Genomic DNA, 111,053 nt, shown 5'->3' on the forward strand with positions numbered 1-111,053 from the left:
AGGTTGTCGGGCATCCGCTGCGTTTCGACCAACGCCTCAGGGAACTGACCCAGGATGCGGGCGGCCACCGAGATGTCGCTGGTGGCGACGTCAATGCCCGCCGGCGCGGCGAAAGCCTGGATGATGGGCAGCAGCGAGGCCGTGGCCAAGCGCGGCGCCTCGTCGGTGAGGGTGTAGATGATCTGGGAGTTTTGGGCGGTCATGGTAGCTTTCGGGGCAGGCTGAACAATAACAACAACGCAATGTCACGAGACGGACGCGTGGCGAACGGGCGCAAACTTTAACAAGTTGAGGCGGGGCGCGCATGGCATTGTCGGGGCTTGGGCCCGTGGCTCGCGGCCAGATGCGCCTGGCGCTCAGGAACTTGTGGTATCGATTCTCCCCTTTCGACGCAGGCTCGCTTCTGGCCGGAAGCGGCGCTTTCCCTCATGAATGGTTGTCCGGGAAGCGGTGATACATGAAGAACTGATCGTCTTGCTTCCAGCCTCTTTCCTCGTAGAGACTCTGGGCCGAAATGTTGCCACGCGCGACATTCAGTGTCACGCGAGCAGATCCAAGCGACCAGGCGTAGGACTCGACGGCCGAGAGCAGCTTGGAAGCCAGGCCTTTGCGACGCCCCGACTCCTGGACGAAGAGGTCATTCACGACAAAGACCCGAGAGAGCGAGACGGAAGAAAAACTCGGGTAGAGCTGGGCAAATCCCACGGCCGTTGCACCGTCATGGCAGATGAAAAGCACCGACTCTCCGTGATCGAATCTTTCACGCAGAAACGAACGTGCGGCGACCACATCGCTTGCCTGTCCCTGAAACCGCCGGTACTGGTCAAAGAGCGTCGCGAGTTCCTCGAGATCGGCCAGAACGGCTTGGCGGACGGAAGCTGAGTTCATGTCGTATTGGAGCGTGTGTTGGGAACTGGGCGGCGATAGGGCAACATCATTGCGGTCGCCCGCGTTGCGTCCAGTGCAGCGATACGCGGGTGCCTTCGCCGCGGCGGCTGTCAATGCGCAGGCGGGCGCCAATCGCGTCGGCCTGCTCCCGCAGCCCCACGAGTCCGTAGTGCCCCGCTGTGTCTGCACTCGGCTCGAAGCCGATGCCGTCGTCGCCGATCTCCAATTCCACGTCGTCGTTCGCAATGCGTTGCAGGCGGATCACGAGTCGCCGCGCGCCCGCGTGATGTTCGACGTTGCGCAGCACTTCCTCGCACATGTGGAACACGGTCTCCGCCGGCTCGGCCGCCAGGGCAGCCAAAGCGGGTTCGATCTGGCAGTCGAGCTCGATGCCGGAGCGCTCGCTCAGGTTCTTGGCCAACTCGGCCAGTGCCGCACCCAGTCCGATGTCGCGCACCGGGTTGCTGCGCAGTTGGTCGATCGCGCGGCGTGCCTCGTCCAGCCCGTCGCGCGCCGCGCGCTCGGCCCGGACCAGCTCGTCCGGCAGCGCATCGGGCCGGCTGGATGCCAGACGTTTGAGCACACGGATCTCGGTGAGCATCGCCATCATGGAATGCGCCAGCGTGTCGTGCAGCCCGCGCGCCAGGCGCAGGCGCTCGCGCACCACCGCCGCATCGCGTGACTCCTGCGCCAGCCGGTTGATCTCCTCGGTGCGCTGCCGCACGCGTTCGTCCAGCTCGGCATTGAGCCGGCGCAACTCGTCGCGTTCGCGCTGCAGCGTGTCCAGCAATCGGTCGAGCGCGCTGCCCAGCCGCGCGGCTTCGTCGGCGCCTTGCGGCACTTCGATGCGCGTCGCGCTCCCGGCCAGCACCGCGTCCGCCGAATGGGCGATCACGCTCACGCGCCGCGTGAGGCGGTGCGCCACGATGATGCCGGCGACGGCGGTGGCGAAGCCCAGAAGGCTCAGCACGATCGAGATGCGCCATTCGATGGCCGTCGCGAAGGCCGCGACCGATTCGACCGGCTGGATCACCACGGCCTGCCAGCCGAGCCGGCGCAGCGTGCCGTCGCGGGCATTGGGTGGGGACGCAATCAGGTAGGGCCGGTTGTCCATGAGCCGCCTTGTCCGGATGCGCGTAGGCAGGTCGGATCCATCGTTGCCCAAGCCGGCGACGACGGGGTCGAATGGCGTGATGGGATCGCCGACATCCTGCCAGCGCTTCTCCAGAAGGGCACTCGGCCCGTGGCGCACGATGCCGTCGCGGTCGATCAGCAGCCATTCGCCCGGCGAGGCGCGGATCTCGGTCACCATCTTCTGTACCCAGCTCCAGCTCAGGTTGGCGGCCACCACACCGATGATCGCCCCGTCGGCATTGCGCACCGGCGCGGTGAGCTTCAGGAAGCGTTCGCGCGGCGAGCGGCCTTCCTCGATCCATGCGGCGTCCAGGCCTTGCGAGATCCACGCGTGTTGGTTGACGTTCTGGCCGACCACCTGCTCGTCGGTCGCTGCGACGATGAAGCCATCGGCATCGGTCACCGCCAGCCAGATCAGGTCTGGAACGCCGCGGCGCACCGCTTCGAGCGATCGCTTCAGGCGTTCGCCTTCGCTGTGCTGCACGTCCTCCGACAGCATGGCCGCCACCACGCTGACCGCCTGCAGGCGCAGCAGCAGTGCGGTGTCGAGTTCGGCATTGACGTGCTCGGCCGCGGCTTCCAGGCGCTGGCCGTGCTGCTCGAGCAGCGTCGCACGTACGAAGCTGCGCAGCCACAGGTTTGCCACGAGCGCCAGGCACAAGGTGAGCGCAATCAGCAGCCAGCCAATCGCGGCGGCCATGGAGCGCCGTGGATCGATGCGACGTGCGAGGTTCATTGGCAGCGCATTCTCGCAAACGGCAGCCATGACTTTCGGCATGGGTACTTCCCCTGAGCCCTCGGGGTTTGTCTCGATCCGCCGCGTGACTTCCGGCAGGCGCGCCGGCGGCGGTTTGCGGCAACAGTTGCACCCATCGCGATCCGTGCCTGCAGCGCGACTGATTCCCACCCCTCAACGTGCCGCGACGCGATCGGCGCGACAACGAATGGAGACGAAACGAATGAACAAAACCACTTCCCTGACACCGACTGCATCCGGCGCGCCGCCGCGCTTGTTCGACAACCGTTGGCTGCAACTGGCTGTCGGCATCGTCTGCATGATCGCCACCGCCAATATCCAGTACGCATGGACCTTGTTCGTGCCGGAAATCCAGGGCAAGTTCGGCTGGGAGCGCGCGTCGATCCAGATCGCCTTCACCATCTTCGTGCTGGTGCAGACCTGGCTCGCGCCTATCGAGGGCTATTTCATCGACAAGTTCGGACCGCGCCTGATCGTGGCCTTTGGTGCGCTGTTCATCGGCGCGGCCTGGGTCATCAACTCGCAGGCCACGACGCTGATGGGCTTCTACCTCGGCGCGGCCGTCGGCGGCATTGGCGTGGGCTCGATCTACGCCACCTGCATCAACAACGCGCTCAAGTGGTTCCCCGACCGCCGCGGCTTGGCGGTGGGCCTGACGGCGGGCGGCTACGGCGCCGGCTCGGCCGCCACCATCCTGCCGATCGCCGCGATGATCGAATCGTCCGGCTTCCAGGAGGCTTTCCTGTTCTTCGGTTTGCTGCAGGGCTCGCTGGCCTTTGCCGCTGCCTGGTTCCTGCGCCAGCCCAAGGGCAACGAGGTGCGCGGCTCGGCCAAGGTCGCGCAGAGCCGGCGCGACTACACGCTGGGCGAAGCGCTTCGCACGCCCCTGTTCTGGCTGATGATCCTGATGTTCTCCTGCGTGGTTACCGGCGGCATGATGGCCGTGGCCCAACTGGGCGTGATCGCACAGGACCTGGGCGTGAAGAACTTCAAGGTCGACCTGTACTTCGTCACCATGGCCGCACTGCCGCTCGCGCTGATGCTCGACCGCGTCATGAACGGCATCTCGCGTCCGCTGTTCGGCTGGATCTCCGACCACATCGGCCGCGAGAAGACGATGGTGATCGCCTTCACGCTGGAAGGCATCGGCATCATCGCGCTGGGCTACTTCGGCCACAACCCGTGGGCCTTCCTCATCCTGTCGGGCGTGGTCTTCCTGGCCTGGGGCGAGGTGTATTCGCTGTTCTCGGCACTCGCGGGCGATGCCTTCGGCACCAAGCACATCGGCAAGATCTACGGCGTGCTGTACTGCGCCAAGGGCATTGGCGCGCTGTTCGTGCCGCTCGGCAACCTGATGATGGAGGCCACCGGCACCTGGTCGACCGTGCTCTACACGGTGGCGGCCCTCGACCTGTTCGCAGCCTTCCTGGCCATCGTCGCGCTGCGGCCCATGCTGGCAAGGCACACGGCCAGCAATGCGTCGTATGCGTCTTCGCCGGCGCCTGACCTCGCGATGCCGGGCGGCCTGTCGCCCGCGGGCCGCACGGCCTGACCTGAGTCCACTGCCATTCCCACGCGCACCCGTGGAGCCGGCTTTGCCGGTCTCTCGGGTGCGTTTCGCATTCAGGAGGGGGCGCCGCAGCCCTTGGGGGTGGTTACTTCTTCAATACCAGCACAGCCAGTTCGGTGCGGGTGTTCGCGTGAAGCTTTTGCATGATCCGACTGACGTGGTTCTTTGCCGTTCCCTCGGCCAGGTTGAGCGCCGTGGCGATCTGGCGATTGCCGTAGCCCTTGGCGATCAGCTCGAGCACGGCGGCCTCGCGTTCGGTCAGCGGTTTGGTCGCATCGGGCTGCAATGGCTCGCCTGGCGCGGCGGCCTGCGGCGCGGCGCGGACCTCCGGCACCGGCGCAGGTAGCGGCTCCTGCGCGACGCGATCGGCCAGCAGCCGGAACTGGTCCATCACCTTGCGTGCGATCTGCGGCGTCAGCCGTGACTCGCCGCGATGCACCGCCCGGACGGTGTCCAGCACCTCTTCTTCCGAAGCGTCCTTGAGCAGGTAGGCCTGCGCGCCGGCACGCACCGCGTCGAAGACCAGATCGTCGCGATTGAAGGTGGTCAGCACCATCACGCGCGTGTGCGGCAAGGCGGCCGATATCTCGCGCGTCGCGAGCACACCGCCCTTGCGCGGCATGTGCAGATCCATCAGCACCACGTCGGGCAGCAGGCGGCGGGCCAACTCCACGGCTTCCACGCCATCGGCCGCCTGGCCGACGACCTCGATGTCCGGCGCGGCGTCCAGCAGCATGGCCATGCCGCGGCGGATCAGCGCCTGGTCGTCGGCGATCAGCACGCGGATCCGCGGTGCGGCATGCGGGACGGGGAACGACGGTTCGGCGATGGTGCTCATGGCAAGGTCGATTGTGCCCCGAGGCGGCTCGAACGCAGCGACTTCGGCTTGGTCAAGATCGGACATCCGCGCACCAGGCTGCGAGTTCCTCAAGCAGCCCGTTCCACCCGCGCCGGCCCGACCAAGTAGTTGCCCGGCGTCACGCCAAAGCAGCGGCGAAACCATCGGGAGAAATGGGCCTGGTCCACGAAGCCGCAATGCGTCGCCACCTCGGCGGGCGAGTTGCCCTCACGCAGCATCGCCTTGGCGCGGCCGATGCGCGCGAGCCGCGCATAGTGGGCCGGTGTCATGCCGACGGCCGAGCGGAACAGGCGGTGGAAGTGTTCGCGCGACACGCCCAATCGCTGGGCGAGCGAAGCGGGGGCCATGCGGCACGCGTCCTCCGTCGTCAGGGCCTGGCAGACGGCTTCGACGCGGACGTCGCCCGGCAGGCGCTCGAGCGGCACGCGCTCTTTCCCGGTCTGCGAGCGGAGGATCTGTTCGAGAAGACTGGCGACTTCCGCCCCGTCTTTCGATTGCGCCGCCGCAGCCAATGCGCGGGCTGCGCGTTCGTTCTTCCAGACCCGCTCACGCAGCACGCCGCGCTCGGCAGGTGGCCACGCGAGGCGCGCACCGACCCAGTCATGCGGCACATACAGCATCACCATCCGGAACCCCTGCGCGCTGACGCCCGCCGTGTGCAGCATGAACGGCGCCATCAGCACGAGGTCGCCGGCTTCGGCCATGTGCCGTTCACCGGCGCACGTGAATTCGCATCGCCCTTCGAGAACGGCGCCGACGCTCCACTCGGCATGCCAGTGCAATTCGAAACGGGCCTTGGGATCGGACGCGAACATCGCCTCGATCTGCGCGCCATCTTCCATTGGCAGACCGATCACGTGCGAGGTGGTGGAGAAGTTCATTCTGCGAAGGGTAGCGCCGTCGGCGCCCTCACGCGACCAGCGCACCGCGGACCGTGATGCCCATCCAGCCCGCGCTGGCCTGCGTCGCTTCCACCCGTCCGAGCAGCGAGAGTTCTTCCACCGGGTGCTCGTGAAACCGCAGCGTCGCCCTGCCCTGCGTCCAGCCCGATTCGACGCGGTCCACGATGTCGGCGCGCAGATAGCGCGCAGCCGCGGGAATGCCGGGCTGCGTGAGGTCGGGCCAACCCACCGCACCGATCGTCGGCGCGGAGAGAAAGCCCAGGCGCCCGGTTTCCTTGTCGGTCAGGGTGACCGTGGCATCGACCAGCCGGCGCTCCTTCACGCTGAGGCTCGCGCCGAGCCGGCTGCCCTTGGACAATGGCGCGGCCGCCGGGTGCGCCAGCGGCAGGCTGCGGGTCAGCCAGGTCTGCCCGATCTTCTTGGGCCAGCCCTGCAGCCAGCCGCGCAGCAATGAAATGTCCTGGTCGACGTAGATCAGGGGACAGTAGAAGCGCGCATCAGCGCCCTGCCCTGACGCGATCTCGAGCACCACGATGGTCTCGCGGTACTGCGCATAGACGGGGTCGAGCAGTTCCTGCCCGTCGTTGCCGCAGGATTGCCAATCCGCGAAATGAACGCAGCCCTTGCCGGTGGCCACGCCGAGTTCCGGCGGCACCATCGCCGCGCCCAGCCCGGCGTCGAAGGCGAATTCCACGTTGACGAGCCAGCCGGCGTAATGCCAGGGCGGCGCCTGAACAAGGGCGCTGCGGCCAGAAGAAGTGAAAGGCGGTGTGAAAGAAGACGGCGGCATCGGTTTTCTGCGAGTTGGAGAAGACAACGCCGCACGATAGGGCTGCGAACTCCGACCGTCTTGTACGCCAGTGATCTGCATCCGCAACGAGCGGCAGATGACCTGCGCCAGCCATCATTTTAGAAAGTGATCGCAAACTTACGAGAAAGATGCCTAAATGCCGACGACGCCACGCTGCAGTGCGAAATCCAGCAGCACCCGGTCGGTCGGCTCCTCCGGCCAGGTGTCCTGCGCGAGCCAGCGGTAGAAGGTGGTGGCGGCCACGCGGCTTGCCGGACCGTCCCGCCGCCAGGCGCGCGCGATGGGGGCGGCCATCTGTTCGAGCCGCTCGGCCTCGAAGCGAGTGCATACCTCGCCCTGCATCGGCTGGGGCATCTCGGCGAACACGGCGCGCGCCTGCCCCATGCGGTCGTTCTCCCAGAGCTCTCGGATGCGCCGCAGCCGATCGGCCTCCGACAGCGCAGCCACAGGCGGCGCAAGCACGGGCTGCTGCCCGTTGCCGCCGGACGCAGGCTCCATGGCGGTGACGCCGGCATAGCCCTTCTTCAGCGCGTCCTTGAAATAGGCCGCCGGCGACTTGAGCTCCGGCATGGCCGTGTTGCGCAGCCGCTGGTCCACGTGGTCCAGCGTGGCGCGGATCTGCCCTTCATCGGTCGTGGCGTAGAGGTCTTGGGCCTCGTCCTGCTTGAGGCCCAGCGCGATCAGGCGCCCGACCAGCTCTAGGTCGAAGACGTTCCGGTTCGATGCACTGATGTCCCCCAGGCGCTGCTGGATCTTGGGAACGACCCTGAACTGGATCTCCTCGATCTTGCGGCCGCGCTTGTGCTCGATCAGCTCGAGTCCGAAGTCTTCGCACAGCGCGTCGATCTCGGCCAGCGCCTTGCTGATGACGTCGCGCTTGAGAAAGCGGTAGTCGACTTCCTTGATGTCGCTGCGGCCCGTCAGCACCGCGGCCCACCAGACGACGTCCTCGCGCATCGACAGGCGCCCGGGCGAGGTGAGATAGCGCGCGCCGATCTCGTACAGCACGGCGGCGGAATAGCTGCGCATCTGGCTGCTCATCTCGAGCAGCACGCGCGTGTACTGGTGCGGCTTGACCAGCCGCTCCTTGATCTCGTCCGGATAGCGCCAGGTCACCATGCAGGGCCGTCCCCTGCCCTGTTCCTCGATGGTGACGGTGCCGAGCAGCTGCGACGACACCCACCGCTTGAGGGAGCTGCTGCTGGTCGACCACTCGATGGTCGTGGCCTGCATGTCGCGCAGGTGCGATTTCAGCAGCTCGGTGTTGTTCGAATTGAAGCGGGCGTCGCCGATCAGTTCGCTGAGCGTCAGCTTGTAGACCGGCTCGTCCACGCCCTGGCGCTGCGAGTGGTAGAGCAGCGCGTTGTAGATGCGCCGCGAAAGCAAGGTGAGCCGCCCGCGCTTGGGGCGGATGGCGATGGCCTCGTTGGCCTTGGCCACGCTCTGCTCTTCGGCCGTGGGCGATTGCCGGGGCGGAGACCGTGACTGTGAATTTTCTTCCTCGACCATGGTCTGCTGCGGCAATAAAGTGGTTTCACATCATGCCTTTGCATTGTGATTCAGTCAATTCACATTAGGCGCGTAACGGTGCCTTGGTATGTTTGCAGATAAACACTTGGGATATTGAAGAGTTGAGGATGCGTTTTCCTGTGGTGTGACAGGTACTTACGTCCGCGGCTGTGAGATCGGTTGGGATTGAATGTGAGATTGGTTGGGGTTTGAAGTGAGCCTCGTTGGGAGACTGGCGCGACTTTTGTGAGTTCGGATGGGTTCCAATGTGAGTGGATATGGGTTGCCGCCCTGTCCACAGCCCGCAATGATGCGCAAAGCGCGCGATGAACCCGGCTTATCGGGTTCTGCAGGCACCCCAGCCCGGTTTGTGGCGGCATCCGAACCGCGCTCGCTGCCTTTAGGGGCCTTGATCCCCAACCGTCCTCACAATACTTGGCGGTGCGGAGACGGGCTTGTCGATAGAACTTGTCCATTCGACAGATTCTCATAGAATTGCCAGATTCTGTCGAATAAGGCCATACAAAATGTCAGTTCCCGTGCCGCCGGTCAGTGGAAACCTGGTTTCCACCGAGCATCAGGTTCCCCCCCGCCAAACCATCAACATGCAGAAGATCGCGGCGCTTGCCACGCGCGCCGGATCGATGGTGGAGCAGATCCGCGGCATGCTGCTGGCGCCCGAGGCCCGCAAGATCCCGCCGACCTACTCCACCGCCCAGCTGGCCGCGCTCTGCGGTGTCGACAAGGCCCATGTCGCCTACCGCATCACCAAGGAGGATCTCCCGGCCGGCCGGCTGACGCCTTCGGGCGGCAAGCGAACCTTCGAGCTCGATGAACTGCGCCGCTGGACCAAGACCTACCGCGCAGAAAAGATGCGGCCGGCGGGCCGCAAGGCCATCACCATCGCTGTCGGCAACTTCAAGGGCGGCGTGGCCAAGACCACCACCGCCATGGTGTTGGCGCAGGGGCTCAGCCTCCGCGGTCACCGCGTGCTGGCCATCGACACCGATCCGCAGGGTTCGCTGACCACGCTGCACGGCCTGTTGCCCGAGGCCGAGGTGACCGAGGACATGACCATCGGGCCGCTGTGCGACGGCAGCGAGAACGACATTCGCTACGCGATCCGTTCTACCTACTGGGATGGCATCGACCTGGTCGCGGCCGCGCCCTTTCTCTTCTCCGCCGAGTTCGCCCTCCCCGCCCGCCAGATGCAACAACCTGGCGCCAAGTTCTGGGACGTGCTGAATGAGGGCCTGGAGTCGGTGCGGGACCTGTACGACGTGATCGTGATCGACACGCCCCCTTCCCTGTCGTACGTCACCATCAACGCGCTGTGGGCCGCGAACGGAATCGTCGTGCCGGTGCCGCCATCGGGTCTCGACTTTGCGTCGTCCGCCCAGTTCTGGTCGCTGCTCGCCGATCTGGGCGGCAACCTCGACGGCCAGAGCAAGGACCGCGAGGGCAAGGCCTTCGACTTTCTCCATGTGCTGCTGAGCCGCGTGGACGCAGCCGATCCAGCCATGCCGGCCGTGCGGCAGTGGATCCAGGCGACCTACGGCGAGTACACGCTGCCGGTCGAGATCCCGAAGACGAGCGTGACCAGCAACAAGGCCGCCGAGTTCGCCACGGTCTACGACGTGCAGAAATACGAGGGTGCCGCCAAGACCTACAAGCGGGCGGTCGACGCCTACGATTCGTTCGTCGAACTGGTCGAACAGTCGGTGATCGGCGCGTGGACAGCGCAAGGGAGGGCTCTGCAATGACCGTGGTGCCAATGCACGCCACTCCGTATTCCGGTGGAAACCTGGTTTCCACGTCCCCGTTCCTTCTGTATGTTCCGGCAAGGCTGGAGATCGTCCAAACTGTGGAAACCTGGTTTCCACAGCAGTTCGCGCCGCACTCCGAATTCGGGGTGGCAATGCCGCAAGGTCCGCGGAAGGGCGCTTGCCGCGGCCGCTGGAAATCCCGTTTCCCGACGTTGAGCGCTGCGCATGCCGCGCCAAGGAGTGTCCATCATGGCTAGCACCCGCAAGCGGCTGGAGGCATTGACCGCCGGCCTGATGCTTCCCCAAGCCGCCACGGAGCCGGTCGCCGCACTCGCCGCGGAGGCGTCGCCCGTGGTGCCGCCGTCGGCATCCAACGCCGTGGAAACCAGGTTTCCACCAGCCGTCGGCGGAAGCCTCGCACCCCGGACGGGTCCGGGCCAGATGATGGCTTTCCGCGGCCAGATCCAGCAGGTCGAGGGCGAGATGGCGGCGCTGCGCGAAAAGCTCAGCCAGTACGAAGGCTCGCTGCCGACACGGAAGATGGACCCCAAGACGATCCGTCCGAGCCGCTGGGCCAACCGGCACGACGCCTCGTTTTCGAGCAGCGCGTTCGCCGGCCTCAAGGCGGACATCGAACACGCGGGCGGCAATGTCCAGCCGATCCTGGTGCGGCCGATCAAGGAAGAGCCCGGCCAGTTCGAAATCGTCTTCGGCCATCGCCGGCACCGCGCCGCGCTGGAACTCGGCATCCCGGTGCTGGCGTCCATCTGGGTCGACGAACTGGGCGACGCGGCGCTCTTTGCCGCGATGGATCGGGAGAACCGCGAACGCGCGGATCTGTCCAACTATGAGCAGGGCCTGATGTACCAGCGCGCGCTCGAGGAGCAACTGTTCCCGACCCAGCGCCAGCTCGCCGAGGCACTGGGCGTGAGCCACACCTGGGTGCGCAAGGCATTGATGGTCGCGCAGCTGCCGCAGGCGGTCGTCGAGTGCTTCCGCAGCCCGCTCGAGATCAGCTTCCGCCATGCCGAGCAGATCAATGCCGCCATGGAAAAGGATCGGCGCGGTGTCCTGAAGCGTGTGGAGAGGCTGCGGGGCCACAGCCTTGCGCCCGCGATGGTGGTCGCGCGGCTGCTCGATGCGAAACCGGGATTCGAACGTTCGGAAAAGCTCGACGTCGTTTCGGGCGGCCAGAAGCTCGGGACGCTGGTTCGCGCCAAGAGCGGCGAGATCACCATCACCCTCAGCCCTGAAGCCGCGACCGACGCCAGCCCGGAGGCGCTCGAGGCCGGTATTGCAGAGGCCCTGCGCAAGGCACGCACCTTGTGAGCGGAGCCGCCCAGGGGAGGGCGGCGCGGTGAATGTGAGAACGGTTGGGATTCTTTGCGCCTGGCCGACTCGGCAGATTTCGCCGCGCCGTTTGCCGTGCACGCAAGCCCTGGGGGCAATCCGCACTGAAAAAGAAGAAGGGCAGGGAAGGGCAGGGCGCCGTCCTCAAGCTGCACGAGACCCCACGCCGTTCTCCAGTCCTGCTTCAAGCGCTTGCGATGCCTTGGTCGCTGCCAGGCCCATCGTTTCCGAGCAACTGGCATGCAGCATATTGGCCCCTTCACGATCAGGCCGTGAACCTGCCCCCAGGGCCACACGGATTGCCGCTCTTCTTCTCGTCGCCGATGACGGCATTCCGGCGCCGCCGAGGCATGCGCTCGGCATCGTCCTGCCGCGCCTCGCGGATCCCGAAGACGATGCGTAAACTTGGCGCTCCCCGCCGCCACGGCCCCTTCGGGACCAACGGACCGGCGCGAATCAACGCGCTGGACATCCGCTGCTGACCAGATAAAATCGTTATTAATCAATGACTTAGGCGCGACACCTTAAGGAAGTGCGTTCTTGCAACACAAAATGTGTATTGATGATTACTTCAGTTATCATCAAGCAATTCATGACACAGACCATCGCTCCAGTGCCAGGCAAGCAGCAGCCCAAAGCCATATTCCGCCGCGCATCGACGAGCCGGCCGATCCTCGCCTAGGATCGGAAGACATGGCTTCCGTCCCCACACCTTCCCAGCTGTCCCATATTGACGACGACGAACTCGCTCGGCTTGCAGTGAGCTGGCGCGCGCTTGCGGGACGCGGCGACCGCGAAGCGTTCGGGATCGCGCATGCGCTCGAGGTCGAGCAGCGCCGGCGCACGCGCGAGAGCCAGCTGCAGCAGCTGCCGCCGGAGGAGCCCCCAGAGCCGCGGCCGTGGTGGAAGTTCTGGCAATCGACCGGCGACCGGAACCCGACATCGGCTTCATGAAGACCGGCACCGCGCGCAAGCTGCACCGGGGGCACTTTGCATTCATGCGGGCGCTGGCCCAGGGCCTGGACGAAAGGGCCAGCTGGGATCGCTACCTGCGGCTCGAAGGCGAACACACCGACCTGCGCACGGTGCGCCGCACCATCGCCTGGATCCGTGACGAGTTCGCGGCGGCGGCGCGGCGCGAAAGCAGGCCCGGCACCGCCCGCCTGATCCTGCTCGATCCGGATCGCTTCCCGGCGGCGCCGGCACTGCCGAGCCTTGCCGAGTTTGCCGCGGCGCAGGGCCTCGAAGACTTCTCCGAAACCGAACAGATCGAGGCCTACGAAGCAGCGTATCCCGCCACCGGCGGCGGGGGAGGGCAGGGCGCTCGCCCCTCGCGTCGCGCCCAGGTGATCGAGCGCCAGCTCGAAGCACTGCGCTGGCTCGAGAACCTGGTCGCGCAGGATCCGCGGCCGGGCGACAGCGTATTGGCCTGGCTCAATCCTTCGGTGGCCGCGCGCCTCGAGCGTGCCGGTGTGCCAACGCTTTCCGCGCTGGTCGACCGCGTCAACGGCATCGGCGCGCGCTGGTGGGCCCACGTGCCCGGCGTGGGTGAACTCAAGGCGGCGCGGATCCTCGACTGGCTGTGCGCCAACCAGCAGGCGCTCGGGTTGCGCATCGGTTCCCACGCCTTGAAGCCCAGGGCGCAGCTCGCGCCGCTGGCGCTGGCCGCGGTGGTACCGACCGGAACCGCGCTCGTTCCTTACGAAAAGTTCGTCCTGCCCGCCGAACTCGACGGCCGCGCAGGCAGCAACCGCGCGCCGCGCGAACGCTGTCTGCTGATGGCCGCGAATGATCACGAGGCGATCGGCGCGTGGCTCAGTGCCAAGCGCCCGGGCGATGCGACCGGCGAGCTGTCGGCCACCCAGCGCTCCTACCGCAAGGAGGCCGAACGCCTGCTGCTCTGGGCCGTGCTGGAGCGGCGCAAGGCGCTGTCGTCGCTCACCGTGGAGGACGCCATCGACTACCGCGACTTCCTGCTCGATCCGCCCGACCGCTGGTGCGGTGCGCGCCACCACCAGCGCTGGTCGCCGCTGTGGCGGCCGATGGAAGGACCGCTCGCGCAGTCGGCGCTGCGCCAGGCCATTGCGATCCTGCGAAGCCTCTACGCCTTCCTCGTGAACCAGAACTACCTGGTCGGCAATCCGTTCGCAACCCTCGCGCCGCCATCGAGCCTGCAGCAGCCGCTCGATTCGCGCCGCGCGCTGAGCTTTGCGCAATGGGACCACGTCGACGCGCTGCTCCAGGCGCACGCCGACACCGAAGCCCGGCGCCGGCTGCGCCGCGGTATGCGCTGGCTCTATGCGACCGGGCTGCGTCTGGCCGAAATCACAGGCGCGAAATGCGAGGACCTCGAACAGGTCGAGGACCGCATCGCCCACGGCGTGGCCGAGACCGGCTGGCAACTGGCCGTGGCCGGCAAGGGCGGGCGCGGGCGGCAGGTGCCCGTGCCGGCCGCGCTCGTGGCCGAGCTCGAGGACGAACTCGCGCGGCATGGCTTCGAGCGGCAGGTCGGCGCCGTGAGCAACCGCGGCATTCATGTGCTCGCTCGCTTCGACACCGAATCGCGGCGTCCGGTGGCCTGGTCGGCCTCGGGCCTGTACCAGGCGATCAAGGCCTTTGTCGCGCAGGCCTCCGCGGGCCTGCAGGGCGCCGAAGCGCAGCAATTGAAGAAAGCGAGCACTCACTGGCTGCGGCACTCGCATGGCGCCCATGCCCTGCGGGGCCGAAACGGCCAGGTGCCCGTGCCGATCCAGGTGGTGCAGAACAACCTCGGGCATGCCTCCGTGGGAACGACGGCCATCTACCTCACCACCGATCGCGCGCCCTCCCTGGCACCAGTGCGCGCCGCTGGCTAAAGGCAGGCCCGCGGCTGAGTGCACGTCGCATCGCACGCACCGGTGGTCCGCCGAGCCATACCGAAACTCGCTACCTGCTAGCGCGTTTGCATGCTCGCTAGCCGCCCCCGATCCGCGCAAGATCACGGCATGCACACAGTGGTCTTCTGCACTCCGATGCGCGGCACCCGGCCGCGCGGCCCGCTCTTCTTCAACCAACTGGCGGAGCGCCATGCCGGCTAGCACCATGGACAAGGACTGGCTCTGTTTCCATCCCGCTCCGTCGAAGCCGCGCTTCACGCCGCCGGCGGGTGCTGTGGACGCGCACTGCCACGTATTCGGCCCCGCCGCGCAGTTCCCGTTTGCGCCCGAGCGCAAGTACACGCCCTGCGACGCTTCGAAGGACCAGCTCTTTGCGCTGCGCGATCTGCTGGGTTTCGAACGGAACGTGATCGTGCAGGCGACCTGCCATGGCAACGACAACCGCGCGCTGCTCGACGCACTGGCGCACTCCAACGGGCGCGCACGTGGCGTGGCCTCGGTGGCTGCAGACGTCAGCGACGCCGAACTCGGGCGGCTGCATGAAGCCGGCGTGCGCGGTGTGCGCTTCAACTTTCTCAAGCGACTGGCCGACTTCACGCCGCGCGAAGTGCTGATGAGCATTGCGCAGCGCATTGCGCCGCTGGGCTGGCACGTGGTCGTGTACTTCGAGGCCCAGGACCTGCCCGAACTGTGGGACTTCTTCACGCGTCTGCCGACCATCGTGGTGGTCGATCACATGGGCCGCCCCGATGTGAGCCAGCCGGTCGATGGGTCGCAGTTCGAGCGCCTCGTGCAGCTGCTGCGCGAGCATCCGAACATCTGGTCGAAGGTGAGCTGTCCCGAGCGCTTGTCGCTGTCCGGTCCGCCGACGTACGACGACGTGGTTCCCTTCGCGCGGCGCCTGGTCGAGACCTTCCCGGACCGCGTGCTGTGGGGCACCGACTGGCCGCATCCCAATCTCAAGACCCACATGCCCGACGACGGCACGCTGGTCGACATGATTCCGCGCATCGCACCGACTGCGCAGCTGCAGCGCCAGTTGCTGGTGGACAACCCGATGCGCCTCTACTGGGCCTGAGACGGGCGCGGCGGTCGCGTCGAACGACCGGCCACAGGCTGCGCCTGCGCGGGGGGCGCGCAGCCCTAGACTACGCTTCATGGACCTCAAGCAGCTGGAGTACTTTGTCCGCGTGGCGGAGCTCGGCAGCTTCACGCGTGCGTCGATCGTGATCGATGTCGCGCAGCCCGCGCTCAGCCGGCAGGTGCGCCAGCTCGAGGTGGAGCTGCGGCAGAACCTTCTCACGCGCAACGGCCGAGGCGTCACCGTCACCGATGCCGGCAAGCTGCTGCTCGATCACGCCAGAGGCATCCTGCACCAGATCGAGCGTGCGAAGGAAGACCTCGGCCGCATGCGGGGCGCACTCGCCGGGCGTGTCGCGGTGGGCCTGCCGCCCAGCATCGCGAAGCGCATCGCCGTGCCCCTGACCCGCGCCTTCCGCCAGCAGCTGCCCGATGCGCGCCTTTCCATCACCGAGGCGCTCTCGAGCGCCATGCAAGAGTCGGTGACCGCGGGCCGCATCGACCTCGCGCTGCTCTACAACCCCGCACCGTCGGCCGACATCGACAGCGTGGTCATCCTCGAAGAAGACCTGTACCTGGTGGGCCCGGCGCAGCCCGGCGGCACGGCCGATGGCGAAGTCTCGCTGCGCGAGGTGGCGTCGCAACCGCTGGTGATTCCGACCAAGCCCAATTCGATCCGCATGCTGGTCGAGGCAGAGATGGCGAATATCGGTTGCCGACCGACGATCGCGATGGAGATCGATGGCGTGGCCGCGATCCTCGATCTCGTCATCGATGGGGTGGGGCTGGCCGTGCTGTCCTTGAATGCGGTGCTCACCGCGCCCCGCCCGGAGGCCTTTGCGACCCGCCGGATCGCGAATCCGCCGCTGCGCAGCCGGCTGGCCCTGGCCGTCAGTTCCCAGCGGCCCGCCACGCTGACGCAACAGGCCGTTCTGAAGCTGGTGCGCGAGGTGGTGAGCCAGACGATGAACGGGTCGGCGCCGCCCGCGTGAGCATGGGGCGCGGACCCCTGGAGGCTCACTGCTTCGGAATACCGGCCAGTCGGATGACTTCCGACCAGCGCTGAATCTCGTTCTTCAGGAGTTCTGACTGCTGCTGCGGCGTGCTGCCCTGCGCCTCCACGCCGATCTGGCGCAGCCGCTCCTTGACCTCGGGTGCGGCCAGCGCCGCGTTCACCTCTTTGCTGAGCCGCTCGACGACGGCCGGCGGCGTCTTGGCGGGCACCGCAAAGGCGTTCCATGAAGCCACGTTGAACTTGGGCGCGCCGCTCTCGGCGACGGTGGGCGTGTCCGGCAATGCGAACGAGCGCTTCGTGCCCATGACCGCGATCGGATGCAGCGACTTGCCGCTGATCTGCCCGAGGAGGGGCGCGAGGATCTCGACGCCGGCGTCGATCTGTCCGCCGCGCAGGGCCGTGATCATGGCCGGGGAGCCGTTGAACGGAATCACCTGCGCGTCGATGCCGGTGCTGCGTTTGAGCAGCTCGGCCGCCAGATGCTGCGTGCTGCCCACGTTGATCGTTCCGATGTTGACGGTGCCCGGATGCGCCTTCGCATAGACCAGCAACTCCTGCATGGTCTTGAACTTCGAGTCCGCGGAGGTCACGACGGCCAGGTCGAAATAGCCGATCGTCGAAACCGGCGCGAAGTCCTTCACGGTGTCGAACGGCAGGCGCTTGAAGAGGCCCACGCTCACGGCATTGCCATTGGACATCAGCAGCACGGTGAGCCCGTCGGGCGCCGCCTTGGCCACGGTGTCGGCGGCAACCACGCCGCCCGCGCCGGGCTTGTTGTCCACGATGATGCTTTGCCCCATCGATTCCGACATCTTCTGCGCGACGACGCGCGCCGTGAGGTCGGCCACGCCGCCGGGCCCGAAGGGCACCACGAGGCGGATCGGCTTCGTGCTGGAGAGCTGCGCATTCGCGCCCATGGCGATGGAGACCGCGGCCAGCACGAGCGCCGACCGCCGCGAGATCTTGAGGAGGGTGTTCATGGGGTTGTTCGATTCACTGTGGGACAAGCTTGCACAAGGTGTCAGAAGCGGTGCCGCATGCCGAGCACGAGGCTTCCCCGCCGCTCGTATCCGGTGAGCCGGTCCGAGAGGTAGACCGCGTAGAGGTCGGTGCGTTTGGAAAGATAGTGGTCATAGCCGAGCGCTGCCGTCGTGCGGCTCGTATCCGTGATGGGCATGTCCCTGCGTGTCTGCGCGACAGACGCCATGATGCGGCCGACGCCCACGGGCACCGCCACGCCGAGCTGCGTGGTCCGGGTCGTGGTGCGGATGTCGGGCGTGTCGGTATGAAAGTACTGGCCGTAGAGCTTCACCGCCTCGAAGTCGTACGAGAGTCCGGCCATCTGCGCCTTCTGGCTCGAGACCGGCGCCACCAGGCCCGGACCCGCCTTGACCTGCTGTGCCGAGACCACCGCGGCGAACGGGCCCTTCGCATAGTTGACGGTCAGGTTGACGTTGCGCACGCCGCCCCGGTTGGCCACCTCGCCAAGCCCATAGGCCGCGGACACGCGGAACCCCGCCATGTCGGGCGACGCGTACTGCAGGGTGTTGTCCCAGACGCTGTCGCCCAGCACCGCGCGGTTGTAGCCCGTGCTCCAGACCTGCAGCATCACCGGGCTCAGGTTGGCCGATGCGAGAAAGGGATTGAAGTTGCCGGTGGCCGCATAGAGTGCATTGGTCTGCCGGCCCGCACTCACCTGGCCGTAGGCGCCGCCGAGGCCGACATAGGCGTTGCGCGAGAAGTAGGGGTCGGCCGTCGTCCTGCCGAAGGTGCCGCTGTCGGCCTGGAAGAAACTCTCCAGCGCGAAGAACGACCGCAGGCCGCCGCCCAGGTCTTCGTTGCCCTGGACGCCCCAATAGGAGGTCGTCATGCCGCCGCTGTTCAATACCTTGGTGCGGCCGGGCTGGTCGCTGCGGCGCAGCGAACCCACGTACTCGTCGACGACGCCGTAGATGTTCACGCTGTTCGCCGCCGATGCGCTTTGCGCGAGGGCGGGAAACGATCCGAGCGAAGCGGTAGTGAGGCCCGCCGCAAGGCAGGCGCGGGTGCGCATATCCATCTTCTTGTCTCCGTGTTTTTTTGAAACGCCGTAGGTGTCTTGGGTCTTGGCCGGCGTGATGGACTATCGCCACTCCACCGGCCGTTCGCTATCCGACCCGGGCACTTTTAGATATGTCGCGGCGGCATACCTGGCGGTGGCTCGGGGTGCAGGCCTGCGAGGTCAGGCCGGTCCGCGCAAACCGCCCCGCTCGCAGTCTCGCTCCACCACCGGCACCTCGCGCCAGTTGAGCAGCCGCAGGCTCAGGCTGGACGAGAGCGACACCTTCAGGTTCTCGACCGTGCCGGTGCTGGAACCCACCGACAAGGTGGTGCCGTCGTTGCTGCTGCTGGTGAAGCGCAGGTCCGTCACCGCGTACGACACGGAGATATAGGCCGCGCTGTTCTCCAGCGCCGACTGCCCGGTGCCGAAGTTGACCACGTAGACTCGGCTGGTGCACGAGGGGCTGCATGCATCGGCCGTGGTGAGCGTCGAGGCGAACGCCACCACGCCGCTGGTGGTCGTGGGGCTGGTGATCATCCGCCAGGCGATGCCGCTGCTGCTGTCGGTGCCAAGGTCCTTGCGCCTGGATGCGTCCAAAAACAACGAGAGGCAGTTGCCGCAGCCGGACTGGGCGCAGCCAACCCAGTCGGCTGCACCTACGAGTAGGTGGACACATGCAGCCGCCACCGGCCAGAATCAGTTTTTCAACTGCCGTCCAGGCGAAGGAGCTCTTGATGAGTTTGGATTTCCCTTTTGGTCGCATGGCACTCGCCTTCTGCTTGGGTTCGCTGCTCACCGTGACTTCCGCGATCGCCGATGAGGCCACCAGCCAGGCGACAAATGAGCATCTCGTCGTCGAAAAATTGGCTGCTCGCACGGGGCCGGAGAGCGTTGTCGTAGAGAGTGCGGGCCCCTACGCTGATTCCACTCGCGCCCTCTTGGTGCGGGGAGGAGGCACTGGCCGTCAGGCGGAGTTTTTGCTGCGCTGAGCGATGACGTGAGGGCGCAGGAGTGCGCCGCTCCGCGGCCATTGCAGGAACGGCAGAATGCCGCCAAGCCGTCGGAGACGGCCACCAGCGGACACCGAGGACCGCTCCCTGAATCGCATACAACATCCGCATGAATCCCGTCGCATTGCCAGACCACCGGTCTTCCGAGCACCATGGGCTCGTCATCATCGAGGGCATCATGGGCTCCGGAAAGTCGACAACCATGAGGTTTGTCGCGAAGGCGCTTGAAGATGCAGGCCGGCCGGCACTTGGTGTTCACGAGCGCGCCGACCCGCACCCCGTCCGAGCGACCGATGAGCTCCAGCACTGGTTTGAACCCTGGCGCGAATCCACGGGTGAACAATTGGCGCGTCGAGCTGTTTCAAGGTGGCGCTCGTTTGTTGAAGAGGTTCGACTTGGCTCTGCGGTGCCCGTGTTAGACGGCCAGCTCTTTCACGGCGACCTTACCAATCTCTTCCTGATGGAGGTGAGCTTCGATGAAATCGCAGCGTATTGCGAGAGCCTTGCCCAGCTCATCGGGCCATTGCGCCCGCTCGTCATCTACCTGCGGCAGGAGAGCGTGGAGCGCGCCGTGCACACCGTTTGCGCAGAGCGGGGGGAGGCCTGGGTGAAGTATCAGGTCGACTGGAAGTTGAAGGGACCTTACGCGGTGCGCCGGAACTTGATTGGTCTCGAAGGTCTCATCGCCCTGTACCAGGACTATCGAATCATGACGGACGCGCTGTTCGACCGATTGAAGCTGGACAAGATGCCCATTGAGAACTCGAAGCGAGACTGGACGCGGTACAACCAGCAGATCCTCGAACGACTCGGCCTGGACAGCGTACCAAGCGCCAATTGAGTTGCGCTTTCACAGGCAGAATCCGGCCGAGGCTGTGTGGAAACGCACTCGGCACATGAGTATGCCGAACTCGGCCGCTCGACAGCGCACAGTAGAGACAGAACGCGGCCGTCGGGCCACCGCCGCAACAGTCAGACCGATCTACGCGGCGAGAGCGCGATTGCAAGGGCTCATGCCCCAGCCAATTGCATCGCCTTCATCGTTCTGACGAACCCCAACACCTTCATTACACGCTTGAAGTTGTAGGCCAGTACATGCAAGCTCATCTCGGTGCTCACATGCGCCAGAGTCCTGGTCAGGAAGTGGGTTGATCCCATCCAGTGTTTCAGCGTGCCGAACACGTGCTCCACGGTGCGTCGTCGCAAGGTCATGGCGTCGGGCTTGCGATCAAGGCGTTGCTGCACCCGATCAAGCACCGCTTCGTGTTCCCAGCGTCGGATGCGGCGGTAGCTGCTGGTCGTGCACTGGTCTCTCATGGCGCAACCAGGGCAAGCGCTGGGCCAATAGACGTGCAGCTTGTTGTCGTTCTTCTCCAGCGTGCTGAACCTGTAGATCGCTCGTTCACCCGCGGGGCATTGGTATTCGTCGTCCTTCGCGATGTAGACGAAGTCGGTCTTGTCGAAGCGACCCGCGGCCTTGGCGTTCGATGTCATCGGTTTGGGCACGAAGGCCGTGATGCCGTCGTCCTCACAGGCCTTGAGCTCCGTGCCATTGAAGTAGCCCCGGTCGGCGAAGGCTTGAAGTCTGGGCTTGTCCATAGCCTCGCGCGCAGCACGCGCCATCCTGTTGAGCTGCGCGCGGTCGTTGCCGACGTTCGTGACCTCGTGCGCCACGATCAAGTGGTTCTTCGCATCGACCGCCGTCTGGACGTTGTAGCCCACCAAGCCCGAACCCTTTGCCTGCGAGATCATCGAGCGCGCGTCGGGATCGGTGGTTGAACGCTGCCCATCAGGCTCGTGCCTCAACTGCTCCTTGGCTTCGTCGAGCTGGCGCATCTGATCGCGCAGCTTCCTGATCTTGTCTTGCAGTCGCTCGGTCTTGGCTTCGACCTCTGAGGGTTGTGTACGGTCCGCCGTCTCCAGTGCGTCGAGGTAGCGCTGGACGCTTTGCTCGATTTGTTGCTGGCGCTTGTCGATCTTGGCTGGCGTGACGTTGCGGTCCCGGCTGTTCACCGCCTTGAACTTGCTGCCGTCGATGGCCACGATGGCCTGCGTGAACAGCTTGAGTTCACGGCACATGGCGATGAAGCGCTTGCAGACATTGCGGATGCCAGCACCGTTGTTGTGGCGGAAGTCGGCGATGGTCTTGAAGTCCGGAGCGAGCCGGCCGGTGAGCCACATCAGCTCGACGTTGCGTTGGGCCTCGCGTTCCAGGCGCCGGCTGGACTGGATGCGGTTCAGGTACCCGTAGATGTAGAGCTTAAGCAGCACCGCGGAGTGGTACGACGGCCGGCCGGTGGCGGCGGGGTCCACGCCTTTGAAACCGAGTGCTTGAAGATCCAGTTCTTCGACAAAGACATCGACGACTCGCACCGGGTTGTCTTCGCCGATATAGTCATCAAGACACTCCGGCAACAACGCGACCTGCTGTCGGTCTTCGCCTTCGATGAATCGCTTCATGGGCACCTCGCAGAGAACGGGTGCCATGATTTTATTTAGATGAGTCCCGACGGCGAAGCGTTTTCACACAGCCTCGGCCAGGACCGGACATCGCGCCTCGTCCGCTGATGAACACCATCCGAAGTGCCCATGTTGGAGATGAGTCCGAATCGCTCGCTACTGCATTCCGTCTTTCTTCATTTCATCTATTGCCCAGCCCTTGTGCGAAGTGAAAAAGAATAGTCGCCACTTGCCGCCTTCGAAGCGCCAGCGGCTGAAGCTTGGGTCGCTCACGTCCTCACGCTTGTACTTACCATCGGTCTTGGGCGGTATCAAGCCGACCTGACGCAACACGACGCTAGCAGTCCCATCGGGCATCATGCGGACGGCCTTCACCTCCCACCGGAGATCGGTGTTCTTCACGTCGTACTCGAAGGCGGTTTTCACCGCCGCCTTGCCCTTCATGCGGCCGTAGTGGTCGAGCGATTGGGTAAACCAGACGTCCTCGGTCATCGAGCCCAGGCAGGCATTCACATCGTGCCGGTTCCAGGCTTTCTCGAACTGGACGATGGTGTCGCGCAGGGTGGCTTCGGTGCCGCTGCCCTGGGCTTTCTTCGGTTGCGCGCTGGCATAGCGCCCGAACGGCGTCGCTACGGCGGCCAACCCGATCAGGAGAGCTTGTCGCTTGTTCATGGTCCGGCACCTCCTGACCGCAGCTTGGTCGCCCACTCGAGCGTTGTCAATACAGGTCGCCCGTCAGCGAACTCACGTCAGGATTGGTCGACGCATTGGTCCACCTCAGGAGTCCACGACTTTCGAGCCCCTTGGAAGTCGGTGGGGACCAGAGCTCTTCGCGAGAATGCGCCAAGGGCGACCCTACGGAGACGCCGGCTTGAAGGTCCGCTGTGGTTTCGAGGAATGTCTCTTCTGAGCCCGCCTGCGCCGTTGCGAGGATGCGGCCAGAACCAGTCATTCATTGAGCAGGCTCAATTCGCCTCATTGGTGTGAGGTGGGACAAGCCTGCTGCCCAGACCCCATCCAGATGCGGTTGACCGCCAAGCCCCACCGGCAGCGCAGATCCTGTTTCATGGCCGCCTTCCGAATTTTTGCCTGCAGATGATGCGGCGCTAAACACTGGGCGACAGCTCAATCCAATGGCACGTCAAGGCTCACCTTCACGTGGTCCATCGTCACCAGCGTGCGAAAGCGCTTGACGTTGTTGCTCTCGAAGAAGAGCGCGCGGCTCAGCGCCGTGTACTGCGCCATGTCGCGCACGACGAAGATCAGGATGAAGTCCCACTCACCAGTGACGTAATAGCACTGCTGCACCTGGGGGCAGGCGCGGAAACTGCGCTTCATCGCGTCGAGAAGCTCGATCTGTTCGCTTTGCGTTTCAACCTGGGTGACGATGGTGAGCGGATGGCCCAAGGCGGCCGGTTCGAGCACAGCTGCGACTTTGCGCACCACGCCGTTGTCTACAAGGCGCTTGAGACGCCGATTGACAGCCGCTGTGGAAAGGTGGATGCGGTTGCCGAGCTCGCTTTGCGGCAGTGAGCTGTCCACCTGGATGAGTTCGAGGAGACGAATGTCCAGGGCGTCGAGTTCGGTCATGGTGTTCGGAGCGAGCGCAAAGGGATGGAAACGCAAAAACGTTGCGTAAACAAAGCCGATTCTGCACACCTATCCCGCGGCTTCGTCAATACCATTTCGTCTCGAACCGCATCTCCCGCAAATTCTCTTGGACAGGAACACATCCATGACCCAGGTCAACCTGAACGCCGACATGGGCGAAAGCTTCGGCAAGTACTCGATCGGCAACGACGAGGAGTTGATGAAGATCATCCAGTCGGCCAACATCGCCTGCGGCTTTCACGCAGGCGACCCGACTGTGATGACGCGCACGGTCCGGCTCGCTACCGAGAACGGAGTGTCGATAGGCGCACATCCGGGCTTCAACGATCTCTGGGGCTTCGGCCGCCGGCAGATCCGGATGAATGCGCGCGACCTCGAATACATGATCACCTACCAGATCGGCGCGCTGCAAGCGATCGCCCATGGTGCTTCGGCCAAGGTCACGCACGTCAAGCCGCATGGTGCGCTGAACAACATGGCGCATGTCGACCTCGAAGTGGCGACGGCGATCGCACGCGGCATACGCGCTGCGGACCCGGAGCTGATCTTCGTGGCCAATGCCTGCTCGGAGATGGTGACCGCGGGCCACGCGGCCGGACTGCGCGTCGCCGAAGAAGCCTACGTCGACCGAACCTATTCCGACACCGGTCTCATGACCTCGCGCACTGAGGAAGACGCCATCATCAAGGACGCGGAGGTCGCGGTACGCCAGGTGCTCTCCTTCGTGGAGGAGCAGGCCGTCATCACCCGGTCCGGCAAGCGGCTTGCGGCGCGCATCCAGACCTTCTGCACGCACGGCGACGAGCCGACGGCCGTCGTGCTGGCGAGCAAGGTGCACGAACAACTCAAGCAGCGCGGAATCCAGCTGGTACCGCTGACCGACCTGAAGTTCTGAACACGAGGATCCACACACCATGCACCTTCATCATCTCCATTGCGGTGCGGCTCGAAGGGCTGCGCTACTCACCATCGCCCTGGCTGGCATTGCGCTCGCCCACACTGGACCCACGCGTGCGGACACCTACCCCGAGCGGCCGATACGCATCGTTGTGCCATTTCCAGCGGGCGGGTATTCCGATGCGCTGGCCCGCATCATCGCGCTCGGCATGGGCAAGACCTTCGGCCAGGCCGCTCTGGTCGACAACCGGCCCGGGGCCGGCGGCAACATCGGCGCCGACTTCGTGGCGAAGAGCCCTGCCGACGGCTACACACTGGTGATGGGCACGATCGGGACCCACGCGATCAACGCTACGCTTTATCAAAAGGTGCCCTTCGACGGCGTTAAGGACTTCGCGCCGGTGGCCTTCGTGGCGGACGCGGAAACCGTGCTCGTGGTCAACCCCTCCGTGCCCGCACGCACGCCGAAGGAGCTGGTCGCGCTGGCGAAAGCCAAGCCCAATGAAATGACGTTCGCATCCGGAGGAGCGGGTACCACCGGGCACCTGGCGGGGGAGCTGTTCAAGGCGGCGACCGGAACCTCGATGACGCACATTCCGTACAAGGGAAACGCGCCCGCACTGACGGACCTTGTCGCCGGGCAGGTCTCGCTGTCGTTCGCGACGCTGCAGCCGGCGCTGCCCTTCATCAAGGCCGGCAAGCTCGTTCCTCTGGCTACGCTGGGCAAGACGCGCTCGCCCGCGCTGCCGAACGTGCCGACGCTGGAGGAGTCGGGGATGGGCGGGTTCGAAGTGCGTAACTGGACGGGCATCCTCGCCCCGGCAGGCACGCCGTCCGTGGTGCTGAAGAAGCTGTCGGATGAAATCGACAAAGTCATGCGCTCGGAGGAAGTGCAGGCCAAGCTGCAGAACGAGGGGCTCAAGTACACGCCGATGGGGCCCGAGGTCTTCAGCCGGTTCGTGAAGTCCGAAACTGACAAGTGGGCCAAGGTCGTGAAGGCGGCCGGCGTCCAAGCCGACTGAGCCGACGCATGCTCTTCAGCAATCCTCACGCGTGCCGGCGCGCCTATCCGGACGAACTGCGAGATATCCTGAGCATCGCGCAGGCCAGACGCACGCGAAGCTGGTTATCGACGTGGCCGATGCTTTCGCCCGAGCCGACACCGCTGTGGCGCCTTCCCGGCCTGGCGCGCGAACTCGGCGTAGCGGCGGTCTTTGTAAAGGACGAATCGAAGCGCTCGCCGCTGGGCAGCTTCAAGGCACTGGGCGCGCCGGCTGCGCTGGTGCACCTGGTCCTGCGCGAGCATCCCGGGTGGGATCCGGAAGACCTGCTACGCGGCGCCCACAAGGCCGAGCTGCGAGAGCTGGTCGTGATCACCGCCACCGATGGCAACCACGGCCGGGCACTGGCCGGTGCGGCTCGCAGTGTCGGCGTGCGTTGCGTCGTCGTGCTCCACAAGCACGTGAGCGCCGAGCGCGAGGCGGAAATCGCGGAACTCGGCGCCGAGATCATCCGCGTGGAGGGGAATTACGACGCATCGGTCGCGCATGCGGCGGAGCTCGCTCGGCAGAGCGGATGGCAAGTGGTCTCGGATACCTCGTACGAAGGATATGAGACCGTGCCCCGTGACGTGATGCAGGGCTATGGAACGATCGTCGACGAGCTGCTCGAGCAGGAAGGTGGCTCTGCACAATTCACTCACGTGATCCTGCAGGGCGGTGTCGGCGGACTGGCCGCAGGCATCGCCAGCTATCTGTGGGAGGCCTTCGGCGCGGCACGGCCCGCACTCGTCGTGGTCGAGCCGCGCCAGGCGGACTGCTTGCTGCAAAGCGCGATGCGAGGACGGCCGTCGCGGGCCACGGGCTCCGTTGATTCGGTCATGGCGGGATTGGCGTGCGGCGAGACCTCTCCGCTGGCCTGGCGTTTCCTCGAAGGCACCATCGACGGGTTCCTGACCATCGAGGACCATCAGGCCGTCGAGGCGATGCGGCGAATGGCCAGAGGCTCGCGCGAGGACATTCCCATCGTCAGCGGTGAATCCGGTGCCGCCGGCGTGGCAGCCCTCTGCGAACTCGCCCAGTCGGCGATGCTGCGCGCGCGCACTTCTATCAACGCGAAATCGAGGATTTTGCTGATCAACACCGAGGGCGCCACGGCGCCTTCGGTGTACCGAGAGCTTGCGGGCATCGATGCGGCCGAGGTCCTGCAAAGGCAGCGCGACTGGGCCGTCACAGCGACTTGAGTTCCCGCGGTTGGCGCCGAGCATTCTGAAGAACGACCGCGTCACCTGACCACACTTTCGACAAGATCGGAGTTCCGGACGACCCTCTCGAGCAACTAAGAGGAAATTTTTGTGCCGCGCGTCCACTCCTTCACGATACAAGATGACCGCAGGGAGGCAAACTGAGCCCATGCTCAGGGCACTGCTCTTTATTCTTGCTGCTCTCGTACCGATTGGCCTTGTTTATGCATTCGGCGCGTGGACCCTGCTTGCATTGTTCGGAATGACGGCCGCGACACTGCTGTTTTCAACAAGGAAAGCACGGGGAGCTGAGGCGACGCAGGGTGGCAGGCTTACCGGATACCACACCACCACGGCGGCGAATTTTTAGCCTCCGTGAACGGGGCGAAGAGGAGGCTGCGAAGTAAGCTTGACGGGCAGAATGCGGCCAAGACCGGACCTTTGCATCAACGGCACAATCGCGTGAATTTCAGGAGGAGCAGGTATGCAGATTCGTAGCATTGCTGCTTCCGATTTCGACGCGGTCCATCGCCTGCTCATGACCAGCGGGTGGGCTCATCGAGTCGGTGACGCAAAGGACCTCGGCCAACTGATTTCGGCGTCACAGCGAGCGGTGGTTGCGGTGGCAGACGACGAAATCGTCGGCTTCGCGCGCGCGATTACCGACGGAATTTCCAACGGGTACGTGTCCATGGTCGTCGTCGCTGAGCGGCATCGACGACTGGGCATCGGGCAGGCACTCGTTGAACGCCTCATCGGGTCTGAACCGAATATCACTTGGGTGCTTCGGGCGGGAAGAACGGGCGCTGCAGAATTCTTCGCGAAGCTGGGCTTCAGCGCCTCATCGACCGCCATGGAGCGCTCGCGACGATGATCGCCTTACGGAGGGAAGTCCGATGCAGGAAGGCAAAATGCCGCCAAGACCAGACATTCGAGCTTGAATGCGGAAGGTTGCTTGAGTATGGAATTGAGCGGCAAGAGCATCATCCAGGGCTTCTTCTTGCTCGCCTGCGCGACACTTCTCGCTCTGTTGTTCTTGGGTGCCTGGATGCTGAAGAAGGTGTTGCCTGAAGAACATCCGATGAAGAGCAGGCTGTCACCTGAAGGGCTTCTGCATATCGCAAAGATTCTTGCAGCAACGCTGATTGCGGCGTACTTTGTGGGTGCAGTAATCTTGTTAGGAAGGATGCGGCCAATGGCGGACCTTCGTCATACACTTTCAATAAACAAGATCGCCGCCGCATGAACATCTTGGCTGACATGATTGCCCTCGTTGCTGTGACTGGACTCATCGTCTGGATGTTCTTCAATGCTGGCCAAGCGGTCCCACTCGCCGGGTATGTTCTGGGTTCAGTATGCTTTCTACTCGTGCTCGGCATTTGGGGTCTGATTGCGGTTGACGACTTGGACGGTCCCGGTGCTAGCCTGGGTTTAGCGATCACATCTACGGTATCGCTCCTTTGTCTCGGCGCGGGAATAGGACTTGTCGCGGGCGCAATGAAAAGTGTTGCACCTGTCGTGGGCTTCGGGCTCGGATTGGCAAGTTTCTGCGCGATTCATCTTTGGATCTTTCGGTCTACCAGTCCATGGGTGGGCGCTTCGCTCCTGCTGGTTTGCTGCATCGGGGGCATGGCCGTAGGAGCATTTCAGAAGAGAGGTGCTCTCGGCCCCTGGGGCACAGCGGCGCCGACAAACCCATAGGCAAGAAGGCCACCACCTAAGCCGGTGACCAGCCCACGGCCGGCAAGAGTCGGCCACAACCAGACCTTCGTCGCTCCCCTCCAATTCACGCCCATTATGAGCAGCATCGGCTTAATTTTTCGCGAAGACCAAGATCTGACGACGCTGCCACCGGATTGGACTCCGGCGCCACTTGGAGCCAGACACTTGGTGAACGCTGCTGTGGTGCGCGCTCTTGGTAGCGAGGCGGCCACACTGTCGCTGCGTCTCACCATCGAAAGCCCGGATGAAAGTCCTGACCCCAGAACAATTTCGGCCGTCGGCGTTTGGGGCCCCCTGGAAAGTGCAGTCATCCGTGGGATTTGCCGCGAGCTTTCTGCTCGCTTTTATGATGCTGAGGCCGGTGAATTCATCGAACTTTAAACATCGCCAGTCGGCCAAGACCGGACCTTCGACCCTACCCTCTGACTTATTGCGATGAGCCAACTCTGCACCTTCGCGGGCGTCCGCATCGCTCTCCCCAACGGCTGGGTCGACATCAGCGACGACATGCCCGAAGGAACACCGCCCACCCTAGCAAAGTCGGATGGGGTCGGGGCACTGCAGTTTTCTGTAGGACGGTATCTTTCCGGCGCTAACCCACAAGTCAGCCCGGATGACCTTGACGCGATGCTCAAGGAGTTCGCCGACACACGTTCGCTTGGCGTGGCTGGGGACGTTGAACGAGGCAAGTCCGCAAGCCACTATGTCGGCGGGAGCTTCCTGCATGCAGGCGACGTGATCCGCGCCTGGTACTTGACCAACGGCTTCGACGTGGCACTTGTCACCTACGTGGCAGCGGCTGAAAGCGGCGATGCCGCGGCCGAGCTCGCCGACGCGGGCACCATCGTCAGGTCCGTCGAATTCGACTGAACGTCAAAGGGCAAGATGCGGCCAGAAGCGGAAGTCCATATTTGGAGGGAAACGGATGAAGTACCTCGATGACCTCATTGATCGATGGCACGCTGAAGGCCTGCATCTTTTGCCCGCCGCCTCAGAGGTCGAGGTCCGCAAAGTCTTTCGAGCCGTGGGAGCGGAAGCAACCGCTGATGTGATAGTTCTGTTCACATCCATTGGCGGCATGGGGGAAATGGACAAAGAATTCTGGCGTCTGTGGACGCTCGATGAAATTAAGTCCGAGAATGCAGAGCACTCGCCAAACGGCGTGCTGTTCTCGGACTACCTGATCGCGTCATGGTGCTTTAGGCTGAAGGCCAACTCGGACGGCACCAGCGCGGTCCTAGTGGATTACTTCGACGGTTCTGATCCGGTCGTGGTTGCCAACACACTCGGTGAGTTCTTCCGCTTGTATTCGACGGACGCGACTCGCTTGGTCGATCCAGCATCGCTCGACTAAGACGTAGTCGCTCAGCGAACGGCAGCATTCGGGATTTGGCAAGGACCGCTTCGGGCCCAAACCAGCCGGTGAGCACCACATCCGCAAGGGATAATAGGCGCCTTTGAGTACTGCGCAGGTTCAACGGCGCAGCGGGCGAAAGTCCTAGGGCGCGGGACGCCAGGGCCACCACGCCGCACCCCCTACCTCCTGAAGTTCAAAGGCGTTCCGCAGCCGAGTGTCCGGGTCGGCCGCACGGCTCGCCGCGCACGCAGCTCAGTCAGTGCGCGCCGGACGCCTGCAGCGACAGCCGTTGCGCTTCCAGCGCCAACGGAACGCGGACCTGGGCAAGAAGCCCGTGCGAGCCGGACTTGAGCACGACGTCGCCGCCGTGGGCGCGCGCGATCGAGCGGCACACGGCCAGCCCGAGTCCGCTGCCCATGGTGTGCGAGGCGCGGGCCTGCGAGGTGCGATAGAACGGCTTGAACACCAGCTCGAGTTCGCTGGCCGGCAGCCCCGGTCCGCGATCGCCGATTTCCACCACGGCATCGGGCCCGTCGGTGAACAGGCGCACGCGCGCCTGGTGGCCGTACTTGACGGCGTTCTCGATCAGGTTGTCGAGCACGCGGCGCATGCCGATCACGTCGACCTCCACCGGCGCTTTTTCCATGCGCTGCAGCTGCACGTCCTTGCCGACGAACACCGCCTGCTCGACCACGTCCTCCACCAGGCTCGCGAAGTCCATGCGCTCGCGCGCGCTGACCACCGAGGCATCGCGGATGAAGCTGAGTACGGAGCCGATCATCTGCTCCATCTCTTGTACGTCGTCGAGCATGCCGGCGCGAATGTCGTCGGGTGCGTCCTCGATGCGAAAGCGCAGCCGCGTGAGGGGCGTGCGCAGGTCGTGGCTGATGGCGCCGATCATCACGGTGCGGTCGTCGACGAAGCTGCGCAGCCGCGCCTGCATGCGGTTGAAGGCCTGCGCCGCGCGTCCGATCTCCGCCGGGCCATCGAGTGCCAGCACCGGTGCCACCGGATCGCGGCCCAATTGATCGGCCGCGCGCGCGAAGCCGGCAATGGGACGCACCAGCCGGCGCGAGAACAGCCAGCCCACGGGCACCACGATGGCTGCCGCAATCAGGAACCACAGCAGCACGCGGCGCTGCCACGCGTTCGGGAAGGACTCGGGCACCGGCTGCACCACCATCCAGCTGCCTTCGCGCGTATGGACCGCCGCGATGAAGTCGCCCTCCACGAATGGTGCCGGCGCCAGGCCGAACAGGCCGCGCGCGGCGGGGCGCACTGTTTCTGCGGCAGTCCCGGTGGTTGCATCGGCCGGCGGCGGGGTCAGGGGTTTGGCGGCGCTTCTGGGCTCGCGCGGCGCCTCGACGGCCGTGCGCGGCGGCGCTGCGTTCGCCGGCGCGGTGCTGGGCGGCTCCGGGCGCGTGGGCTCGGTGCGCGGTGGCGGCGCTGCGGGGGCTCGCACGGCCGGCGCTTCAGCCGTTGCAGGTGCCCTGCGTTGCAGCGGGCGTTCGGTATCCAGCAGAAGGCTTGGCGGTGTGACGGGTGCCGACAAGATGCCGGGGCCCATCGGCTGGCCGGGCATGCCGGGAGGCGGCGGCCCAGGCAACGGCGCCTGGGGCGCGGCGGCGCCCGGGGCGGCAAGGCTCGGCGCACCGGTGGCCCCGGGTGGCCCAGATGGCCGGGGCGGCAACGTCGCGGCACCGGTGCCGTCCGGACCGCCAATGCCTGCCGGCGGCGGAGCCACCGGACTGCCCAGGGAGCCCGCACCCACGAACCCCGGGCCCGGCGCAGTGGCGGGCGCGCCCGTCGCGGCACCTGGCGGGTCGCTTGGCGGAGGACCGGCTGCCGGCTGCTGCTGCTGCGCAGATCCACCCACGCTGCCCCCCGAGCCGCGCCCCACGCCGAAACCGCCGCCGAACCCACCCGGGCTTCCCCGGAATCCGGATCCGCCGGGGCCTCCGGGCCCCCCAGGCATCGAGGGCCCTCCAGGCCCGCCACCGGCCTGGACCCGCTGAAAGCCCGCGGGGCCGAAAGTGGTGGCGATCTGGCGTGCGGCCGCCTGCGGCGCGGCTTGCGTCGGCGCGGTGGCGACGGCGCCCGTGGTGCCTGCGAACGGCAGCGGGGTGAAGAAGTACAGCCGCACCTCGGCCTCGTCCCGTTCTATCAGGCGAGCCAGGTCGCGCCGCGAGCGCTCGGAGGTCAACCAGCCCTGCCCCTGGGGCTCAGGCGCGCGCGCCTGCAGCGAGCGCTGCAGCAGGTGCGCATTGCGGCCTTCGGCGTCTTTTCCTGAAAGTACGCGCGCGATGTCGCCCAGCTCCCATTGGCGCTGCGGCTCGGGCGGTAGCAGCATGGTCAGTGCCAGGGTCACGCCCTGCGCCACGACCAGCCCGCCCAGCAGCAGCGCCATGATCTGCAGCGCGAGCGGCGGGCCCGACCAACGTCGTGCGGTTCCTTGGGGGTTCATGGGCTGATGCTGGCACGGGCCGGAGGCGATGTCACGCCGGGCGGGGTGCCATCCGTGCTTTCGGTGTGCGAGTCTGCGGACCGGTTGTTGCAGCCCGATTTCACGACATTGCAGTTCATTTCATTGCGGTCGGGGCGGCGGGCAGCACCGGCACCGGGCCTATGATCCGCTACCCGATTCGCCGCACCGTGAACCTGACCACCCGCATCCTCATCGTCGACGACGACGCCGGCATCCGCAGCCTGGTGGCGTCCTTCCTGGAGAAGCACGGCCTCCAGGTCGACGGCGCCAGCGATCCCGCGCAGATGCGCGAGCGGCTCGCGCAGGCGGACTACGCGCTCGTCGTGCTCGATGTGATGATGCCCGGCGAAGACGGTCTGAGCGCACTGCGCGAGCTGCAGAAGATCGGCGGGCCGCCAGTCATCATGCTGTCGGCCGTGGGCACCGACATCGACCGCATCGTGGGCCTGGAAATCGGCGCCGAAGACTATCTCGCCAAGCCCTGCAACCCGCGTGAACTGCTGGCGCGCATACGCACCGTGCTGCGCCGCACCGCCAATGCGGCGGCGTCCGCGCCTGCCCAGGCGTCCAATGCCGCGCGCGAGGCGCCGGCCACGCTGCTGTACTTCGCGGGCTGGCGCATCGACCTGGAAACCCGGCTGCTGCACGACCCCACCGGCCGGCTGGTAGACCTCTCCGACGGCGAGTTCCGCCTGCTGCGCGCGCTGGTCCAGCACCCGCGGCGCGTGCTGACCAGGGACCAGCTGGTGCAGTACGCGCTCGGCGCGGACAACGACTCGTACGACCGCGCCATCGACGTGCAGATCAGCCGCCTGCGCCGCAAGCTGGCATCGGGCGAGGTGAAGGCCGAGCTGATTCGCACCGTGCGCAACGAGGGCTACATGTTCATGCCGGCCGTCACGCACACGCCTGCGGCCTGAGGACTGCGGCCGAGTCGCGGCAAAGAGCCGCAACACGGTGAAATCGGTGCGCAATGAGGCGGCCTCAAGCTCGGGGCTTCGCATTCATCATCTCTATCGATTCATGACTCTCTTCGACTTGCTGTGGGACTGGCGCACCTTGATGGCGCTGAGCGTGGTCGATGCGTTCCTGGTCGTGATGTTCTTCGCCTGGGACGCGAAGCACCTCGCGCTGCTCACCCGCCGGTGCAACCTGGCGCATGAGCTGCCGCAGGCGACGCAGCTTCGCACCGGCCCACGAGACCGTGACGCCTTCAACCGGAAAGTGTGAGCTTCGAAAGAGGAGAAAAATGGCCAGCCGCCGCGCACGCCCGCGCTGAGGGCGCGAGGCGTTGCAGGCCAGGCGGCCAGGCTAGCGCGCGATGCCGATCGTCGCGGTGGCGGTGTAGCCCGCCGTTGCGCTGCCGCTCATCGCGAGCGTCATGGCGGCGATCTGTGCCGCGGTGTTGTCGCTGAACACGTTGTCGCTCGCGAGCGTGACGGCAGCGAAGTTGGCCACGCTCTGGGTGTAGCCCGAGGCGTAGGGATACACCGCACTGCAAGCAGCGCTCGGCATTGCCAGTTGCGAGGTCAGGACGGAATTCCTGCCGGTGGTGGCGCTGGCGAGGCTCGCGAAGACCTCGAAATGCATGTGGGGCCAGCGGCCCGAATAACAGCCGGGAAAGATCGTCGTGAAAGTGACCTGGCCGTTGCTGTCGGTCACCTGCACCCCTCGCAGGTAGCTTTCGGTCGGCGCCGAATACAGCGAGTAGCTGCCGCCCTGGTCGCAGTGCCAAAGGTAGATTGCGTAGCCCGACAGTGGGGCGCAGCTCGAGTTGGTGTTGACCAGCGTGAGCGTGAGCGTCGTCAGCACGCCGGGTGCCTGTGTCGTCGAGCTGATGAAGCTGCTGCGGATGTCGCTGCGGACAATGCCGCTGGCAGTCAGCACGTCCGACGTGGCGCCGGACGAAGTGTTGGTGCCGTCGGCCGGGTAGGGCCCTGCGGTCTCGCCAGGCAGGGCGGTGCAACTGCTGCTGGTGCTCGTGCTCGTGCTCGTGGAGCTGCTCGAACTCGACGTGGAAGAACTCGTTCCGCTCGCCGATGCTGTGGTGCTCGTCGAACTCGTCGTGGCCGTGGTCGCCAGGCCCGCGAGGCTGCTCCCGTCGGAGCCGCCGCCACCACCGCAGCCGGCCAGCAGGAGCGCCGAGCCGGCGGCACTGGAACCCAGCCAGGCCAGCGCCTTGCGGCGCTCGAGAAGCTGCGCAGAGATCAGCGGAAGGTCATCGGCCAGGCGATGGCCATGGGCCGTCGTCGCGAAAGCACTGTCGTTGCTCTTTGTATGGCGGGGATCGTGGATTGACACTGTGGCTCCGTGGGTGGGTTGAGCCCGGAGCTTCGAGCCGCGATGTTGCCGGCGGATTTCGGCGCTTTGCGCTTTTGTTGCGAGAAGACCTGTGCGTTGCATCGATCGATGAGGCATGCGTCGACCTGCCGGAACTCGAAGCGCGCGTGCGTGCGCTGCTGCGCCGCAGTACCAACTCCACACCGCGGGTGCAGCCCGTGGTCTCCGGCCACGTCGCGATGTTCTTCGATGCGCAAGAGCTGCGCGAGCTGCAGCAACGCGCGGGCGCCGAGGAACTGCAATTGGCGCAGAAGCTGCTCGCGATGGCGGGCGTGTCCTGCAACAGCACGGTGGTGATCGGGCGCAGCGCCGAGACCATCGTTGCCAGCGCGCGACTTCGGCTGCGACCACATCGTCTTCGGCCGCGAAGAGCCCGGCCTGGCCGGACGCATCGTCGGCTCGCTGGCGCAGCAGGTGCGCCAGCTGCTGGGCGCGAGCGGCGATCTGCAGGTCATCGGCTCCTGATATCGGAACCGGCTTCGGCTGGCCTCGCATTCCACCCGAATGCATGCAGTACTGAAAAAGGCGTCATCCCATCGATGACGCCTTTTCTTTTGTCCGCAAGCTTGTGGAGGGACGCTGCGAGGCCGTTGCTATCATCGAAAAATGCAGTCCCGAACCACTGCCGCGGCGGCGAAGGAGACACCGTGCGGCTCAAGCTGAGAACGAAGACAGCGCTGCTGATCACTTTGCTCGTGCTTGCCCTCGTGGGTGCAACGGGCGGGTGGCAGTACCGGAGCCTGTCCAGCGAGTACGTCGACCTGATGCGCGAGCAGCAGCAGGCACTGACCGAGAGCGCCGCGGCCGATCTCGACTACAAGCTGGGCGTTCATCTGGCCGCCCTGTCGCGTGCAGCCCGCGAACTTGGCGAGCGCGGCTTTGACGATCCCGCGGCGCAGCAGCGTTTCCTTGCCGACAAGGACCTGCGAGCGATGTTCGACAACGCCGCGCTGGCGACGCTGGACGGCGCCATCGTCGCCATCAACCCACCCGCGAGCCGGCCTCCGAACGTGGCCGACCGCGACTACTTCAAGCGCGTGCGCGACCTGCGCCAGCCGGCCATCTCGGCGCCCTTGCTCACCAAGGGCAGCCAGCAGCCCGCCGTGGTCATGGCCGTGCCCGTGGAAGGGCCGGACGGCCGCCTCATCGGCGTGCTGGGCGCGGCGCTGAACCTGCAGCGCGCCAACGTGCTCGGCGATCTGAGCCGCGCCACCGTCGGGCGCGGGGGCTACTACGAGATCGTCACGCGCGGCGACTCGCCGCGGATCGTCATGCACCCCGACGCGAAGCTGCTGCTCAAGCCTGCCGATGCCGCCGCCGACGCCTTCGCGGGCAACCCCGAGCGCGACCTGGCAACGCGCGCCACCGTACGCAGCGCCGACTGGGATCTGCGCTTGATCGTGCCGGCGCGCGCCGCCTACGCGCCCCTGGAACAGGCGAGGCGAAACCTGCTGCTGCAGTTGCTCTGGCTGGGCCTGGGCTGCGCGTTGCTGGTCTGGCTGGGCACGGCTTGGTTCATGCGTCCCCTGGAGGCGCTGAGCAATGCGATCCGTACCCTGCGCCATTCGCCGGACAGCCAGGTCAAGCTGGATGTGGTCGCCAACGACGAGCGCGGCGACCTGGCCCGCGAGTTCGACGCGTTGATGGCCGAGCTGCGCGAGCAGCGCCTCGAGGTGGCCGCGGTCACCGACGCTTCGCCCGTGGGATTGTTCCGCTGCGACAGCAGCGGCCGCATGACCTATGTGAATGACGAGTACCTGGCGATTCACGGGCTCGAGCGCGAGGACGCGGAAGAGGGCTGGCTCACGCTCGTGCGCGAGCAGATCCGGGAGAAGGTTCGCCAGGATTGGATTCGCATCGTCAACGCCGCCGAACCGCTGAACGCCACGCGCCGGCTCCACCGCAAGGACGGCACGCAGGTGCTGGTGGCATTGCGAAGCCGGCCCGTGGTCGCGGGAGGCCGCGTGCTCGGACACGTGGGAACGGTGACCGACATCACCGAACGCACGCGGGCCGAACGGGCCCTTCGCACGCTCACGGCCATCTTCGACATGACGACCGACTACATCATCCAGAACGATGCGACGGGGCGACTCATCTACATGAATCCGGCCGCGCGCCGCCGCACGGGAGTGGACCTGGATGCCCCGATCGAGACGCTGAAAGTGTCCGACTTCAATCCACCGCAAACGCTGGAGAGATTCAGGTCCGAGGTGGTGCCGACCGCGGTCGCCACCGGCGTGTGGGTGGGCGAGTCGATGGTGTGGGACACGCAGCGGCGCGAGTTCCCGGTCAGCCACATGGTGATTGCGCACCGCGACAAGCACGGCAAGGTGGAATACTTCTCCGGATTGATGCGCGACATCTCGGCGGCCAAGGCCGCGGAGCAGGCACTGCGCGAGAGCGAGCACCGCTTGCGCATGGTGACGGACCACCTGCCGGCACTGATCTCCTATCTCGACCGCGACCTGCGATTCCGGTTCGTCAACAAGGCCTACCAGGACTGGTTCGGCGTCGAGCCTCGGCAGCTGATTGGCCGCAGCCTGCACGAGTTCTACGGCGACGAGGCGTGGGCGCAGATGGAACCGTACATCCGGGCGGCCCTGGGCGGGCGCCAGGTCACCTACGAGCGGCGGGTGGTGGGACCCGGCGGGCGCCGCGACATCCAGGCCACGCTGGTTCCGGAGCGCAACGAACAGGGCGAGGTGATGGGCCTCTATACGCTGGACAGCGACATCACCGCGCATCACGAGGCGGAGGAAGCCCTGCAGGAAAGCGAAGCCCGCCTGCGCACGGTGGCCGACGCGCTGCCGATGCGCGTGGCCTACATCGATGCGGACGAGCGCTACCGGTTCAACAACCTGGCCTACGAACGCGAATTCGGGCTCTCCCGCGACCAGATCCAGGGGCACACCGTGCAAGAGCTCCTGGGCGAGCCCGCCTACCAGAGCGTGAAGCCGCACATACGCGCCGCGTTGGCCGGCGAGATCGTCACCTTCCAGAGCGAAGTCAGCCAGAGCGACAGCTACAACTGCTACGAGGCCCAGTACATCCCCCAGCCCGCGGCCAATACTGAAGCCATCGTCGGCTTCCACGCCGTGATCACCGACATCACGCGGCAAAAGCTCGAGGAGAAGCGCCTGGTGAACCTGGCGCAGATCGATCCGCTCACCGGTCTTGCCAATCGCGCGGGTTTCGAAGCGCGACTGGGCGAGGCCATGGACCGCAGCCGCAGCGCAGGTGCCCTGATGGCGCTGATGTACCTGGACATCGATGGTTTCAAGCAGATCAACGACCAGTTCGGGCATCAGACGGGTGATGAGCTGCTGAAGGCTTTCTCGAACAGGTTGTCGCAAGGCCTGCGCTCCAGCGACGTCCGTGCGCGCCTGGGCGGCGACGAGTTCACCGTGATCATGGAGGGGCTGCCCCATGCCGACATTGCGGTCTCCGCCGCGACGAAGCTGGTCATGGCCATGCAGGCGCCATTCGCCATCGAGCAGCAGCGGACGATCAACGTCACCGCCAGCATCGGCCTGGCGTTCTACCAGGGCGGCGCCGCGACGGCCGCTGCGTTGGTCAAGCAGGCGGACGAGATGCTCTATCGCGCCAAGCGAGCGGGTCGCAACAACGTGCAGGCGGCGGCCCTGCCGAGCGGTGGCGGCTCGTCCTAGTCTTTACAAGCTCAGCTGGCGGCCGGTAGAAATTTCATCGTAATTCGCGACAGCCTTACTGGCCGTTCACATGGCGCCGGCAGGATAGAACTCCTGAAAACAACGACTCGAAGGAGTTGCGATGAAGAAGTTGTCCCTTGCATTGGTTGCAGCCGCTCTGGCCTCATTGGCCGCGCTGAGCGCGCCTGCTCAAGCGCAGCCGCATCATGGAGACGGTGGCTACCGTCCTCACGTGGTCGTTGTTCCGCCGCCACCACCGCGCCACGTTGTGCGGCATGGTTACGACCACCGCTATGACCGCTATGACCGCTATGACCGCCGTGCCGACTATCGTCATGGCCACCGCTACGCACGCCGGGACAGCGACCGCGACGGCGTGCCCGATCGCTACGACCGCCGTCCCCACAATCCGTATCGGCGCTGAGTGAGAGTCCCCGAAGAGGGGAGTTCGGTCCGCTTGCAGCAGTCAAGTTCGTCAAGATCTGAGGCACAGCTCTACGCCGCCACCGCGGCTGTCGATACGGCGCGGTGTGCGCGGTCAAAGACTTGCTGGACCGTCGCCCGGGGCCGTAGTAGCGGCGCTACGGTTCAAACCAAAACGACAACTGCTTGTGATGCTTGATCGCCAACAAATGAACGATCGGAGATTGGTCCGTCCGGCTGTCGTGCACGGAATACAGCACCAAGTAATCGTCCATCACGTACTCACGAACGTTTGCAGTCGGCTTATGCGATGCCAGTAGACGCTGCAGTCGTTCGAACACCATTTGCGCCTCCACCGATTCAGGCTGACGACTCATGAACGGCCGGCCCATCCGCGGATGCCGCTCCAGATGCGTTAGCACTACGTCGGTGAGTTCGTCCAGCAATCGGTCATAGCCCTGCGGAAATTCGCTCACGTCCCAGAGAGCCGCAATGCCTTCCAGATTGGCTGTGAATTCGCTGCGTAAAGGATCTCAGCCAGCGGCTCGCTTTCCTCGCTCGCCAGCGTCAGCGAGTGATCCGGCGGGCCTTTAACGCAGTCAGCCTTTCGCGTGCATTGGTCGACCGGCCCGCCGCCACATCCGCCAGCCCCTTCTCGATTTCACTGAGCAGCAGAAGATGAATGCTCGCGCGCTCCAGGCGGTGATAGTGATCAAGTCGCTTGACGTCGATCATTGCTACCGCAGGCTCGCCGTTCTTCGCGATGATCTTCTCTGCGCCGTTCTGCACCTGCTCGACCAATTCGGAAAGGTGCGCGCATGCGCTCGAAAATGGCACGATGTCGCGGACAGTGATGGACATTCAGGTTCTCCTGAATACGGAATTTCGCTCTCGAATGTAAACATCATTCTGTTTCGCGCGGCCAGCCGAAGACGACCGGGATCTCGTAAAAAAAGTCTTCCGGAGGCGCTGGTCCGAGATGCGACAGGAGACAACGGCGCAGAACGGCTGGCTGCGCTGCCCGCGTCCAGCCACAAGCTATAGGGCAAAAACGGCGTACGCGCGGAGTAGGGCGCCGCGGCCCCGCGGCTCACGCCGGCGTCATGGCCCTGCGCACGAGCAGTGTGTCGGTGAACTGCTCGAAAGCGAGCACCTTCCCGCCCTGCAGTTGCCAGACATGCGCCACGCGCGCCTGCATCGGCTTGCCGGTGGCGTGGAACGTGCCGTGGTAGGTGCCGATACCGACGATGCTGTCCCCGGCATCCACCAGTCGTTCCAGCTCGAAGCGGTAGCCTTCCCAGTCGCGGCCGAGCACGGCAAAGACATTGTCGATGACGGCCTGCGGACCGACCCAGGTGCCGGCGCACGGAAAGCCGGCCATCTCGGTCCAGCGCACCTGCGGCGACACCTCGGCCATCAAGGCCGCGAGATCGCCGCGAGCCGAAGCCGCGTAGTGGTCTCGCACGACGTCCAGGTGGCTGCGCGCACTCACCACTTCATTTCTCCCTTGTTCACCTTGGCGCCAATGTCCAGCGCCACACCAAGGCCCGCGTCCGGGTAAGCCTGCTTCATGGCGCTGATGAGCGCGGCACTGTTGGCGGCCTTCGGCAGCTCCTGCTCGTAGCGCACCAGGTAGGCTTGGCTCCAGGCGATCTGCGATGCGTCCTGCTTGGCGCCCACGGCGCTGTGGCCCGGAATGACCCGGGTCGGCTGCAGGGCGGCCATCGCGGCGAGCTTGGTGGCCCAGTCGGCGCGCTCCTGCGGCGTTTGCGCATCGGCGGTCCAGAGGTGCAGGCCGGCGTATACGTTCACGCCGCCGGCGATGGTCCTGAGCGACGGAATCCACACGTAGCTGCGATGTGGCAGGCTGTCGTCGAGGCCGCGCACCTCGATCGACTGGCCTTCCAGCGCAATGGCGTTGCCCGCCAGCACCTCGGGCAGCGGCACGCTCTTGGGCGCATTGGCGCCCATGCGCGGGCCCCACACCTGCAGCTTGGTGGCCAGCGTGGCCTGGATCTTCTTCAGCGTGGGCGCCGTGGTCACGACCTTGGCGTCGGGGAAGTACTGCTTGAGCACCTCGATGCCGAAGTAGTAATCAGGATCGGCCTGGGTGATGAAGATGGTCTTGAGCGTCTTCTTGCTGTCGAGCACCATGGCCGCGATGCGCAGCGCGTCGGCGCGCGTGAAGCCGGTGTCCAGCAGCACGGCGTCGGTCTGCCCGGCCACCAGCACCGAGTTGACGTGGAAGCTGTTGGCATCGGCGTTGTAGACCTGGAGGGTCAGCGGCGGAGCCGACTGCGCCGATGCATCGTTGGCGACGATGCCGAGCGTCATGGCGGCCGGCAGCAAGGCAAGGGAAAAGAACTTGATCGTTTTCATGAGGGACTCCATCGAAGCTGAGGGTTACGGATGGGCTCATCGTATTGGTTCGCTTCTCGAAGATAAACTTCGGTTCGATCAAATGATTGTCAACCGATTCGATTCAATCCCATGGACCATCTCAGCGCCATCCGCACCTTCATCGAGATCGCCGATCAGGGCAGCCTGACCCGTGCGGCGGAGGTGCTCGACCTCTCGCGCGCCATGGTCAGCCGCCATCTCGAAGGGCTGGAGCAGTGGCTCGGCGCGCGGCTTTTGCATCGCACGACCCGGCGCGTGAGCCTGAGCGATGCGGGACAGGAGGCGCTGCCCCGGTTGCGCCAGATGCTCGAGCTGGCCTCGGATGTGCAGGCCGTCACCGGCGCGCGCCGGACGGAGCCCGCGGGCAAGCTGCGGCTCACCACCAGCCTGTCGTTCGCCCTCTCGAGCCTCACGCGCGCCATCGTGGAGTTTCAGGGCCGCTATCCGCGCATCGAGGTCGAACTGCTCACGGTGGACCGCACGATCGATCTGGTCGATGAACGCATCGACCTGGCCATCCGCATCACCAACCGGCTGGACGAAGGCGTGGTGGCGCGCCAGATCGCCACCTGCCACTCGGTGCTGTGCGCATCGCCCGCCTACCTGGAGCGGCGCGGCGTGCCCAAGCGGCCCGAGGACCTTGCCGCGCACGAGTGCATCACCCACGCGTTCGGCACGCGGGCCGAGTACCGGCTGCGCAAGTCGGGCCGGTCGGTCAGCATCGCGGTGAGGGGTGCGCTGTCGAGCAACGAAACATCGGTGCTGCGCGAGGCCGCGCTGGCGGGCGCCGGCATCGTGATGCTGCCCACCTACTTTGTCGGAGACGAACTCGCGCGCGGCGCGCTGGTGCGGCTGCTGCCCGACCACGAGCCCGAAGCGCTGGGCATCCACGCCGTGATCCTGTCGCGCCAGCATCAGCCGCGGCCGCTCAAGCTGCTGATCGATTTCCTGGCCGAGCGCTTTGGTGGAGCCCTTGCCCCCTGGGACCAGACGCCGCCGCCGGTGCTGCCATCAAGGCGGAAGGCTCGCATCGATATAAAGCCAAAGCGCCGGCCCTGAAGGGCGCACTGCCCGCGTGGTCAGCGGGATGCGCAGGCAGCCGCTCTCAACTGCCTTTGGACTTGCGCCCGCGTGAGCTCGGCTTTGCGGGCACGCTTTTTCCGTATTCGTTCCACCACGTCGTGAGCGCCTCCATCGTCGGACCGAGGGCGCGCGCCTTTGTCGTGATCTCGTATTCGACGCGCGGCGGGACTTCCGCGAACACCGTGCGCGACACCAGGCCGTCCTTCTCGAGTTCGCGAAGTTGCGCCGTCAGCATGTGCTGCGTGATGGCGGGAATCGCCTTTCTCAGCTCGCCGAAGCGGTAGATGCGCTGATTCAGCAGCCACATGATTTCAAGCTTCCATTTGCCCGACAGCAATGCGAATGCGCGGCGCATTTCCTCGTGCATGTTGATCTGGTCATCGCCATTAGTCTGCTTTTTCATACTAAGCGTCGCTTTTTCATCCTACTTGCGGGATTTCATCTTAGACGACATCCTTGCTGCAACCCGACGCAATTCTCGTCGCTCAGCAAGAACCCATGACTCCAAACTACCCGTACTGGATCAGCACGACGCTGCTGTCCCTGCTCTACCTGGCCTCCGCAATCATGTACATCGCCAAGAGGGGCTGGGTCCGCCGGGCCCTTGCCGACCTGGGCTATCCCGCCTACCTGGTGCCGATCCTCACCGCCGTGAAGTTCCTGGCCGTGGCCGCCATCCTGTCGCGCGCGAGCGTGGCTTTGAGCGACCTGGCCTATGCGGGCATGTTCTTTCATCTGCTGCTTTCCGCGTCGGCGCACCTCGGCGTTCGCAAGCCCGGCGGCGCGCTGCCGGCGGCGGTGGGCCTCGTGCTGCTCGCTGCCTCGTTCGCGACGCAGAACACCGCCCGCGACATTCCGTCGCCCTACGCCCGGGCCGCAGCGGAGCACCGGGTAACTCTCAACCCATGGAAATCATCATGACTCGACTCAATGGAAAAGTTGCCGTTGTCACCGGTGCCGGCCGCGGCATCGGGCGCCCTACAACATGGCGAAGGAGGCGGTGCGCGCACTGACCCGGTCCGCCGCGCGCGAATGGGGCGCCGACAGGATCACCATCAACAATGCGCTGCCGGTCGCGGACACCTGGGGCGCGGCCGACGCTCCTGCGCCAGCCAACGCGCTCGCCCGTCATGGATCGCCGGAGGAGGACGTCGCGCCGGTCGTGCTGTTCCTCGCCAGCAAGGATGCGCAGTTCCTGACGGGCTACAGCCTGACGCCCGATGGCGGGATGATCATCGACAGCGCGCGCTGAGCCGCAAGAAAGCGCGAGCGAGGGAGCGAGCACGCACGCGAACACCGGGGAATTGGATGCCCACGCAGATCGATTGCGCACTTCTCTGGATTTCTTGCCTGATCCTATGGCGCCGGTGCTGTTTTGTAGATGGAGATCTGCTCGCGAGTTAGAGTCTTCGGCGGAGGCTCCGAGCAACATGGCACCCACACCCCCCGACGCCGCAGCGCAGTGCAGATTGCTGCAGGAAGCGATGGCGCACGTGATCGGCGCGCGGACCCCGGAGCCGGGCGACTTCGCAACTCCCATCCCCGGCCTCGGCTTCTTCCGGCGCGAATCCCCCGCGCCGCCTGCCGTGTGCATGGTCGAGCCGAGCATCGTGCTCGTCGCCCAAGGCGCCAAGCAGATGTGGATCGGCGGCGAGGCCTATCCCTACGACACCTCGCAATTCCTCATCACCTCGTTGAACCTGCCCGCCAATTCGGAGGTGAGGGTGGCAAGTGCGGAGCAGCCTTGCCTCGGTCTGGTCTTGAAGTTGGACATCCGCGTGCTGGCCGAGCTGATCGCGCAGGGCAATTTTCCGTCGCGTGGCGATCGCTCGGTCGGGGCGGGTGTGGGAATCGGTACGGCAACGCCTGCCCTGCTGGCACCGATCGGGCGCCTGCTGGCGCTGTTGGACGAGCCCGAAGCCATTCCGGTTCTCGCACCGATGATCCATCGGGAAATCCACTACCGGCTTCTTGGCAGCGATCAGGCGGCCAAGCTGCGGCAGATCGCCTCCGTGGACGGGCAGGGCCACCGCATTGCAAGAGCGATCGACTGGCTGACGCTGAACTATGCCCTGCCGCTTCGCGTCGATGAACTCGCGGACCGCGTGCAGATGAGCACGCCCACCTTCCATCACCACTTTCGACAACTCACCGCCATGAGCCCGCTGCAGTACCAGAAGTGGCTGCGATTGAACGAAGCGAAGCGATTGATGCTGAACGAACACCTGGATGCGGCAAGCGCGGCTTTCAGGGTCGGCTACGAAAGCCCCTCCCAGTTCAGCCGCGAATACAGCCGATTGTTCGGGGCTCCGCCCAAGCGGGACATCGAGGTGTTGCGCGGGGGAGCCAAGGGTTTCGATGCACGCGGGCAGGAGCTGGCGAACCCGGCATGAGAACTTAGGTCCGAAGGTCGTTGCGACCTCATAGGATCAGGCAAGAAAAGCAGCGAATTGCTCTATCAATCGCCGCGCAGCTTGAGAAGAATGGTGGTCAGGGCACCCGCCTCCCGGCGCGGCTTGCCCGCACGACTTGCCCGAACTTCGAACAACAGGAGCTGACATGGAAAGTCCCACGACGACGACCCCCTTGATCTCGCGACGCGACGCGCTCATTGCCGGCGCTGCCACCGCCGCGGCGGTTTCCTCTTCCGCGCCCACCGCGGCGGCGGCACAGGCTGCACCTTCGGCATCGGCATCGGCGGTGCCCCGTTCAAAGCTTTCGCTGAACGTCAACGGCCGGGTTCATTCGCTCGAGCTCGACACGCGAACGACCTTGCTCGATGCGCTGCGCGAACACCTGCATCTGACCGGCACCAAGAAAGGCTGCGACCACGGCCAGTGCGGCGCCTGCACGGTCATTGCGGACGGAAGGCGGATCAACGCCTGCCTGACGCTCGCCGTCATGCACGAGGGCGGGCAGATCACCACCGTCGAAGGGCTCGGCACGCCGCAGAACATGCACCCGATGCAGGCCGCATTCGTCAAGCATGACGGCTACCAGTGCGGCTACTGCACGCCCGGGCAGATCTGCTCGGCGGTGGCCGTGCTCGACGAAATCAAGCGCGGGGTCCCGAGCCACGTGAGCACGGATCTCACCGCGCGTCCTCTTTTCTCGGCCGAAGAACTGCGCGAGCGCATGAGCGGCAACATCTGCCGCTGCGGCGCCTACTCCAACATCGTCGACGCCATCACCGAAGTGGCCGGGAGCAGAGCATGAAGCCGTTTACCTATGAGCGCGCGCGTTCCCCGGCGCAGGCCGCGGCGGCCGTCGCACGGAGCCCGGGTGCCAGGTTCATCGCGGGCGGCACCAACCTGCTGGACCTGATGAAGCTGCAGATCGAAGCGCCGACGCATCTGGTCGACGTGAACGGTCTTGCCCTCGACAAGATCGAACCGACGCCCGAAGGCGGCCTGCGCATCGGCGCCCTGGTGCGCAACACCGACCTGGCCGCCGACGAGCGCGTGCGCCGCGACTACGGCGTGCTGTCCCGCGCGCTGCTGTCCGGCGCCTCCGGCCAGTTGCGCAACAAGGCCACGACGGCGGGCAACCTGCTGCAGCGCACGCGCTGTCCCTACTTCTACGACACCGACCAGCCCTGCAACAAGCGCCAGCCCGGGAGCGGCTGCAGCGCTATCGGCGGCGTCACTCGCCAGCATGCGGTGGTCGGTGCGAGCAAGGCCTGCATCGCAACGCATCCGAGCGACATGGCTGTGGCGATGCGCGTGCTCGACGCGGCGGTCGAGACGGTGCGTCCCGATGGCCGCACGCGCGTGATCCCGATTGCCGATTTCCATCGCCTGCCGGGCGAAACCCCGCACATCGAAACGGCGCTGGAGCGGGACGAGCTGATCACCGGCGTCACGCTGCCAAGGCCCATCGGCGGCACGCAGATCTACCGCAAGGTGCGCGACCGCGCCTCCTATGCCTTCGCGCTCGTTTCCGTCGCGGCGATCGTGCAGCGCGATGGCTCGGGCCGCGTGGCACTGGGCGGCGTGGCGCACAAGCCATGGCGCCTCGAGGCTGCGGAGGCCGCCATGCCGCAGGGCGCCAAGGCCGTGACCGCGCAGCTGCTGGCCGGCGCGCAGCCGACGCACGAGAACGCATTCAAGTTGCCACTGGCCGAGCGCGCGCTGGCCGCGGCCCTGGTGCAAGCGAGGAGCTGACCATCATGAAATTCGACACGCCCGCAACCACCAATCCCATCGACCAGCTCAAGATCATCGGCAAGCCGACGGACCGGATCGACGGACCCGCGAAAACCACGGGCTCCGCACGCTACGCCTATGAACGAAACACCGAGGTGCCCAACGCCGCCTACGGCTACGTGGTGGGCGCCGGCATCGCGAAGGGCCGCATCGCCTCGATGGACCTGAGTGCCGCACGCGCGGCACCGGGCGTCCTGGCCATCGTCACCGCGCGCAACGCCGGCAAGCTGGGCAAGGGCGACTTCAACACGGCCAAGCTGCTTGGCGGGCCCGAGATCGACCACTACCACCAGGCGGTTGCACTCGTCGTGGCCAACAGCTTCGAGCAGGCGCGTGCCGCGGCGCAGCTGGTGCGCATCGAGTACACCCGCGCACCGGGGCGCTTCGATCTGAGCGCGGAAATGGCTGCGGCGAAGATGCCTGCGCCCAGCCCGTTCTCGGGCGAGCCGGAAACGAAGACCGGCGACTTCACGGGTGCGTTCGCCGCGGCCGCCGTGCAGCTCGATGCGAGCTACACCACGCCCGACGAGTCGCACGCGATGATGGAACCGCACGCTTCCATCGCCGCCTGGAAGGGCGGCAAGCTTACCCTCTGGACATCCAACCAGATGATCGCCTGGGGCGTCGGCGACGTGGCCAAGACGCTCGGCATCCCCAAGGCGAACGTCCGCCTGGTCTCGCCCTTCATCGGCGGCGGCTTCGGCGGCAAGCTGTTCGTGCGGGCGGATGCGGTGCTTGCCGCGCTGGGCGCGCGGGCGGCCAAACGGCCCGTGAAGGTGGCATTGCAGCGGCCCTTGATGATGAACAACACCACGCACCGGCCGGCGACCATCCAGCGCATCCGCATCGGTGCCGCGAGGGACGGCAAGATCACCGCCATCGCGCACGAAGGCTGGTCTGGCGACCTGCCGGGCGGACAAGCCGAGACGGCGGTCAACCAGACCCGGCTGCTGTACGCCGGCGCCAACCGCCTGACGACCACGCGGCTCGCCGTGCTCGACCTGCCCGAAGGCAATGCGATGCGCGCGCCCGGCGAGGCGCCGGGCTTGATGGCGCTGGAGATCGCCATGGACGAGATGGCGGAGAAGCTGGGGCTCGACCCGATCGAGTTTCGCGTGCTCAACGACACGCAGGTCGATCCGGAGAAGCCGGAGCGCCCCTATTCCCAGCGCAAGCTGATCGAATGCCTGCGCACCGGCGCCGAACGCTTCGGCTGGAGCAAGCGCAACGCGGCACCGGCAAAGCAGCGCGACGGACGCTGGCTCGTGGGGATGGGCGTTGCCGCCGCGTTCCGCAACAACCTGTTGACCAAGTCGGCCGCGCGCGTGCGCCTGGACAACCGGGGCATGGTCACGGTGGAAACCGACATGACCGATATCGGCACCGGGTCGTACACCATCATTGCGCAGACCGCTGCCGAAACCATGGGGGTGCCGCTCGACAGGGTGCTCGTGCGACTGGGCGATTCGGCGTATCCGGTTTCTGCCGGCTCGGGCGGGCAGTGGGGTGCCAACAACTCGACCTCGGGTGTCTTTGCGGCGTGCATGAAGCTGCGCGAAGCCGTGGCCAGCAAGCTCGGATTCGCTGCGGCCGATGCGGAGTTCTCGGACGGCTTGGTGCGCGCCGGCGAGCGTGTGGTGCCGCTCGCGGAAGCGGCGGGCGCGAACGGCCTGGTGGCCGAGGACGGCATCGAGTACGGCGATCTCGACAAGAAGTACCAGCAGTCCACCTTCGGCGCGCACTTCGTGGAGGTCGGCGTCGATGCCGCCACCGGCGAGATACGCGTTCGGCGCATGCTTGCGGTGTGCGCCGCGGGCCGCATCCTGAACCCCAAGTCCGCCCGCAGCCAGGTGATCGGCGCCATGACGATGGGCGTCGGTGGCGCGCTGATGGAAGAGCTGGCGCTCGACAAGCGGCATGGCTTCTTCGTCAACCACGACCTGGCGGGCTACGAGGTGCCGGTGCATGCCGACATTCCGCACCAGGATGTGATCTTCCTGGACGAGACGGACCCGATCTCTTCGCCGATGAAGGCCAAGGGCGTGGGAGAGCTCGGCATGTGCGGCGTCGCGGCAGCCGTAGCCAACGCGGTTTACAACGCGACAGGCGTTCGGGTGCGCAACTATCCGATCACGCTCGACAAGCTGCTGGATCGCTTGCCGCCGGTGGCGTGAGCTGCTGAGGTCATGCCGCTGCGGCCGCCGGGGCTCTGCTGCGGGTGTTCGCGATCAGGGCCGCGCCGGCAAGGCAAAGGATCGCAAGCACGGCCAGCGCCGAACTGGCGCCTCGGCCGAAGGCGGCCACATCCACGCTTGAAAGTGCCGGGCCACCGCCATTTCCAAGAATCATGCGTTGCGCGCCGGAAGGAAGCCCCGCCATCGCCACGCTCAGCGTCAGCGCGGTTCCCACCATGATGCCGGTGTTCTGCAGCGTCGACCGGACGCCGTTGGCAATGCCCCGGCGCTGGGGCACCACGCTCTGGAGGATCGATGCGTTGTTCGGCGTCACGAAACTCCCGATGCCCAGGCCCAGCACCCAGAGGCACAGCGACAGTTGCAGGTCACCGATCGTGGGCTGCAGCAGCGCAGCCAGCAGTGCCAATGCGCATGCCGCGAGCAGCATGCCGCCCACGCAGATGGATTCGGGCCTGAAGCGCTGAAGCAGGATGCCCGCCACGGGTGCGGCCATCAGCATGCCGAATGCGACCGGTGCGATGCGCAGGCCCGCCTCCGACGGTTGCAGGCCCGCGCAAGCCTGAAGGTACAAGGCCACCAGCAAGAGCGGCGCAGCTTGCGTCATCGACAGGAGCAGGATGCCGGCGTAGGCGGTTCGGCGCCCCGGGTCGCCGAACAGAGACGGGTCGACCAGCGGACTGGCCAAGCGCATCTGAATGCGGGAGAAAAGCCCGATGGCGCAGAGCCCCGTAAGCATGAATGCCCACACGGGCGTGCTCGTCCATCCGCGGGTGCCTGCCATCGAGAGCGCATAGGTCACGCATCCGATGCCGATGAGGGAAAGCGCCGCGCCGGCCAGGTCGAAGCGCTCTGGCGCGGCGGCCGCACTTTGGGGCAGGACCTTCCAGGACCACGCCAGCACGCCAAGCCCGATGGGCACGTTGAGCATGAAGAGCGCGCGCCAGCCCCACCACGAGACGACGAAGCCGCCCGCCAGCGGCCCCACGACCTGGGCGAGGGCCGCGACCATGGCGAGCACGCCCAGCGCCAGCCCCATCTTGCGGCGGCCGAACGCATCGCTCACCAATGCGCTGGCGTTGGCCATGACGCCCGCCGCGCCGATGGCCTGGCCCACGCGGCTCGCCAGCATCAGCTCGGCGGTGGGTGCCAGGGCGCATGCCGCGCAGGCGACCACGAAAAGGCACAGTCCGGCGAGGAAGAGCCGGCGCCGTCCCCAGAGATCGGCCAGCCGTCCAAAGCTCAGGATGCAAACGGTGCTGACCAGCATGTAGGACAGCAAGATCCAGCTTGCCTGCGTGGGCGAGGCGTGCAGGCTGCGCGCCACGGCAGGCAGCGCGACATTGAGTGCGCTGAGATTGAGGAAACACAGCAGCGCGCCCAAGCTGGCAGCGAGGAGCACCGCCCAGCCCACCCTGTCTGCGTCATCGGTCATCGATTTCAGTCTTCGCTCTTGAACCCCGATGCCTGGACGATGGGGCGCCAGTACACCCGATCCTCGGCCATGATGCGCTTCAGGTCCGCGCCCGGGAGCCCGGTCGGCTCGAGGCCCATGCGATCGACTTGTCCGCGCACTTGCGGATTGCGCATTGCGGCAAGAAGGGCCGTCTCCAGCTTCGCGACCACCTCCTTCGGAGTCCCCGCCGGCACGAATGCGGCATAGGCGGCATTGGCGCGGTCGAAGGCGTCATAGCCCGACTCCTTGATCGTCGGAACGTCGGGCAGCCAACTCAAGCGCTTGGTGCCTGCAACGCCCAATATCCGCAACTTGCCCGCGCGGTGGAGTTCGAGCTGGCTGGCCAGCGCGTCGGTGCCCATCGGCACATGGTTTCCGATGATGTCTGTCGCGAGCGGCGCACCCCCTTTGTAAGTGACCGGCGTGAGCGGTACACCGACGGCCTTGGACAACTGCAGCACGCTGAAGTGCAGCCCGCCTCCGAGGTTGGTCAGTCCCACGCTTGCGCTGGCAGGATTCTTCTTGATCCAGGCCACGTACTCGGGAATCGTCTTGAACGGCTGGTCTGCGCCGGCGGAAACGACGCAGGGCACATTCGCCAGGTGCGCGACAGGTATGAAATCCTTGTCGACGTCATAGTTCAGCCGCGCATAGGTCATCGGAAAAAGGACGAAAGGCGGTGTGGCGCCGATCAGGATCGTGCGGCCATCGGGACGTGCGGTCTTGACCGCCTCGATGGAAATCCGGGTCGAGGCGCCGGGCCGGCTCTCCACCAGCACGGGTTCCTTGAGCGTGGTGCGCAAATCCTCGGCCAGCGAGCGCGCCAGATTGTCGAGGGCGCCACCCGGCGGAACGCCGATGATCAGCCGGATGGGCGCGTTGTTGTCGGCATGCGCGGCAGCGCCGATCAGGGCAATCGACGCACCGAGAAAAAGTGTCTTGAGGAACGAGGCCATGGTGGAAGTACCTTCAAAGTTGAGAACGAAACGGGAGAGGAACGGACTCAGAAGGCGAGGGCCGGCAGCGCGTTGGCTGGCCGGTGCGCGGCTTCGAAAGACGACGCGGCCTGCAGCAGCTGCAAGTCCTCGCGAAAGCGGCCGACCAGCTGCATGCCGATGGGCAGGCCATCGCGGCCTGCACCGCAGGGCAGGCTGATGGCGGGATGGCCCGTGAGGTTGAAGGGCATCGTCCACGGAAACCAGTTCGGCCGCACCTCGGCATACGCTTCGCCATCGATCTCGATGCTGCCGAACAGGTCCTGGTCGATTGGCAGGGCCGTGCGCGACAGAGTGGGTGTGAAGATGAAGTCGTGGGTCTCCAACTGGGCCTGGACCTTGCGAAAGAGCGCGGTCCTGGCAAACATGGCCTGCTGGAAGGCGACACCGTCGACGTGCTCCGCGAGCGCGAGCTGCTGCAGCAGCGACGGACTCAACGCGCTGGCATGCGTTTCGGCCAGTGGCGCGAAACGGCCGCGCCAGCTGGTGTGGTTGATCACCCGCCACACCGGCTCGACGTCATAGCCCTCGCTCGACATCTCCTCGAGTTGCGCGCCCATCGAACGCAACGTGGCAAGAGCGGCTTCGAAGGCCGCGGCAACGTCGGCGGAGATCGGTCGCCCCTCGAGCCTCGCGGAATACAGAATCCGTTTGCCACGAAGATCGCCGGCGGGCTGCAGCGCGTCGAAGTAGCGCTGCGCCGGCACGCCCAGCGACCACGGGTCGGACCCGTGGGCGCCCGTCATGGCCTGCAGCATGAGCGCCGTGTCGGCCACGTTGCGCGTGGTGGGCGTCACGTAGGTGTAGTTGCCGAAGGCATCCTGTACCTGGCTGTGGGGCACCACGCCCAGGCTCTGCTTCAAGCCGACGACGCCGTTGCATGCAGCGGGAATGCGCGTCGAGCCGCCGCCGTCGGTGGCGATGGCCAGGGGCGCGACACCGGCTGCGATGGACGAGGCCGCACCGCCGCTCGAGCCGCCACTGGTGCGCGTTGCATCCCATGCGTTGCGCGTGCTTCCGAAGAGTGGCGCATCGGTCAGGCACTTGGCGCCAAATTCGGACGTGGTCGTCTTGCCGATCAGGATGCCGCCCGCCTCGCGCATGCGCGCCACGGCCACCGCGTCTTGCGTGGGAACGTGGTCGCGATGCAGCACCGAGCCGTAGGTCGTCCGGACGTTCGCCGTGTCGACGATGTCCTTCACCGTGAACGGCAGTCCGTGCAGCAGGCCCAACGTCTCGCCCTTCATCAGCGCGGCTTCGGCGGCCCTGGCCTCTGCCATCGCCTGTTCGTGGCAGAGCGTGATGAAGCAGTTCAGGTGCGGCTGGACCGCGTCGGCGCGGCGCAATACGTCTTCGACGATCTCCACTGGCGAGAGCTTCCGCTGGGCGACGAGGGTGCGCATCTCCGCGGCGGACATCTCGAAGATCTCCGATGGCGGAAGACGAGGGAAGTTTTTCATGGTGTAAATGATTGACGCGCTACAACATGGAGTCCAATACTGTTTTCTTGAAAAGGCATATGCCTAGCGTATGGCAGCACCAGACTTCAGAACGCTCCGCTACTTCGTGGCTGTCGCCGAGGAACGCAGCGTCGGAAAGGCGGCGCGCCGGCTCAACATGGCCCAGCCGCCGCTGTCGGTTCACATCAAGAATCTGGAGTCGGCTGTGGGCACGCCGCTGTTTCGCAGGGCGGCGCGTGGCATGGAAATTACCGACGCCGGCCATGCGCTCTTCCAGCGCGCGAAGGAAGCACTGCTGCTTGCCAATGAAGGATTCGACGCCGCGCGGGCCATCGGGTCGGGCAGCAGGGGCCGGCTCACGGTCGGCACCATGGTCGTGCTTTCGTACCTGGTGCTGCCGCGCCTGGAGAACGCGCTTCGCGCGAAGCTGCCGGACGTGGAGATTCAGTACGTGGAGCTCAATGCCGCCAACAACGTCTCGGCCATCACCGATTCGCAAGTGTCCGTGGCCATCTGCATTCCGCCCATCGCCCACGCAGGCATTGCGGTCGAGCGCATCGGCACCCAGCCTTTGATGCTGGCCGTGCGTGCGGATTCGCCCTTGGCCCGAATGGCCAGCATTCCACTGGCGCGACTGTCAGGCATGCCCCTCATCGGGCTCCCCGTGCCCGATGGCGACGTCGACAAATCCATCATCGCTTCGATGCTCAGGCGGCACGATGTGAGCATGCCGATCGCGCAGCGCGTGGCGACCATGGTGTCGGCGTTGGCGCTCGTGCTGGCGGGCAGGGGCGTGGCCATCTTGCCCGCCTGCGCGCGTATCGGCCGGCCGCCGGGCGTGGTGTTCAGGCCTTTGCGCAACGTCGACGCAAAGATGGACATCGCCGTGTGCTGGCGCAGCGATTGGCAGAGCCCCTTGATCGAGCCGTTTCTGGCGTGCGCGCGCGCGTCCCTGCGCCAGGCGGCTTAGCCGATCGGGGGTTCTCTCATCGCTGCAGCAAGCCGTTCGATGGCAGCGTCTCGTCCAGCAGCTTGCGCGCCGTCTCGACGCCGGCCACCGGCAGCAGTTTCGGATCGAGCAGGCCCACCTGCACCAGCACGCTGGCCTGGTCCCAGTAGATATGCTCGTGGTAGAGCTTGTCGCCGCGGAACTTGACCACCGCCAGCAGCGGAATTTCCACCCGCTTTCCGGTCGGAGGAACGCCCGGCAGCATCCACGGGATTTCCGTGGTGTGCGTGAAGCAGAACAGCATCTCGTCGACCACTTGTGTGGCGCCCACGGTGCGCGAGACCGGCACCAGGGAGGTATCGGGTGGATTGCTGTTGACGAAGTGGTTCGTGTAGAAGTGGTGCAGCGCCTTGTAGCCCACGCCGCCGGTCATGGTCGGAATGTGGTTGACGTAGGGTTCAGGCACCATCGTTTGCATGGTGTCGTCGACATTGCGCGTGCCGAACTCGTATTCGCAGTGCTTGTCCCATAGCGCGGCCAGGTCGTGGTGCGGGCCGATGGCCGACTTGAGCGCGGCAATGCTGCGCTCGTGGGCCATGAGCGCCGAAGGGCGGTGGTAGTGCTCGCCGCCCGTGCGTGCAAAGGCGTGGTCGACACCCGGGTACACCTGCACCTCGACGTTCGGCCGGCCGCGCAGCGTCTGCACGATGCGGTCGCGCGCTTCGGGCGGGCAGAAGCCGTCGAGCTCGGCCGCATGCAGGGCGAGCCGGCAGCGGATGTTGTCGGCCTCGTCCAGCGCCGCATCGATGCCCACGCCGTAGTAGCCGACGGCGACGTCCGCATCGGTGCGGCACGCCGCCAGGTAGGCCAGCTTGCCGCCCAGGCAGAAACCGAGCACGCCGACCTTGGCGTCCTGAACTTCGGGTCGCAGGCGCAGCGTGTGGATGGAGGCCTGGATGTCTTCCATGCCACGGGCCTCGTCGAAGCCCTGATACAGCGCGAATGCGCGCTGCCAGTCGTCCGGCGAATAGCCAAGCTCGACGTCGGGCTGCTGGCGCCAGAACAGGTCGGGCACCAGCACGACGTAGCCTTCCTCGGCGTAGTAGTCGGCCACCTCGCGCATCGTTGCGTTCACGCCGAAGATCTCCTGCGCGAGCACCAGGCCCGGGCCGCTGCCCGAGCGCGGCACGGCAAGGTAGCCGCTGAAACTGCCGCTGCCGTCGGTGGCCTGGATGCGGATTCGGGTCGTGGCGCCGGGTGCTTTTTCCTGCATGTGAGTGCTCCGTTCAAGGGTTGGATGGTGCGGGCCATGCGTTCATTGCACGCATTCCGGGTGTCGCGTCGTCACCTGGTAGTAGCCCGAATGAAAAACCAGCGGCTCGCCGTCGAAGCGGTCGTAGCGCTCGACTTCACCGATGAAGATGAGGTGGTCGCCGCCATCGTACTGCTTCACGTTGCGGCAGATGAACCGGGCGATGACGCCATCCAGCAGCGGCACGCCGGCCGCGCCATCGCAGCAATCCACCCCGCCGAACTTGTCCGCCTGCGGGGTCGAGAACTGCCGCGACAGATGATGCTGGTGCGCCGCCAGCACGTTGATCGCGAAATGGCTGGCGCCGGTGAAGTCCGCCACGCTCGGCGCCTGCCGGGCCAGGCTCCACAGCACCAGCGGCGGGTCCAGCGAGACCGACGAAAACGAATTGGCGGTCATGCCCACGCGGCGGCCGTCGATCGCCCGGGTGGTGATGACGGTCACGCCGGTGGTGAACTGCCCGAGCGCCTTGCGGAAGTCGCGCCGGTCGAAGCGGTCGCAGGCCGCTTCGCGCGCCCGGGTTTCCAGGAAGCGGTCTGCTTCGGCGGCATCGAACCACCAGGGCGCGAAGACGCGCGGGTCGTCGAAGCCGTTGGCGATGGTGCTCGCCACCGCCGGCACGTGGGTGGCGCTCTGCAGCAGCTTCTGCATGTGCGGCTTCGGGGGCGCGAGCAGGCTGTGGGTCCAACAGGTGGCCCAGCGGGCATAGCCTTCCCAGTAGCGGTCGAAGGTCTCCTGCATCCACGCCGCATCGAACGGTGCATCGCCGTGTTCGAGGATCCGTTTCAGGTAGATGTCGGCGCACTTGGCCGCGTTGTTGGCGCCCTGGCCGGTGATCGGATCGTTGAGCACCACGGCATCCGCCAGGCCCAGCACCTTGCGTCCCGAGGGCAGTGTGGCCACGGGCTTGCGCACCGTCGGAGCGAAGCGGCCGACGAGGATGCCGTTGTCGTCGGTCAGCTCGATGTCCGTGCAGCGCTCTGCTTCCCAGGGCAGGAAGGTGTCGAGAATCCGCTTGCTGCGCGCGAGATGCTCCTGCGGCGTCTTCACGTCCGCCCAGCAATCCATCGGGCCGCCCGGCACACCCTCGAACACCATGATCTCGCAGGGGCCCGTGGTGGTCAGCGCCGGGAACACGAAGTATTCGCCCACGCCGGGGATCAGGTTGAAGCACACGCGCGCATGGGGCAGTGCGGGCTTCATTCCCTTCACATAGGTGAGTGCCAATGCACGCTGGGGCTGATCGAATGGCGAGCGCTCGGCGTCGCGCTCGAACAGTTGCGAAATCTCGCCCTTGCCACTGGCGACGACCACGAGGTCATGCGCCGCCGCGCAGGCTTCCAGCGCGTCGAGCCCGACGTCCTGCAGCACCAGCCGGCCGCCGCGCTTCTCGAACTCGGCCATCCAGGCGGGTATCTTGAGCCGCTGGTCGACCGACTGCGCGGGCCCGTCGAGCCTTGCGCTCCACTCGATGGACTTGCCGCCTTCCAGGTTGCGCACCGCGATGCCGATGCCTTCCACGGCGGGGCATTCGTCCGCCCACCAGTCCAGTTCCAGTTCGCGCTCGGTCTGCAGTGCCGTCTCGAACATGCACTGGCTGGACATCACCGGTCCTTCGAAGATCTCTTTCGCCGTGCGGTTCGAAAAAATCGTCACCTCGTACCCCGCGCGCTGCAGGCCGAGCGCGAGCTGCATGCCGGACTGTCCGGCGCCGACGATGGCCACGCGTTGCGTCATGGGTTCACTCCCGGCTACGCGACGGCCGCGCAGGTTTCGATGTAGCGGTCCGCTTCCGCGGGATCCGCAAACCACGGAAAGAAGGTGCGCGGATCGTCGAAGCCGTTGGCGAAGGCGCTGGCCAGCGGCGGCATGGCGCCGGCGCTGCCGAGCAGCTTGAGCACATGGGGCGGTGGCGGCGCCAGCAGCATGTTGGTCCATTGCATGACCCATTGCGCATAGCCGAACCAGTAGCGGTCGAAGGTCTGCTGCATCCACGCCGCATCAGCCGTGCCATTGCCGCGCGCGAGGATGCTCTTCAGATAGGTATCGGCGCATTTGGCCGCGTTGTTGGAGCCCTGGCCGGTGATCGGATCGTTGAGCACCACCACGTCGGCCAGGCCCAGCACGCGGCGCCCCGAGGGCAGCGTGGCCACCGGCTTGCGCACCGTCGGCGCGAAGCGGCCCGCGAGAATGCCGTTGTCGTCGGTCAGCTCGATGTTCCCGCAACGCGCGGCTTCCCATGGCGTGAAAGTGTCGAGAATCCGCTTGCTGCTTGCGAGATGCTCCTGCGGCGTCTTCACGTCCGCCCAGCAATCCATCGGGCCGCCCGGCACACCCTCGAACACCATGATCTCGCAGGGGCCCGTGGTGGTCAGCGCCGGGAACACGAAGTATTCGCCCACGCCCGGAATGAGGTTGAAAGACACCGCGGAGAAAGGCTCGCGCGGCGTCATTCCCTTCACATAGGTCAGCGCCAATGCGCGCTGCGGCTTGTCGAAGCTCGACTTGTGGGCGTCGCGCTCGAAGAGCTTGGAGATCTCGCCCTTGCCGCTGGCAACCAGCGTGAGATCGTGGCTTTGGGTGCAGGCTTCGAGTTCGTCGATGCCCGCGTCCTTGAAGACGAGCTCGCCGCCCTTCTTCTGGAACAGGTCCATCCAGGCCGGGATCTTCACGCGCTGGTCGACCGACTGCGCGCTCGAATTCAACCGCGCGACCCAGTCAATGGCCTTGGCGCCCTTTTGCTCGGGATGGGGAACGGCCAGCCCGATGCCATCCACGGTGGGACAGTCCTGCGCCCAGAGGTCCAGGCCCAGGTCACGCTCGATCTGCAGCGAGGTGTGGAACATGCACTGGCTCGACATGACCTTGCCGTGGCGGATGTCCTCGCCCGTGCGGTTGCTGAACATCGTGACCTCGTAGCCTGCTGCGAGCAGACCGAGACCCAGTTGCAGGCCCGACTGGCCCGCGCCGACGATGGCGATTCGCTTCATTGCTTGCTCCTTGATGCTCCGTTCGGAGCTAGTCCATCAACTTGGGAATGGCGGGCACGGCCTGCTCGGGGCCCATGGCGGCATAGCCGCCGTCCACCGCGTAATCGGAACCGGTCACGAAGCTGGCATGGTCCGAACACAGGAACAGCACCACCTGCGCCACTTCGTCCGGATCGCCGACGCGCCCGAGCAGATGAAAGGGCGCGGCCACGCGGTCGGTCTTGGCGCGGTCGCCGCCGCTGAGCCGGTCCATCACGGCCGACCATGTCCAGCCTGGCGACACGCTGTTCACGCGGATGCGGTCCGGCGCCAGGTCCATCGCCATGTTGCGGGTGAGCTGCGCCATGGCGGCCTTGCTCACCGGATAGAGCCAGCGCCCGGTCTGCGCCACGCGCGACGAGATGCTCGTGAAGTTGACCACCGCCCCGCCGCCTGTCGCCACCATGTGCGGGTGCACAGCCTGCAGCATGGCCACCGCGCTTGCCACGTTCACGTTGAACGAAGCGAGCCAGTCGGCGCGCGGCGACTTGAAGCCGTCGTCCAAGTAGGAGCACGCCAGGTTGATGAGAAAGTGCACACCGCCGTGCCGCGCGGCCGCTGCCGCCACGCAAGCCCGCACCTGCGCGTCGTCGGTAATGTCGGTGCGCGCGAAGTGCACGCCGGTGCCGAGCGAATCCGCCAGCGCCTGGCCGTTGTCGGCATCGATGTCGGCAATGACGACCTTCACGCCGGCCGCATGCATCGCGCGCACCACACCGGCGCCTATCAGCGTGGAGCCACCGGTGACGATGGCGCTCTTGCCTTCGAGTCCCTTGAACATGACGCTTGCTCTCCTCGGTTGATCGGGCAGGCCGGGTTGGCCTGTGGAGCGAACGTTATGAGCGAGCAGGCCCTTGGCGAATCCCGCAAACGCAAGCCGTGTCCCTGGCGCGCAGGTTTTATCGAGGGCGGGTCCGAATTGTGGGCGGGGATGGTTTTTGCTAGGGTGCCTTGGTCCCATGGAAACCGCCACGACCCCACCGCTGCCGCTGCAGCGCTACCGGCTTTTCGAGAGCCACGACATGGACGAGGCCCGCGAAAGCGTGGCGCGCGTGTTTTGTCCGCACGGGCTGGTCATGCTGCGGCCTCGCACCGAGCTCGATGCCTGCCATCACAGCGCGCGCCTTCATCGGGACGTGAGCCTCAACTATGTGCAGTACGGCCCCGGCGTGCAGATCGACCCCGGCTACCTGCAGGATTTCTTCCTGTTGCAGATTCCGTTGCGCGGCGGCGCCGAGATCCGCTGCGGCGCGCAGCATGTGGAAGCCACGCCTCGCCTTGCCTCGCTGCCATCACCGACCGAGCCGCTGTCGATGCGCTGGGCCGACGACAGCCCGCACCTGATCGTGCAGCTGTCGCGCTCCGCGCTGCTCTCCCGGCTCGAAGCCTTGCTCCAGGCGCCCGTCAGGCAGCCGCTGGTGTTCGACCTTGGCGTGCCGCTTGACAACCCCGCCCTCGCGCCCATGGTGCACTTCATCGACTATCTGCGGCTCACGCTCGACGCCGGCACCGCACTGCAGGCCGGCAGCTGCCTGGCCGAGCATGCCGAGGAGTACCTGATGGCCAGCCTCTTGATGTCGGCGGGGCACAACCATTCGCGTGCCCTGGCCGGCGACGCGCAGCGCAGCCTGCTGCCGCGCGTGGTCCGCAGGGCACAGGAATACATGGCGGCGCATGTCGAGCAACCCTTGTCGCTGGCCGACGTGTGCCGCGAAGTCGGCTGCAGCGCGCGTGCGCTGCAACTGGCGTTTCGCCAGCATGCGGGCCTCGGCCCGATGGAATTCCTGCGCGAACTGCGCCTCGACAAGGTGCGCGCCGAGCTGCGGGTGCCGGGCCATGGCGGCGTGCGCGACGTTGCGCAAAAATATGGTTTTCTACACATGGGCCACTTTGCGGCGCAGTACCGAACCCGCTTCGGCGAGCGACCCTCGGAAACTCGAGCGCTGCGAGCCTTCTTCTGACGCATGGCCGTTGCAGGTCTGATTGAAAACACGTGCTCGCGCGTGCCCGCATGAGCGCAAGCCCCACCACCCAAGACCCCGACCTGCTGCGCCGCTTGCTGCGTGCCAAGGACCGGATGGACGCCGCATCGCACGAGGAGTGGCCCGTCGGACGACTGGCGCAGGTGAGCGGCGTGTCTGAAGCCCACTTCGCACGGTCGTTCAAGCAGGCCTTCGGCATTCCCCCGCACCGCTACCTGCTCACGCGGCGCATCGAGCGCGCAATGGCGCTGCTGCGCGACACCGACCTGCCCATCACCGACATTGCCTTCGACACCGGCTGGGCGAGCCTGGGCACCTTCGGGCGCACCTTTCGCGACATCACCGGCGACAGCCCGAGCGCGGTCCGCTCGCGCGGGATGCAGGCGGCGCAAGAGATCGGCCGCGTGCCCGTCTGCATCGCCAACGCCGCGCGCAGGCCCGACCTCACGACCGCAGTTTCGGAGAAGCGGCGCCTGGCGGCAGACGGTACAAACGAGCCCCAACAACAGGAGAGTCCATGAAAGAGGGTATTGAAGTCGTCGGTTTGTACGTGCGCGATCAAGACGAGGCGCTGGCGTTTTATGTGGAGAAGCTTGGTTTTCGCGTCCACACGGACGTGAAGAACGGCGACTATCGCTGGCTCACGGTGCAGCACCCGGAGCAGCCGTCGTTCCAGCTCGGCCTGGTCACGCCCGGGCCGCCGGTGCTCGATGCGGCGACGGCGCAGGCGTTGCGTGCCCTCGTGGCCAAAGGCGCGATGCCGCCGCTCGTGCTGACGGTGGCCGACTGCCGTGCCGCCTATGGCCGCATGCTTGCCGCGGGGGTGGAGTTCACGCAGGAGCCGGTGGACCGCTTCGGTACCGTGGACGCGGGCTTTCGCGACCCGTCGGGGAATGGCTGGAAGATGATTCAGGGACGGGGCTGAAAGATCACCGCACCGGAACGTGCACGTCCCATTTTTGCGCGGGGCTCACGGTCCGGGTGCATTCCACCGCGATGACGCGGCGGCTGCGTTTCAGTGGTTTGCTTTCGGCACTGGTGTCGAACCACCAGATCTCATGCCACCGTGCCTTCAGGGCGACGGCACATCGAGGAACGAGAACTTTCAGATTCGGTTCCAGCGCCTGCCATTCGCTCTGGGGGTTTCTTGCGTTCTCCTGTGCAACGAATTTGCGGGCTTCCTCCCGTATCTCGTACAGGCCATGCACCGCGTCGTTGGAACGCATGTCCTCGATGCCCGTCGATGAAAAGCAGTGTGTCGCCCAAATGAGCAGCCACAAGGGCAGGAGGTTGTGATGGATGTGCATGCAGGCGGTCGCGCAGAGGTGTCGGATAACGGATCGCTGCTGCGATCACAAGTGTCGACTGTCAGAAGGATTGAGTCCCGCGTCCCTTGGAGTCAAATACTTACGCGCCGATCAATCACTGTGAATCGCCCCGGATTTTGTGGAGGCCGGTTGGTCTAAGTCATGCCGCCGCCATGGCGGCCTGACTGGCGAGTTGCCGGTAGCACGTCCAGCGCTATTCGGTCACCAGCACGCCCGACAACAATCTCGTCGGGCGTGATCCGAAGGACTGGCAGTTCCAGTGAACCCGATGCGCGATTACCGGCGCATCGATCCGGGCGACGCATCTTGTCGTTTTTTCACGGCCGCGCGGCGACGATTTGCGTGGTTCGGTTCTTGCGGCATTTATACAATTACACACAATATGCCAAAAATGTCACAGATTTCAAGAAAAATGAGTGAGGTGTCCATTGACCGATCGTCGCCGGTTCCGTCGATCCTCCGCCACTGGAGTCGCGCGCGGCTCATCGCGATCGGCCTGCTGAGCACATGGGTCGCGGCTTGTGGCGGTGGGTCGTCGGGCCCTTCGACAGCAGCGCTCGTTGCAGGCACAACCGCACCCGCACCCGCACCCGCACCCGCACCCGCACCTGCACCTGCACCTGCACCTGCACCTGCACCTGCACCTGCACCTGCGCCCGCACCTGCGCCCGCACCTTCGATCACTACAGCCCTCGGCAAGCCCGGCCGGCTCCTCGTGGGCCTCGGCGCGGCCAATACTTTTGCGGACATGAAGGCCCAGCAGATCGCTCCGGACATCATCGATACCTATCTCGTGGCGGTCACGGGTTTCAACTCTGGCGGCGGTAACGCATGGCCTCAATGGCAATACAACTATCCGGACGGTGGCGTCGTGACGAAATTCTCCGCCGACGTCGCGGCCATGGGCGCCGTGCCGATGTTCACCCTGTTCCAGATGCCTTCCCTGCGGGGTGGCGACGTCACCGTCATCAACGACGCGCCGTTCATGGCCGCCTACTGGGCGCAAGTCAAGTTGATGTACCAGAAGATCGGCGAGACCGGCCTCCCCACCCTGGTCAACCTCGAGCCTGACTTCTGGGGCTTCGCAGAGGGCAGTGCCCCCGGCGGCGACCCGGCGAAGTTGCCGGCGCGCGTGAGCACGGTGCCGGAATGCGCCAGCCAACCGAATACGGCCGTCGGCGTCGTCGGTTGCCTGTTGACGCTCGGACGGACGTACGCGCCCAAGGCGAGGATGGGCTTCCCCCCGTCGTTGTGGGCGGGGGATGCAAACGCCACCGGCAGCTTCATGGCAAAACTCGGTGCAGACAAGGCCGACTTCATCGTGGCGCAGACGAGCGATCGCGATGCAGGTTGCTTTGAAGACCCGAACCCCGTGCCAAATTGTGCGAATCGTGGTCCCGGCCCGTTCTACCTGGACGAGAACAACGTCACCACACCGAATTTCAACCAGGGCATCAACGATTGGAGCATCGTGCGGAGCCACCTGGGCGGCCTGCCGATCCTGTACTGGCAGACCCCCATGGGCGTGCCGTCGACGACCCCCGGCGGAACTCCGAAGCACTATAGGGACAACCACGTCCAGTACATGCTGACGCATCCAACGCAGTACACGGGCAACGGCACATTCGCGATCGTCTTCAGTCCCGGGGACGCCACGTCGGCGGACATCACGACCGATGGCGGGCAGTTCGCGCGCCTGTCCCGCGCCTACCTGGCGAACCCGGCTCCGTTTCCCCGCTGAGCTCAACGGGAGAACAAGGAACCGCCGAGCGCGGTTGTTGGTCGCATTCTGCCGCGCCCGAGGCCAGCGCTGCGCGGCTTGGCGGCGCAGTTCCAAGCTCAGTGAAAGAAATTCCATTCCCAATGAAACACGATCACAAGGAGACGGCCCCATCCACCTGCGTCTGGATGACACTAAACGCCTCGGACGGGTTCGGCGAGCGAGAGATGGAACGTCCGATGACGATGTGACTCGCTCCCCAACGTATCGCGTCGAACGGCGTAGCCACTCTTGCCTGGTCATTCTTCGCATCGGTTTGCAGCTGCGTGCCTGGGGTAACGATGAGCATTTCAGGCGGAAGGAGGTCGCGAAGCAGCCGGGCCTCCTGGGCTGATGCGACCACGCCATGGCAGTCGGCCGCAGCGGCCAGCTTGGCCAGTCGTACGACTTGCTCCGGGACCGTCGTGTCCAAGCCCAGTTCCCTGAGGTCTTCATCTCGCAAGCTCGTGATCACCGTCAGCGCCAGCACGTTCAACTTGGGGTATGCGCGAGCAGCTTCCACCGCGGCACGCAGCACGGCAGAGCCTCCGGATGCGTGAACGGTGACCATCGACGCTCCCAAAGCACCGGCCACCTGTACTGCAGCGGCGACCGACGTGGGTATCTCATGGAGCTTCAGGTCGAGAAAGACTTCCTTGCCACCCGAGATCAGCTTTTGCACCACGGCCGGGCCCGCCGCAGTCAACAGTTGAAGACCGACCTTGTAGAACCGCGCCGATGGTCCGAGCCGCTCCACCAGTTCGAATGCCCCACTGGCCGAGTCGAAGTCGAGAGACACGATGATGTTGTTCTTCTGTGTCATTGCAGTGCAAAGTGAAAGGGTCGTTCGGATGATCGGTGCTGGCTGCATCCGGCCGTTCGACAGCGCGTCGCTCTTGCTTCTCTAACGAAGATGTTGACCGACCTTCTGCTGAAGTAGCGCCACAAGCTCGGGCTGCATGAACTCATAGCGATCAGGAACGTCCAGGCACACGATCTTTTTTCCTTGCAGCGATGCCGTAAACCGCTGCTTGAGCTTTGCCCGGTGCTGCTTTTCCATCACGAAGATCAGGTCGGCCCATTCGACCTGTTCGGCGCTCAGTACGCAGTCCGCGTCGGGTGCGAGGCCAGCGGAATCCGTCTCGATGCCGGGCCCTGCGAACACGCTCTCGGCGGTGGGGCTGCGAAGCCTGTTCCTGCTGCAGATAAAGAGCACGCGGCGCATCGGTGGTGTCCGGATGGGATGGTAGGGCCGGATTCTGGCAGACGCCCGACGGAGGCTGCTCGTCAGCGTCCGCTCGCTGGCCAGCTCAGTCCACCCGGGTCTCGGGAAGCTTCGCAATCACCTTGATCTCGAAGTCGAAGCCGTAGAGCCACGTCACGCCGACGCCGGTCAGCGTCGGGTGCGGCGCGTTGCCCCAATACTCGGGCACCAGCTTCCAGATTCTCTCGAACTTCGATTCGGGATCGACGATGAAGATGGTCACGTCGATCACGTCGTCGAAGGTGCAGCCTGCGGCCGCAAGCACTGCGTTCAGATTGCCGAATGCGAGCCGGACCTGTGCTTCCAGGTCGGGCTCGGGCGAGCCGTCTTCGCGGCTGCCGACCTGGCCCGAAACGAACAGGAAGCCGTTGGAACGAATAGCGGGCGAATAGCGGTTCTTTTCATAGAGCGCCTGGCGCCCGGGCGGAAAAGCGACGTCACGTGTGGTCATGGATGTGCCTTCTTCATTGAACGGGCCGAAGCCGACCCTGTGGTTGCGATGAAGGGACTCTAGACATCCGCGCCTCGCCGATAAACCGGCAAAGCCAATAATCACTGTTTGGGAATGCCGAACAATCCGGAAGCATCAGGAGCAGAGAGATGGACCGTTTCGATGCGATGCAGGCGTTTGCCCGCGTGGTGGAAGCAGGCAGCTTCACCAAGGCGGCCGAGACGCTTCACGTGAGCAAGACCACCGTGACGCAGCTGGTGCAGCAGCTCGAAGCGCGGCTGCGGGTCAAGCTGCTCAACCGCACCACGCGCAAGGTCAACGTCACGGCCGACGGCGCGGCCTACTACGAGCGCGTGGTGCGCCTGCTGGGCGACATGGACGATGCCGAGACCAGCCTGTCCGATGCGTCGGCGTTGCCCAGAGGGCGGCTGCGGGTGGATGTGCCCAGTCCGCTCGCGCGCCTGATCCTGGTGCCGGCCTTGCCGGCGTTCCACGCGCGCTACCCCGACATCCAGTTCGACATGGGCGTGAGCGATCGCATGGTGGACCTGATCGGCGAGAACGTGGATTGCGTGGTGCGCGGCGGCGAGCTCGCCGACCAGTCGCTGATGGCGCGCCGCGTGGGCGACCTGCAGCTGGGGGTCTACGCGGCGCCGAGCTATCTGCAGCGCGCCGGCTTGCCCTCGCACCCGCGGGAACTCGAGAACTCGCATCACCGCGTCGTGGGCTTCCACTGGCCGCGCACCGGCAAGGTCCTTCCGTACACCCTGCACCACCAGGGCGGCGAGAGCATCCAGGTGCAAGGCCGCTACGTGCTGGCGGTGGACGACGGCAATGCCTACCTCGCGGCCGGCCTGGCGGGCCTGGGCGTCCTCTGGCTGCCGGACTACATGTCGGATGCGCACGTGGCGCGCGGCGAGCTGGTGCCGCTGTTCGAAGGCTGGCGCCTCGATCCGATGCCCATCTACGTGGCGTTTCCGCCGAACCGGCATGTCAGCGCCAAGCTGCGCGTGTTCATCGATTGGGTCGCCGCACTGATGGCGCAACATGCGCCTGTCCAGCGCCCGGCCACGCAGCGGTGAAGAGGATCCGGCCTTCTACGGTCCGGAGCGCCGACCACGGTCAGTACACGTCGCGGCGATAGCGTCCTTGCGCAATCAGCGCGTCGAGCCCCGCGGCGCCCAGCACCTCGCTCAGTGCCGCATCCACGCCGGGCGCCAGGCCTTCGCGGCTGCCGCAGACATAGACTACGGCGCCATCGGCAATCCAGCGGCGGAGCTCGTCAGCCGCTTCGCGCAAGCCGTGCTGCACGTACCTGCGCTCGGGCTGATCGCGCGAGTAGACGAGGTCGGCGCGCGCCAGCATGCCGATGGCCCGCCACTGCGCGGCATCCGCGGCGCAGAAGGCATCGTGCGCGGCTTGGCGCTCGCCGAATACCAGCCAGTTGCGCGCATGGCCCCGCCGCACCCGTTCTCGCAGGTGCGAGCGCAGTCCCGCGTAACCAGAGCCGTTGCCGATGAAGATGCAGGGCAGATCCTCGTCCACCAGCGCGAAGGCCGGATTCGCGACCAGCCGCATCTGGACCGCATCGCCGATCTGCGCGCCGGCGGTCAGCCAGCCGGAGGCGAGACCCAAGCCGCCTTCGTGCCGCACCTGGCGCACCAGCAGCTGCACGCGGTCGTCCGCTGAGATCGAGGCCACCGAATAGCTGCGCGGCGCTGGCCGCGGGTGCTGGTGCGCATCGGCATCGGCGGCGGCGTGCGCGCCCTGCAACAGCACCTCGACCAGCGCACCCGGCTGCCACGCCGGCGCGCCCGCGCGATGCAGTTCGATCTCGAACAGCGGATGGCCCTGGCTGCCCGGATTGAGCAGCTGGCGGCGCACCAGCCGCCAGGATTCGAAGGGCCGCTCGGCAGACGAGGCCGCATGCGACGGCCATGCGGCGCGCACATCGAAGGCCTCGGCGATCGAGCGCTGCCAGCGGCCGATGGCTTCGGGATTGCCGTTGTCGACCTCGACCATCGGGAACAGCGCCTGCGCGCCCTGGTTGCGCAGGTCGCGATCGAGCGTGCGGCCGAAACCGCAGAAGGTGGCGTAGTGCCAGTCGCCGAGCGCGAGAACGCCGTAGTGAACGTGCTGCAACTGCGAACCCGCCTGCTGCGCGAACTTGCGCGCGAAGGCACGCGCGCTGTCGGGCGGGTCGCCATCGCCGGACGTGCTGACGACCCACAGCACCTTGCGGAAATGAAGCAGGGCATCGACGCTGAGTTCGGCCAGGGTCTTGACCACGATGCCGAGGCCCGCCGACTGCAGCGCGGCCGCGGTCTGCAGGGCGACGCGTTCGGCATGGCCGGTCTGCGTGGCGAAGGCGATCAGCACCTGCTCCGGGCCCTGCCCGGTGCCGCCGCGGGCAAGGCCCAGCTGCGCGCGCTCGGCGCGCAGCGCCTTCCGGGTTCGGCGGCGGCCGAGGTACAGCATCCAGCCGGTGATCGTGAACAGCGCCAGGCCCAGGCTGGCGAGCATCATCAGGATGCGGCCGGGAAGACCCCAGTAGGTGCCCATGTGCAGCGGATAGATGCTGTTCACGAGGCGGCCGGCCATGGGCTTGTCGGCATAGCGCTCGTGCTGCGTCGCTTCGCCCGTCGCCGCTTGCAGATAGAGCCGGTTGCGCGCGCGCTCGTGCTCGGGCGCTGCGCGCAGGTAGGTGGCTTCGACCTGCGAGGCATTGCGCGTGGGCAGGCGCAGCGTGACCTGGCTCCAGTCCTCCAGGGTCGTCTGCTGGAAGGAGCGCCACACGCGCTGCAGGTCGAGCCGCACCGGCGCGCCACCGGCGGCCGCGTCGGCGGGTCCGGCGCCCTGCATGCGCTGCATGCGAACGGCGCGCCCTTCACCGGCCGCATCGTCGATCACGGTGCGCACCGCGTCGAAGCCCCAGTAGAGCCCCGTGAAGCCGGAGACCAGGTAGGCGAGCAGCGCGACGGTCCCCGCGACTGCGTGCAGGTTCCACAGGAAGGCGCGGCCGCTGAGCGCAAAGTCGAGCCGCAGCCAGCTGCGCCACGCGAGCGGCCTCCGTGGCCAGCGCAGGTACAGGCCCGACAGCGCGAGCACCAGCAGGCCCGCGGCCAGCGTGCCCGTCACCGGCTTGCCGGTATCGCGCGGCAGCAGCAGCCAGCGGTGCAGGCTTTCGACGAACTCGAAGAAGGCTTCGGCGCGCGGCTCCGGCAGCAGGGCGCCGGTGTACGGGTCGAGCAAGCGCGTCTCGCCGCGCCGCTCGCCGGGCGGCGGCGTGAAGTTCACGCGCGCCGGCCGGCCTGGCTCGGCGAACAGCGAGATCGTTGCCACGCGCCGCCCCGGCTCCGCGGCCTGCAGCCGGTCCAGCAGCTCAGCTGGTGTCAGCGGCCGGGCGTCAGCCGCATGCGGCAGGCGATGCAGGGCCGGATCGATCAGGTCGGTGATCTCGGCGCGAAAGGACAACACCGCGCCGCTCAGTCCAATGACCAGCAACACCGATCCGGCCGTGATGCCGATGAACCAGTGGATCTGGAACCAGGCGCGTCGCAACAAAGCCATGACTTGCCCGTCCTCAGAGATCGATCTTGACGGTGGCCTTGATCGTGCGCGGAACGCCCACCGCCAGCCGTGTGCCCGCCGCCGACCAGTAGCGCTTGTCGCCGAGGTTGTCGACATTGATCTGCCACAGCGTCCGCTTGCCGAAGAGCTGCGTCACATAGCGCGCGCCGGCCGCGAAGATCGTGTAGCCGCCGATGAAGCCCTGATTCAGGTCGTCGATCGGCCGCTTGCCGGTGTAGTAGGCGCCGCCATTGACCGACAGGCCCGGCACCGCGGCGATGTCGTAGGAGAAGAAGGCGCTGGCCGTGTATTTGGCGGTGTTCTCCGGCATCTTGCCGTTGTACTGGGCGTTGATGCCGCGGAACTCGGCGTCCAGCGTCTGCGCCGAGAGCTGCCAGGCGAGCTGCCGCGTCAACTTGCCCTGCGCCGAGAGTTCCAGCCCGCGGTAGCGCTGGCGGCCGTCGGCCACGAAGGTGTTGGCGCTGTTGGTGTAGGCGCCCGGGCGTTCGATGTCGAACAGCGCGGTCGACAGCAGCGTGCCCGAGCCGGTGAGCCAGCGCAGCCCGGCTTCCTTCTGCTTGCTCACGCCAGGCGGCATGCGGTTGTTCTGGTTCGCGGTGCCGGCAGGCGCGACTTCGCCTTCCTCGACGCCTTCGGCATAGGAGACATAGGCCATGAGGTCGGGCGTGAACTTGTAGCTCAACGCGGCCAGCGGCGTGGTCTTCTTCACGTCGTAGTCGATCTTCGGCAGCGTCGAGCTCGCGAACTGCGTGCTCTCGAAGCGCGTATGCCGCACGCCCGCCACCAGCTGCCATTCCGGCGAAAAGCTGATGCGGTCGAGCGCGTACAGGCCCAGCTCCCGGCTGTCCTGCGCGCCGGTGGTGGGCTGCGTGAGCAGCGCGGTCAGCGGTAGATAGCCGATGGCGCGCGGAAAATACAGGTTCTGCGCCGTGGTGGCGCCGCCGTAGTTGCGCTGGAAGATCGGATCCTGGCTCTTGTCGCTCTGCGCGGCACCCAGCGTGAGCTCGTGCTGCACGCCACCGGTCGCGAAGGTGCCGAACAGTTCGGTGCGCAGCAGGTCGGAGCGCTGCTCCAGGTGCTGCACGTTCCCCGTGATGCGGCCTGCGCCGGTGCGCACGTTGTAGTTGCTGAAGGTGGCCAGGCGACGGTCGCGCTGGGCCTCCGAATGGCCGGCTTCCACCATCAGTGCCCAGTTGTCGCTGAGGGAGTAGTCGGCCCGCAGCTGCGCGGTTTTCACCTCGGCCTCGAACACCGCCGACGGCGGGCCGATGAGCTTGTGCGGATCGGGCAGGGCCGGCAGCGCGATCAGTCCGTTGACGGCCGCCAGGCGCGCAATGCCGGCCTGCTCGGTGATGCTCTTGCGGTAGTACTCCAGATCGGCCTTGAGCGTGAGCCTGCTGTTGACGCGCCAGTCGAAGGCGGCCGACAGGAACTTGCGGTTGCCGTCCACGCCGTCGATGGTCGAGCCGAGCTGCCCGCCCGCCGCGTTGATGCGAAGGCCGTACTGGTTCCGATCGCCAAACTGGCGGCCGAAGTCCACAAAGCCCTGCATCGTGCCCTGGTCGTCGAAGCTGGTGCCCACCGAAGTGACCGGCGTGCTGCCCGCGCGCTTGGTCACCAGGTTGATCACGCCGGCGGGCGAAGTAAAGCCGTAGTAGAGCGCCGAGGCACCCTTGAGCACCTCGACGCGCTCCTTGTTCTCCATCGGGATCTCGGACACGTTGGGAATCGCGAGCGAGCCATTGAGGCGGTAGTTGGTGCGGTTCTCCACGGCAATCCCGCGGATCACGAGCTGGTCGAAGGTATCGCCGCCGTTCTGCTGGCGCGTGACGCCCGCCGTGTTGCGCAGCACGTCGTAGATGCCGGTCGCGCCCTGCAGCTCGATGACCTCGCGCGTCACCGTGTTGACAGTGGCTGGCACCTCCATGATGCTGGCCCCGCGGAAGGTGCCGGCCTCGACGGTGTTGGCGACGAAGCCGCTGTCGCGGTCGGACCGGACGGTGACCGCGTCGAGCTCGCCGCCCACGGCAACGGTGGAGGAGGCGGCCTGCGCGCAGGCCAGCTGGGCCGCCAACGCGAGCGGCAGAAAGACAAAGAAATTGCGCATGGAATCGCCTGTCGACGGGGCTTGATCCCGGCGACGACATCTGAAAGAGAGCTGGAGAGCGGGCGATTGTAAGTCAAACGAATGAGAATTATTCGCATGACGGAGCGTTGCAGGCCGTTGTCGGCACGGTCGACGCCTGCCGCATCCGCGAAGCTCGGCCAGAACCCGTAGCGCCCGCGCGAGAGCGTGCCGAACGCTCCCCGCGCCTCCTCAGCGCCGCCGCTCGATCGCGCTCTCGCGGTAGTGGCGGGCTTTCTCTTCGTACATCGCGCGGTCCGCGCGCTGCAGCGCCGCGTCGAGCTGGTCGCCGACATCGCAGGTTGCCACGCCGATCGCAAGGTTCAGCACGTGTCCGCTCTGGCCCGCATAGAACTGGTTGTTCAGGTCGAGCATGGAGGCGATGCGGTCGCGTATCGCCTCGGCGCCGCGCTCGTCCGTCTTGGGCAGCACGACCGCAAACTCGTCGCCGCCGATGCGCGCGGGCCAGCCGGGCTCTTCGACCGCCTTGCTCAGCACCTCGCCCACGCGCCGCAGCAGCGCGTCGCCGGCGGCGTGTCCTTCCTCGTCGTTCACGGGCTTCAGGCCGTTCATGTCGATCACCAGCACCGACACGGGCCAGGGACCCTTGCGGGACAGCCGGTTGATTTCTTCCGAGAAGAAGACGCGATTGCGAAGTTGCGTCAGCACGTCGTGCTTGCCCAGGTACTCGAGGTAGGCCTCGGCCTTTTTCCTGGCCGTGATGTCGATCAGCGACACCAGCACGAGGTCCCAGGTGGCGAGCCGGTCTTCGAGCACGGCAAACTGCATGTGGATGTTCAGCAGGTCGCCCGTGAGCGCGTAGTTGACGACCTCACGCTGCTGCAGCATCTTGCCGTTCCAGAGGTCCTGCAGCTGCTCGGCAAAGGAGTCGTGCATCTCGTCGCGGAAGATGCCGGAGAGGTTGTCGAGCAGCTCGCTCTTGTCGGCCGCGCCGAACATCCGCAGGGTCTCCCGATTGACGTCGATCACGCGGATCTCCCGCATGCAGCGCGTGATGAACTCCGGGTGCACCTTGATGAAGGTCGCAAAATCGCTGATGCCCCGCTTGCGGATGTCGTCGAGCAGGAGCTTGACCCCGCTGAAGTCTTCCACCCACAGCGACACCGGCGAACGCTCGAACAGCTCGCGCGCGTAGCGCTCGCTCTCCAGGCGCAGCCGCTCGGCCCGCACGCGCTCGGTGATGTCGTCGAGCGACACCAGCACGCGATCCCACGAGGCCTCATGGCCGGGCAGCACCTGCACGCGCACGTGCACGTCCAGCCTGCGGCCGTCCAGCGCATAGTTGACCGTCTGGTTGTCGAAGCAGAGTTTTCCGCGCCAGAGCTGGTCCAGCTCGTAGATCACGGGCGCGGTCATGTCGTCGCGAAAGACGCTGTCGAGCCGCGACAGCAGGTCGGCCTGGCTTTGCGCGCCGAAGAGGGTGAGCGTGCTCTGGTTGACGCTCAGCACCCGCAGCTGCGCCATGCATTCGCGCACATGCCGCGGCTCGGCATTCAGGTGGGCCACCAGATCCACCACACCGGCGCTGCGCCACGACTCGAACAGCTGGCGCAGCCCGCTGTAGTCTTCGAGCCAGAGCGACATCGGCGCAAACTCGAACATCGATTCGTAGTCGGTGGTGGACGGCATGGATTTTTTCCTTTGCGCGAGGGGCTCGTGTCCGCAATGATGCACCCTCGGCGGAACGCGGCAATGCGCGGCCCATGCATTTCAGCGCCTGCTGGCGCGGTGCCGTGGCGGCGGCGTAACGCCGCGCGGATTCAGCTTGTGAAGTACAGGCCGCTATACACCGGCACACAATGATCGGGAAACCCGGGCAGGTCGATCGAACGCTCGGGCACCTGCCACTGCTCGCGCAGCGTGTAGCCCAGCGCCTGGACCTCCTTGACGAAGCGGCGGCGGTTGTAGACGTGCATCGGCGCGAAGCAGCCGGCGCCGATGTTCTGCGTCGTCACATAGTCCTCGCCGCCATAAAGCGGAACCTTGTTCAGGAGAATGTGCCGCGGACGCTGCCCGCACTGCTGGAGCAGCAGGGCGGGGCGCGCATTCTCGAGATAGTGCAGGGCGCCGGCAGAGATCCAGATGTCGTTGCCGGGCAGCGCCTGCGCGAGGTCGTCGGTAAAGCTCAATGCGCCGGCCTCGGCATCCGGCTTGCTGGCCATCTCGCGGCCGATGGTAGCGATCGCGGGCACTTCGACCACGCGCCAGGACAGGTCCTTCGGCATCTCGAAATAGCGGCGGTAGGCATAGAAATGGACGCCCACCGAGCCACCGATGTCGAGCACCTTGGTGGCGCCATCGCGGAACGCGCGTTCGAGCCACCACATCACCGGATAGTCGTAGGCAAAGATCTTCTTCGTGCGGACGTCCACGTACTCGGCCGCCAGGGCGGCGTGGTCGAATTCAGGACTGGGGGGCAGCGAACTCCGCGCCTCGGCAAAGCTCTTGAACAGGCCGAAGTAACCGGCGAAACCGGCCTCGGAAAAAAACCGCCGGCGCCGCCAGCGCTGCAGCGCCGGCCGGGCGACCGGCCCTTCCAGGATCTTCCGGACGATTTGCGGAGCACCGGAGTAAGCCATGTTGCGTCCCATCCTCTCGACGATCATCGCCTGCCGCGGTTCTGACGCGCGGTGGGCTGATTCGAAAAATGGCCGGCACGGTCTTCCCGAATGCCAGCCGGGAATGCCGTCAGCATACGATGAAAGTAGTAACAAAAGATAGTCTTTATGGCTGGGTGCGCGGAGCCATGCCGGTCAGTTTCCGGGCGCGATGAAGTCCGGATGGCGCGCGCAGCTCTGCTCCAGCGCCAGGTCAAGCATCGAAGCGCACGATGAGCTGCGTCCCCGTGTAGGTCGGCGTGACCTTGAAGCCCGGCGCATTGATGGCCGAGAAGCGGCCGGTCAGGGCGCCGCTGCTGATGACCGTGAGCGTGTCGCCCGCGCTGGGCACAAAACCGGGCTTGAAGCTCAGGTTCAGCGTTCCGTCCAGGGCAGCCACACCAGCCACGCTCAGGCGGCCCGCACCATTGCCGCCCAGATTCAATTGCAGCGTGGTGCCTGCCAGCTGCGTGTAGGCGCCCGCCATCATGAGCGTCGAAGGCGCGTTGCAGACCAGCGTGCCACCACCGACGTAGACATTGCCCTTGCCGAAGGCCGCGGTGGCGTCCGCCTGCAGCGTGCCTCCCGCGAGCTGCGTGCCGCCTGCGTAGCTGTTGCTGCCGCCGAGCGCGAGCGTGCCGCTGCCCTTCTTGGTGAGCTTGCCGGCGCCGGAGATGTTGTTGCGCCAGCTGTCCAGCGCATGGAAGCCACCGAGGCTGGCGTCCATGGTCACGACCACGTCGCCGTTGAAGACGCCGTAGCCGTCGGCTGCGTCGAACAGGTTGAGCCGGCCCCAGCCTTCGGGGTCGTCCATCACCGGGTAGCCCGAAGGCACCGCCGTGGTCTTGAGCACCACGCGGCGCTGCGTGGCGTCGAGATACGGCAGGCGCGTTTCGAGCAGCACTTCGGCGCCCTTGGGCACCACGGCCGGCCTGGTCGCATCGGCCACCTGCTTGAAGCCGAAGGTCAGGCGGCGCAGGTAGTCGGCCTTGCTCGCGGCATGGTCGGCAAAGCGGTCGGCCGCAACGCCCTGCGAATGGGCAAAGCTGTTGAAGGCGGCGGCATCGCTCGCACCCACGGCGGCCATCAGCACGGACTGCGCCTGCGCATAGGCCGCGCTCTTGCGCGCGACGTTGGCCCCGGTGGCCAGGCTCGCGGCCGCCGCGGCCTGGCCCTGCACGCGCCCGCCGACCACATCCAGCGGCGAATGCATGCCCGACAGGATGCGGTTCTCACCGAGCTCGAGACCGCGTGCCACCATCTCCTGAAACCGCTGCGGCACCACGTAGCCGAACGCGATGGCCTTGCGCACGGCCTCGGCCGTGTGGCCGCTCACGAAGCCGCCGTCGGTAGGGGGCGTGCTGCTCTTGGCGGGCTCCAGCGCAGGCACCACCTTCACGCTGCTGCTCCAGCGCCATGGGCGCGCGTACTTGTAATAGCGCTTGGCGGGTTCGGTGGAGGCGTTCTCGCCGATGTTGTTGAGCAGGTCCACCACGGTGCCGAAGCTGGGGTTGGCAGCGCCGGGCACGCCGATGTCGCTGCCGGTGTCGTTGTAGAGCTTGGTGGTGGCGTCGGCGGCGATGCCGGTGATGGTGGTGCTCTGCTGCGTGGCGGCGCGCCAGGCGCTGGTGAGCGGGCCCATGCCGTCGCTGATGCTGTAGCCCTTGCCCCGGCGGTCGTCCAGATAGGCGGCCAGTTCTTGCGCACTGGTGCGCGCGTTGGTGGCGTCGACGACGTACTGGATGTTGCTGTTCAGTACCCCGGCGTTGAGGATCTTGCCGTCGGTGGCGTCGCCCGGAATGCCGCTCCACGTGGATGGGACGATGGCCGGAAAGCTGCCCTGTGCCGGCGCCGATACGCCCGCGTCGACCAGCAGCGTGCTGGGCTGCCAGAGGTCGAGGAAGCCGACCAGCACGCGCACGCCGGCATTGGTTTCCTTGGTCGCGTAGCGCGCATCGCCGCGCTGGTTGGTCGCGATGTTGTCGACGAAAGGCGGCGTGGCGACCGGGTCGGGCACGGGGGCGGTGTCGGTGAAGCCCAGGTCTTGCGGCGGACCGGCCACGACAACGGCGGGCGGGTTCGTGGTGGCCGGTGGCGTACCGACGATGGGGAACGAGGCGCCGCCGTCACCGCCACCACCGCATGCCGAAAGGCAGAGGGCCGCGACGAGGGTGATGGCGAAGGTGCGGTTGAAGGACGGGAGGGACGACATGGTGAAGTGGAGGGAGAGATTGTGAAAACGCAAGCGGAACGATCGTCCGACACGGCCCCGCGCAATCTATCCACGCAACAAGTCGTTTTTATTAATAATCGTTTGCTGCGCTGCAATCACTCCCCTTGGCGCGCCTCCATCCGTTGCCCCGTACCATGAGCTTCATCGTCCAGATCTTCGATCGCATTACCGCCACCGACGTGCGCAGTGCCCTGGCTGCATGCAACCGCGATCAACCGGTCAGCCCCCGGGTGGCTGCCATGTTCGAGCAATTCCTGCGTGAGGTGCAGTGCCATTTCCCGCTGGCGGCCCGTGCCAACGGCGTGGACCAACCCCTGATCTGGACCGAAGGCCTGCCGCTGGGGCCCGTGGAAAGTTCTCCGCTCAATCTGGGCGTGGAGGTGGATGCACTGGACGACACCGTGCTCTCCACCCTGGGCCATGTGGCGGCCGATGCCGGGCTGCAGATGCTGGAGCCGCAGGGCGGGGCACTGTACCGGCTGGACCGGCAGGTGATCTTCGACGATGGCAGCGCCGAGCCCTTTGCCGAACGGACGCCCCGGGCCGAGCCGCGCGCGGTGGCCGCTGCGAGCTTCGATACGACGAAGACGCCCCATTCGCTGGATGTGCTGTGCGGCGCGCTGATGGAAAAGCTGGGGCCTTTGGGCTTCGAGGCCCAGCCCCATCCCCACTGGGAGCACGTGCGGCTGGTGCAACGCACCTACGGGCCCACGGTGCAGGCGTTCTGCATCCAGGTTCAGCCCGAGCATGACCGCCAGTACGTGCATTTCATGGTGCGCTGGTGGTTGCCCGCCGTCCGCGAGGCCTGGCTGGAGCGGCTCGACGAGATCGGCGGCCCCGAGCTGCGCGACCGCATCCGGCCCCTGTTCATGCCGGAGCATGAGCGCATGCTCGGCCACTTCCATGGACGGCGCGATCCGCGGCTGGCCGACGACACGCTGCGCAGCGAGGGCGACTTGCAGGCGTATGCCCAGGCCCTGGCCGTCTGGTGCGCCGAGCAGGGCATGTACTTTCAGAATGCACCCAGGAACATGGCGGAACTGGGAAAGATCATGCTGTCGGTCGACCATTTGAGCAACGTGCTCAAGGCTGGCGAGAGCGGAGTGCATGGCTCGTTCTACCTGCCCCAGCAGATGGGCCTGCTGGTGCTGGCGTTGACCTGCAAGACGCCGCTGCGCGAAGTGTGGCTGGAGACCTTGCGCCACCGCCAGCGCGTGACCCAGCATGTGCAGTGGAAGCACGTCACGGGCGGTGACGGCAACGCGCTGTTCGAGGGCATCCTGGCCAGCCTGACCGAACGGCCGCCTGCCCTTGGAGGCTGACGCGGCGCCGTCGGTCAGTTTCCGGGCGCGATGAAGTCCGGATGGCGCGCGCAGATTTCCGGCAGCGAACTCAGCGTGCCCGAGAGGTGTTCGCGCAGCGCCTTCTGCGCCGCGGCGCCGTCGCGCTTTGCAATGGCGCGCACGATGGCGCGGTGGTCACGCAGGATCGCCTCGGTCTTGCCCGCCGTGGGCAGGTGCAGGCGCCGCAGGCGGTCCACATGGCCCGAGACGCGGCTCACCAGGTCCCAGAGGCTCGGCACATTCGCGGCTTCGTACATGAGGTGATGAAACTTGCGGTCGGCACCGACGAACTCGCCGTACTGCCGCGCCGCTGCCAGCGTGGCCTGCAGAGCGACCTGTGCTTCGAGCTGCGCGACCAACCCGGGCGGGGCCTCCTCGGCCAGCTGGTGCACGATCTCCAGCTCGATGGAGCGGCGCAGGAAGTGCGCCTGCCGTGCCGCATCGATGTCGATGCGGCTGACCAGGGTGGCGTGCTGGGGAAACACGTCCACCAGGCCTTCTTCGCTGAGGCGCAGCAAGGCCTCGCGCACCGGCGTCTGGCTCACGCCGAAGCGGTCGGCCAGCTCTTGCCGCACCAGCACCGTGCCGGGCACAAGGTCGAGGGAGAGGATGGCATCGCGCAGTTTTTCGAGCACTTGCGGTGCGGCCAGGCGGGTGCGGTCGAGTCGGATCCGGGGGAGGGCAGTCATTCGCTGGAATTCTCGCTTTGACGCAGTGATATATTAGTGTTTTAATGTAGTGGATCTCACACGAAGACTCGTTTTTTTCAGCCCTCGATGCCACGCTCCTACGACACCCTGCGCAGTGCCCGCTGGTTCGCGCCCGACGACTTTCGCTCCTTCGGCCACCGCTCGCGGGTGATGCAGATGGGCTACGCGCCAACCGACTGGGTGGGCAAGCCCATCATCGCCATCGTGAACACGTGGAGCGACGCCAACCAGTGCCATTCGCACTTCAAGCAGCGCGTCGACGACGTCAAGCGCGGCATCTTTCAGGCGGGCGGTTTTCCGCTCGAGCTGCCGGCCATCTCGCTGTCCGAAAGCATGGTCAAGCCGACGACCATGCTCTACCGCAACTTCCTGGCCATGGAAACCGAGGAGCTGCTGCGCAGCCACCCGGTTGACGGCGCGGTGCTGATGGGCGGCTGCGACAAGACCACGCCGGGCCTCACGATGGGCGCGCTGAGCATGGGCCTGCCGTTCATCTACCTGCCGGCCGGGCCGATGCTGCGCGGCAACTGGCGGGGGAAGGTGCTGGGCTCGGGCTCCGACGCCTTCAAGTACTGGGACCAACGCCGCGCCGGCCAGCTCAGCGACCAGGCCTGGCAGGAGATGGAGGCTGGCATTGCGCGCAGCCATGGCACCTGCATGACCATGGGCACCGCGGCCACCATGATGGGCATTGCCGAGGCCGTGGGCTTCACGCTGCCGGGCGCCTCGAGCATTCCCGCGGCCGATGCCAACCACGTGCGCATGAGCGCCGAATGCGGCCGCCGCATCGTCGAGATGGTGTGGGAAGACCTGACGCCCGCCAAGATGCTCACGCGCGACAACTTCGAGAACGGCATCGCCTGCGCGATGGCGATGGGATGCAGCACCAACGCCATCGTGCACCTGATCGCCATGTCGCGCCGCGCCGGCCATCCGGTCACGCTGGACGACTTCGATGCCGCGAGCCGCTGCGTGCCGGTGGTCGCCAACATCCGGCCGAGCGGCGACACCTACCTAATGGAAGACTTCTTCTATGCGGGCGGCCTGCCCGCGATGCTGGAGCGCATCCGCGGCCACCTGAAGACCGAGGCGCGCACGGTCAACGGCCGCACCATCGGGCAGAACATCGAGGGCGCCGAAGTCTTCAACGACGACGTCATCCGCCCGCTTGCCAACCCCATCTATGCCGAAGGCGCGCTGGCCGTGCTGCGCGGCAACCTCGCACCCGACGGCGTGGTGATCAAGCCCAGCGCCTGCGCGCCGCACCTCTTGCAGCACACCGGGCGCGCGCTGGTGTTCGACGACTACCCCAGCCTGAAAAGGGCGGTGGACGATCCCGAACTCGACGTGACCGGCGACGACATCCTGGTGCTGCGCAACGCCGGCCCGCGCGGTGCCGGCATGCCCGAGTGGGGCATGCTGCCGATCCCGACCAAGCTCTTGAAGCAGGGCGTGAAGGACATGCTGCGCCTGTCGGATGCGCGCATGAGCGGCACCAGCTACGGCGGCTGCCTGCTGCACTGCTCGCCCGAGTCGGCCGTGGGTGGCCCGCTGGCACTGGTCCAAACGGGTGACCGCATCCGCGTCGACGTGCCAGAGCGGCTCATTCACCTGGAGGTGAGCGACGAGGAGGTGGCGCGCCGCAAGGCCGCATGGACGCCGCCCGCACCGCGCTACGAGCGCGGCTACGGCTGGATGTTCGGCCGCCACATCCTGCAGGCCAACGAGGGCTGCGACTTCGACTTTCTTGAAACCACCTTCGGCCGGCCCGTGCCGGAGCCGGACATCTTTTGAAGACCTGAACGGAGACCCATGTGAATCCCCAGACCCGCGAGAAGCTGATGAAAGTCAGCACCGCCACCCTGTGCACGGCGCTGTTCAAGCGCGGCCTGCGCAACCAGTTCATCCAGAACGTGCATCCGCTCAATCCGGCGCTGCCCAACATGGTCGGCGAGGCCTTCACGCTGCGCTACATGCCCGCGCGCGAAGACCTGAACCCGATCACCGTGTTCAACGACTGCAACCATCCGCAGCGCCAGGCGGTGGAGCAATGCCCCGTGGGCGCGGTGCTGCTGATGGACAGCCGCAAGGACGCGCGCGCCGCATCGGCCGGCGGCATTCTGGTGAGCCGGCTCATGAAACGCGGCGTGGCCGGCGTGGTCACCGACGGCGGCTTTCGCGACAGCCCCGACATCGCGAAGCTCGGCTTCCCCGCATACCACCAGCGCCCGAGCGCGCCGACCAACCTGACCTTGCACCAGGCCATCGACATCAACGTGCCCATCGGCTGCGGCGACGTGGCCGTGTGGCCCGGCGACGCGGTGGTGGGCGATGCCGAGGGCGTCATCGTGATTCCGGCGGACATCGCCGACGAGATCGCGGCCGAGGCCACCGAGATGACCGTGTTCGAAGACTTCGTGCAGGAGAAGGTGCTCGAAGGCCGCTCCATCCTCGGCCTCTATCCGCCGACCGAAGAGCAAAGCCGCACCGAGTTCGCGGCCTGGCGGCAGGCCCACGGCCGCTGACGGCCTGCCTTTTCAACAAACATCGACAAAGAGAGACAAGACCATGCCCTTCATCCAGCGCGCCGCGCGACTGCTGTTCGCCGCATCCGCTTCCGTCTTCGCACTTGCACCTGCCGCAGCGCTGGCGCAGGCCGAATGGCCCGCCGCCAAGACCATCACCTACGTCGTGCCCTTCACGGCTGGCGGCTCGACCGACATCGTCGGCCGCATCCTGGCCAACAAGCTGCAGGAGAGCCTTCACCAGTCGGTGGTGGTGGACAACAAGCCAGGGCAGGCCGGCGGCATCGGCGCGGCCTACGTGGCCAAGGCCGCGCCCGACGGCTACACACTCTTTGGCGGCACCATCAGCACGCACGCCATCAACGCCAGCCTCTACAAGAAGCTGCCCTACGACCCGATGAAGGACTTCGAGCCCGTGTCGCTGGTCGGGCGGCTGCCCAATGTGCTGATCGTCAACAGCCAGCTCGGCGTGAACTCGGTGGCCGAGCTGATCACGCTCCTGAAGAAGGACGAATCCAAACGCACCTTCGCGTCGTCAGGCGCCGGCACCTCGACGCATCTGGCGGGCGAAATGTTCGCCGACATGATCGGCGTGAAGCTCACGCATGTGCCGTACAAGGGCACACCGCCCGCCATGACCGATGTCGCGTCGGGCCTCGTGCCCTTCATGTTCGACCAGGTGACCGCCGCGCTGCCTCTCGTCAAGAGCGGCAAGCTCAAGCTCCTGGCCGTGACCACCGGCAAGCGCATTGCGCTGGTGCCCGAGTTGCCGACCATGATCGAATCCGGCGTGCCCGGTTTCGAGATGTCGTCATGGCAGGCCGTCTATGCGCCCAAGGGCACGCCCAAGCCCATCATCCAGCGCCTGAATGCCGAGATCGTGAAAGCGCTCAAGCAGCCCGACGTGCAGGCCAAGCTCTCCGGCCAACTGGCGATGGACATCGCCGCCAGCACGCCCGAAGAACTGCGCGACCACATGGCCCGCGAAATTCCGCGCTGGGCCGAGCTGGTGAAGAAGTCGGGCGCGACCGCGGATTGACGAGGCGTTGCCGGTCTTCTAGCCGTTCAATACGAGAGACCCGTGCGGATACTGCGCGCACATGAATTCGACGAACGCCCGAACCTTCGGCGCGGGAAGCCGCCTCGATGTATGCAGGACCCAGAGCGCGGGCTCCCCGCCCGACACCATGCCCCACTGAACCAGCTCTCCGCGCGTCAACTGGTTCCACGCGATGGACTGCGGTATCAGCGCGGCGCCGGCGCCCGCGACCGCGGCGTCGCGAATCATCAGGAACGATGACAGTCTGAGCCTGGGGATCGGCTCCACGACAAGGCGTCCGTCATCGAGCGTCCAATTGCCGGCTTGAAAGTTGGTTGAAACGATGCCGGGAACCGGGCTGACCTTGCCCTTGCCTGGCTTTGGCACGGGCACGGAGGGCGCCGCCACGACCACCAGCCGGTCCTTGGCGAAGCACCGGCCCACCAGGCTGCTGTCGGGGCTTGGATTGATCCGGATCGCGGCGTCGAACTGCTCCTCGACGAGGTCGACCAGGCGATCGTCCGCCACCACCTCGCACGTGACCTCGGGGTAAGCCGCGCAGAACCCGGCGCAGATGCGTCCCATCGCCAGCTGGGAGAACAGCACCGGCGAGGCGACACGCAAACGCCCGCGCGGAACCGACAAGCCCTCGCGCGCGGAAGTCATGGCTTCGGCCACCTCGTGCATGGGCCCTTCGGTGCGATCCATCAGCATCTGGCCGGCTTCCGTGAGCTTGAGTCCGCGGGCGCTGCGCTCGATGAGTCGCACGCCGAGTTGCTCTTCCAGGTCCGCGATGCGCCGGGACAGGGTCGCCTTCGATCTCCCGCTCGCGCGGCTTGCCTTTCCGAGGCCGCCATTCGCTGCGACCAGTGCGAAGTCGTTCAATGCGTTCAGGTCCATGTGTTCCGTATTTGAAACGAGGTGTCTTCATTTTTGCATCTTCGTTTTATCGATGCAACGAACTATCTTCTCCTCATCGCAACTTCGATGAGAGGAAATTGAAATGACCACCACGCAACGCGCCGTGCTGATCCGCGCCTATGGCGGTGTGGCCGCCGCCGAGTTCGCCGAGATCGCGAAGCCCGCAGCCGGACCGGGCCAGGTCCTGGTCCGCGTTCGGGCCGCGGGTGTGAACGGCATCGACTGGAAAGTCCGTGAAGGCTTCGTCCGGGAGGCTTTCCCGCTTCAACTGCCCGCCGTGCTGGGGATCGAGCTTGCGGGTGTCGTCGAGGCGGTCGGCCCCGACGCCTCGCGCTTTCGCGTGGGCGATCGCGTCATGGGTCCGCTTGGCGGCCTGGGTGCCTATGCCGATTTCGTGGCAGTCGACGAAGCGAACCTGGTGCGCACGCCGCAAGGCCTCAACGACGTTCATGCGGCCGGCATCCCCGTGGCAGCCGTGGCCGCCTGGCAAAGCTTGCACCACGCGGGTCCGATCGTCGCGGGTCAGCGAATCTTGATCCACGGTGCAGCGGGAGGGCTGGGCGGCTATGCCGTGCAGTACGCCAAGCGGGCGGGCGCCGAAGTCTTCGCCACGGCGTCGACCGCGCACGTCGAGTACGTGCGCAGCCTGGGCGCGAACCACGTCATCGACTACCAGACCGAACGCTTCGAATCGGTCGCGCGGGACATCGACCTGGTGCTCGACTACGTGGGCGGCGAAGTGCTCGATCGCTCGTGGCAGGTGCTGACGGAAGACGGTGCGATCGTCGGCACATCCTCGCCCGACATCCTTGCCCGCACGCCCCCCGGCCGCCGCGGACTGTGGTTCATGAACAAGCCGGACGCAGCCCTCCTGGAACGGCTGGCGGCGGAGATCGCCCAAGGCACGCTGATCTCCAAGCTCGGCGAAGTCGTGGGCTTCGACGACATCCCCGCGGCCATCGAACGCAATCGCACCGACCCTCGCATCGGCAAGGTCGTCGCGGACTTCTCGCGCTGATCGACCCCTGCCCCTTTTTTACCCATCTAACCCTGGAGATTTTCCATGAGCATTCTCGTCACAGGTGCCACCGGCACCATTGGTTCCCTCGTCGTCCAAGGCCTGGCCACTGCCGGCGCCGAAGTCAGCGCCTTCGTTCGCACACCTGGAAAGCAACGCTTCCCGGCGGGTGTCAAGGAGGTCGTCGGCGACCTGACCGACGTGCCCTCATTGCGCGCGGCACTCTCATCGGTGCGCACGCTGTTCCTGCTGAACGCCGTCACGCCCGACGAAGTGACCCAAGCCCTCGTCGCGCTGAACCTGGCCCGCGAGGCTGGCATCGAGCGCATCGTCTATCTGTCGGTCATCCATGCGGACAAGTTCACCGACGTGCCGCACTTCACCGGCAAGCACACGGTCGAGCGAATGATCGAGAGCCAGGGCATTCCCGCGACCATTCTTCGGCCGGCCTACTTCATGCAGAACGAGCGCATGGTCCAGCAGGTGATCCAGGGCTATGGCGTCTATCCGATGCCAATCGGCTCCACGGGCGTCGCGATGATCGATGCGCGAGACATCGCGGATGTCGCCGTCGCCGAACTGCTGCGCCGCGACCGCGCGCCCGCGCCGTCGCCGCGCGTGACGCTGGAGCTGGTCGGGCCCGAGCGGTTGACCGGAGCGTCGGTGGCCAGGATCTGGAGCGCCGCGCTCGGTCGCGAAGTGGCTTACGGCGGGGACGACGTGGCGGCCTTCGAAACACAGATGGCCGCGCAGGGGCCATCCTGGCTGGCCTACGACATGCGCCTGATGATGGCCGGGATCCAGAAGTTCGGCATGCACGGTGCGGAGGGAGCAGCGGACCGCCTGCAGGCCATGCTCGGGCGTCCGCTTCGCAAGTACGGCGACTTCGTCAAGGAGGCCGTTGCCGCGTCGTAAGGCTGCGCGGGGCTCCATCGCCGTCGCCATCCGCGTCGACAGGGCGGGCGTCCGAGGAGCCCTGTTTGCGCTCGCTGGGTGCGGCGGAGGTCATCGAGCCTTGTATGCGGCCAGAAACGCATCAGAAGCCACCTGATCGGCCAGGGCCCTCAACTTCGCAGCCGAGTCGGGACCCAGCACGGCCTCCACCCGGTCGTTGGCTGCAGCCCAGTGCGCAACAGCTTTTGACAGCCTGGCTTTGCCAAGCGGAGTGAGAACGCCGTGCTTGGTCCGCCGGTCCTTGGCGTCCTGGCGCAGCTCGACCATGCCGTCGCGCACCAGCGGCCGCAGCGCATGGGTCAGGGCCGAGAGCTGGATCGCGAGCCGGCTCGCCAGGTCCTGCAGTGCGGGTCCTTGCTGATCAGGCCCGGTGAGCTTGTGTATTTCTGCCATGAGCCCGAGCTGCGTGGCCTTGAGGTCCAGCGGCGCCAGCGCTTCGTCGTACAGCTGGCCGAGCCGCCGGGCCGCGAGGCGCAGTGCGGTGTTCGTGCAGACCCGTCCGCCAAGGATGTCCTGCTCATGTTCGGCGGGCTTGTTGCGGGTGCGCTTTGCATCGACAGGCGTGGTGGTGATTCCCATGATCAGAAAATGGTTGAGTGCCGAACCATCGGCAAGCGGCCGCGGATCAAACCTACATTTGAGCCCTCAACTTATTTGGTTGAGCACTCAATTTTATTCGAAGGCCATCAATGACAACTCCCAACTCCAACAAAGTCGCTCTTGTCACCGGGGCTTCCTCCGGCATCGGCGCCGTCTATGCGGATCGCCTCGCGGCACGTGGATACGACCTGATTCTGGTCGCCCGGCGCGCCGACCGCCTGGAAGCGCTTTGCGCGCAGGTTTCGAAGGCGCACGGTATCAAAGCCGAAGCGATCGTGGCCGATCTGACCCAGGACGAGGACCTGGCGCGGATCGAGACGATCCTGTCCACCAACGCCGACGTGCGCGTGCTGGTGAACAACGCCGGCATTGCGCGGCTCGGACCGGTGGCCCAGCGATCCGCGGGCGATGCGCTGTCCCAGATCGCCCTCAACATCACGGCGTTGACGCGCCTGAGCCAAGCGGTCGTGCCGGCCTTCATCGCGCGAAAAGAGGGGGTGATCATCAACATCGCTTCCGTGCTGGCCATCCATTCGCTCCCCATCAGCGCGGTCTACAGCGGCACCAAGGCCTTCGTGCTGCAGTACAGCCGGGGTCTGCAGGAAGAGCTGGCGGGAACCGGCGTGAAGGTCCAACTGGTCCTGCCGGCATCGACAGCCACCGAGATCTGGGATCTGTCGGGCGTGCCGTTGGCGGCCCTCAACCAAGACGCCTTGATGACGACCGAGCACATGGTCGATGCGGCGCTTGCGGGATGGGACCAGGGCGAAACGGTCACGTGGCCGTCCGTCGCCGATGCAGCGCTGTGGGGGAAGTACGAGGCCGCCCGCTCCGAACTGTTTGCCGCGACCCAGGTTGGAAAGCCGGCTCCGCGCTACCTCGTGGGCTGAGCCCACCAGGCCACCCCACGCCGTCCTTTATTTCTCTTTTCCCGCTCCATTTTTTTCAGGACAGCCCATGCTTTTCGACGCCTTCTCCCTGCGCGCCATTCCGCTCAAGAACCGTGCCGTGATGTCGCCGCTCACCCGCAGCCGCGCGGTCGACAACAACACGCCCAACAGCCTGATGGCCACCTACTACGCCCAGCGCGCGAGCGCCGGCCTCATCATCACGGAAGGCACCTCGCCGTCGCCCAACGGCCTCGGCTACGCCCGCATCCCCGGGCTGTTCAATGACGCGCAGGTACAAGGCTGGAAGCTGGTGACCGACGCAGTGCATGCCAAGGGCGGCAAGATCGTGGTGCAGCTCATGCACACCGGCCGCGTGAGCCACCAGGCCAACCTGCCGGCTGGCGCCGAAGTAGTGAGCTCTTCAGCGGAAACTTGCCCGGGCCAGATGTGGACGGACACCCAAGGCAGCCAGCCGCACACGCCGCCGCGCGCCATGACCGAGGCCGACATCCAGACCGCGGTCGGTGAGTACGCAACGGCCGCGCGCCTTGCCATCGAAGCCGGCTTCGACGGCATCGAACTGCACGCGGCCAACGGCTACCTGCTCGAGCAATTCCTGAACGCCAACGTCAACCGCCGCACCGATGGCTACGGCGGCACGGCCGAAGGGCGCAACCGGCTGGTGCTCGAAGTCGCCCGTGCGGCCGTGAAGGAGATCGGCGCCGAGCGCGTAGGCATCCGCCTGTCGCCGCATGGCGTGTTCAACGGTGCCGGCGCCTTCGAAGGCGTGGACGAACAGTACCTCGCGCTGGTGAAGGAGCTCTCCGCGCTCGGCCTCATGTACGTTCACGTGCTGGACCATTCGGCAATCGGGGCCCCACCGGTCCCGGCAAAGCTGAAGGTCGATCTGAGGGCGGCGTTCGACGGCCCCTTCATCCTCGCCGGCGGTCTCGACAAAGCCAGTGCACAACTGGCGCTGCGCGAAGGCCGTGCGGACCTGGCGGCCATGGGCAGGGCTTTCCTCGCCAACCCCGACCTCGTCGACCGCATGCGCCAGGACGCGCCGTTGAACGCGCCTGCGCCGGACACGTTCTACACGCCCGGCGCCAAGGGCTACACGGACTACCCGGCGCTTGCCGCTTAAGCGCCAAAGGGCGCTGCAACGAGGCTCAGAGGCCGCCTTGGCAGAGGTACTTGGTGTGCATGTAGTCGTCGAGACCGTGCACCGAGCCTTCGCGGCCGTAGCCTGATTCCTTCACGCCGCCGAAGGGCGCCGCCTCGGCGGCCAGGGCGCCTTCGTTGATGCCGACGATGCCCGATTCGAGCGCGTCGGCCACGCGCCAGATGCGGCGCACGTCGGTCGAATAGAAGTAGGCGGCCAGGCCGAAGGGCGTGTCGTTGGCGGCGGCGATGACCTCGGCCTCGGTGTCGAAGCGCGTGACCGGAACCACCGGTCCGAAGGTCTCTTCGCAGCTGCATTCCATGGTCGCGTCGGCGTTCACCAGCACCGTCGGTGCGTAGTAGTTGGGGCCGTCGCAGCGTGCGGAGCGCAGCCGTTCGCCGCCCACCACGACGCGTGCGCCTCGGGCCACGGCATCGCGCACGTGGCGTTCGATCTTGTCGACCGCGCGCGCGTTGATCATGGGCCCGATCTGCGAACCCGGGTCGGTGGCCGGGCCAACCTGGAGCGCCCCCACGCGCGCGGCCAGCTTGTCGACGAAGGCGTCGTGCACCTTGGCCTGCACGAACACGCGGTTCGGGCACACGCAGGTCTGGCCGCCGTTGCGGAACTTGGCGGCCATCAGGCCTTCGACGGCGGCATCGATGTCCGCATCCTCGAACACGATGAAGGGCGCGTTGCCGCCCAGCTCGAGCGACATCTTCTTGAGCGTGTCGGCCGAGGCGCGCGCCAGGTGCTTGCCGACCGGCGTGGAGCCGGTGAAGCTGATCTTGCGCACCCGCGCGTCGGCCAGCCACACGTCGACCACCTCGGGTGTGCGCTCGCGCGAGGCGGTCACGATGTTGAGCACACCGGCCGGCACGCCGGCTTCCTGGGCCAGCTTCACGAGCGCGAGCGAAGTCAGCGGCGTGTCTTCGGCCGGCTTGCAGACCACGGTGCAGCCCGCGGCCAGCGCGGGCGCGATCTTGCGGGCGATCATCGCGGCCGGAAAGTTCCACGGCGTGATCGCGGCGACCACGCCGACCGGCTCCTTCACCGCCAGCATGCGGCGGCCCGTGACGGGCGCGGGAATCACGTCGCCGTTGGCGCGCGTGGCTTCTTCGCCGAACCATTCGACGTAGCTCGCCGCATAGGCCACTTCGCCGCGGCCCTCGGCCAGCGGCTTGCCCTGCTCGCGCGAGATGAGGCGGCCCAGGTCTTCCTGGTGCGCCAGCATGAGGTCGTTCCAGCGCTTGAGAATCTGCGCGCGCTGCTTGGCCGGCACCGCGCGCCAGGCGGGGAAGGCGGCATGAGCGGCAGCGACCGCGGCACGCGCATCGGCGGCCGTGCCGTCGGGCACGCTGGCAAAGACGCCATCGGTGGCGGGGTCGGTCACGTCGAGGCGTCGGCCATCGCTGGCTTCGCGCCATTCGGCGCCGATGAGTTGGCGGCCGGGCAGCAGGTCCTGGCGTTCAAGTGTCAGAGTCATGGTCGATTCAGGGTTCGTTGAGTTCGGTAAGGAGGTCCCTTCCAGGAACACCGCGGAACCGGCTTTGCCGGGCCGCTGGTGTTGCCCCCGGAGAGGGGGGTGGCGTAGCGACACGAAGTGCGCGAAGCCTGGGGGTGAGTCAATTCGCAACGCGTTCGGCAATCGCGATGCCCACGTCGGTGGTCGAAGCCGTGCCGCCCAGGTCGCGCGTGCGCGGTCCGTCGCGCAGCACCGCCTCGATGGCGCCAAGGATGGCGTCGTGCGCAGCGCGGCCGGCGCCCTGTCCCTGCGTAAGAAAGTCCAGCATCAGCGCGCCCGACCAGATCATGGCGATCGGGTTGGCGATGTTCTGGCCGTAGATGTCGGGCGCCGAGCCGTGCACGGGCTCGAACAGCGACGGAAACTTGCGGTCGGGGTTGAGGTTGGCCGACGGCGCGAGGCCGATGGTTCCGGTGGTGGCTGGGCCCAGGTCGGAGAGGATGTCGCCGAACAGGTTGCTCGCCACCACCACGTCGAAGCGCGTAGGCTGCAGCACGAAGCGCGCCGACAGGATGTCGATGTGCTGCTTGTCGACCTTCACCTCGGGGTAGTCGCGGCCGATGGCGTCGGCGCGGCCGTCCCACCACGGCATGCTGATTGCGATGCCGTTGCTCTTGGTGGCCACCGTGAGGTGCTTGCGCGCGCGGCTGTCGGCAAGTTCGTAGGCGTAGCGCAGCACGCGGTCGGTGCCGTGGCGCGAGAAGACCGATTCCTGGATCACGATCTCGCGCTCGGTGCCTTCGTACATCACGCCGCCGAGCGAGGTGTATTCGCCCTCGGTGTTCTCGCGCACCACCAGATAGTCGATGTCGCCGGGCTTGCGGCCCGCCAGCGGGCAGGGCACGCCTTCGAACAGGCGCACCGGGCGCAGGTTGATGTACTGGTCGAACTCGCGGCGGAACTTGAGCAGCGAACCCCAGAGCGAAACGTGGTCGGGCACGGTCTCGGGCCAGCCGACCGCGCCGAAGTAGAGCGCGTCGACGCCGCGCAGCTGCTCCTTCCAGTCGTCCGGCATCATCTGGCCGTGCTCGGCGTAGTAGTCGCAGCTGGCCCAGTCGATGGTGCGGCAGTCGAGCTCGAAGCCGAAGCGCTCGGCCGCGGCCAGCACCACGCGCAGTCCCTCGGGCATCACTTCCTTGCCGATGCCGTCGCCGGCAATCAGCGCAATCCGGAATGTGGGGGTCATATCCGAGCCTCTCTGGTTGATGGGGCAACTGCTTTTGCCGATGCGGCCGCCGTGCGGTCCATGTCGTCCAGCCAGCCGCGGCGCAGCTCGGGCACGGAGCGCGCGAGCAGTTCGTAGTAGGGGTGATGCGGGCCGCGTGCGTAGTCGGCGCGTGCCACCTGCGAGAGCTTGCGCCCATGCTGCATCACGACGATCTCGTCGCACACCGAGCGCACGGTGTGCAGGTCGTGGCTGATGAAGAGGTAGGACACGCCGAGCTCGCGCCGCAGCTCGGCCATGAGGTCGAGCACGGCCGCGGCCACGACGGTGTCGAGCGCGGAGGTCACCTCGTCGCACAGGATCAGGTCGGGCTCGGCCGCCAGCGCACGCGCCAGGTTGACGCGCTGCTTCTGCCCGCCCGAGAGCCCACCCGGCAAGCGGTCGGCCACCGTGCGCGGCAGCTTCACCAGGTCGAGCAGCTCGTAGATGCGCTGCTTGAGCGGCTCGCCGCGCAAGCCCTTGTAGAACTGCAGCGGCCGCGCCAGGATGCGCCAGATCGTCTGCGACGGATTCAATGCCGTGTCGGCCATCTGGAACACGATCTGGATGCGGCGCAGTTCGTCGGGGCTGCGCTGCTGCAGCGTGGGCTTGAGTTCGTGGCCGTCGAACATCACGCTGCCGTGGCAGGGCTTGAGCAGGCCCGCAACGGCCCGCGCCAGCGTGGTCTTGCCGGAGCCCGATTCGCCGATCACGCCGATGGCCTGACCGCGATAGAGCTTCAGGTTGATGTCCTCGAGGATCAGCTTGGCCGGTTGGCCCTTGGCGTCCACGGCGCCGTAGCCGCACGAAAGCTCGTTCACGTGAAGCAGCAGCGCGGAATCGCCCGAGGTCTGGCCCGAGGCGCGCACCGCGGGCCGCGCCGCCGCCAGCAGGCACTTGGTGTAGTCGTCCACCGGGGCCGAGAGAATCTGCTCGGTGGCGTTCAGCTCGCTCATCTTGCCGTTGCGAAGCACCAGGATGTGGTCGGCCATCTGCGCCACCACGGCCAGGTCGTGGCTCACATACACGGCAGTGGCGCGGCGCTCGCGCACCACGCGGCGGAAGGCGCGCAGCACTTCGATCTGCGTGGTCACGTCGAGCGCGGTGGTCGGCTCGTCGAGAATCACGAGGTCGGGGTCGCCGATCAGCGCCATCGCGGCCATGAGCCGCTGCAGCTGGCCGCCGGAGACCTGGTGCGGATAGCGTGCACCGATGGTTTCCGGATCGGGCAGAGCCAGTTCGCGGAACAGCTGCACCGCCTTCGCCTCGGCCTCGGCCCGCTTGCACAGGCCGTGGATGACGGTCGGCTCGACCACCTGGTCCATGATCGTGCGCGAGGGATTGAAGGAGGCGGCCGCGCTCTGCGCGATGTAGGAGACCGTGCGGCCGCGCAGCGAGCGCTGCCGCGTCGCATCGAGTGCCAGCACGTCGGTGTCGCCGATCTGCACCCGGCCGGCCGAGATGCGGCAGCCGCTGCGCGCATAGCCCATCAGCGCCAGCGCGGTGGTGGTCTTGCCGGAACCGGATTCGCCGATCAGCGCCAGCACTTCGCCGGGCTGGACGGAGAAGCTCAGGTTGTCGACCAGCGTGCTGCTGCCGGCCACGATGCTCAAACCCTGGACAGTGAGTGGTGCGCCCATCAACGTACTCCTCGTTCGCGCGCGGCACGGCCGGGCAGGTTGTCGATAACGAGATTGACCGCAATGGTCAGGCTCGCGATGGCGAGTGCCGGTACGATCACCGAGGCGCCGCCCATGGCCAGCGCGCCGATGTTCTCGCGCACCAGGGAGCCCCAGTCGGCGGCCGGCGGCTGGATGCCGAGGCCCAGGAAGCTCAGGCTCGCCAGCAGCAGCACGACGTAGACGAAGCGCAGCCCCAGGTCGGCCAGCATCGGGCCCAGGATGTTGGGCAGGATCTCGCGCAGCATGATGTAGAGCGTGCCCTCGCCGCGCGTGCGCGCCACGGTCACGTAGTCGAGTGCGTTGATGTTGACGGCCAGCGAGCGCGCCATGCGGTAGGCGCCCGGCACGTAGATGATGCCCGCCGTGACCACCAGCATCGGCACCGAGGAGCCGAAGCCCGCCACCATGATGAGCGCGAACATCTTGCTCGGGATTGCCGTGAGCGTGTCCAGGCCGCGGCTGAGCACCGCGTCGATCCAGCGGCCGCTGGCAGCGGCCAGCAGCGCCAGCGTGATGCCGGTTCCGCTGGCCAGCAGCGTGGCGAACAGCGCGACGCCGATCGTGTAGCGCGCCCCCTCGATGACGAGCGCCAGCATGTCGCGGCCGAGGTAGTCGGTGCCCAGCCAGTGCTTCGCGCTGATCGGCGCGAAGACGTTCGAGGTGCCCATGCCCGCCGCGCTGTGCGAGAGCAGCCAGGGGCCGAGCAGCGCGGCGAGCAGCCAGAACAGCAGCACCGCGAGGCCGAGCAGGCCGGTTGCGCCGAAGCCGCTGAGCCAGCGCAGCGAGCCGCCCCGGCGCTGTTGCGGCACTGGCGCGAGGGAAGCCGCGGCGCTCGCGACCGTTGGAGAGGTGGACGTTTCCATGGAGCTTCCTTCAGCGGTGCCGCAGCCGCGGGTTGGCGAGGATGCCGCAGATGTCGGCCGTCGTCACCAGGATCAGGTAGGCGCAGCAAAAGATCATGGCGCAGGTCTGCACCAGTGGCATGTCGCGCTGCGAGACGCCGTCGACCATCAGCTTGGCGATGCCGGGGTAGTTGAAGATGGTCTCGACGATGATCACGCCGCCGAGCAGGTACGACAGGCTCAGCGCCACGGCGTTGGCAATCGGCCCCACCGCATTGGGCAGCGCATGCGCCAGCACCATGCGCATCGGCGAGGCGCCCTTGAGCCGCACCATCTCGATGTAGGGCGCCTCGAGCTGGTCGATCACCGCAGCACGCGTCATGCGCATCATCTGCGCCACGATCACGCAGCACAGCACCAGCACCGGCATCGCGAAGGCGCGCAGCAGCTGGCCCAACGACTCGATGTCGTTGACGAAGGAGAGCGCCGGCAGCCAGCGCAGCTGGACCGCGAACACCAGCACCGCCAGCGTCGCGACCAGGAACTCCGGCACCGACACCACGCCCACCGCCGTCGTCGAGGCGGCGCGGTCGAACCATGAGCCACGCCAGACCGCCGAGGCGATGCCGAGCGTCAGTGCAATCGGCACCGAGAACAGGGCAGTGACGGCCGCCAGCAGCAGCGAGTTGGGCAGGCGGCTGGCGACCAGTTCGGACACCGGCATCTGCGTGGTCGCGGAGCGGCCGAGGTCGCCCCTCACCATGCCGAACAGCCACTTCGCGTAGCGTTCGGGCGCCGGCACGTCCAGGCCCATCTGGGCGCGCAACGCGGCCACCGCCTCGGGCGTGGCGTCCTGGCCGAGCTGCTCCTGCGCGGCATCGCCGGGCAGCACCGCGGTGATCGAGAACACGATCACCGACACCGCCAGCAGCGACAGAAGCGCCAGCGCGATGCGCTGGGCGAGAAGCTTCAGGATGACATGGTTCATTTCGGTGCTCCCAGGGGCGGGATGAGCGGCTGCGGGCGTGTCATGCCTCCAGCCATACGTTCTCGGCAAAGTTGTAGCCCATGAGGCCGCCCAGCGGGATGGGCGACAGGCCCTTGAGCTTGGACGTGTGGCCGTCCAGGCTCGAAAGGAACAGCGGAATGCCGATGCCGGCGTCCTGATGGATCATGGTCTGCATGTCGGCGTACATCTGCTTGCGCTTGGCCAGGTCGGTCTCGGCGCGCGAGGCCAGCAGCAGCTGGTCGAACTTGTCGCTCTTCCAGCGCGACTCGTTCCACGCCGCGCCCGACTGGAAGAACTGCGTCAGCAGCACGTCGGCGCTCGGGCGCGGATTGACGTTGCCGAAGCCCACGGGGCTGTTGAGCCAGTGGTTCGACCAGTAGCCGTCGGCCGGCATGCGCTTGATGTCGATCTCCAGCCCGGCGCGCTGCGCCGTCTGCTGCAGGAGCAGCGCCATCTCCACCGAGTAGAGCGCCGCGGGCGAAGCCACCATCGGCACCTTGCCGGTGATGCCGGACTTCTGCAGGTGGAACTTCGCCTTGTCCAGGTCGAAGGGGCGCTGCGGCAGGCCGGAGAAGTAGAAGCGGTTGGTCGGGTCGATGGGCTGGTCGTTGGCGACCACCGCGTAGTCGAGCGCAATGGTCTTCTTCATCTGCTCGCGGTCGAACAGGTGCTTCATGCCGAGCACGAAGTCCGGGTTGGCGCCGGGGCCCACGTCCTTGCGCATGATGAGGTCGGAGTACTGGCCGGACTGGGTGACCAGGATGCCGAAGCCGGGCGTGCCCTTCACGCGTTCCACCGAGCGCGGGTTGACCGAGCCGACCAGGTCCATGCCGCCCGACAGCAGCGCGTTGACGCGCGCGCTCTCGTCGCCGATGCCCACGAACTCGATCTCGTCGAGGTAGGGCTTGCCGGGCTTCCAGTAGGCGTCGTTGCGCACCATCAGCGAGCGCACGCCGGGCTTGAACTCCTTGAGCTTGAAGGGGCCGGTGCCGATGCCGGCGTTGAAGTCGGTGGTGCCTTCCTTGACGATGTGGAAGTGGAAGGTGCCCAGGATCACCGGCAGGTCGGCGTTCGGCGAGGTGAGCACGAAGGTGACCTCGTTGGCGCCGGTGGCCTTGGCGCTCTCGATCTGCTCGGCGAGCACCTTGGCTTTGGACGCGACAGCCGGGTCCTTGTGGCGCATGACCGAGAACACGACGTCGGCCGGCGCGAGCGCCTTGCCGTCGTGGAAGGTCACGCCCTTGCGCAGCGTGAAGACCCAGGTCTTGGCATCCTTCGTGGTGAAGGATTCGGCCAGCGCGGGCTGCGGCGTGAGGCTGGCGTCCAGCGAGGTCAGGCTGTTGTAGATCATGTTGCAGCGCGAGTAGTCGGTCTGGTTCGACTGCTTGGCCGGATCGAGCGTGTCGGTGGCGGCGGCCGTGGCGCCTGCCACCCGGATGCGCCCGCCCTTCCTTGGCGTCTGGGCATGGGCGGACACCGCCATGCCGGCGAGGCTGCCGGCCAGGGTGGCCTGCATGCCACCGGCCATCAGCATCGCGAGGATGTCGCGCCGCGAGGCGCCGCGTTTCAGCGAATCCATCACGCGAAGGCTTTCGCTGGGACCGACGAGGTTTTCGAACCTCTTGTTGCTGGTGTCGCTCATGGTGGGGTACTCCTGTGGGGCCGATGACTGAGGGTTGAAGAACAAACAAACACGGAACGAAAAGCGGGTGGACTCGCGCGGCGCTCAGGCCAGCTTGTCCTTGAGCGAGTAGTAAAGCCCGACCGCCGGCAGGAACCAGGGCGGTCCGAAGTGGCCGGGGATGGCGGGCCAGTCGCGGCCCTGCCAGGGGTTGGCGCGGGCGTCGCCGTTCATCACGGCGGCCATGCGCTCGCCCATGTGAACCGACATCTGCGTGCCGTGGCCGCTGTAGCCCATGGCGTAGTAGAGACCGTTGCGTTCGCCTGCGTGCGGCAGGCGGTCTTGCGTCATGTCGACCAGTCCGCCCCAGCAATAGTCCAGCCGCACGGCGCCGAGTTGCGGAAAAGTCTCGGCCAGCCCGGCGCGCAGGATCTCGCCGCTCGCGGCATCGGCCTGCGGGCTGGACACCGAGAAGCGCGCACGGCCGCCGAACACCAGCCGGTGGTCGGGCGTGAGGCGAAAGTAGTGATGGATGTTCGCGACCGTGGTGTAGGTGCGCCGGGCCGCGAGCAGCGCCTGCGCGCGCTCCGCGCCAAGCGGCTCGGTCACGACGATGAAACTGCCGATGGGCACGATGCGCCGGCGCAGCCAGCCGAAGCTGCCGTAGCCGCCGTGGCGCGTGGCGCCCGTGGCCAGCAGCACCTGCTGCGCCGTGACGGTGCCGCCAGCGGTGTGCAGCCGGTGCGCATGGCTTTGGCCCAGGCGTTCGATGCGGTTCACCGCGGTGCCGGTGTGGATCTGCGCGCCGTGGCGCTGCGCGGCCGCGGCCAGGCCCTGGGCGAAGCGGCCCATGTGCATCTGGCCGCTGCGCTTGTAGAGCAGCCCGCCGTGAAAGCGCTCGCTCTGCACCTCGCCGTGCACCTGCGCCGCATCGAGGATCTCGACGTCGGTGTCCACGCCATCGGCCACCAGGCGCTGCGCGCTGCGTTCGAGCGCGGCCATCTGGTTGGCGCGCGTGGCGAGCTTGAGCTTGCCGTGGCGCATGAAGTCGCAGTCGATGGCCTCGTCGCGCACCAGCCGCGCCACGGTGTCCACCGCGTCGTCGTAAGCGCGGTACCAGGCGCGGGCCTTCTCGATGCCGACCTTGGCCGCCACGTCGGCATAGTCCACGGCCAGCCCGTTGTTGACGTGGCCGCCGTTGCGGCCCGACGCCTCGGCCGCCACCCGGGTGCCGGCCTCCAGCACCGCGACGCTGGCGCCGCGCTTGGCCAGCGCCAGCGCCGCCGACAGGCCGGTGAAGCCGCCGCCCACGATCGCGACGTCGACCTGCGCCGGCAGTGCATGCACTGCCGGCGAGAAGGCCGGCGCGGAATCGGTCCAGTAGGAGTCGAGCTTCATGGCGTGGGGCGTTTCAATCTGGAAGGATCAGAGGCCGACGACGCCGGGCAGGCCGCCGATGTCCTGGATCTCGGTGTAGCGGTAGGCCGGGTTGCCCGGGCCATGGCCGCGATTGACGAACACCTTGTTGACGATGCCGATGTCGTCCGCCGACATCAGGTCGTAGCGCAGGCTCGACGACACGTGCAGCACGTCTTCAGGGTTGCAGCCGAGCGAGTCGAGCATGTACTCGAAAGCCTGCAGGCGCGGCTTGTAGGCTTGTGCCTGCTGCGCGGTGTAGACGCGGTGGAACGGTGCGCCGAGCATGGCCACGTTCTTCTGGATCTGGTCGTCCGAGGCGTTCGACAAAATCACCAGCGGGATTTCCTTGGCCACCTTGGCAAGGCCTGCCGCCACGTCGTCGTGCGGGCTCCAGGTGGGCACCGCGTCATAGATCTTCTGCGCGTCCAGGTCGAAGTACTGGATCTTCCATTTCTTGCAGAGGCGCCGCACCGCGTTCTTCAGCACCACCTCGTAGGGCTTCCAGTCGCCCAGCACCTCGTCGAAGCGATAGGCAGTGAAGTCGGCATGGAACTCGGCCATGCGCTCGGCCGGAACGCGGTCGGCGAAAAGGTCGGCGGCCATCTCCTTCATGCGGAACCGGGTGAGGGTGCCGTAGCAGTCGAAGGTCACGTATTTGGGACGAAAAGTCATGGTCTCTGATCCTGTGTAAAAGGTGGCAAATGCGACAAACTCACTACGAACACATTACGAAGCGATTGCAGCACGCTCCCGCTCGAGGTATGTAGGGAAAAACGGTGCTTGCCGAATCGAAGCTGCGGTTTGCGGGGGTGGCGACGGCATGCCGTGCGGTGTGCCCAGCGGGTGTGCGGCCATGCACCTCGGTGCGTCGCCGCAAAGTCGATGAGCACGCTTTTGAAGCGCAGATTGGCTTCGAACGCCCAGCACCCCCGGCCCTTGCCGAAGGAAGTTGAACGGATCGAAGGCTTGCATGGCGATAGGGTGCAGGAAGTGGCCGTCGATCCTAGGCAGGATGGCTCAGCATTTGTGTGCGTATGCGCCCGCCCCGCCGCAGCGAATTGCGAAACCGGGGCGCGCGGCAACCGAAGCTTGCAAGTTGCGAAAGAAGGTGAATTCGGTCTGGTGCGGCACCGCAATGTCGTCCAAGATGGATGCGCCATTCCTTCGCAACAGAGAGTTTTCCCCATGCCCGAACCCACTTCGAACGCACCCGCCATGGATGGCGTGGTGCTCAGACCGATGACGGCCGCCGACCTTCCACATGCGCATGCGCTGTCCGCCGAACTGCGCTGGCCGCACCGCCCCGCGGACTGGGAACAGGTGTTCGCGCATGCCGACGGCATTGCGGTCGAGCGCGACGGCGAGATCGTCGCCACCGGCCTGCGATGGCTCTGGGGCAAGAGCCACGCCACCATCGGCCTGGTGATCGTCTCGCCCGCCTGCCAGGGCCGCCGCATCGGGCACCGGCTCATGAGTGCGCTGCTTGAAGGGCTCGAGAACCGCACGGTGCTGCTGCATGCCACTTCGGAAGGGCGGGGACTGTACGAACGGCTCGGCTTTGTGCGCACCGGCGAGATGCGGCAGCACCAGGGCATTGCGCTGCCGGCACCGCTGATTGCGCTGCAGCCCGGTTGGCGCTTGCGGCCCGCGGGCCTCAACGAGTTGCCCGCGTTGCAGGCGCTGGACGCAGCGGCGCGAGGCATGCCGCGCGATGCACTGGTCGCCGAGCTGCTGCAAAACGCCGATGCCTGCGTGGTGCTCGACCACGACAACGAGCCGAAGGGCTTCGCCATGCTGCGGCGCTTCGGCCGCGGCCATGTCATCGGCCCGGTGGTCGCGCCCGACGCCGAGGGCGCGAAGGCGTTGATCGCGCATCTTGCGGGCCTGAATGCCGGCAACTTCACGCGCATCGACATCGACTTCGACAGCGGTCTGGCCGAATGGCTCGAGAGCATCGGCCTCTTGCGGGTGGATGCGCCGACGACGATGGTGCGCGGCGCACCGCTTGCCGTTCCTGCGCAAGGGCCTTCGCTGTTCGCGATCGTCACGCAGGCGCTGGGCTGAGGCGCACGATGGAAACCTCCACCTTTCTCTACAAGTCCGACCCCGTGCGCGGCCGCCAGTGGGCCGAGGTGTTCGGCCGCCACCGGCCCGACATCGACTTTCGCATCTGGCCCGACATCGGCGATCCGGCACGGGTGCGCTTTCTGGCGGCCTGGGTGCCGCCGGACGACCTGGCCGCGCGCTTTCCGAATCTCGACGTGCTGTTTTCCTCGGGCGCCGGTGTCGACCAGTTCGACTTTGCGGCGCTGCCGCCCGAATTGCCCGTGGTGCGCATGGTCGAGCCCGGCATCGTGCGCGGCATGGTCGAGTATGTGACGCACGCGGTGCTCGGCCTGCATCGCGACATGCCGCAGTACCGGCGCCAGCAGCAGGAAGGGCAGTGGAAGCCGCTGCCCGTGCGGCCCGCTGGCGAGCGGCGCGTGGGCGTGCTGGGGCTGGGCTCGCTCGGCCAGGCGGTGCTGGCGCAGCTGGTCTCGCTGGGGTTCGACTGCGCGGGATGGAGCCGCTCACGGCATGAAGTCGATGGCGTGCAGTGCCATGCCGGGGCCGACGAGCTGCCCGCCTTTCTTGCGCGCACCGACATCCTCGTGTGCCTGCTGCCGCTCACCGATTCGACGCGCGGCTTTCTCGATGCGAAGCTGTTCTCGATGCTGCCCCAGGGCGCGGGGCTGGTGCACGTGGGCCGCGGGCCGCACCTGGTGGAGCGCGACTTTCTGGACGCGCTCGCCAGCGGGCAGATCGGCGATGCGGTGCTCGACGTGACCGACCCCGAACCGCTGCCGCCCACGCATGCCTTCTGGCGCCATCCGCGCATCGAACTCACGCCGCACATCGCGAGCATGACGCAGCCGCTGAGCGCCGCCGAAGCCTTGCTCGACAACCTGCGCCGCTTTGAAGCTGGCGAGCCGATGGTCGGGCTTGTGGATCGCACGCGGGGCTATTGAATTGCCCTGGCTTCGACGGGGCAGGGCGGCCCCGAGGGTATGATCCCGGCCCTCCGACCCCCGCCATGTTTCTGCGCCGCGTACTGACCCGACTCCTGCTGCTGGCCGTGTTCTTCAACACGGTCATCGGCATGCCTGCGCACGAAGCCGTGCATCTCAAGGCAGAGGCCGCGGTGGCCGCACTGTCGGTCCCGCAGGCGAACGACGAGGCCGATGCCGCGGAGCATGGCCAGGAAGCCGATGGCGCGTGCGCGTGGTGCCTGGCCTACGCGCATCTGGGCACGGCGCTGAGCTCGCCACCGGCCGCGCATGCGCCCCCGGTGCATGCGGGTCTTCCACGGCCGCAAGCCCTGCTGGCCTTCGTCCCCAGCCCGGGCCATTGGCCTTTCGCCTCGCGCGACCCGCCTCGCCCCGTCGCCTGAACGCCGCCGTTGCGGCGGCAACTTCGCTCGCCCTGCAGTCCCGTCGCCCGGCGTGAAGTCACGCGCCACGGGCGGCGCGCGTCCGGCCCTTGCCGGGCTCGCCGCTGCGCCCCTCGTCTTGCCTTGCCCAGTCTCCCTCCATGATTTCCATCCAACGCTCGGGGCCCAGCGCGCCCCTTCCTCTGGCCTTCGCGGTCGCGGCCCTCTTCGCCGGCCCTGCGGCCGCCCAGTCTTCCGGTGCCGGCCCTGAGGCCGCCCAGTTGTCCACGATCGAAGTGGTCGGCCGCACCGAGTCGGGCGCCTATCACGCCGACGAGGCCGCCGGCGCCAAGACCGATTTGCCGCTGCGCGAGCTGCCCCAGTCGGTACGCGTCGTCTTGCGCCAGGCCATCGACGACCTGGGCGCGACCAGGCTCGACGACGTGCTCGACTACGTGGGCGGCGTCTCGCGCCAGAACAATTTCGGCGGCCTCTGGGACAACTTCGCCATCCGGGGCCTGCCCGGCAACGAGAACACCGGCATGGCCACGCTGCTGAACGGCTTTTCCTCGAACCGCGGCTTCAATGCCCCGCGTGATCTGGCGGGCGTCGAACGCATCGAATTCCTCAAGGGAACGGCGGCCGCTCTCTACGGCAGCAGCGAGCCCGGCGGAACGCTCAACATCGTGTCCAAGCGGCCGCTCTGGAAAGCGGCCCATTCCGTCGAAGGCTATCTGGGCAGCCACGGCCTCAAGCGCGGTGCGTTCGACAGCACCGGGCCGATCGGCGAGAACTTCGCTTACCGGCTCAACGTCGCCGCGGAAGACCGCGACAGCTTCCGCGACCATGTGAGCGCCCGGCGAGAAGTGATCGCGCCGGCTTTCACGTGGAAGCTCGGCCGCGACACCGTGCTGGAGTATTCGGGGGAATTCTTGCGGCACGCCACCCCGCTGGACCGCGGCGTGGTCGCGGTCGGCAACCGCCTGGGCGCCATCCCGCGCAGCCGCTTCCTCGGCGAGCCCGCGGATGGCGACGTGACGGTGGAGAACCAGACCCACCAATTCATCCTGTCGCACGAATGGAACTCCGCGTGGCGCAGTCGGCTGGGCCTGTCCTACCGCAAGACTTCGCTGAACGGGTTCTCGACCGAAGCGAGCGCGCTGGGCGCCAACAACGCGACCCTCGCGCGCCAGCGGCGCTTCCGCGACTTCGACTCGAACGACATTGCATTGCAGGCCGAGCTGCAGGGCACCATCCGGACTGGTGCCATCGAGCACGAACTGCTGTTCGGCCTGGAGAGCTTCCGCTTCAGCATGGACTCGATCATGCTGCGCGCCAACCCGACGGCCGCACGGCCCTATGCGATCGACATCTACAACCCCGTCTACGGCCAGTTCCAACCGGTTCCGGGCCGCAACACCGACACCCTCGAACACCAGCGCAACACCGCGTTCTACATGCAGGACGCAATCAAGCTCGCGCCCGCATGGCGCCTGGTTGCCGGCGTGCGCGTGGACAGCTACCGCCAGTCGCTCGAGAACCGCATCGCCGGCACCACGGCGCGCCAGGATCCGTCATCGACCTCGCCGCGCATTGGCCTGAGCTGGCTGCCGACGCCGCAATGGACCTTCTATGCGAACGCCGGCCGATCCTTTCGCCCCAACGTCGGTTCAGACGTTGCCGCCCAGGGCTTCGAACCGGAAACCGGACGCGCGCTCGAACTTGGCACCAAGTGGGAAAGCGCGGACCGGCGCATGGGCGCGACCGCCGCGGTGTTCGACATCCGCAAGCGCAACGTGCTCACGTCCGACCCGGTCAACACCGGCTACTCGGCCGCCGCCGGCGAGATCCGCAGCCGCGGCTTCGAATTCGATTTTGCCGGCCAGCTCACCACGAACTGGCGCCTCAACGCCAGCCTGGTGCTCAACGACGTGGAGATCACGAAGGACAACACGCTGGCAATCGGCGGCCGCCTGCTGAACGTTCCGAGGGTCAATGGCAGCGTGCTCGCGGTCTACGAGAACGCATTCGCCAACGGGCAGCGCTACGGCATCGGCGGGGGCGTCACGCATGTGGGCAAGCGCCTGGGCCAGGCCCGTACGCAGGCCGACGCCAACGCCGCAACGCCGTCTTTCGAGCTGCCGAGCTACACCACCGCCAAGCTGGTCGCCTACTGGCGCATCAACCCCGCGCTGCGCGTGACGCTGGACATCGACAACCTGTTCGATTCCACCTACTACGCCAGCTCCTACAGCCGCCTCTGGGTCACGCCGGGTACGGCGCGCACCATCACCGTCGGCTTGCAAGCCAAGTTCTGAGCGCGGGCGAATGCAATCATGAACTTGACCAACCTTCCATCGGCGCGCGCCACGGCCGCGCCTCATCCGGCCCTCGAAGCCGCCGGCGTGGTCGCCGGCTACGGCGGGCACACCATCCTGAACGGGCTGGACCTCAGGGTCGAAGCCGGTGAAATCTACGCGCTGCTGGGCGCCAACGGCGCCGGCAAGACCACCACGCTGAGCCTGTTCCTGGGCTTCGTGCAGCCCGCGCGTGGCCGCGTGCGCGTGAACGGCGCCGACCCTGTGGCCGACCCGACGTCCGCACGGCGCCAGCTCGCATACATCCCCGAGAACGTGGCGCTCTACGAGCACCTGAGCGCGCGCGAGAACGTGGCCTACCTGCTCGATCTCGCGGGCCAGCCCGCCAATGCGCAGGCGATCGACGAGGCCCTCGCATCCGCCGGCCTGGACGCTGCGGCGCACGGGCGGCGCGTTTCGGGGTTTTCCAAAGGCATGCGCCAGAAAGTGTCGATCGCGCTGGCGCTGGCACGCAAGGTGCCGGCGCTGCTGCTCGACGAGCCCACCTCCGGCCTCGACCCGCTGGCCACGGCCGAGTTCAACAGCCTGCTGGGACTGCTGCGTGCGCAAGGGGTGGCCATCCTCATGGTCACGCACGACCTGCTCAGCGCCGCCGACGTCGCCGATCGCATCGGCTTCATCGACGGCGGACGGCTGGTCGAGGAAGTCGCAGCGTCGGGCCCGGAGCGCTTCGACGTGCGGGCATTGCACCGGCGCTACGCTGGCCAGGAGGCGCACCGATGAGCGCGGTACTGCGCATCGCGCGCGAGGAATGGCGCCTGCTGCGGCGCGACCGCGTCGCCGTGCTCGGGTTGACGCTGCTGCTGCTGTTGTCGGCCGTGGCTGCATTCACGGCCTGGGAACAGCGCCGCACCACGGACGCCGAGCGCGCGCGCCACCAGGCGCGGGTGGATCACGAGTTCGAGGGCCAGCCCGACCGGCACCCGCACCGCATGGTGCACTACGGTCACTTCGTGTTCCGGCCGCTGAATCCGCTGGCGGCTTTCGATTCCGGAGTGGATGCCTATACGGGCCACACGCTCTTCCTCGAAGGCCATCGGCAGAACAGCGCCAATTTCGGCGACGTACGGCAGTCGTCGCTGCTGCTGCGCTTCGGCCAGCTCACGCCGGCATTCGTGCTGCAGGTGCTGGCACCATTGCTGCTCGTCTTCGTGGGCCATGCGGTCCTGGCACGCGAGCGCGAGTCGGGCACGCTGCGCATCCTGCTGGCCCAGGGTGTTCGAGCGCGAGAAATCGTGGCGGGCAAGCTGCTGGCCCTGAGCGGCGTGGCCGCGTTGGTGCTGCTGCCGGCGCTGCTGGCGCTGACCTGGATCGGCGTCGCAACGCCGGCACCCGCCAGCCTGGCAGTGGCGCTGGCGGCGGGCTACGGGTTGTGGTTGCTGATCTGGGCCGTCGGCATCGTCGGCCTGTCGGCATGGTTCGAGCGCGGGCGCGATGCGCTGGTGGCATTGCTGGCGGTCTGGGCGGTCAGTGTCGTGCTCGTGCCGCGCCTGGCGCCCGAACTCGTGGCCTCGACGCTGGCGCTGCCCATGCGCTTGGAGACCGACATTGCGGTGGCGCGCGACCTGGGGGCACTCGGCGACAGCCACGACCCCGACGACCCTTACTTCGCCGGCTTCAGGAAGCAGGTGCTCGCGCAGTACGGCGTCTCGAAAGTGGAAGACCTTCCCGTCAACTACAAGGGCCTGCTCGGCATGGAGGGCGAGCGGCTGACCAGTGCGCTCTTCGAGCGCTATGCCAACGCCAGCTTCGAGCGACAGGACGCACAGTTGCGCCGGGTCGACCGCTTTGCACTGCTGAGCCCGGTGATCGCGCTGCGCCGCCTCTCGATGGCGGCCGCAGGCACCGATCTGCAGAACTACCGCCGCTTCGTCGAGCAGGCCGAGCACCATCGCTATCGACTGGTGCAGGAACTCAACCGGCTGCAGGCCGAAAAGCTCAGCTACGCTGGCGACCGTTCCAGCCGCGACAGCCGCATCAGCCAGGCGCACTGGCACGATTTTGCCGACTTTCACTATGAAGCCGCGCGGCCCAGCGAGGCCCTGCGCCACGCGGCACCGGCCGCGGGTGTGCTGCTGCTTTGGCTGGCCGCGCTCACCGGCCTGTTGGCGCCGGCCACGCGCCGCCTGGGGAGGATCGCGCGATGAGCTGGCTCGCCCACGAATGGCGCCTGCTGGTGCGGTCACGACTGGTCCTGGTTGCGCTGGCATTGCTGTTGATATTGACGACCCTGGCTGTGCTGTCGGGCACGCGCGAGCTTGCGCGCCAGCAGCAGACGATTGCGCGCCTGGCCGAGCTGCAGCAGCACGATCTGGCGGCGCAAGCGCGCAAGTACACCCACGGCGGTGAAGCCGGCTCCGCCGCCTACTACACCTTCCACGGCACCTGGGATGCACCGTCTCCCACAGCCTTCCTCGCGCTCGGGCTGCGCGATGCCGCACCCTACGTGTTGCGCGTGCGCGCACTGGCGCTGCAGGCTCAACTGCACGAAGGCGAGAGTTTCAATCCCGAGCTGGCAGTGGCCGGACGCTTCGACTTCGCTTTCGTGCTGGTGTACCTGGCGCCGCTGTTTCTGATCGCCTTGTTGTACGACCTGGTGTCGGGCGAGCGGCGCTCGGGCCGGCTGGGTACGCTCCTGGCCATGCCGGGTGCCGGCCGCCGCCTGTGGCTTCGCCGTGCCGGCCTGCGCGCGGCGCTGGTTTTCGCTTGCCTCGTGCTGCCGGTGCTGGCCGGTGGCCTCTGCAGCGGCACCCCGATGACGGCCCTGACCACCGCGCTGCTGGTCACGGCGGCCTACCTCGCGGTCTGGAGCGGGCTGGTGCTGATCGTGGCAACGCGAAGCGGAAGTTCTGCCGCCAACGCAACGGCACTCATGGGCTGCTGGGCGGTGCTGACCCTCGTCCTGCCCACCATCGCCAACGCCGTGCTTGCGCGCGCGGTGCCTGTCCACCAGGGCGTGGAGCTGATGCTGGCGCAGCGCCAGGCCGTGCACGGCGCGTGGGACCTGCCGCCAGAGGCCACGATGGAGAAGTTCTTCCGCACGCACCCCGAATGGAAGCACACCGCACCACTGCCTTCGGGCTTTCACTGGAAGTGGTACTACGCCTTTCAGCAGCTCGGCGATGAGAGCGTGGCGCCGCAGGTGGCGGCTTACCGCGAAGGCTTGCTCGCGCGCCAGCGCTGGACCGCACGCCTGGGTTGGCTGCTGCCGGGCGTCGGCGCGCAAGCCGCGCTGCATCGCCAAGCCGATACCGATCTGCAGGCGCAACTCGCTTACCAGGATCGCATCGCAGATTTCCACGCGCGGTTGCGGGCCTACTACTACCCGTACTTGTTCAACGAAGTGCGCTTCGGTTTCGGCGACTTCGCCGCCCAGCCGCGTTTCAGCGCGCAGGCCAGGTCCGCGGAGACACCTGTGGGTCAGTTGCTGGGGCTCGGGCTGATGGGCATATTGGCCCTGGTTCTGGGTGTGGCCGCCACCGGTCGGGTGCGGCCGGTGTGAAGGCGCCCATGACCAATGCATGACGGCACGATCTGCTGTAGCGACTCGCACAACCGCAGTCTGCTTTGTGCAAGGCCCTCAATGCAGCACCCGTGCGAGGGGCATGCGGCCTAAGCTTTTGGACATCCAAAGGCCCGACTTCAGCCCCCCATGACGCACCCCACCGCATTGCCGCACCTCGCCACGCTCGACGCCATCGACCGTGCTCACCTCATTCATCCCGTCTCGCCCTGGCGCACGCACGAGGAGCGCGGCCCCACCGTGCTGGCCTCGGCCCGCGGTGCATGGCTGACCGACGCGAACGGGCATGAACTGCTCGACGCCTTCGCGGGCCTCTGGTGCGTGAACGTGGGCTACGGCCAGGAGAGCGTGGTGCAAGCCGCGGCCGAGCAGATGCGGCGGCTGCCGTACGCCACCGGCTACTTTCATTTCAGCAGCGAGCCGGCCATCCGCCTCGCGGAAAAGCTGGTGCAGATCACGCCCGCATCGCTGACCCGCGTCTACATGACGCTTGGCGGCTCGGAGGCGATCGACGCCGCCGTGCGCTTCATCGTGCAGTACTACAACGCGATCGGCAAACCGTCGAAGAAGCAGTTCATCGCGCTGGAGCGCGGCTACCACGGCTCCTCGTCGACCGGCGCGGGCCTCACGGCGCTGCCCGTGTTCCATCGAGGCTTCGACCTGCCGCTGCCCACGCAGCACTACATTCCGTCGCCCAACCCGTACCGCCACGCGCAAGGCGCCGATCCGCAGGCGCTGATCGCCGCATCGGTGGCCTCGCTGCGCGCCAAGGTGGCCGAGCTCGGCGCCGACAACGTGGCCGCTTTCTTCTGCGAGCCGATCCAGGGTTCGGGCGGCGTCATCGTACCGCCCAAGGGCTGGCTCAAGGCCATGCGCGATGCGGCGCGCGAGCTCGACATCCTCTTCGTGGTGGACGAAGTCATCACCGGCTTCGGCCGCACCGGCCCCATGTTCGCCTGCGACGCCGAAGGCGTGGAGCCCGACCTGATGACCATGGCCAAGGGCCTGACTTCGGGCTACGTGCCGATGGGTGCGACGATGATCTCGGAGAAGGTCTATGCCGGCATTGCCGACGGCGCGCCCGCGGGCGTCTCGGTCGGCCACGGCGCGACCTATTCGGCGCACCCGGTGAGCGCCGCGGTCGCGCTCGAGGTGCTGCGCCTGTACGAAGAAAGCGGCGTGCTCGCCAACGGCCAGCGCGTCGCAGCCCATTTCGGGGCCGGGCTCGATGCCCTGCGCGCGCACCCGCTGGTGGGCGATTCGCGCCACCGCGGCCTGCTGGGCGCGCTGGAGCTGGTGAGCGACAAGCAGAGCAAGCGCGGCTTCGATGCGGCGCTCGGCCTGTCGGACCGGATCTTTGCCGCGGGCTACCGCAACGGGCTGGTGTTCCGCGCCTTCGGCGACAACATCCTCGGCTTTGCGCCGGCGCTCACTTTCACCGAGGACGAGTTCGCCCAGATGTTCGCGCGCCTGAAGAAAACCCTCGACGAAGTGCTCGACGCCGCCGACGTGCGCGCGGCGCTGGCCGCCTGAGCGGGAAAGCATTGCCCCGGGACCCCGCCGGCGAAGCAGAATCGGGCTCTCTCCGTTACTCAGGACCGCCATGTCTGAAGCCTTCAAGATCGACCGACTCGACCTGCGTATCCTGGCGCAGCTGCAGCAGAACGGGCGCATGACCAACGTCGACCTCGCGGATGCGGTCGGCCTCTCGCCCAGCCCCTGCCTCATCCGCGTGAAGCGGCTCGAGCAGGCCGGCTACATCGCCGGCTACGGCGCGCACCTGCGGCTCGAGAAGCTCGGCGACACGCTCACCGTGTTCACCGAGGTCACGCTGCAAGACCATCACCGCGAAGACTTCGTGCGCTTCGAGGCCGCGATCCGGGATGTGGACGAGGTGCTCGAATGCCACCTGGTGAGCGGCGGTTACGACTACCTGCTGCGCTTCTTGACGCGCGGCGTGAACCACTACCAGGAAGTGATCGAGGAACTGCTCGAACGCAACATCGGCATCGCGAAGTACTTCAGCTACATCGTCATCAAGTCGCCGTTCATCAAGACGCATTGCCCGATCGAACGGCTGTTTCCCCACCCGCGCTGACCCGGCTCTTGCGATCCTCTGCACTTCAGGAGAAACGCCATGGCCACCACCAACACCGTCCGCCTGCACCGCGTGCTGCGCGCCCCGCCGGAGCGGGTCTATCGTGCCTTCGTCGAACCCGGCGCGTTCGAGCGCTGGCTGCCGCCCTTCGGATTCACCGGCAAAGTCCACAGCATGGAGCCCGTGGTCGGCGGTGCCTGGCGCATGTCCTTCACCGCCTTTGGCAGCGGCCACAGCCACTCGTTCGGCGGGAAGTACCTGGAACTCGTCCCCGGCCAGCGCATTGCCTACGATGCGGCGTTCGACGACCCCAACCTGCCGGGCACCATGAAGACCACCGTGACGCTGACCGCGGTGTCCTGCGGCACCGACATGTCCGTCGTGCAGGAAGGCATTCCCGACGTGATTCCTGCGGAGATGTGCTATCTGGGCTGGCAGGAGTCGCTTGTGGCGCTGGCGCAGTTGGTCGAGCCGAATATTCCAGGCTGAGTTAGCCGCAGGGGTCACTCCTGCCCCTAGCCGGCCGGCGGCAATCTCCTGGCGGCCCGCACAAGCAGTCGTGCGCCCACGCACAAGTGCGGCGGCGGTGCAGCTCCTACGCTCACATGGTGCGGTGCAGCAGGCTGGCGTGGTGCCAGCCGGCTCGCGCCGTCTCCACAGGAGCCTCGGACATGCAAAACCTTCCCTTCCCGGCCGGACTCTGCGTCCGGCTTCGCGCATTCGTATTGGCCCGCATGCGCGGTGCGTCCGTCGCGGCGATCGGCCTGTCGGCCCTCGCTTTGGCAGCCGCGCCGGCCCACGCCGAGGCCGTGAAGGCCCCGGCCGAGTGCTCGACGCTGCAAGCCAAATACCCGCAGTTCAAGGGCAAGACCCTGGTCAACGCGATCAACCCGCACACGCCCGGCTACGAAACCATCGATCCCAAGGACCCGAGCAAGTACATCGGCTTCGACATCGACCTGGGCGAAACCATCGGCGGCTGCCTGGGCTTCACGCTGACCTACAAGCCCGTGACCTTTGCGGCGCTGCTGACCACGCTGCAGGCCGGCCAGGCCGACATCGTGATCTCCGACATCTACGCCACCGAAGAGCGCGCCAAGGCGGCCGACTTCATCACCTATTCGAAGGTGTTCGACGGCGTGCTGGTGGCCAAGGGCAACCCGAAGAAGATCACCGGCATCAACGCCTCGCTATGCGGCACCGTCGCCGCCGAGAACACGGGCTATGTCGAGGTGCCGCTGATCCAGGCGCTCGGCCCGCAGTGCAAGGCCGTGGGCAAGGCCGAGCCCGAGATCCAGCTCTACGACAACAACCAGAATTGCATCCAGGCCATCCTCGCCGGCCGCGCCGACACCTACATCAACGACGTCAACACGGTCGACAGTGCCGTCAAGGCCTACCCGGACAAGCTGGAGAAGGCGGCCGCGGTGACGATCCCCTATTCGGTCGGCATTGCGGTGCCCAAGGGCAAGACCGACTTCCGCGATGCGGTGATGGCCGCGCTGGTGATCTTGCAGAAGGCCGGGATCCACACCGCGCTGCTCAAGAAAAACGGCCTGCCGGTCGAGAACCTCGAGGCGCCGCGGCTGCTCGTGGCGAAGTGACATGAGGTCTTCACGCGCACTCCGTTCGCTGCCCCCCAAGGAGGCTGCCAGTACCTTCGGAACGGCCGGGCGGTACTGACATGGAGCTCTTCCTCCATTACCTCTCCATGCCCTACCTGATCCAGGGCATCGTCTTCACGCTTGCAGCCACCGGCATCGGATTGGCGGGCGGGGTGGTGGTGGGGCTGTTGCTGGCGGCAATGCAGCTCAGCCGCTTCAAGCCGCTGGCCGCGTTTGCCCGGGGCTATGCGGTGATTTTCCGCGGCACGCCGCTGGCGCTGCAGATGATCTTCTTCTACAACGCGCTGCCGCACGTGGGCATTGTGCTGCCCGGACTCCTGGCCGCCGGCTTGGCGCTGGCATTCAACGAGGCCACGTTCATCGCCGAGATGTTCCGCTCGGGCGTCGTCGGCGTCGAACGCGGCCAGGTGGTGGCCGGCCAGGCCCTGGGCATGACGCCGCGCGTGCTGATGCGCCGCATCATCGCGCCGCAGGCCTTGCGCTCGATGATCCCCGCGATGGGCAACGAGGCGGTGAGCACGCTCAAGAACTCCTCGCTCGCCTCGGTGATCGCGGTGCAGGAACTCACGCTGCGCAGCTCGCAGCTGGCCTCGTCGACCTTCGATTTCTTCTCGGTCTTCTTCGCTTCCGGCCTGATCTACCTGCTGCTGACCGGCGCAATCAGCCTGGTGCAGCTGGCGCTCGAAGCGCGCTTCGACCTGGACCGCCCGCAGGCGGTGCGCGGACTGGCGCGGTGGCTGCCGCAGCGTGCCGCGGCGCCCGCCGCGAGCCCTTCGCCTTCGGAAGAAGCAGCCGCCGCGGAGGTGCCGCCGGCCGATCGCGAAGATGCGGCGCCAGCCGCACGGTCGGTCCCGACGGCGCCCGCGATCGAACGCGCAGCCCGGGCTACGCGGCTGGCCGACGCGCCCGTGGCCTTGCGCATCAACGGCGTGTCCAAGGCCTATGGTTCGCAGGCCGTGCTCAGGGATCTGAGCCTCACGGTACAGGCCGGCGAAGTGGTTGCGCTGCTGGGTCCGAGCGGCTCGGGCAAGAGCACGCTCCTGCGCTGCATCAACCATCTCGAAAGCTGGGACGCCGGACAGGTTCATGTCGGCGGCCACCGTCTCGGCTTTCGCCCCGATGGCCAGCTCATGAACCCGAGCGACCTGGCGCGCGAGCGCGGGCGACTGGGCGTGGGCATGCTGTTCCAGCAGTTCAACCTGTTCGCCCACCTGACGGCGCGCGAGAACGTGGCCGGCCCGCTGCGCTGGGTGCACGGTTGGACGGCGGAGGACGCCGATCGGCGAGCACATGAACTGCTGGCGCGGGTGGGGCTGGCCCACCGCGTCGAAGCGCTGCCGCGCCACCTGTCCGGCGGCCAGCAGCAGCGCGTGGCCATCGCCCGCGCGCTGGCGCCGGGGCCCAGCGTGCTGCTGCTGGACGAGCCCACGTCGGCGCTCGATCCCGAACTGGTCAACGAGGTGCTGGAGGTGATTCGCCGCCTTGCCGTCGAGGAAGGATTGACGATGGTCATCTCCACCCACCAGCTGCGGTTTGCGGCCGAGGTGGCCGACCGCGTGGTGTTTCTTTCCGGTGGCCGCATCGTCGAGAGCGGTCCGGCGCTCGAGGTGCTGCAGCGCCCCCGGCACCGCGAAACCGCCCGATTCCTCAGTGTGATGTCGGCCGACGTGCTGCCGGCCGCTTCGACACCCATGCCCGCCTGAGCCTGCCCCCAAGAACCCCATGAAGCATCACATCCTCCCCGTCTCTCCCCAAACCATCCACTGGGGCTATTTCAGCAAGGCGGTCGCGCCGTCGCTCGTCGTGAAGTCCGGCGATCGCGTGACGATCGAGACCCTGACCCATCATGCCAACGACGACCACGAGCGCATGATCGCCGGCGACCCGGGCGCCGAGTCGGTGTTCGCGTGGACGCGCGAGCACAAGGCCGTGCCGCGCCGCGGCGCCGGTCCCGTGGAGGGGCCTTTCAAGCTCGGCGAGGGCGAGGGCGTGGGCGTGCACCTGCTGACCGGCCCGGTCGTCATCGAAGGCGCGGAGCCGGGCGACGTGCTGGAGGTGCGCATCCTCGACGTGCGCCCCCGGCCCAGCTGCAACCATTGCTATGCGGGCCGCTGCTTCGGCTCGAACGTGGCCGCGTCCTGGGGCTTCCATTTTCGCGACCTGATCGAAGAGCCCAAACCGCGCGAAGTGGTGACGATCTTCGAGCTCGACACCTCGGGCGAGCCCTTCGCGCGTGCCGTCTACAACTACGTGTGGACGCCGCAGACCGACCCCGACGGCGTGGTGCACAACATGATCGACTATCCCGGCGTGCGCGTCGACCATGCGCTGGTGCACAAGCGCGAAGA

102 protein-coding genes and 3 pseudogenes (2 of these 105 running past the window's edge) are annotated in these 111,053 nt (G+C 66.6%); 57 read left to right on the plus strand and 48 right to left on the minus strand.

Annotation, left to right across the window (positions count from 1 at the left end; translation table 11 throughout):
- The 3 genes from ACJ7Z0_RS00745 to ACJ7Z0_RS00755 form a co-directional block, all read right to left on the minus strand.
- On the minus strand, positions 1–203 hold the 5' portion of the coding sequence (locus tag ACJ7Z0_RS00745; RefSeq protein ID WP_434788215.1) for an NADP-dependent isocitrate dehydrogenase. It extends 2,035 nt beyond the left edge of the window; 203 of the gene's 2,238 nt are visible here — the first part of the coding sequence; its start codon is at positions 201–203; the stop codon falls past the left edge of the window.
- A gap of 223 nt (positions 204–426) precedes the next feature.
- Positions 427–888, minus strand: coding sequence for a GNAT family N-acetyltransferase (locus tag ACJ7Z0_RS00750; protein WP_431121747.1), 462 nt, complete (start codon positions 886–888; stop codon positions 427–429).
- 46 nt (positions 889–934) lie between these two features.
- A complete protein-coding gene (locus tag ACJ7Z0_RS00755; protein ID WP_434788216.1) occupies positions 935–2,758 on the minus strand; it encodes a sensor histidine kinase in 1,824 nt (607 codons plus the stop codon).
- A gap of 223 nt (positions 2,759–2,981) precedes the next feature.
- On the opposite strand from ACJ7Z0_RS00755, the gene oxlT reads away from it, so the two are divergent.
- Positions 2,982–4,331: an oxalate/formate MFS antiporter gene (oxlT, locus tag ACJ7Z0_RS00760; protein ID WP_434788217.1), complete on the plus strand. Its 1,350-nt coding sequence runs from the start codon at positions 2,982–2,984 to the stop codon at positions 4,329–4,331.
- A gap of 103 nt (positions 4,332–4,434) precedes the next feature.
- On the opposite strand, the gene ACJ7Z0_RS00765 is transcribed toward oxlT, so the two are convergent.
- The 4 genes from ACJ7Z0_RS00765 to ACJ7Z0_RS00780 form a co-directional block, all read right to left on the minus strand.
- The gene (locus tag ACJ7Z0_RS00765; protein ID WP_434788218.1) at positions 4,435–5,187 is read right to left on the minus strand and encodes a response regulator; all 753 of its coding nucleotides are present in this window, start codon (positions 5,185–5,187) and stop codon (positions 4,435–4,437) included.
- 89 nt (positions 5,188–5,276) lie between these two features.
- Positions 5,277–6,089 (minus strand): helix-turn-helix transcriptional regulator, encoded by an 813-nt coding sequence (locus tag ACJ7Z0_RS00770; protein WP_434788219.1) that lies wholly within the window; start codon positions 6,087–6,089, stop codon positions 5,277–5,279.
- A 28-nt stretch (positions 6,090–6,117) separates the two neighbouring features.
- A complete protein-coding gene (locus ACJ7Z0_RS00775; RefSeq protein ID WP_434788220.1) occupies positions 6,118–6,900 on the minus strand; it encodes an acetoacetate decarboxylase family protein in 783 nt (260 codons plus the stop codon).
- Positions 6,901–7,053: 153 nt separating this feature from the next.
- Positions 7,054–8,361 (minus strand): RepB family plasmid replication initiator protein, encoded by a 1,308-nt coding sequence (locus ACJ7Z0_RS00780; protein WP_434788221.1) that lies wholly within the window; start codon positions 8,359–8,361, stop codon positions 7,054–7,056.
- Between the two features lie 596 nt (positions 8,362–8,957).
- On the opposite strand from ACJ7Z0_RS00780, the gene ACJ7Z0_RS00785 reads away from it, so the two are divergent.
- The 6 genes from ACJ7Z0_RS00785 to ACJ7Z0_RS00810 all read left to right on the plus strand — a co-directional run bounded on the left by ACJ7Z0_RS00785 (position 8,958) and on the right by ACJ7Z0_RS00810 (position 16,494).
- Positions 8,958–10,193 carry an AAA family ATPase gene (locus ACJ7Z0_RS00785; RefSeq protein WP_434788222.1) on the plus strand — a complete coding sequence of 412 codons (1,236 nt, stop codon included), beginning with the start codon at positions 8,958–8,960 and terminating at the stop codon, positions 10,191–10,193.
- Positions 10,194–10,445: 252 nt separating this feature from the next.
- Positions 10,446–11,525: a ParB/RepB/Spo0J family partition protein gene (locus tag ACJ7Z0_RS00790; protein ID WP_434788223.1), complete on the plus strand. Its 1,080-nt coding sequence runs from the start codon at positions 10,446–10,448 to the stop codon at positions 11,523–11,525.
- Between the two features lie 714 nt (positions 11,526–12,239).
- Positions 12,240–12,500 carry a hypothetical protein gene (locus ACJ7Z0_RS00795; RefSeq protein ID WP_431121728.1) on the plus strand — a complete coding sequence of 87 codons (261 nt, stop codon included), beginning with the start codon at positions 12,240–12,242 and terminating at the stop codon, positions 12,498–12,500.
- Entirely contained in the window at positions 12,497–14,401 is a 1,905-nt protein-coding gene (locus tag ACJ7Z0_RS00800; protein WP_434788224.1) for a site-specific integrase, read from the plus strand. The genes ACJ7Z0_RS00795 and ACJ7Z0_RS00800 overlap by 4 nt, the downstream gene beginning before the upstream one ends.
- Before the next feature lie 211 nt (positions 14,402–14,612).
- Positions 14,613–15,500: an amidohydrolase family protein gene (locus tag ACJ7Z0_RS00805; RefSeq protein ID WP_434788225.1), complete on the plus strand. Its 888-nt coding sequence runs from the start codon at positions 14,613–14,615 to the stop codon at positions 15,498–15,500.
- 79 nt (positions 15,501–15,579) lie between these two features.
- Positions 15,580–16,494: a LysR substrate-binding domain-containing protein gene (locus ACJ7Z0_RS00810; RefSeq protein ID WP_434788226.1), complete on the plus strand. Its 915-nt coding sequence runs from the start codon at positions 15,580–15,582 to the stop codon at positions 16,492–16,494.
- Between the two features lie 25 nt (positions 16,495–16,519).
- On the opposite strand, the gene ACJ7Z0_RS00815 is transcribed toward ACJ7Z0_RS00810, so the two are convergent.
- From ACJ7Z0_RS00815 to ACJ7Z0_RS00825, 3 genes are all read right to left on the minus strand, one after another.
- Complete coding sequence (locus ACJ7Z0_RS00815; protein WP_434788227.1) at positions 16,520–17,497, minus strand: Bug family tripartite tricarboxylate transporter substrate binding protein; 978 nt, start codon at positions 17,495–17,497, stop codon at positions 16,520–16,522.
- A 41-nt stretch (positions 17,498–17,538) separates the two neighbouring features.
- On the minus strand, positions 17,539–18,576 hold the full coding sequence (locus tag ACJ7Z0_RS00820) for a porin (protein WP_434788228.1): 1,038 nt from the start codon (positions 18,574–18,576) through the stop codon (positions 17,539–17,541).
- A gap of 162 nt (positions 18,577–18,738) precedes the next feature.
- Complete coding sequence (locus ACJ7Z0_RS00825) at positions 18,739–19,161, minus strand: hypothetical protein (RefSeq protein WP_434788229.1); 423 nt, start codon at positions 19,159–19,161, stop codon at positions 18,739–18,741.
- Positions 19,162–19,232: 71 nt separating this feature from the next.
- Here ACJ7Z0_RS00825 and ACJ7Z0_RS00830 point away from each other — a divergent pair, with 71 nt between their 5' ends.
- Entirely contained in the window at positions 19,233–19,547 is a 315-nt protein-coding gene (locus ACJ7Z0_RS00830) for a hypothetical protein (protein ID WP_434788230.1), read from the plus strand.
- A 130-nt stretch (positions 19,548–19,677) separates the two neighbouring features.
- A complete protein-coding gene (locus ACJ7Z0_RS00835; protein ID WP_434788231.1) occupies positions 19,678–20,409 on the plus strand; it encodes a P-loop NTPase family protein in 732 nt (243 codons plus the stop codon).
- A gap of 170 nt (positions 20,410–20,579) precedes the next feature.
- On the opposite strand, the gene ACJ7Z0_RS00840 is transcribed toward ACJ7Z0_RS00835, so the two are convergent.
- The 3 genes from ACJ7Z0_RS00840 to ACJ7Z0_RS00850 form a co-directional block, all read right to left on the minus strand.
- The gene (locus ACJ7Z0_RS00840) at positions 20,580–22,028 is read right to left on the minus strand and encodes an IS1182 family transposase (protein WP_434788232.1); all 1,449 of its coding nucleotides are present in this window, start codon (positions 22,026–22,028) and stop codon (positions 20,580–20,582) included.
- Between the two features lie 156 nt (positions 22,029–22,184).
- Entirely contained in the window at positions 22,185–22,700 is a 516-nt protein-coding gene (locus tag ACJ7Z0_RS00845; RefSeq protein ID WP_431121372.1) for a nuclear transport factor 2 family protein, read from the minus strand.
- 453 nt (positions 22,701–23,153) lie between these two features.
- Positions 23,154–23,618, minus strand: coding sequence for an Lrp/AsnC family transcriptional regulator (locus ACJ7Z0_RS00850; protein ID WP_434788233.1), 465 nt, complete (start codon positions 23,616–23,618; stop codon positions 23,154–23,156).
- A gap of 145 nt (positions 23,619–23,763) precedes the next feature.
- Here ACJ7Z0_RS00850 and ACJ7Z0_RS00855 point away from each other — a divergent pair, with 145 nt between their 5' ends.
- From ACJ7Z0_RS00855 to ACJ7Z0_RS00895, 9 genes are all read left to right on the plus strand, one after another.
- Positions 23,764–24,534, plus strand: a complete 771-nt coding sequence (locus ACJ7Z0_RS00855; protein ID WP_434788234.1) for a LamB/YcsF family protein — start codon at positions 23,764–23,766, stop codon at positions 24,532–24,534.
- Between the two features lie 19 nt (positions 24,535–24,553).
- Positions 24,554–25,558 (plus strand): Bug family tripartite tricarboxylate transporter substrate binding protein, encoded by a 1,005-nt coding sequence (locus ACJ7Z0_RS00860; protein ID WP_434788235.1) that lies wholly within the window; start codon positions 24,554–24,556, stop codon positions 25,556–25,558.
- Positions 25,559–25,566: 8 nt separating this feature from the next.
- Positions 25,567–26,778: a diaminopropionate ammonia-lyase gene (locus ACJ7Z0_RS00865; RefSeq protein WP_434788236.1), complete on the plus strand. Its 1,212-nt coding sequence runs from the start codon at positions 25,567–25,569 to the stop codon at positions 26,776–26,778.
- A gap of 169 nt (positions 26,779–26,947) precedes the next feature.
- Complete coding sequence (locus ACJ7Z0_RS00870; RefSeq protein WP_434788237.1) at positions 26,948–27,148, plus strand: hypothetical protein; 201 nt, start codon at positions 26,948–26,950, stop codon at positions 27,146–27,148.
- A 114-nt stretch (positions 27,149–27,262) separates the two neighbouring features.
- On the plus strand, positions 27,263–27,652 hold the full coding sequence (locus tag ACJ7Z0_RS00875; RefSeq protein ID WP_434788238.1) for a GNAT family N-acetyltransferase: 390 nt from the start codon (positions 27,263–27,265) through the stop codon (positions 27,650–27,652).
- An 87-nt stretch (positions 27,653–27,739) separates the two neighbouring features.
- Positions 27,740–28,024, plus strand: coding sequence for a hypothetical protein (locus tag ACJ7Z0_RS00880; protein ID WP_434788239.1), 285 nt, complete (start codon positions 27,740–27,742; stop codon positions 28,022–28,024).
- 551 nt (positions 28,025–28,575) lie between these two features.
- Positions 28,576–28,881 carry a hypothetical protein gene (locus ACJ7Z0_RS00885; protein WP_434788240.1) on the plus strand — a complete coding sequence of 102 codons (306 nt, stop codon included), beginning with the start codon at positions 28,576–28,578 and terminating at the stop codon, positions 28,879–28,881.
- 54 nt (positions 28,882–28,935) lie between these two features.
- Entirely contained in the window at positions 28,936–29,370 is a 435-nt protein-coding gene (locus ACJ7Z0_RS00890; protein ID WP_434788241.1) for a hypothetical protein, read from the plus strand.
- A 55-nt stretch (positions 29,371–29,425) separates the two neighbouring features.
- Positions 29,426–29,854 carry a hypothetical protein gene (locus ACJ7Z0_RS00895; protein ID WP_434788242.1) on the plus strand — a complete coding sequence of 143 codons (429 nt, stop codon included), beginning with the start codon at positions 29,426–29,428 and terminating at the stop codon, positions 29,852–29,854.
- 259 nt (positions 29,855–30,113) lie between these two features.
- Here ACJ7Z0_RS00895 and ACJ7Z0_RS00900 read toward each other — a convergent pair whose 3' ends face one another.
- Positions 30,114–32,321 (minus strand): ATP-binding protein, encoded by a 2,208-nt coding sequence (locus ACJ7Z0_RS00900; protein WP_434788243.1) that lies wholly within the window; start codon positions 32,319–32,321, stop codon positions 30,114–30,116.
- A 188-nt stretch (positions 32,322–32,509) separates the two neighbouring features.
- Here ACJ7Z0_RS00900 and ACJ7Z0_RS00905 point away from each other — a divergent pair, with 188 nt between their 5' ends.
- Both ACJ7Z0_RS00905 and ACJ7Z0_RS00910 read left to right on the plus strand, forming a co-directional pair.
- Positions 32,510–33,262 carry a response regulator gene (locus ACJ7Z0_RS00905; protein ID WP_434788244.1) on the plus strand — a complete coding sequence of 251 codons (753 nt, stop codon included), beginning with the start codon at positions 32,510–32,512 and terminating at the stop codon, positions 33,260–33,262.
- Positions 33,263–33,365: 103 nt separating this feature from the next.
- Positions 33,366–33,572 carry a hypothetical protein gene (locus ACJ7Z0_RS00910; RefSeq protein WP_434788245.1) on the plus strand — a complete coding sequence of 69 codons (207 nt, stop codon included), beginning with the start codon at positions 33,366–33,368 and terminating at the stop codon, positions 33,570–33,572.
- An 81-nt stretch (positions 33,573–33,653) separates the two neighbouring features.
- Here ACJ7Z0_RS00910 and ACJ7Z0_RS00915 read toward each other — a convergent pair whose 3' ends face one another.
- Positions 33,654–34,643, minus strand: coding sequence for a dioxygenase family protein (locus ACJ7Z0_RS00915; protein WP_434788246.1), 990 nt, complete (start codon positions 34,641–34,643; stop codon positions 33,654–33,656).
- 360 nt (positions 34,644–35,003) lie between these two features.
- Between ACJ7Z0_RS00915 and ACJ7Z0_RS00920 the strand changes: the two genes are divergently transcribed.
- From ACJ7Z0_RS00920 to ACJ7Z0_RS00930, 3 genes are all read left to right on the plus strand, one after another.
- On the plus strand, positions 35,004–35,147 hold the full coding sequence (locus ACJ7Z0_RS00920) for a hypothetical protein (RefSeq protein WP_434788247.1): 144 nt from the start codon (positions 35,004–35,006) through the stop codon (positions 35,145–35,147).
- A gap of 182 nt (positions 35,148–35,329) precedes the next feature.
- Positions 35,330–38,353 carry a PAS domain-containing protein gene (locus tag ACJ7Z0_RS00925; protein WP_434788248.1) on the plus strand — a complete coding sequence of 1,008 codons (3,024 nt, stop codon included), beginning with the start codon at positions 35,330–35,332 and terminating at the stop codon, positions 38,351–38,353.
- A gap of 121 nt (positions 38,354–38,474) precedes the next feature.
- Complete coding sequence (locus ACJ7Z0_RS00930; RefSeq protein WP_434788249.1) at positions 38,475–38,777, plus strand: hypothetical protein; 303 nt, start codon at positions 38,475–38,477, stop codon at positions 38,775–38,777.
- A 157-nt stretch (positions 38,778–38,934) separates the two neighbouring features.
- Here the strand turns inward: ACJ7Z0_RS00930 and ACJ7Z0_RS00935 are convergent, their stop codons facing one another.
- The 4 genes from ACJ7Z0_RS00935 to ACJ7Z0_RS00950 form a co-directional block, all read right to left on the minus strand.
- A complete protein-coding gene (locus ACJ7Z0_RS00935; RefSeq protein ID WP_434788250.1) occupies positions 38,935–39,252 on the minus strand; it encodes a type II toxin-antitoxin system RelE/ParE family toxin in 318 nt (105 codons plus the stop codon).
- Between the two features lie 91 nt (positions 39,253–39,343).
- On the minus strand, positions 39,344–39,637 hold the full coding sequence (locus ACJ7Z0_RS00940) for a type II toxin-antitoxin system Phd/YefM family antitoxin (RefSeq protein WP_434788251.1): 294 nt from the start codon (positions 39,635–39,637) through the stop codon (positions 39,344–39,346).
- Between the two features lie 229 nt (positions 39,638–39,866).
- Complete coding sequence (locus ACJ7Z0_RS00945; RefSeq protein WP_434788252.1) at positions 39,867–40,271, minus strand: nuclear transport factor 2 family protein; 405 nt, start codon at positions 40,269–40,271, stop codon at positions 39,867–39,869.
- Positions 40,265–41,155, minus strand: a complete 891-nt coding sequence (locus ACJ7Z0_RS00950) for an MBL fold metallo-hydrolase (RefSeq protein ID WP_434788253.1) — start codon at positions 41,153–41,155, stop codon at positions 40,265–40,267. Before ACJ7Z0_RS00950 ends, ACJ7Z0_RS00945 begins: the two co-directional genes overlap by 7 nt.
- A 111-nt stretch (positions 41,156–41,266) precedes the next feature.
- Between ACJ7Z0_RS00950 and ACJ7Z0_RS00955 the strand changes: the two genes are divergently transcribed.
- Positions 41,267–42,235: a LysR family transcriptional regulator gene (locus ACJ7Z0_RS00955; RefSeq protein ID WP_434788254.1), complete on the plus strand. Its 969-nt coding sequence runs from the start codon at positions 41,267–41,269 to the stop codon at positions 42,233–42,235.
- A gap of 46 nt (positions 42,236–42,281) precedes the next feature.
- Here the strand turns inward: ACJ7Z0_RS00955 and ACJ7Z0_RS00960 are convergent, their stop codons facing one another.
- A complete protein-coding gene (locus tag ACJ7Z0_RS00960; RefSeq protein ID WP_434788255.1) occupies positions 42,282–42,662 on the minus strand; it encodes a winged helix-turn-helix transcriptional regulator in 381 nt (126 codons plus the stop codon).
- 95 nt (positions 42,663–42,757) lie between these two features.
- Between ACJ7Z0_RS00960 and ACJ7Z0_RS00965 the strand changes: the two genes are divergently transcribed.
- The 6 genes and pseudogenes from ACJ7Z0_RS00965 (at position 42,758) to paoC (ending at position 48,638) form a co-directional block, all read left to right on the plus strand.
- A complete protein-coding gene (locus ACJ7Z0_RS00965; protein WP_434788256.1) occupies positions 42,758–43,180 on the plus strand; it encodes a DoxX family protein in 423 nt (140 codons plus the stop codon).
- 43 nt (positions 43,181–43,223) lie between these two features.
- Positions 43,224–43,511, plus strand: a pseudogene (locus tag ACJ7Z0_RS00970) (SDR family oxidoreductase); the annotation flags it as partial.
- Positions 43,512–43,689: 178 nt separating this feature from the next.
- Positions 43,690–44,652 (plus strand): AraC family transcriptional regulator, encoded by a 963-nt coding sequence (locus ACJ7Z0_RS00975; protein WP_434788747.1) that lies wholly within the window; start codon positions 43,690–43,692, stop codon positions 44,650–44,652.
- A 166-nt stretch (positions 44,653–44,818) separates the two neighbouring features.
- Positions 44,819–45,475: an aldehyde dehydrogenase iron-sulfur subunit PaoA gene (paoA, locus tag ACJ7Z0_RS00980; RefSeq protein ID WP_434788257.1), complete on the plus strand. Its 657-nt coding sequence runs from the start codon at positions 44,819–44,821 to the stop codon at positions 45,473–45,475.
- Positions 45,472–46,422 (plus strand): FAD binding domain-containing protein, encoded by a 951-nt coding sequence (locus ACJ7Z0_RS00985; RefSeq protein WP_434788258.1) that lies wholly within the window; start codon positions 45,472–45,474, stop codon positions 46,420–46,422. The genes paoA and ACJ7Z0_RS00985 overlap by 4 nt, the downstream gene beginning before the upstream one ends.
- 5 nt (positions 46,423–46,427) lie before the next feature.
- Entirely contained in the window at positions 46,428–48,638 is a 2,211-nt protein-coding gene (paoC, locus tag ACJ7Z0_RS00990) for an aldehyde oxidoreductase molybdenum-binding subunit PaoC (RefSeq protein ID WP_434788259.1), read from the plus strand.
- Positions 48,639–48,648: 10 nt separating this feature from the next.
- Here paoC and ACJ7Z0_RS00995 read toward each other — a convergent pair whose 3' ends face one another.
- From ACJ7Z0_RS00995 to ACJ7Z0_RS01005, 3 genes are read right to left on the minus strand one after another with little or no spacing between them, the layout of a single operon-like run.
- Positions 48,649–50,091 carry an MFS transporter gene (locus tag ACJ7Z0_RS00995; RefSeq protein ID WP_434788260.1) on the minus strand — a complete coding sequence of 481 codons (1,443 nt, stop codon included), beginning with the start codon at positions 50,089–50,091 and terminating at the stop codon, positions 48,649–48,651.
- Between the two features lie 5 nt (positions 50,092–50,096).
- Positions 50,097–51,068 (minus strand): tripartite tricarboxylate transporter substrate-binding protein, encoded by a 972-nt coding sequence (locus ACJ7Z0_RS01000; protein ID WP_431121648.1) that lies wholly within the window; start codon positions 51,066–51,068, stop codon positions 50,097–50,099.
- Positions 51,069–51,115: 47 nt separating this feature from the next.
- Entirely contained in the window at positions 51,116–52,567 is a 1,452-nt protein-coding gene (locus ACJ7Z0_RS01005; protein ID WP_434788261.1) for an amidase, read from the minus strand.
- 70 nt (positions 52,568–52,637) lie between these two features.
- Here ACJ7Z0_RS01005 and ACJ7Z0_RS01010 point away from each other — a divergent pair, with 70 nt between their 5' ends.
- Positions 52,638–53,537 carry a LysR family transcriptional regulator gene (locus tag ACJ7Z0_RS01010; RefSeq protein WP_434788262.1) on the plus strand — a complete coding sequence of 300 codons (900 nt, stop codon included), beginning with the start codon at positions 52,638–52,640 and terminating at the stop codon, positions 53,535–53,537.
- A 16-nt stretch (positions 53,538–53,553) separates the two neighbouring features.
- Here ACJ7Z0_RS01010 and ACJ7Z0_RS01015 read toward each other — a convergent pair whose 3' ends face one another.
- From ACJ7Z0_RS01015 to ACJ7Z0_RS01035, 5 genes and pseudogenes are all read right to left on the minus strand, one after another.
- Positions 53,554–54,789, minus strand: a complete 1,236-nt coding sequence (locus tag ACJ7Z0_RS01015) for a dienelactone hydrolase family protein (protein WP_434788263.1) — start codon at positions 54,787–54,789, stop codon at positions 53,554–53,556.
- A gap of 42 nt (positions 54,790–54,831) precedes the next feature.
- The gene (locus ACJ7Z0_RS01020; protein WP_434788748.1) at positions 54,832–55,356 is read right to left on the minus strand and encodes a flavin reductase family protein; all 525 of its coding nucleotides are present in this window, start codon (positions 55,354–55,356) and stop codon (positions 54,832–54,834) included.
- Positions 55,330–56,565: pseudogene (locus ACJ7Z0_RS01025) on the minus strand (styrene monooxygenase/indole monooxygenase family protein); the annotation flags it as partial. The gene ACJ7Z0_RS01020 and the pseudogene ACJ7Z0_RS01025, both read right to left, overlap by 27 nt.
- Before the next feature lie 14 nt (positions 56,566–56,579).
- Positions 56,580–57,818: a styrene monooxygenase/indole monooxygenase family protein gene (locus tag ACJ7Z0_RS01030; RefSeq protein WP_434788264.1), complete on the minus strand. Its 1,239-nt coding sequence runs from the start codon at positions 57,816–57,818 to the stop codon at positions 56,580–56,582.
- A gap of 28 nt (positions 57,819–57,846) precedes the next feature.
- The gene (locus tag ACJ7Z0_RS01035; protein WP_434788265.1) at positions 57,847–58,638 is read right to left on the minus strand and encodes an SDR family oxidoreductase; all 792 of its coding nucleotides are present in this window, start codon (positions 58,636–58,638) and stop codon (positions 57,847–57,849) included.
- A 178-nt stretch (positions 58,639–58,816) separates the two neighbouring features.
- On the opposite strand from ACJ7Z0_RS01035, the gene ACJ7Z0_RS01040 reads away from it, so the two are divergent.
- From ACJ7Z0_RS01040 to ACJ7Z0_RS01050, 3 genes are read left to right on the plus strand one after another with little or no spacing between them, the layout of a single operon-like run.
- The gene (locus tag ACJ7Z0_RS01040) at positions 58,817–59,818 is read left to right on the plus strand and encodes an AraC family transcriptional regulator (protein ID WP_434788266.1); all 1,002 of its coding nucleotides are present in this window, start codon (positions 58,817–58,819) and stop codon (positions 59,816–59,818) included.
- A gap of 50 nt (positions 59,819–59,868) precedes the next feature.
- Positions 59,869–60,360: a helix-turn-helix transcriptional regulator gene (locus tag ACJ7Z0_RS01045; protein WP_434788267.1), complete on the plus strand. Its 492-nt coding sequence runs from the start codon at positions 59,869–59,871 to the stop codon at positions 60,358–60,360.
- On the plus strand, positions 60,357–60,764 hold the full coding sequence (locus ACJ7Z0_RS01050; protein WP_434788268.1) for a VOC family protein: 408 nt from the start codon (positions 60,357–60,359) through the stop codon (positions 60,762–60,764). Before ACJ7Z0_RS01045 ends, ACJ7Z0_RS01050 begins: the two co-directional genes overlap by 4 nt.
- A 4-nt stretch (positions 60,765–60,768) precedes the next feature.
- On the opposite strand, the gene ACJ7Z0_RS01055 is transcribed toward ACJ7Z0_RS01050, so the two are convergent.
- Positions 60,769–61,065, minus strand: coding sequence for a hypothetical protein (locus ACJ7Z0_RS01055; RefSeq protein ID WP_434788269.1), 297 nt, complete (start codon positions 61,063–61,065; stop codon positions 60,769–60,771).
- 850 nt (positions 61,066–61,915) lie between these two features.
- On the opposite strand from ACJ7Z0_RS01055, the gene ACJ7Z0_RS01060 reads away from it, so the two are divergent.
- Positions 61,916–62,908: a hypothetical protein gene (locus ACJ7Z0_RS01060; RefSeq protein WP_434788270.1), complete on the plus strand. Its 993-nt coding sequence runs from the start codon at positions 61,916–61,918 to the stop codon at positions 62,906–62,908.
- Positions 62,909–63,041: 133 nt separating this feature from the next.
- On the opposite strand, the gene pyrF is transcribed toward ACJ7Z0_RS01060, so the two are convergent.
- The 3 genes from pyrF to ACJ7Z0_RS01075 form a co-directional block, all read right to left on the minus strand.
- Positions 63,042–63,749 carry an orotidine-5'-phosphate decarboxylase gene (gene pyrF, locus ACJ7Z0_RS01065; RefSeq protein ID WP_434788271.1) on the minus strand — a complete coding sequence of 236 codons (708 nt, stop codon included), beginning with the start codon at positions 63,747–63,749 and terminating at the stop codon, positions 63,042–63,044.
- Positions 63,750–63,830: 81 nt separating this feature from the next.
- On the minus strand, positions 63,831–64,151 hold the full coding sequence (locus tag ACJ7Z0_RS01070; RefSeq protein ID WP_431121623.1) for a low molecular weight protein tyrosine phosphatase family protein: 321 nt from the start codon (positions 64,149–64,151) through the stop codon (positions 63,831–63,833).
- Between the two features lie 85 nt (positions 64,152–64,236).
- Positions 64,237–64,641 (minus strand): RidA family protein, encoded by a 405-nt coding sequence (locus ACJ7Z0_RS01075; RefSeq protein ID WP_434788272.1) that lies wholly within the window; start codon positions 64,639–64,641, stop codon positions 64,237–64,239.
- Between the two features lie 149 nt (positions 64,642–64,790).
- On the opposite strand from ACJ7Z0_RS01075, the gene ACJ7Z0_RS01080 reads away from it, so the two are divergent.
- Positions 64,791–65,723 carry a LysR family transcriptional regulator gene (locus ACJ7Z0_RS01080; RefSeq protein ID WP_434788273.1) on the plus strand — a complete coding sequence of 311 codons (933 nt, stop codon included), beginning with the start codon at positions 64,791–64,793 and terminating at the stop codon, positions 65,721–65,723.
- Positions 65,724–65,763: 40 nt separating this feature from the next.
- Here ACJ7Z0_RS01080 and ACJ7Z0_RS01085 read toward each other — a convergent pair whose 3' ends face one another.
- The 5 genes from ACJ7Z0_RS01085 to ACJ7Z0_RS01105 all read right to left on the minus strand — a co-directional run bounded on the left by ACJ7Z0_RS01085 (position 65,764) and on the right by ACJ7Z0_RS01105 (position 75,187).
- Positions 65,764–68,211, minus strand: a complete 2,448-nt coding sequence (locus ACJ7Z0_RS01085; protein ID WP_434788274.1) for a PepSY domain-containing protein — start codon at positions 68,209–68,211, stop codon at positions 65,764–65,766.
- Positions 68,212–68,224: 13 nt separating this feature from the next.
- Positions 68,225–70,339, minus strand: a complete 2,115-nt coding sequence (locus ACJ7Z0_RS01090) for a TonB-dependent siderophore receptor (RefSeq protein WP_434788275.1) — start codon at positions 70,337–70,339, stop codon at positions 68,225–68,227.
- A gap of 210 nt (positions 70,340–70,549) precedes the next feature.
- The gene (locus ACJ7Z0_RS01095; RefSeq protein ID WP_434788276.1) at positions 70,550–72,007 is read right to left on the minus strand and encodes a sensor domain-containing diguanylate cyclase; all 1,458 of its coding nucleotides are present in this window, start codon (positions 72,005–72,007) and stop codon (positions 70,550–70,552) included.
- A gap of 131 nt (positions 72,008–72,138) precedes the next feature.
- Entirely contained in the window at positions 72,139–72,957 is an 819-nt protein-coding gene (locus ACJ7Z0_RS01100) for a methyltransferase, TIGR04325 family (RefSeq protein WP_434788277.1), read from the minus strand.
- 232 nt (positions 72,958–73,189) lie between these two features.
- Positions 73,190–75,187: a phosphatase PAP2 family protein gene (locus ACJ7Z0_RS01105; protein ID WP_434788278.1), complete on the minus strand. Its 1,998-nt coding sequence runs from the start codon at positions 75,185–75,187 to the stop codon at positions 73,190–73,192.
- Positions 75,188–75,342: 155 nt separating this feature from the next.
- Between ACJ7Z0_RS01105 and ACJ7Z0_RS01110 the strand changes: the two genes are divergently transcribed.
- On the plus strand, positions 75,343–76,530 hold the full coding sequence (locus tag ACJ7Z0_RS01110; RefSeq protein ID WP_434788279.1) for a hypothetical protein: 1,188 nt from the start codon (positions 75,343–75,345) through the stop codon (positions 76,528–76,530).
- Between the two features lie 14 nt (positions 76,531–76,544).
- Here the strand turns inward: ACJ7Z0_RS01110 and ACJ7Z0_RS01115 are convergent, their stop codons facing one another.
- On the minus strand, positions 76,545–77,240 hold the full coding sequence (locus ACJ7Z0_RS01115; protein WP_431121604.1) for a GntR family transcriptional regulator: 696 nt from the start codon (positions 77,238–77,240) through the stop codon (positions 76,545–76,547).
- Between the two features lie 87 nt (positions 77,241–77,327).
- On the opposite strand from ACJ7Z0_RS01115, the gene araD reads away from it, so the two are divergent.
- From araD to ACJ7Z0_RS01130, 3 genes are read left to right on the plus strand one after another with little or no spacing between them, the layout of a single operon-like run.
- A complete protein-coding gene (gene araD, locus ACJ7Z0_RS01120) occupies positions 77,328–79,055 on the plus strand; it encodes an L-arabinonate dehydratase (RefSeq protein WP_434788280.1) in 1,728 nt (575 codons plus the stop codon).
- 20 nt (positions 79,056–79,075) lie between these two features.
- The gene (locus ACJ7Z0_RS01125; protein WP_434788281.1) at positions 79,076–79,786 is read left to right on the plus strand and encodes a ribonuclease activity regulator RraA; all 711 of its coding nucleotides are present in this window, start codon (positions 79,076–79,078) and stop codon (positions 79,784–79,786) included.
- A 43-nt stretch (positions 79,787–79,829) separates the two neighbouring features.
- Positions 79,830–80,825: a Bug family tripartite tricarboxylate transporter substrate binding protein gene (locus tag ACJ7Z0_RS01130; RefSeq protein ID WP_434788282.1), complete on the plus strand. Its 996-nt coding sequence runs from the start codon at positions 79,830–79,832 to the stop codon at positions 80,823–80,825.
- Between the two features lie 18 nt (positions 80,826–80,843).
- On the opposite strand, the gene ACJ7Z0_RS01135 is transcribed toward ACJ7Z0_RS01130, so the two are convergent.
- Complete coding sequence (locus ACJ7Z0_RS01135) at positions 80,844–81,725, minus strand: LysR family transcriptional regulator (RefSeq protein ID WP_434788283.1); 882 nt, start codon at positions 81,723–81,725, stop codon at positions 80,844–80,846.
- A gap of 103 nt (positions 81,726–81,828) precedes the next feature.
- On the opposite strand from ACJ7Z0_RS01135, the gene ACJ7Z0_RS01140 reads away from it, so the two are divergent.
- Together ACJ7Z0_RS01140 and ACJ7Z0_RS01145 are read left to right on the plus strand one after the other, a co-directional pair.
- Positions 81,829–82,764: an NADP-dependent oxidoreductase gene (locus ACJ7Z0_RS01140; RefSeq protein ID WP_434788284.1), complete on the plus strand. Its 936-nt coding sequence runs from the start codon at positions 81,829–81,831 to the stop codon at positions 82,762–82,764.
- Positions 82,765–82,809: 45 nt separating this feature from the next.
- On the plus strand, positions 82,810–83,679 hold the full coding sequence (locus tag ACJ7Z0_RS01145) for an SDR family oxidoreductase (RefSeq protein WP_434788285.1): 870 nt from the start codon (positions 82,810–82,812) through the stop codon (positions 83,677–83,679).
- Positions 83,680–83,769: 90 nt separating this feature from the next.
- Here ACJ7Z0_RS01145 and ACJ7Z0_RS01150 read toward each other — a convergent pair whose 3' ends face one another.
- Positions 83,770–84,297, minus strand: a complete 528-nt coding sequence (locus tag ACJ7Z0_RS01150) for a MarR family winged helix-turn-helix transcriptional regulator (RefSeq protein WP_434788286.1) — start codon at positions 84,295–84,297, stop codon at positions 83,770–83,772.
- A 110-nt stretch (positions 84,298–84,407) separates the two neighbouring features.
- Here ACJ7Z0_RS01150 and ACJ7Z0_RS01155 point away from each other — a divergent pair, with 110 nt between their 5' ends.
- Positions 84,408–85,208, plus strand: coding sequence for an SDR family NAD(P)-dependent oxidoreductase (locus tag ACJ7Z0_RS01155; RefSeq protein WP_434788287.1), 801 nt, complete (start codon positions 84,408–84,410; stop codon positions 85,206–85,208).
- Positions 85,209–85,275: 67 nt separating this feature from the next.
- Positions 85,276–86,352, plus strand: a complete 1,077-nt coding sequence (locus ACJ7Z0_RS01160; protein ID WP_434788288.1) for an alkene reductase — start codon at positions 85,276–85,278, stop codon at positions 86,350–86,352.
- Positions 86,353–86,377: 25 nt separating this feature from the next.
- Here ACJ7Z0_RS01160 and ACJ7Z0_RS01165 read toward each other — a convergent pair whose 3' ends face one another.
- The 8 genes from ACJ7Z0_RS01165 to ACJ7Z0_RS01200 form a co-directional block, all read right to left on the minus strand.
- The gene (locus tag ACJ7Z0_RS01165; RefSeq protein WP_434788289.1) at positions 86,378–87,856 is read right to left on the minus strand and encodes an NAD-dependent succinate-semialdehyde dehydrogenase; all 1,479 of its coding nucleotides are present in this window, start codon (positions 87,854–87,856) and stop codon (positions 86,378–86,380) included.
- Positions 87,857–87,995: 139 nt separating this feature from the next.
- A complete protein-coding gene (locus ACJ7Z0_RS01170) occupies positions 87,996–89,081 on the minus strand; it encodes a tartrate dehydrogenase (RefSeq protein WP_434788290.1) in 1,086 nt (361 codons plus the stop codon).
- Positions 89,078–90,739, minus strand: a complete 1,662-nt coding sequence (locus ACJ7Z0_RS01175; RefSeq protein ID WP_434788291.1) for an ABC transporter ATP-binding protein — start codon at positions 90,737–90,739, stop codon at positions 89,078–89,080. The genes ACJ7Z0_RS01170 and ACJ7Z0_RS01175 overlap by 4 nt, the downstream gene beginning before the upstream one ends.
- Positions 90,739–91,644, minus strand: coding sequence for an ABC transporter permease (locus ACJ7Z0_RS01180; RefSeq protein WP_434788292.1), 906 nt, complete (start codon positions 91,642–91,644; stop codon positions 90,739–90,741). Before ACJ7Z0_RS01180 ends, ACJ7Z0_RS01175 begins: the two co-directional genes overlap by 1 nt.
- A gap of 10 nt (positions 91,645–91,654) precedes the next feature.
- Positions 91,655–92,611 carry an ABC transporter permease gene (locus ACJ7Z0_RS01185; protein ID WP_434788293.1) on the minus strand — a complete coding sequence of 319 codons (957 nt, stop codon included), beginning with the start codon at positions 92,609–92,611 and terminating at the stop codon, positions 91,655–91,657.
- A 40-nt stretch (positions 92,612–92,651) separates the two neighbouring features.
- Positions 92,652–94,274, minus strand: coding sequence for an ABC transporter substrate-binding protein (locus ACJ7Z0_RS01190; RefSeq protein WP_434788294.1), 1,623 nt, complete (start codon positions 94,272–94,274; stop codon positions 92,652–92,654).
- A gap of 84 nt (positions 94,275–94,358) precedes the next feature.
- Positions 94,359–95,651 carry an NAD(P)/FAD-dependent oxidoreductase gene (locus tag ACJ7Z0_RS01195; protein ID WP_434788295.1) on the minus strand — a complete coding sequence of 431 codons (1,293 nt, stop codon included), beginning with the start codon at positions 95,649–95,651 and terminating at the stop codon, positions 94,359–94,361.
- A 27-nt stretch (positions 95,652–95,678) separates the two neighbouring features.
- Positions 95,679–96,344, minus strand: a complete 666-nt coding sequence (locus ACJ7Z0_RS01200) for a haloacid dehalogenase type II (protein ID WP_431121571.1) — start codon at positions 96,342–96,344, stop codon at positions 95,679–95,681.
- A gap of 513 nt (positions 96,345–96,857) precedes the next feature.
- On the opposite strand from ACJ7Z0_RS01200, the gene ACJ7Z0_RS01205 reads away from it, so the two are divergent.
- From ACJ7Z0_RS01205 to ACJ7Z0_RS01265, 13 genes and pseudogenes are all read left to right on the plus strand, one after another.
- A complete protein-coding gene (locus tag ACJ7Z0_RS01205) occupies positions 96,858–97,736 on the plus strand; it encodes a GNAT family N-acetyltransferase (RefSeq protein WP_434788296.1) in 879 nt (292 codons plus the stop codon).
- A gap of 8 nt (positions 97,737–97,744) precedes the next feature.
- Positions 97,745–98,680 (plus strand): 2-hydroxyacid dehydrogenase, encoded by a 936-nt coding sequence (locus ACJ7Z0_RS01210; RefSeq protein WP_434788297.1) that lies wholly within the window; start codon positions 97,745–97,747, stop codon positions 98,678–98,680.
- A gap of 65 nt (positions 98,681–98,745) precedes the next feature.
- Positions 98,746–99,102 (plus strand): DUF2946 family protein, encoded by a 357-nt coding sequence (locus tag ACJ7Z0_RS01215; RefSeq protein ID WP_434788298.1) that lies wholly within the window; start codon positions 98,746–98,748, stop codon positions 99,100–99,102.
- A 140-nt stretch (positions 99,103–99,242) separates the two neighbouring features.
- Positions 99,243–101,399, plus strand: a complete 2,157-nt coding sequence (locus tag ACJ7Z0_RS01220; RefSeq protein WP_434788299.1) for a TonB-dependent siderophore receptor — start codon at positions 99,243–99,245, stop codon at positions 101,397–101,399.
- Positions 101,400–101,417: 18 nt separating this feature from the next.
- Positions 101,418–102,182 carry an ABC transporter ATP-binding protein gene (locus ACJ7Z0_RS01225; RefSeq protein ID WP_434788300.1) on the plus strand — a complete coding sequence of 255 codons (765 nt, stop codon included), beginning with the start codon at positions 101,418–101,420 and terminating at the stop codon, positions 102,180–102,182.
- Positions 102,179–103,606: an ABC transporter permease gene (locus tag ACJ7Z0_RS01230; protein ID WP_434788301.1), complete on the plus strand. Its 1,428-nt coding sequence runs from the start codon at positions 102,179–102,181 to the stop codon at positions 103,604–103,606. The genes ACJ7Z0_RS01225 and ACJ7Z0_RS01230 overlap by 4 nt, the downstream gene beginning before the upstream one ends.
- The gene (locus tag ACJ7Z0_RS01235) at positions 103,603–104,961 is read left to right on the plus strand and encodes an ABC transporter permease (RefSeq protein WP_434788302.1); all 1,359 of its coding nucleotides are present in this window, start codon (positions 103,603–103,605) and stop codon (positions 104,959–104,961) included. The genes ACJ7Z0_RS01230 and ACJ7Z0_RS01235 overlap by 4 nt, the downstream gene beginning before the upstream one ends.
- Positions 104,962–105,111: 150 nt before the next feature.
- Positions 105,112–106,515, plus strand: a complete 1,404-nt coding sequence (locus ACJ7Z0_RS01240; RefSeq protein WP_434788303.1) for an aspartate aminotransferase family protein — start codon at positions 105,112–105,114, stop codon at positions 106,513–106,515.
- A gap of 70 nt (positions 106,516–106,585) precedes the next feature.
- The gene (locus ACJ7Z0_RS01245; protein WP_434788304.1) at positions 106,586–107,080 is read left to right on the plus strand and encodes an Lrp/AsnC family transcriptional regulator; all 495 of its coding nucleotides are present in this window, start codon (positions 106,586–106,588) and stop codon (positions 107,078–107,080) included.
- Positions 107,081–107,119: 39 nt separating this feature from the next.
- Entirely contained in the window at positions 107,120–107,569 is a 450-nt protein-coding gene (locus ACJ7Z0_RS01250) for an SRPBCC family protein (RefSeq protein WP_434788305.1), read from the plus strand.
- Positions 107,570–107,751: 182 nt separating this feature from the next.
- The gene (locus tag ACJ7Z0_RS01255; protein ID WP_434788306.1) at positions 107,752–108,684 is read left to right on the plus strand and encodes an ABC transporter substrate-binding protein; all 933 of its coding nucleotides are present in this window, start codon (positions 107,752–107,754) and stop codon (positions 108,682–108,684) included.
- An 80-nt stretch (positions 108,685–108,764) separates the two neighbouring features.
- Entirely contained in the window at positions 108,765–110,408 is a 1,644-nt protein-coding gene (locus tag ACJ7Z0_RS01260; RefSeq protein WP_434788307.1) for an amino acid ABC transporter permease/ATP-binding protein, read from the plus strand.
- Positions 110,401–111,053 (plus strand): annotated as a pseudogene (locus ACJ7Z0_RS01265) (acetamidase/formamidase family protein); its annotated part runs 616 nt beyond the window's last position; the annotation flags it as partial. The gene ACJ7Z0_RS01260 and the pseudogene ACJ7Z0_RS01265, both read left to right, overlap by 8 nt.

The organism is Variovorax palleresanus, assembly GCF_051144945.1.
Classification (GTDB): Bacteria; Pseudomonadota; Gammaproteobacteria; order Burkholderiales; family Burkholderiaceae_C; genus Variovorax; species Variovorax paradoxus_S.

Excerpts from the sequence above, each read along its gene's own strand:
- ACJ7Z0_RS00755 (WP_434788216.1), bottom strand. The coding sequence starts at position 2,758 with ATGAACCTCGCACGTCGCATCGATCCACGGCGCTCCATGGCCGCCGCG.
- ACJ7Z0_RS00785 (WP_434788222.1), top strand. The coding sequence starts at position 8,958 with ATGTCAGTTCCCGTGCCGCCGGTCAGTGGAAACCTGGTTTCCACCGAG.
- ACJ7Z0_RS00930 (WP_434788249.1), top strand. The coding sequence starts at position 38,475 with ATGAAGAAGTTGTCCCTTGCATTGGTTGCAGCCGCTCTGGCCTCATTG.
- ACJ7Z0_RS00965 (WP_434788256.1), top strand. The coding sequence starts at position 42,758 with ATGACTCCAAACTACCCGTACTGGATCAGCACGACGCTGCTGTCCCTG.
- ACJ7Z0_RS00880 (WP_434788239.1), top strand. The coding sequence starts at position 27,740 with ATGGAATTGAGCGGCAAGAGCATCATCCAGGGCTTCTTCTTGCTCGCC.
- ACJ7Z0_RS01145 (WP_434788285.1), top strand. The coding sequence starts at position 82,810 with ATGAGCATTCTCGTCACAGGTGCCACCGGCACCATTGGTTCCCTCGTC.
- ACJ7Z0_RS01150 (WP_434788286.1), bottom strand. The coding sequence starts at position 84,297 with ATGGGAATCACCACCACGCCTGTCGATGCAAAGCGCACCCGCAACAAG.
- ACJ7Z0_RS01005 (WP_434788261.1), bottom strand. The coding sequence starts at position 52,567 with ATGAAAAACTTCCCTCGTCTTCCGCCATCGGAGATCTTCGAGATGTCC.
- ACJ7Z0_RS01160 (WP_434788288.1), top strand. The coding sequence starts at position 85,276 with ATGCTTTTCGACGCCTTCTCCCTGCGCGCCATTCCGCTCAAGAACCGT.
- ACJ7Z0_RS00805 (WP_434788225.1), top strand. The coding sequence starts at position 14,613 with ATGCCGGCTAGCACCATGGACAAGGACTGGCTCTGTTTCCATCCCGCT.
- ACJ7Z0_RS00985 (WP_434788258.1), top strand. The coding sequence starts at position 45,472 with ATGAAGCCGTTTACCTATGAGCGCGCGCGTTCCCCGGCGCAGGCCGCG.
- ACJ7Z0_RS01000 (WP_431121648.1), bottom strand. The coding sequence starts at position 51,068 with ATGGCCTCGTTCCTCAAGACACTTTTTCTCGGTGCGTCGATTGCCCTG.
- ACJ7Z0_RS00845 (WP_431121372.1), bottom strand. The coding sequence starts at position 22,700 with ATGAACAAGCGACAAGCTCTCCTGATCGGGTTGGCCGCCGTAGCGACG.
- ACJ7Z0_RS00775 (WP_434788220.1), bottom strand. The coding sequence starts at position 6,900 with ATGCCGCCGTCTTCTTTCACACCGCCTTTCACTTCTTCTGGCCGCAGC.
- ACJ7Z0_RS00890 (WP_434788241.1), top strand. The coding sequence starts at position 28,936 with ATGAGCCAACTCTGCACCTTCGCGGGCGTCCGCATCGCTCTCCCCAAC.
- ACJ7Z0_RS01185 (WP_434788293.1), bottom strand. The coding sequence starts at position 92,611 with ATGAACCATGTCATCCTGAAGCTTCTCGCCCAGCGCATCGCGCTGGCG.
- ACJ7Z0_RS01035 (WP_434788265.1), bottom strand. The coding sequence starts at position 58,638 with ATGTTCAAGGGACTCGAAGGCAAGAGCGCCATCGTCACCGGTGGCTCC.
- ACJ7Z0_RS01240 (WP_434788303.1), top strand. The coding sequence starts at position 105,112 with ATGACGCACCCCACCGCATTGCCGCACCTCGCCACGCTCGACGCCATC.
- ACJ7Z0_RS01015 (WP_434788263.1), bottom strand. The coding sequence starts at position 54,789 with ATGCAGGAAAAAGCACCCGGCGCCACGACCCGAATCCGCATCCAGGCC.
- ACJ7Z0_RS01230 (WP_434788301.1), top strand. The coding sequence starts at position 102,179 with ATGAGCGCGGTACTGCGCATCGCGCGCGAGGAATGGCGCCTGCTGCGG.
- ACJ7Z0_RS01085 (WP_434788274.1), bottom strand. The coding sequence starts at position 68,211 with ATGGCTTTGTTGCGACGCGCCTGGTTCCAGATCCACTGGTTCATCGGC.
- ACJ7Z0_RS01070 (WP_431121623.1), bottom strand. The coding sequence starts at position 64,151 with ATGCGCCGCGTGCTCTTTATCTGCAGCAGGAACAGGCTTCGCAGCCCC.
- ACJ7Z0_RS00815 (WP_434788227.1), bottom strand. The coding sequence starts at position 17,497 with ATGAACACCCTCCTCAAGATCTCGCGGCGGTCGGCGCTCGTGCTGGCC.
- araD (WP_434788280.1), top strand. The coding sequence starts at position 77,328 with ATGCCACGCTCCTACGACACCCTGCGCAGTGCCCGCTGGTTCGCGCCC.
- ACJ7Z0_RS01215 (WP_434788298.1), top strand. The coding sequence starts at position 98,746 with ATGTTTCTGCGCCGCGTACTGACCCGACTCCTGCTGCTGGCCGTGTTC.
- ACJ7Z0_RS00885 (WP_434788240.1), top strand. The coding sequence starts at position 28,576 with ATGAGCAGCATCGGCTTAATTTTTCGCGAAGACCAAGATCTGACGACG.
- ACJ7Z0_RS00830 (WP_434788230.1), top strand. The coding sequence starts at position 19,233 with ATGCAGCCGCCACCGGCCAGAATCAGTTTTTCAACTGCCGTCCAGGCG.
- ACJ7Z0_RS01030 (WP_434788264.1), bottom strand. The coding sequence starts at position 57,818 with ATGAAGCGAATCGCCATCGTCGGCGCGGGCCAGTCGGGCCTGCAACTG.
- ACJ7Z0_RS00840 (WP_434788232.1), bottom strand. The coding sequence starts at position 22,028 with ATGAAGCGATTCATCGAAGGCGAAGACCGACAGCAGGTCGCGTTGTTG.
- paoA (WP_434788257.1), top strand. The coding sequence starts at position 44,819 with ATGGAAAGTCCCACGACGACGACCCCCTTGATCTCGCGACGCGACGCG.
- ACJ7Z0_RS01165 (WP_434788289.1), bottom strand. The coding sequence starts at position 87,856 with ATGACTCTGACACTTGAACGCCAGGACCTGCTGCCCGGCCGCCAACTC.
- pyrF (WP_434788271.1), bottom strand. The coding sequence starts at position 63,749 with ATGACACAGAAGAACAACATCATCGTGTCTCTCGACTTCGACTCGGCC.
- ACJ7Z0_RS00960 (WP_434788255.1), bottom strand. The coding sequence starts at position 42,662 with ATGAAAAAGCAGACTAATGGCGATGACCAGATCAACATGCACGAGGAA.
- ACJ7Z0_RS01175 (WP_434788291.1), bottom strand. The coding sequence starts at position 90,739 with ATGGGCGCACCACTCACTGTCCAGGGTTTGAGCATCGTGGCCGGCAGC.
- ACJ7Z0_RS01190 (WP_434788294.1), bottom strand. The coding sequence starts at position 94,274 with ATGAGCGACACCAGCAACAAGAGGTTCGAAAACCTCGTCGGTCCCAGC.
- ACJ7Z0_RS00895 (WP_434788242.1), top strand. The coding sequence starts at position 29,426 with ATGAAGTACCTCGATGACCTCATTGATCGATGGCACGCTGAAGGCCTG.
- ACJ7Z0_RS00810 (WP_434788226.1), top strand. The coding sequence starts at position 15,580 with ATGGACCTCAAGCAGCTGGAGTACTTTGTCCGCGTGGCGGAGCTCGGC.
- ACJ7Z0_RS01210 (WP_434788297.1), top strand. The coding sequence starts at position 97,745 with ATGGAAACCTCCACCTTTCTCTACAAGTCCGACCCCGTGCGCGGCCGC.
- ACJ7Z0_RS01205 (WP_434788296.1), top strand. The coding sequence starts at position 96,858 with ATGCCCGAACCCACTTCGAACGCACCCGCCATGGATGGCGTGGTGCTC.
- ACJ7Z0_RS00975 (WP_434788747.1), top strand. The coding sequence starts at position 43,690 with ATGGCACCCACACCCCCCGACGCCGCAGCGCAGTGCAGATTGCTGCAG.
- ACJ7Z0_RS00800 (WP_434788224.1), top strand. The coding sequence starts at position 12,497 with ATGAAGACCGGCACCGCGCGCAAGCTGCACCGGGGGCACTTTGCATTC.
- ACJ7Z0_RS01105 (WP_434788278.1), bottom strand. The coding sequence starts at position 75,187 with ATGTCGTCCCTCCCGTCCTTCAACCGCACCTTCGCCATCACCCTCGTC.
- ACJ7Z0_RS00875 (WP_434788238.1), top strand. The coding sequence starts at position 27,263 with ATGCAGATTCGTAGCATTGCTGCTTCCGATTTCGACGCGGTCCATCGC.
- ACJ7Z0_RS01050 (WP_434788268.1), top strand. The coding sequence starts at position 60,357 with ATGAAAGAGGGTATTGAAGTCGTCGGTTTGTACGTGCGCGATCAAGAC.
- ACJ7Z0_RS00910 (WP_434788245.1), top strand. The coding sequence starts at position 33,366 with ATGACTCTCTTCGACTTGCTGTGGGACTGGCGCACCTTGATGGCGCTG.
- ACJ7Z0_RS00795 (WP_431121728.1), top strand. The coding sequence starts at position 12,240 with ATGGCTTCCGTCCCCACACCTTCCCAGCTGTCCCATATTGACGACGAC.
- ACJ7Z0_RS01195 (WP_434788295.1), bottom strand. The coding sequence starts at position 95,651 with ATGAAGCTCGACTCCTACTGGACCGATTCCGCGCCGGCCTTCTCGCCG.
- ACJ7Z0_RS01040 (WP_434788266.1), top strand. The coding sequence starts at position 58,817 with ATGGAAACCGCCACGACCCCACCGCTGCCGCTGCAGCGCTACCGGCTT.
- ACJ7Z0_RS01250 (WP_434788305.1), top strand. The coding sequence starts at position 107,120 with ATGGCCACCACCAACACCGTCCGCCTGCACCGCGTGCTGCGCGCCCCG.
- ACJ7Z0_RS00855 (WP_434788234.1), top strand. The coding sequence starts at position 23,764 with ATGACCCAGGTCAACCTGAACGCCGACATGGGCGAAAGCTTCGGCAAG.
- ACJ7Z0_RS01260 (WP_434788307.1), top strand. The coding sequence starts at position 108,765 with ATGGAGCTCTTCCTCCATTACCTCTCCATGCCCTACCTGATCCAGGGC.
- ACJ7Z0_RS01255 (WP_434788306.1), top strand. The coding sequence starts at position 107,752 with ATGCAAAACCTTCCCTTCCCGGCCGGACTCTGCGTCCGGCTTCGCGCA.
- ACJ7Z0_RS01245 (WP_434788304.1), top strand. The coding sequence starts at position 106,586 with ATGTCTGAAGCCTTCAAGATCGACCGACTCGACCTGCGTATCCTGGCG.
- ACJ7Z0_RS00770 (WP_434788219.1), bottom strand. The coding sequence starts at position 6,089 with ATGAACTTCTCCACCACCTCGCACGTGATCGGTCTGCCAATGGAAGAT.
- ACJ7Z0_RS01080 (WP_434788273.1), top strand. The coding sequence starts at position 64,791 with ATGGACCGTTTCGATGCGATGCAGGCGTTTGCCCGCGTGGTGGAAGCA.
- ACJ7Z0_RS01220 (WP_434788299.1), top strand. The coding sequence starts at position 99,243 with ATGATTTCCATCCAACGCTCGGGGCCCAGCGCGCCCCTTCCTCTGGCC.
- ACJ7Z0_RS00950 (WP_434788253.1), bottom strand. The coding sequence starts at position 41,155 with ATGAAAACGATCAAGTTCTTTTCCCTTGCCTTGCTGCCGGCCGCCATG.
- ACJ7Z0_RS01095 (WP_434788276.1), bottom strand. The coding sequence starts at position 72,007 with ATGCCGTCCACCACCGACTACGAATCGATGTTCGAGTTTGCGCCGATG.
- ACJ7Z0_RS00940 (WP_434788251.1), bottom strand. The coding sequence starts at position 39,637 with ATGTCCATCACTGTCCGCGACATCGTGCCATTTTCGAGCGCATGCGCG.
- ACJ7Z0_RS01090 (WP_434788275.1), bottom strand. The coding sequence starts at position 70,339 with ATGCGCAATTTCTTTGTCTTTCTGCCGCTCGCGTTGGCGGCCCAGCTG.
- ACJ7Z0_RS00865 (WP_434788236.1), top strand. The coding sequence starts at position 25,567 with ATGCTCTTCAGCAATCCTCACGCGTGCCGGCGCGCCTATCCGGACGAA.
- ACJ7Z0_RS01130 (WP_434788282.1), top strand. The coding sequence starts at position 79,830 with ATGCCCTTCATCCAGCGCGCCGCGCGACTGCTGTTCGCCGCATCCGCT.
- ACJ7Z0_RS00860 (WP_434788235.1), top strand. The coding sequence starts at position 24,554 with ATGCACCTTCATCATCTCCATTGCGGTGCGGCTCGAAGGGCTGCGCTA.
- ACJ7Z0_RS00790 (WP_434788223.1), top strand. The coding sequence starts at position 10,446 with ATGGCTAGCACCCGCAAGCGGCTGGAGGCATTGACCGCCGGCCTGATG.
- ACJ7Z0_RS01170 (WP_434788290.1), bottom strand. The coding sequence starts at position 89,081 with ATGACCCCCACATTCCGGATTGCGCTGATTGCCGGCGACGGCATCGGC.
- ACJ7Z0_RS01225 (WP_434788300.1), top strand. The coding sequence starts at position 101,418 with ATGAACTTGACCAACCTTCCATCGGCGCGCGCCACGGCCGCGCCTCAT.
- ACJ7Z0_RS01135 (WP_434788283.1), bottom strand. The coding sequence starts at position 81,725 with ATGGACCTGAACGCATTGAACGACTTCGCACTGGTCGCAGCGAATGGC.
- ACJ7Z0_RS00765 (WP_434788218.1), bottom strand. The coding sequence starts at position 5,187 with ATGAGCACCATCGCCGAACCGTCGTTCCCCGTCCCGCATGCCGCACCG.
- ACJ7Z0_RS01180 (WP_434788292.1), bottom strand. The coding sequence starts at position 91,644 with ATGGAAACGTCCACCTCTCCAACGGTCGCGAGCGCCGCGGCTTCCCTC.
- ACJ7Z0_RS00835 (WP_434788231.1), top strand. The coding sequence starts at position 19,678 with ATGAATCCCGTCGCATTGCCAGACCACCGGTCTTCCGAGCACCATGGG.
- ACJ7Z0_RS01115 (WP_431121604.1), bottom strand. The coding sequence starts at position 77,240 with ATGACTGCCCTCCCCCGGATCCGACTCGACCGCACCCGCCTGGCCGCA.
- ACJ7Z0_RS01010 (WP_434788262.1), top strand. The coding sequence starts at position 52,638 with ATGGCAGCACCAGACTTCAGAACGCTCCGCTACTTCGTGGCTGTCGCC.
- paoC (WP_434788259.1), top strand. The coding sequence starts at position 46,428 with ATGAAATTCGACACGCCCGCAACCACCAATCCCATCGACCAGCTCAAG.
- ACJ7Z0_RS00870 (WP_434788237.1), top strand. The coding sequence starts at position 26,948 with ATGCTCAGGGCACTGCTCTTTATTCTTGCTGCTCTCGTACCGATTGGC.
- ACJ7Z0_RS01060 (WP_434788270.1), top strand. The coding sequence starts at position 61,916 with ATGAAGGCCCAGCAGATCGCTCCGGACATCATCGATACCTATCTCGTG.
- ACJ7Z0_RS01200 (WP_431121571.1), bottom strand. The coding sequence starts at position 96,344 with ATGACTTTTCGTCCCAAATACGTGACCTTCGACTGCTACGGCACCCTC.
- ACJ7Z0_RS01045 (WP_434788267.1), top strand. The coding sequence starts at position 59,869 with ATGAGCGCAAGCCCCACCACCCAAGACCCCGACCTGCTGCGCCGCTTG.
- ACJ7Z0_RS00955 (WP_434788254.1), top strand. The coding sequence starts at position 41,267 with ATGGACCATCTCAGCGCCATCCGCACCTTCATCGAGATCGCCGATCAG.
- ACJ7Z0_RS01155 (WP_434788287.1), top strand. The coding sequence starts at position 84,408 with ATGACAACTCCCAACTCCAACAAAGTCGCTCTTGTCACCGGGGCTTCC.
- ACJ7Z0_RS00820 (WP_434788228.1), bottom strand. The coding sequence starts at position 18,576 with ATGGATATGCGCACCCGCGCCTGCCTTGCGGCGGGCCTCACTACCGCT.
- ACJ7Z0_RS00850 (WP_434788233.1), bottom strand. The coding sequence starts at position 23,618 with ATGACCGAACTCGACGCCCTGGACATTCGTCTCCTCGAACTCATCCAG.
- ACJ7Z0_RS01055 (WP_434788269.1), bottom strand. The coding sequence starts at position 61,065 with ATGCGTTCCAACGACGCGGTGCATGGCCTGTACGAGATACGGGAGGAA.
- ACJ7Z0_RS00750 (WP_431121747.1), bottom strand. The coding sequence starts at position 888 with ATGAACTCAGCTTCCGTCCGCCAAGCCGTTCTGGCCGATCTCGAGGAA.
- ACJ7Z0_RS01110 (WP_434788279.1), top strand. The coding sequence starts at position 75,343 with ATGAGCTTCATCGTCCAGATCTTCGATCGCATTACCGCCACCGACGTG.
- ACJ7Z0_RS01235 (WP_434788302.1), top strand. The coding sequence starts at position 103,603 with ATGAGCTGGCTCGCCCACGAATGGCGCCTGCTGGTGCGGTCACGACTG.
- ACJ7Z0_RS01075 (WP_434788272.1), bottom strand. The coding sequence starts at position 64,641 with ATGACCACACGTGACGTCGCTTTTCCGCCCGGGCGCCAGGCGCTCTAT.
- ACJ7Z0_RS00995 (WP_434788260.1), bottom strand. The coding sequence starts at position 50,091 with ATGACCGATGACGCAGACAGGGTGGGCTGGGCGGTGCTCCTCGCTGCC.
- ACJ7Z0_RS00900 (WP_434788243.1), bottom strand. The coding sequence starts at position 32,321 with ATGAACCCCCAAGGAACCGCACGACGTTGGTCGGGCCCGCCGCTCGCG.
- ACJ7Z0_RS01140 (WP_434788284.1), top strand. The coding sequence starts at position 81,829 with ATGACCACCACGCAACGCGCCGTGCTGATCCGCGCCTATGGCGGTGTG.
- ACJ7Z0_RS01100 (WP_434788277.1), bottom strand. The coding sequence starts at position 72,957 with ATGGCTTACTCCGGTGCTCCGCAAATCGTCCGGAAGATCCTGGAAGGG.
- oxlT (WP_434788217.1), top strand. The coding sequence starts at position 2,982 with ATGAACAAAACCACTTCCCTGACACCGACTGCATCCGGCGCGCCGCCG.